82 protein-coding genes, 3 pseudogenes and 2 riboswitches are annotated in these 84,805 nt (G+C 63.5%); of the genes and pseudogenes, 53 read left to right on the forward strand and 32 right to left on the reverse strand.

The window, feature by feature from the left end; genetic code table 11:
* Positions 1–169, reverse strand: a pseudogene (locus A4C63_RS26175) (transposase); the annotation flags it as partial.
* 79 nt (positions 170–248) lie between these two features.
* Between A4C63_RS26175 and A4C63_RS24470 the strand changes: the two are divergent.
* A pseudogene (locus A4C63_RS24470) lies at positions 249–953 on the forward strand (substrate-binding domain-containing protein); the annotation flags it as partial.
* A gap of 315 nt (positions 954–1,268) precedes the next feature.
* Here A4C63_RS24470 and A4C63_RS24475 read toward each other — a convergent pair.
* Entirely contained in the window at positions 1,269–1,457 is a 189-nt protein-coding gene (locus A4C63_RS24475) for a hypothetical protein (RefSeq protein ID WP_156510924.1), read from the reverse strand.
* A gap of 537 nt (positions 1,458–1,994) precedes the next feature.
* Between A4C63_RS24475 and A4C63_RS26910 the strand changes: the two genes are divergently transcribed.
* Positions 1,995–2,969 carry a fimbrial protein gene (locus A4C63_RS26910; RefSeq protein WP_082888417.1) on the forward strand — a complete coding sequence of 325 codons (975 nt, stop codon included), beginning with the start codon at positions 1,995–1,997 and terminating at the stop codon, positions 2,967–2,969.
* Positions 2,970–3,173: 204 nt separating this feature from the next.
* On the opposite strand, the pseudogene A4C63_RS26915 reads toward A4C63_RS26910, so the two are convergent.
* Positions 3,174–3,398 (reverse strand): annotated as a pseudogene (locus A4C63_RS26915) (hypothetical protein).
* A 440-nt stretch (positions 3,399–3,838) separates the two neighbouring features.
* Here A4C63_RS26915 and pbpG point away from each other — a divergent pair.
* Positions 3,839–4,765: a D-alanyl-D-alanine endopeptidase gene (gene pbpG, locus A4C63_RS24485; protein WP_063915020.1), complete on the forward strand. Its 927-nt coding sequence runs from the start codon at positions 3,839–3,841 to the stop codon at positions 4,763–4,765.
* Positions 4,766–4,818: 53 nt separating this feature from the next.
* On the opposite strand, the gene A4C63_RS24490 is transcribed toward pbpG, so the two are convergent.
* Positions 4,819–5,265, reverse strand: coding sequence for a hypothetical protein (locus A4C63_RS24490; RefSeq protein WP_063915091.1), 447 nt, complete (start codon positions 5,263–5,265; stop codon positions 4,819–4,821).
* A gap of 175 nt (positions 5,266–5,440) precedes the next feature.
* Here A4C63_RS24490 and A4C63_RS24495 point away from each other — a divergent pair, with 175 nt between their 5' ends.
* The 9 genes from A4C63_RS24495 (at position 5,441) to A4C63_RS24535 (ending at position 13,094) form a co-directional block, all read left to right on the forward strand.
* The gene (locus A4C63_RS24495) at positions 5,441–6,775 is read left to right on the forward strand and encodes a lysine N(6)-hydroxylase/L-ornithine N(5)-oxygenase family protein (RefSeq protein WP_063915021.1); all 1,335 of its coding nucleotides are present in this window, start codon (positions 5,441–5,443) and stop codon (positions 6,773–6,775) included.
* 285 nt (positions 6,776–7,060) lie between these two features.
* Entirely contained in the window at positions 7,061–8,254 is a 1,194-nt protein-coding gene (locus A4C63_RS24500; RefSeq protein WP_063915022.1) for a PepSY domain-containing protein, read from the forward strand.
* Positions 8,251–8,790, forward strand: coding sequence for a hypothetical protein (locus A4C63_RS24505; RefSeq protein WP_063915023.1), 540 nt, complete (start codon positions 8,251–8,253; stop codon positions 8,788–8,790). The genes A4C63_RS24500 and A4C63_RS24505 overlap by 4 nt, the downstream gene beginning before the upstream one ends.
* Positions 8,787–9,107: a hypothetical protein gene (locus tag A4C63_RS24510; RefSeq protein ID WP_063915024.1), complete on the forward strand. Its 321-nt coding sequence runs from the start codon at positions 8,787–8,789 to the stop codon at positions 9,105–9,107. The genes A4C63_RS24505 and A4C63_RS24510 overlap by 4 nt, the downstream gene beginning before the upstream one ends.
* A complete protein-coding gene (locus tag A4C63_RS24515) occupies positions 9,104–9,673 on the forward strand; it encodes a DUF6162 family protein (protein WP_063915025.1) in 570 nt (189 codons plus the stop codon). The genes A4C63_RS24510 and A4C63_RS24515 overlap by 4 nt, the downstream gene beginning before the upstream one ends.
* Positions 9,674–9,689: 16 nt before the next feature.
* Positions 9,690–10,592, forward strand: coding sequence for a metal ABC transporter substrate-binding protein (locus tag A4C63_RS24520; RefSeq protein ID WP_063915026.1), 903 nt, complete (start codon positions 9,690–9,692; stop codon positions 10,590–10,592).
* Positions 10,589–11,335: a metal ABC transporter ATP-binding protein gene (locus tag A4C63_RS24525; protein ID WP_063915027.1), complete on the forward strand. Its 747-nt coding sequence runs from the start codon at positions 10,589–10,591 to the stop codon at positions 11,333–11,335. The genes A4C63_RS24520 and A4C63_RS24525 overlap by 4 nt, the downstream gene beginning before the upstream one ends.
* On the forward strand, positions 11,335–12,234 hold the full coding sequence (locus A4C63_RS24530; protein ID WP_063915028.1) for a metal ABC transporter permease: 900 nt from the start codon (positions 11,335–11,337) through the stop codon (positions 12,232–12,234). Before A4C63_RS24525 ends, A4C63_RS24530 begins: the two co-directional genes overlap by 1 nt.
* Positions 12,231–13,094: a metal ABC transporter solute-binding protein, Zn/Mn family gene (locus A4C63_RS24535; RefSeq protein ID WP_063915029.1), complete on the forward strand. Its 864-nt coding sequence runs from the start codon at positions 12,231–12,233 to the stop codon at positions 13,092–13,094. The genes A4C63_RS24530 and A4C63_RS24535 overlap by 4 nt, the downstream gene beginning before the upstream one ends.
* 63 nt (positions 13,095–13,157) lie before the next feature.
* On the opposite strand, the gene A4C63_RS24540 is transcribed toward A4C63_RS24535, so the two are convergent.
* The 5 genes from A4C63_RS24540 to A4C63_RS24560 form a co-directional block, all read right to left on the reverse strand.
* Complete coding sequence (locus tag A4C63_RS24540; protein WP_063915030.1) at positions 13,158–14,210, reverse strand: DUF1615 domain-containing protein; 1,053 nt, start codon at positions 14,208–14,210, stop codon at positions 13,158–13,160.
* Positions 14,211–14,236: 26 nt separating this feature from the next.
* Complete coding sequence (locus tag A4C63_RS24545) at positions 14,237–14,788, reverse strand: hydrolase (protein ID WP_063915031.1); 552 nt, start codon at positions 14,786–14,788, stop codon at positions 14,237–14,239.
* Between the two features lie 57 nt (positions 14,789–14,845).
* Positions 14,846–15,565: a thioesterase II family protein gene (locus tag A4C63_RS24550; protein WP_063915032.1), complete on the reverse strand. Its 720-nt coding sequence runs from the start codon at positions 15,563–15,565 to the stop codon at positions 14,846–14,848.
* Positions 15,562–15,783: an MbtH family protein gene (locus A4C63_RS24555; RefSeq protein ID WP_003256222.1), complete on the reverse strand. Its 222-nt coding sequence runs from the start codon at positions 15,781–15,783 to the stop codon at positions 15,562–15,564. The genes A4C63_RS24550 and A4C63_RS24555 overlap by 4 nt, the downstream gene beginning before the upstream one ends.
* A 119-nt stretch (positions 15,784–15,902) precedes the next feature.
* Complete coding sequence (locus A4C63_RS24560; RefSeq protein ID WP_063915033.1) at positions 15,903–16,304, reverse strand: hypothetical protein; 402 nt, start codon at positions 16,302–16,304, stop codon at positions 15,903–15,905.
* Positions 16,305–16,567: 263 nt separating this feature from the next.
* Here A4C63_RS24560 and purU point away from each other — a divergent pair, with 263 nt between their 5' ends.
* From purU to A4C63_RS24590, 6 genes are read left to right on the forward strand one after another with little or no spacing between them, the layout of a single operon-like run.
* Positions 16,568–17,434 (forward strand): formyltetrahydrofolate deformylase, encoded by an 867-nt coding sequence (gene purU / locus A4C63_RS24565; protein WP_063915034.1) that lies wholly within the window; start codon positions 16,568–16,570, stop codon positions 17,432–17,434.
* A complete protein-coding gene (gene folD, locus A4C63_RS24570) occupies positions 17,431–18,342 on the forward strand; it encodes a bifunctional methylenetetrahydrofolate dehydrogenase/methenyltetrahydrofolate cyclohydrolase FolD (protein WP_063915035.1) in 912 nt (303 codons plus the stop codon). The genes purU and folD overlap by 4 nt, the downstream gene beginning before the upstream one ends.
* Complete coding sequence (locus A4C63_RS24575) at positions 18,324–19,565, forward strand: FAD-dependent oxidoreductase (RefSeq protein ID WP_063915036.1); 1,242 nt, start codon at positions 18,324–18,326, stop codon at positions 19,563–19,565. The genes folD and A4C63_RS24575 overlap by 19 nt, the downstream gene beginning before the upstream one ends.
* Positions 19,566–19,576: 11 nt before the next feature.
* The gene (locus tag A4C63_RS24580; RefSeq protein ID WP_063915037.1) at positions 19,577–19,882 is read left to right on the forward strand and encodes a sarcosine oxidase subunit delta; all 306 of its coding nucleotides are present in this window, start codon (positions 19,577–19,579) and stop codon (positions 19,880–19,882) included.
* Positions 19,879–22,782 (forward strand): 2Fe-2S iron-sulfur cluster-binding protein, encoded by a 2,904-nt coding sequence (locus A4C63_RS24585; RefSeq protein ID WP_063915038.1) that lies wholly within the window; start codon positions 19,879–19,881, stop codon positions 22,780–22,782. Before A4C63_RS24580 ends, A4C63_RS24585 begins: the two co-directional genes overlap by 4 nt.
* Positions 22,783–22,785: 3 nt before the next feature.
* Positions 22,786–23,391, forward strand: coding sequence for a sarcosine oxidase (locus tag A4C63_RS24590; RefSeq protein WP_063915039.1), 606 nt, complete (start codon positions 22,786–22,788; stop codon positions 23,389–23,391).
* 356 nt (positions 23,392–23,747) lie between these two features.
* On the opposite strand, the gene A4C63_RS24595 is transcribed toward A4C63_RS24590, so the two are convergent.
* Positions 23,748–24,632 (reverse strand): LysR family transcriptional regulator, encoded by an 885-nt coding sequence (locus A4C63_RS24595; RefSeq protein ID WP_063915040.1) that lies wholly within the window; start codon positions 24,630–24,632, stop codon positions 23,748–23,750.
* A 146-nt stretch (positions 24,633–24,778) separates the two neighbouring features.
* Here A4C63_RS24595 and A4C63_RS24600 point away from each other — a divergent pair, with 146 nt between their 5' ends.
* Positions 24,779–25,798 (forward strand): alpha/beta hydrolase, encoded by a 1,020-nt coding sequence (locus A4C63_RS24600; protein WP_063915041.1) that lies wholly within the window; start codon positions 24,779–24,781, stop codon positions 25,796–25,798.
* Positions 25,799–25,838: 40 nt separating this feature from the next.
* Here A4C63_RS24600 and A4C63_RS24605 read toward each other — a convergent pair whose 3' ends face one another.
* From A4C63_RS24605 to A4C63_RS24615, 4 genes are all read right to left on the reverse strand, one after another.
* Complete coding sequence (locus tag A4C63_RS24605; RefSeq protein WP_256202976.1) at positions 25,839–26,231, reverse strand: hypothetical protein; 393 nt, start codon at positions 26,229–26,231, stop codon at positions 25,839–25,841.
* A gap of 73 nt (positions 26,232–26,304) precedes the next feature.
* Entirely contained in the window at positions 26,305–26,694 is a 390-nt protein-coding gene (locus A4C63_RS24610) for a hypothetical protein (RefSeq protein WP_063915042.1), read from the reverse strand.
* 281 nt (positions 26,695–26,975) lie between these two features.
* On the reverse strand, positions 26,976–27,374 hold the full coding sequence (locus tag A4C63_RS26460; protein ID WP_156510925.1) for a hypothetical protein: 399 nt from the start codon (positions 27,372–27,374) through the stop codon (positions 26,976–26,978).
* On the reverse strand, positions 27,367–28,764 hold the full coding sequence (locus A4C63_RS24615) for a PAAR domain-containing protein (protein WP_063915043.1): 1,398 nt from the start codon (positions 28,762–28,764) through the stop codon (positions 27,367–27,369). The genes A4C63_RS26460 and A4C63_RS24615 overlap by 8 nt, the downstream gene beginning before the upstream one ends.
* Positions 28,765–28,989: 225 nt before the next feature.
* Between A4C63_RS24615 and A4C63_RS24620 the strand changes: the two genes are divergently transcribed.
* Positions 28,990–29,712: a pirin family protein gene (locus tag A4C63_RS24620; RefSeq protein WP_063915044.1), complete on the forward strand. Its 723-nt coding sequence runs from the start codon at positions 28,990–28,992 to the stop codon at positions 29,710–29,712.
* A gap of 64 nt (positions 29,713–29,776) precedes the next feature.
* On the opposite strand, the gene A4C63_RS24625 is transcribed toward A4C63_RS24620, so the two are convergent.
* Positions 29,777–30,070, reverse strand: a complete 294-nt coding sequence (locus A4C63_RS24625) for a DUF1330 domain-containing protein (protein ID WP_063915045.1) — start codon at positions 30,068–30,070, stop codon at positions 29,777–29,779.
* 78 nt (positions 30,071–30,148) lie between these two features.
* Here A4C63_RS24625 and ribBA point away from each other — a divergent pair, with 78 nt between their 5' ends.
* The 7 genes from ribBA to A4C63_RS24660 all read left to right on the forward strand — a co-directional run bounded on the left by ribBA (position 30,149) and on the right by A4C63_RS24660 (position 38,448).
* Positions 30,149–31,270, forward strand: coding sequence for a bifunctional 3,4-dihydroxy-2-butanone-4-phosphate synthase/GTP cyclohydrolase II (ribBA, locus tag A4C63_RS24630; RefSeq protein ID WP_063915046.1), 1,122 nt, complete (start codon positions 30,149–30,151; stop codon positions 31,268–31,270).
* Between the two features lie 328 nt (positions 31,271–31,598).
* Positions 31,599–32,624: an ABC transporter substrate-binding protein gene (locus A4C63_RS24635; protein WP_063915047.1), complete on the forward strand. Its 1,026-nt coding sequence runs from the start codon at positions 31,599–31,601 to the stop codon at positions 32,622–32,624.
* Complete coding sequence (locus A4C63_RS24640; protein ID WP_063915048.1) at positions 32,621–33,538, forward strand: ABC transporter permease; 918 nt, start codon at positions 32,621–32,623, stop codon at positions 33,536–33,538. Before A4C63_RS24635 ends, A4C63_RS24640 begins: the two co-directional genes overlap by 4 nt.
* A gap of 6 nt (positions 33,539–33,544) precedes the next feature.
* Positions 33,545–34,354: an ABC transporter permease gene (locus A4C63_RS24645; protein ID WP_063915049.1), complete on the forward strand. Its 810-nt coding sequence runs from the start codon at positions 33,545–33,547 to the stop codon at positions 34,352–34,354.
* A gap of 19 nt (positions 34,355–34,373) precedes the next feature.
* The gene (locus A4C63_RS24650; RefSeq protein WP_063915050.1) at positions 34,374–35,522 is read left to right on the forward strand and encodes an ABC transporter ATP-binding protein; all 1,149 of its coding nucleotides are present in this window, start codon (positions 34,374–34,376) and stop codon (positions 35,520–35,522) included.
* A 157-nt stretch (positions 35,523–35,679) separates the two neighbouring features.
* Positions 35,680–36,987, forward strand: a complete 1,308-nt coding sequence (locus tag A4C63_RS24655) for a substrate-binding domain-containing protein (protein ID WP_063915051.1) — start codon at positions 35,680–35,682, stop codon at positions 36,985–36,987.
* Between the two features lie 396 nt (positions 36,988–37,383).
* Complete coding sequence (locus tag A4C63_RS24660) at positions 37,384–38,448, forward strand: TerC family protein (RefSeq protein WP_063915052.1); 1,065 nt, start codon at positions 37,384–37,386, stop codon at positions 38,446–38,448.
* Positions 38,449–38,459: 11 nt separating this feature from the next.
* Here the strand turns inward: A4C63_RS24660 and A4C63_RS26465 are convergent, their stop codons facing one another.
* The 4 genes from A4C63_RS26465 to A4C63_RS24675 all read right to left on the reverse strand — a co-directional run bounded on the left by A4C63_RS26465 (position 38,460) and on the right by A4C63_RS24675 (position 42,779).
* Complete coding sequence (locus A4C63_RS26465; RefSeq protein WP_156510926.1) at positions 38,460–38,861, reverse strand: hypothetical protein; 402 nt, start codon at positions 38,859–38,861, stop codon at positions 38,460–38,462.
* Between the two features lie 599 nt (positions 38,862–39,460).
* Entirely contained in the window at positions 39,461–39,862 is a 402-nt protein-coding gene (locus A4C63_RS24665) for a hypothetical protein (protein WP_063915053.1), read from the reverse strand.
* Entirely contained in the window at positions 39,849–41,255 is a 1,407-nt protein-coding gene (locus tag A4C63_RS24670) for a PAAR domain-containing protein (protein WP_063915054.1), read from the reverse strand. Before A4C63_RS24670 ends, A4C63_RS24665 begins: the two co-directional genes overlap by 14 nt.
* Positions 41,256–41,549: 294 nt before the next feature.
* Positions 41,550–42,779 carry an acyl-CoA dehydrogenase gene (locus A4C63_RS24675; protein ID WP_063915055.1) on the reverse strand — a complete coding sequence of 410 codons (1,230 nt, stop codon included), beginning with the start codon at positions 42,777–42,779 and terminating at the stop codon, positions 41,550–41,552.
* A 140-nt stretch (positions 42,780–42,919) separates the two neighbouring features.
* Here A4C63_RS24675 and A4C63_RS24680 point away from each other — a divergent pair, with 140 nt between their 5' ends.
* Positions 42,920–43,846 (forward strand): LysR family transcriptional regulator, encoded by a 927-nt coding sequence (locus A4C63_RS24680; protein WP_063915056.1) that lies wholly within the window; start codon positions 42,920–42,922, stop codon positions 43,844–43,846.
* A 195-nt stretch (positions 43,847–44,041) separates the two neighbouring features.
* On the forward strand, positions 44,042–45,196 hold the full coding sequence (locus A4C63_RS24685) for a cysteine desulfurase family protein (RefSeq protein ID WP_063915057.1): 1,155 nt from the start codon (positions 44,042–44,044) through the stop codon (positions 45,194–45,196).
* 7 nt (positions 45,197–45,203) lie between these two features.
* Here the strand turns inward: A4C63_RS24685 and A4C63_RS24690 are convergent, their stop codons facing one another.
* The 3 genes from A4C63_RS24690 to nfsB form a co-directional block, all read right to left on the reverse strand.
* A complete protein-coding gene (locus A4C63_RS24690) occupies positions 45,204–45,641 on the reverse strand; it encodes an RES family NAD+ phosphorylase (protein ID WP_063915058.1) in 438 nt (145 codons plus the stop codon).
* Positions 45,638–46,087 carry an antitoxin Xre/MbcA/ParS toxin-binding domain-containing protein gene (locus A4C63_RS24695; RefSeq protein WP_063915059.1) on the reverse strand — a complete coding sequence of 150 codons (450 nt, stop codon included), beginning with the start codon at positions 46,085–46,087 and terminating at the stop codon, positions 45,638–45,640. Before A4C63_RS24695 ends, A4C63_RS24690 begins: the two co-directional genes overlap by 4 nt.
* A 97-nt stretch (positions 46,088–46,184) precedes the next feature.
* Positions 46,185–46,838 (reverse strand): oxygen-insensitive NAD(P)H nitroreductase, encoded by a 654-nt coding sequence (gene nfsB / locus A4C63_RS24700; RefSeq protein ID WP_063915060.1) that lies wholly within the window; start codon positions 46,836–46,838, stop codon positions 46,185–46,187.
* A 103-nt stretch (positions 46,839–46,941) separates the two neighbouring features.
* On the opposite strand from nfsB, the gene A4C63_RS24705 reads away from it, so the two are divergent.
* A complete protein-coding gene (locus A4C63_RS24705) occupies positions 46,942–47,865 on the forward strand; it encodes a LysR family transcriptional regulator (protein WP_063915061.1) in 924 nt (307 codons plus the stop codon).
* Between the two features lie 73 nt (positions 47,866–47,938).
* On the opposite strand, the gene A4C63_RS24710 is transcribed toward A4C63_RS24705, so the two are convergent.
* A complete protein-coding gene (locus tag A4C63_RS24710) occupies positions 47,939–49,153 on the reverse strand; it encodes a sugar transporter (RefSeq protein ID WP_063915062.1) in 1,215 nt (404 codons plus the stop codon).
* A gap of 208 nt (positions 49,154–49,361) precedes the next feature.
* Here A4C63_RS24710 and A4C63_RS24715 point away from each other — a divergent pair, with 208 nt between their 5' ends.
* Positions 49,362–50,678: a hypothetical protein gene (locus tag A4C63_RS24715; RefSeq protein ID WP_063915093.1), complete on the forward strand. Its 1,317-nt coding sequence runs from the start codon at positions 49,362–49,364 to the stop codon at positions 50,676–50,678.
* A gap of 77 nt (positions 50,679–50,755) precedes the next feature.
* Here A4C63_RS24715 and calA read toward each other — a convergent pair whose 3' ends face one another.
* Positions 50,756–51,808, reverse strand: a complete 1,053-nt coding sequence (gene calA / locus A4C63_RS24720; protein ID WP_063915063.1) for a vanillin reductase — start codon at positions 51,806–51,808, stop codon at positions 50,756–50,758.
* A gap of 180 nt (positions 51,809–51,988) precedes the next feature.
* On the opposite strand from calA, the gene A4C63_RS24725 reads away from it, so the two are divergent.
* Complete coding sequence (locus A4C63_RS24725; RefSeq protein WP_063915064.1) at positions 51,989–52,894, forward strand: AraC family transcriptional regulator; 906 nt, start codon at positions 51,989–51,991, stop codon at positions 52,892–52,894.
* Between the two features lie 48 nt (positions 52,895–52,942).
* Here A4C63_RS24725 and A4C63_RS24730 read toward each other — a convergent pair whose 3' ends face one another.
* The gene (locus A4C63_RS24730; protein WP_063915065.1) at positions 52,943–53,539 is read right to left on the reverse strand and encodes a TetR/AcrR family transcriptional regulator; all 597 of its coding nucleotides are present in this window, start codon (positions 53,537–53,539) and stop codon (positions 52,943–52,945) included.
* Between the two features lie 93 nt (positions 53,540–53,632).
* Here A4C63_RS24730 and A4C63_RS24735 point away from each other — a divergent pair, with 93 nt between their 5' ends.
* Positions 53,633–54,229: an NAD(P)H-dependent oxidoreductase gene (locus A4C63_RS24735; RefSeq protein WP_063915066.1), complete on the forward strand. Its 597-nt coding sequence runs from the start codon at positions 53,633–53,635 to the stop codon at positions 54,227–54,229.
* 1 nt (position 54,230) lies between these two features.
* Here A4C63_RS24735 and thpR read toward each other — a convergent pair whose 3' ends face one another.
* A complete protein-coding gene (gene thpR / locus A4C63_RS24740; RefSeq protein WP_063915067.1) occupies positions 54,231–54,776 on the reverse strand; it encodes an RNA 2',3'-cyclic phosphodiesterase in 546 nt (181 codons plus the stop codon).
* 158 nt (positions 54,777–54,934) lie between these two features.
* Here thpR and lpxO point away from each other — a divergent pair, with 158 nt between their 5' ends.
* The 9 genes from lpxO (at position 54,935) to A4C63_RS24785 (ending at position 65,441) form a co-directional block, all read left to right on the forward strand.
* Entirely contained in the window at positions 54,935–55,834 is a 900-nt protein-coding gene (gene lpxO, locus A4C63_RS24745) for a lipid A hydroxylase LpxO (protein WP_063915068.1), read from the forward strand.
* A 119-nt stretch (positions 55,835–55,953) separates the two neighbouring features.
* The gene (locus tag A4C63_RS24750; protein WP_013973174.1) at positions 55,954–56,298 is read left to right on the forward strand and encodes a carboxymuconolactone decarboxylase family protein; all 345 of its coding nucleotides are present in this window, start codon (positions 55,954–55,956) and stop codon (positions 56,296–56,298) included.
* 78 nt (positions 56,299–56,376) lie between these two features.
* A complete protein-coding gene (locus A4C63_RS24755) occupies positions 56,377–56,946 on the forward strand; it encodes a GNAT family N-acetyltransferase (RefSeq protein ID WP_063915069.1) in 570 nt (189 codons plus the stop codon).
* 174 nt (positions 56,947–57,120) lie between these two features.
* Positions 57,121–57,329: riboswitch (cobalamin riboswitch) on the forward strand.
* 108 nt (positions 57,330–57,437) lie between these two features.
* A complete protein-coding gene (locus A4C63_RS24760; RefSeq protein ID WP_063915070.1) occupies positions 57,438–59,564 on the forward strand; it encodes a TonB-dependent siderophore receptor in 2,127 nt (708 codons plus the stop codon).
* 202 nt (positions 59,565–59,766) lie between these two features.
* Entirely contained in the window at positions 59,767–60,933 is a 1,167-nt protein-coding gene (locus A4C63_RS24765; protein ID WP_063915071.1) for a DUF1624 domain-containing protein, read from the forward strand.
* A gap of 28 nt (positions 60,934–60,961) precedes the next feature.
* Positions 60,962–61,159: riboswitch (cobalamin riboswitch) on the forward strand.
* Between the two features lie 110 nt (positions 61,160–61,269).
* Positions 61,270–62,280, forward strand: a complete 1,011-nt coding sequence (locus A4C63_RS24770) for an ABC transporter substrate-binding protein (protein WP_063915072.1) — start codon at positions 61,270–61,272, stop codon at positions 62,278–62,280.
* Complete coding sequence (locus A4C63_RS24775; protein WP_063915073.1) at positions 62,280–63,296, forward strand: iron ABC transporter permease; 1,017 nt, start codon at positions 62,280–62,282, stop codon at positions 63,294–63,296. Before A4C63_RS24770 ends, A4C63_RS24775 begins: the two co-directional genes overlap by 1 nt.
* Positions 63,293–64,081, forward strand: coding sequence for an ABC transporter ATP-binding protein (locus tag A4C63_RS24780; protein ID WP_063915074.1), 789 nt, complete (start codon positions 63,293–63,295; stop codon positions 64,079–64,081). The genes A4C63_RS24775 and A4C63_RS24780 overlap by 4 nt, the downstream gene beginning before the upstream one ends.
* Positions 64,082–64,097: 16 nt before the next feature.
* Positions 64,098–65,441: an OprD family porin gene (locus A4C63_RS24785; protein ID WP_063915075.1), complete on the forward strand. Its 1,344-nt coding sequence runs from the start codon at positions 64,098–64,100 to the stop codon at positions 65,439–65,441.
* A gap of 53 nt (positions 65,442–65,494) precedes the next feature.
* On the opposite strand, the gene A4C63_RS24790 is transcribed toward A4C63_RS24785, so the two are convergent.
* Positions 65,495–65,818: a hypothetical protein gene (locus tag A4C63_RS24790; protein ID WP_063915076.1), complete on the reverse strand. Its 324-nt coding sequence runs from the start codon at positions 65,816–65,818 to the stop codon at positions 65,495–65,497.
* 188 nt (positions 65,819–66,006) lie between these two features.
* Here A4C63_RS24790 and A4C63_RS24795 point away from each other — a divergent pair, with 188 nt between their 5' ends.
* From A4C63_RS24795 to A4C63_RS24820, 6 genes are all read left to right on the forward strand, one after another.
* Positions 66,007–66,486 carry a hypothetical protein gene (locus A4C63_RS24795; protein WP_063915077.1) on the forward strand — a complete coding sequence of 160 codons (480 nt, stop codon included), beginning with the start codon at positions 66,007–66,009 and terminating at the stop codon, positions 66,484–66,486.
* A gap of 78 nt (positions 66,487–66,564) precedes the next feature.
* Entirely contained in the window at positions 66,565–68,136 is a 1,572-nt protein-coding gene (locus A4C63_RS24800; protein ID WP_063915078.1) for a sensor domain-containing diguanylate cyclase, read from the forward strand.
* 227 nt (positions 68,137–68,363) lie between these two features.
* Entirely contained in the window at positions 68,364–69,140 is a 777-nt protein-coding gene (locus A4C63_RS24805) for a ParA family protein (protein ID WP_063915079.1), read from the forward strand.
* A gap of 84 nt (positions 69,141–69,224) precedes the next feature.
* Positions 69,225–69,635, forward strand: a complete 411-nt coding sequence (locus A4C63_RS24810) for a DUF2946 family protein (RefSeq protein WP_063915080.1) — start codon at positions 69,225–69,227, stop codon at positions 69,633–69,635.
* A gap of 70 nt (positions 69,636–69,705) precedes the next feature.
* On the forward strand, positions 69,706–71,856 hold the full coding sequence (locus A4C63_RS24815) for a TonB-dependent siderophore receptor (RefSeq protein ID WP_063915081.1): 2,151 nt from the start codon (positions 69,706–69,708) through the stop codon (positions 71,854–71,856).
* Between the two features lie 329 nt (positions 71,857–72,185).
* A complete protein-coding gene (locus tag A4C63_RS24820) occupies positions 72,186–73,523 on the forward strand; it encodes an MFS transporter (protein WP_063915082.1) in 1,338 nt (445 codons plus the stop codon).
* Positions 73,524–73,654: 131 nt separating this feature from the next.
* Here the strand turns inward: A4C63_RS24820 and A4C63_RS24825 are convergent, their stop codons facing one another.
* From A4C63_RS24825 to A4C63_RS24835, 3 genes are read right to left on the reverse strand one after another with little or no spacing between them, the layout of a single operon-like run.
* Positions 73,655–76,801, reverse strand: coding sequence for an efflux RND transporter permease subunit (locus A4C63_RS24825; RefSeq protein ID WP_063915083.1), 3,147 nt, complete (start codon positions 76,799–76,801; stop codon positions 73,655–73,657).
* A 16-nt stretch (positions 76,802–76,817) separates the two neighbouring features.
* The gene (locus tag A4C63_RS24830) at positions 76,818–78,017 is read right to left on the reverse strand and encodes an efflux RND transporter periplasmic adaptor subunit (RefSeq protein ID WP_063915084.1); all 1,200 of its coding nucleotides are present in this window, start codon (positions 78,015–78,017) and stop codon (positions 76,818–76,820) included.
* The gene (locus A4C63_RS24835; protein ID WP_063915085.1) at positions 78,010–79,263 is read right to left on the reverse strand and encodes a TolC family protein; all 1,254 of its coding nucleotides are present in this window, start codon (positions 79,261–79,263) and stop codon (positions 78,010–78,012) included. Before A4C63_RS24835 ends, A4C63_RS24830 begins: the two co-directional genes overlap by 8 nt.
* A gap of 238 nt (positions 79,264–79,501) precedes the next feature.
* Between A4C63_RS24835 and aroQ the strand changes: the two genes are divergently transcribed.
* On the forward strand, positions 79,502–79,951 hold the full coding sequence (gene aroQ, locus A4C63_RS24840; protein ID WP_063915086.1) for a type II 3-dehydroquinate dehydratase: 450 nt from the start codon (positions 79,502–79,504) through the stop codon (positions 79,949–79,951).
* The gene (locus tag A4C63_RS24845) at positions 79,948–80,796 is read left to right on the forward strand and encodes a shikimate dehydrogenase (protein WP_063915087.1); all 849 of its coding nucleotides are present in this window, start codon (positions 79,948–79,950) and stop codon (positions 80,794–80,796) included. The genes aroQ and A4C63_RS24845 overlap by 4 nt, the downstream gene beginning before the upstream one ends.
* Positions 80,797–80,915: 119 nt before the next feature.
* Here the strand turns inward: A4C63_RS24845 and A4C63_RS24850 are convergent, their stop codons facing one another.
* A complete protein-coding gene (locus tag A4C63_RS24850; RefSeq protein ID WP_256202978.1) occupies positions 80,916–81,452 on the reverse strand; it encodes a thioredoxin family protein in 537 nt (178 codons plus the stop codon).
* Positions 81,442–81,717 (reverse strand): DUF2790 domain-containing protein, encoded by a 276-nt coding sequence (locus A4C63_RS24855; RefSeq protein ID WP_063915088.1) that lies wholly within the window; start codon positions 81,715–81,717, stop codon positions 81,442–81,444. Before A4C63_RS24855 ends, A4C63_RS24850 begins: the two co-directional genes overlap by 11 nt.
* Positions 81,718–81,938: 221 nt before the next feature.
* On the opposite strand from A4C63_RS24855, the gene A4C63_RS24860 reads away from it, so the two are divergent.
* The 3 genes from A4C63_RS24860 (at position 81,939) to A4C63_RS24870 (ending at position 84,676) form a co-directional block, all read left to right on the forward strand.
* A complete protein-coding gene (locus A4C63_RS24860; RefSeq protein ID WP_003250463.1) occupies positions 81,939–82,679 on the forward strand; it encodes a response regulator in 741 nt (246 codons plus the stop codon).
* Complete coding sequence (locus A4C63_RS24865) at positions 82,676–83,962, forward strand: HAMP domain-containing sensor histidine kinase (RefSeq protein ID WP_063915089.1); 1,287 nt, start codon at positions 82,676–82,678, stop codon at positions 83,960–83,962. The genes A4C63_RS24860 and A4C63_RS24865 overlap by 4 nt, the downstream gene beginning before the upstream one ends.
* Before the next feature lie 231 nt (positions 83,963–84,193).
* On the forward strand, positions 84,194–84,676 hold the full coding sequence (locus A4C63_RS24870; protein WP_063915090.1) for a DoxX family protein: 483 nt from the start codon (positions 84,194–84,196) through the stop codon (positions 84,674–84,676).
* The last annotated feature ends 129 nt before the right edge of the window (positions 84,677–84,805 follow it).

The raw sequence follows: 84,805 nt of genomic DNA on the forward strand, positions 1-84,805 counted from the left end.
CCTTGCTCGTTGGCGTAGCACCGCCACGTTCTGACTGGAGTTGATTCACCCAGCGGCGCAGCGCCGATTCAACCAAGTCGAGCGACCGGGCGGCTTCAGTAAGGCTATAGCCCTGGTCGAGCACCAGGCCGGCTGCCTCGCGCTTGAATTCGGGGGTGAAAGTACGTCGTTAGTTCAACGGTGGGTTACCTCCGGCGATTGCCGAGGAAAAACTTAATCCGGTGTCCGGGATTAGTTGACCACTACAGACCGTTCTTAGTTCCGGCGGTATCATGGGCGCTATCCGGGAAGTGGCGCCAGCTTATGAGAAGACATACGGCGTGAAGCTGGAAGTTCTAGCCGCGCCTTCGATGGGGGAAACCCCACAGGCCGTCCCAAATAGGCTCGCCCGCGGTGAGCAGGCGGATGTAGTTCTGATGGTAGGTTCGGCGCTCGACAACCTGGTCGCTAGCGGTCTAGCCGATAAGGCCAGCCGAATTGATCTCGGAAAGTCTTTTATTGCCATGGCCGTTCGCAAAGGCGAATCGAAGCCGGACATAGGCACCATGCAGGCCTTGCGCACAGTGCTGCAAAACAGCAGCTCTGTCGCGTACTCCGACAGCGCAAGCGGCGTCTATCTTTCCAAGACCCTGTTCCCTCGCCTGCAGCTCGGTGACCAGTTCGTGGCCAAGGCTCACATGATACCTGCCGAGCCTGTCGGCGCGGTGATCGCTCGCGGCGAAGCACAGATCGGCTTCCAACAGCTCAGTGAGCTTAAGCCAGTAAAGGGGATCGACATCGTTGGTCTGATCCCGGCTGAAGCGCAGAAAATGACGATGTATTCTGGCGCTGTCGTCACCAAGAGCCAGCATCATGCCGCAGCCCAGGCGCTCCTCGACTATCTGGCATCGCCACAAGCCGACGCAGCGATCAAAGATAGTGGCTTGACGCCGCTACCTCATGCAGCAAGCTGACTGCGAGCACCGACATCGAAACTGGGACTCGGCAAAACACGAAGATCTTGCCGCAGTCTTCGCTCTGCGAGCGTCTGCAATGGGTCGAAAGCGGCCGCTCGCAGAGGCCAATCGAGCCGCCCAACAGGTGCGGCCAAGGCGTAGGTCTGCTCAATGGTTTTCAAGACCGCGTTATACACCTCCACTCCATGTTGCCTGCAAGGCAAAATCGATTCAAAAACAACGACGAAACGGCACGGCTACAGGCCGCATACTGCAAGGGTCGCCATTTCAATTTTGGAATTGATTTTCGCACTCCTCCGGCGCTCTGCCGACCTACTCCCACACCCTCCAAGATTCGGCAAGCGCCCACAACCTGGCCGTCTCGACGATCTCCAGCATGTCGACCACGTCCTCATCATCAACCTCTCGACGCCGGCGCGCAGCGTAGGCCATTTCACTGAGCACGGCCGGGCGTCCATCGGGATCCTCGCGCAGGGCAGCCTGGTCATCCAGTTCGGACACCTAGGGCTGTGGCAGTCCTGCCATCATTCCTTCCTACACCACCACGATTGCACGTACAGCACGCCGTCGATCTCTTCGATCCCGTTTATGTTGATGCCGAGCAGGGCCCCGCATGTTGGAAGGTAGGGGCAGAATCGAGGCATATACGACACGGGTAGCCAGTCAACGCCTGCAAAGCCAATTCAGCAAAACAACCGCTCCTGGTAGAGATCTTCCTATCATCTGGGCGCTATGTAGCTATCAGAATTGTCTGATTAAACCTCCAGCCATTCCGGGGGTAACTTGGTGCACTCACTTACCGGGCATGCACCATGCAAGATACAAGGCAAACTTATGACCAAGCAAGCAAGCATTATAATGGCTGGAATATAGTTATATCAAGTATATTCTTTACTATTTCTGCGTGCGCTTCATCATCTCATCACACTTCAAACAAACCATCTAGTGAGGCAGAGAGCCCCCATTTAAACGAGGTTTATCATCGCTTAACGACCGAGCACCCCGAGTTCAACTGGAAATTCGTTGAGGGGCTCAGCAATGATTAAACCTATCACATCACTGGCAGCTTGTATTTTTATCGCTGCACCTTCGTTCTCGTTTGCAGCTTGCAAGTTTTACGACGGGCATTCACAAAAACAGATAAATATAAGTATACCTTCCACGCTTTCCATCCCCAGAGACGCAGCAGTCAACACCGTGATTTACGAATCCCCGGCTATGACCTTTAATGGCGACGCATCGTACGAATGCTCGACCACATTCACGAACGGGATTAAAAACAACGCGGGTGCGGACTCAACGTCAACTTATTTCCCAATAGGTAATACGGGGCTTTCGTGGCAGTGGATTTATCAGGGCATTGAATATATCGGATTTGGCGGTGGAAAACCTCGACAACCTGGCGGATACGGATTCAATACCACTACAAACGCCCTACGCATAGTTAAAACGGGAGAAATCTCACCAGGCGCAACCATACCAGCCGGAGTCCTAGGGTATATACAAATAGAATCGGCAAGCGTACGACCTTTAGCAATGGCAACTGATAATAGCTCAGCCATTATACTTCAGTCGTGCGAAACTCCAAACATCGCCGTTGCAATGGGCGAATACAACCTAAGCATATTTTCAAAAAATGGAAATTCCACTCCACCAAAAGCGTTCAATATAAAATTAAATAACTGCCCGAGTGGAATCCAGAAAGTGAGCTATAGCTTATCTGCCACGTCAGGCTCCCCTGCGGTGAACAGTGCACTCGGCATTGTCGAATTAAACAAAAGCTCGACAGCGAAAGGTATTGCACTGCAATTACTTGACCGCAATCAGGCCCCCATACAACTCGACAAAATTTATGTCTTCAATGAATACTCCACAGGCGGAGGAAACTTCTCGATACCCTTGAACGCTAAGTATATCCGTACCTTACCGACTGGTAATAATGGCCAATATGATGAGGGGATGGGTGCTGGCTCCGCCAACAGTGAAGTGACCTTCGTTATGAATTATCTGTGACTACTGTCTGGAACGTGGCAGCTCTCCGATAGCTGTGAACGCCTGTGGACGTCGTACCCACGTTCATATTGCTGACCAGCTATCGAGGTGGGCCATACTGTCACCAGCTCCCGCTCTAGCCTCAGCCCGTGCTAGCAGCTTGAAGATGGCGACGCGTATCGCTGTTTGGTCTCAATACAGCTGTGGTTCAGCCATAAGCGCAGCCTAGTGCAGCGGAGCCAGATCCTTCCCCCGCGCCTTGGTGACAGCGCGCGACTGCCAGTCGGAGACCGCTTGGAATAGCGACTCGGCCAATAGCCGCAGGCGCTCGATTTCTTCAGGCGGCGCGCCACGGCCCTGGGCCTAGTGGTACTCCCGCATGGCGTCGACGGCCTTCTGAATCAGCGGCTCGCCTGCTTCGATCAACCCTATACAGCTGCGCTTTTCCACTTCCCTGCTCCGTGTCAGCCAGCAGGCTCGTCGCCACACATCACCGTACCCGAGACCGCCGGTAAGCACTTCAACCAGGCGGTCGAAGCGAAGGGCTTCAAGCATCGCCCCCAGTACAACTGCCGGCACACTTATGCCACGATGTGCCTCATGTCAGGGATGAACCCGGCTTTCATTGCAGGGCAGCTTGGGCACTCGGTTCAGGTGCTCCTTTCCACCTACGCGAAATGGCTGAATTCGGCTAACGACTGGGCCGAATTGGCGAAACTGGAAACGAACGTAATTGGTACAGAATTGGTACAGGATTAAATTTCGTTCACGTTGCGCCCTTTGGATATAAGGCATTCGACAGGCGTTCAGCCATACTCCAGAATGCAGCGGTTTTTAGGGGGAAAACCCTTGCACAGCCAACGACATACCAACTTTTAGTGAGCCTCAACGTGAAAACATCCCTGTCCATCCTCAGCCTGCTGCTGTTGCTCACAGGTACTGCGACCCTTCCGTCGACCGCTGCTGCACAACCCCCGGCCCAGGTTCAACGCGACCCGTCCAAGCTGCACCTTGCCTCTGGCAGCGCCCTGCTGATCGACCTGAACACTAACCAGGAGCTGTATTCGAGCCACGCCGACCGCGTGGTGCCGATTGCCTCGGTGACCAAACTGATGACGGCGATGGTAGTGCTGGATGCCAAGCAGCCCATGGATGAGATGCTCACCATGACCATTGCCAACAACCCGGAAATGAAAGGCGTGTATTCGCGTGTGCGCCTGGGCAGCCAGCTCGACCGCCGCGAAACATTGCTGATTACCCTGATGTCATCGGAAAACCGTGCGGCCAACACCTTGGCCAACCATTACCCCGGCGGCTACCCGGCGTTCATCAAGGCAATGAATGCCAAGGCCCGCAGCCTGGGCATGGCGCATACCCGCTACGTCGAGCCGACCGGCCTGTCGACGCAGAACGTATCCAGCGCCCGCGACCTGGCCAAGCTGCTGATGGCCTCGCGCAAGTACCCGATGCTGAGTGAACTGTCGACCACCCGCGAGAAGACCGTGGCCTTCCGCAAGCCCAACTACACCCTGGGCTTCCGCAACACCGATCACCTGGTGAACAAGAGCAACTGGGACATCAAGCTGACCAAGACCGGCTTCACCAATGAAGCCGGGCACTGCCTGGTGCTGCTGACCCGCATGGACAACCGCCCGGTGGCCATGGTCATTCTCGATGCCTTTGGCAAGTACACCCACTTCGCCGATGCCAGCCGCATGCGCCAGTGGCTGGAAACCGGTGCCGCCAAGCCGGCACCGGCGGTGGCCATGCAGTACAAGGCGGAGCGGCAGAACAAGGGGCGCCTGGCGGCCGAGTGAGCTGAGCCAGAAATGATAGGGCCCTGAACGGGCCCTATCGCAGCCCCAAGGTTTCAAGCCGTGGCGCTGACCATCCCGCCCGCACTGCTGCCGCCCTCTTGCTGCAACAGCTCCAGCAACTGCGCCGTGGCCGCCATGATCTGCCCGTTGATGGTGGCAATGCTCGCCTGCTTGGCCCCCACTGCAGCCGCCTTGGCAGCCTCGTCCATCTTGCTGTTCTGCAACGCAGCCAACTGCTTCTGCTCCTCGGCCAGTTGCTTCTGCAGATCCTTGATCAGTTGACGCAGCTCGGTCACCGCCTGCGAGTCGCCACTGTCCTCACTGTCGGTGGATTGCGCCTGGCTACCCGCTGAGACCTTCATGCTGTCACTGCTGATACTCAACGGGCCCAGCGCCTCACCGGCCTGTTTTGCCTGTTCGCGCTCAGTAGCTGCGTTCGCGCTCAGCGTCTGCGCTGAGACGCCATTGATCATCAGGTTGCTTGCCGTAATTCCGCTCATGTCGATTCCCTGCCAGAAAGATCGGTCCTTGCCGTAACCCCCCCTATCGGCCGCCTCACGCAGTTCTTTAGCCCGCTTAAATTCCCCCTCGTCTGGCTCGTTCCAACTCATGTACTTGCGCAGGAGCCGGAGCCCCGGCGGGCGTCCAAATTCGACCATTCAGGGAATCGCAGCCATGAGCCAGCCCTCACAGCAGGAAACCATCAAAGATCTGATCGGCGTGGGCTTCGGCCCTTCCAACCTGGCCCTGGCCATCGTCCTGGAAGAACTCGCCGAGTCCCAGGGCCATGCCCTCGACGCGCTGTTCATCGACAAACAGCAGGACTACCGCTGGCACGGCGAAACCCTGGCCACCCAGAGCGAGTTGCAGATCTCGTTCCTCAAGGACCTGGTGTCGCTGCGTAACCCCACCAGCCCCTACAGCTTCGTCAACTACCTGCACCAGAAGCAGCGCCTGGCCGACTTCATCAACCTCGGCACCTTCTACCCCTGCCGCCTCGAGTACAACGACTACCTGCGCTGGGCCGCCGAGCACTTCGCCACCCAGGCGGTATATGGCGAGGAAGTGCTGCGCATCGAGCCGGAAGTGCACGCGGGTCGGGTCGAGCACCTGCGCCTGGTCTCGCGCGATGTACAAGGCCGCGAATACAGCCGCCGCACCCGTTCGGTGGTGGTCGGCAGCGGCGGCACGCCGAAAATCCCGGAAAAGTTCGGCGCCTTCAAGGACGACCCGCGGGTATTCCATCACTCCCAGTACCTGAGCAGCCTGAACAAGCTGCCGTGCACCGCCGGCAAGCCGATGCGCATTGCCGTGATCGGTTCGGGCCAGAGTGCCGCCGAGGCGTTCATCGACCTCAATGACAGCTACCCGTCGGTCAAGGTCGACATGATTTTGCGCGGTTCGGCCCTCAAGCCTGCCGACGACAGCCCGTTCGTCAACGAGATCTTCTCGCCGGACTACACCGACCTGGTCTACAACGAACCGGCCGACCAGCGCAGCAAGCTGCTGGGCGAATACCACAACACCAACTATTCGGTGGTCGACCTCAACCTGATCGAACGCATCTACGGCATCCTCTACCGGCAGAAGGTCGCCCACCAGTACCGCCACAACGTGCTGTGCCGGCGCCAGGTCGAAGCCGTGGTGGCCACTCGCGAAGGCCTGGAACTGACCTTGCGCGACCTCGCCACCGGCCAGCAGCAAACCCACCGCTACGACGCAGTGATCCTCGCCACCGGCTACGAACGCCGCTCGCACCGTGACCTGCTGGCGCCCCTGGCCGGCTACCTGGACGATTTCAACGTCGACCGCAACTACCGCGTGCTGGCCAGCCCCGACCTGCAGGCCTCGGTGTACCTGCAGGGCTTCTGCGAAAACAGCCATGGCCTGAGCGACACCTTGCTCTCGGTGCTACCGGCACGCGCCGCGGAAATTGGCCGCGCGCTGTACCAGGACCTGGCGCAGCTGCACGGCAAGCCGCAACCGGCAGTGGCCCTGACCCGCGTCTGATCCCCCTGCTTGATTGGGCTGCCCTCAAGGCATGTAACAGGACCTGTAGGAGCAGCCTTGTGCTGCGAAGAGGCCGGTACTGACAACAGAGATGCATTGTCAGTACCGGCCTCTTCGCAGCACAAGGCTGCTCCTACAGGGTCGCGCCAGCTTTCAGGTTTCTTTGCATCCTGAAACATTTGCTTGCATTTACAACGGCAGGTTTTCGATTCTCATTCGTCTTTATCAGTACAGCCCCTCTTTGGCTGGGCACACGCTCGACTCCCCATTGCAGAAGACCGTCAGATGGCCAAATCACCGAAAAAATCCAAATCCAGGCTGTGGTTCCTGGTCCACAGCTGGCTCGCCTTGCCGATCTGGTTCTTTGTACTGATCGTCTGCTTCACCGGCATGCTCGCCGTGGTCAGCCAGGAAATCGTCTGGCTGGCCGACCCGGCCGTGCGCGCCAACAAGCCCGGCGCCGACGTCGAGCGCCTGAGCTTCCAGCAGCTACTGGAGGCCCTGCACAAGGCCGAGCCGGACATGGTGGTGGAGCGGCTCAACCAGCCCGACGGTTCGCACTTCGCGGTCAAAGCCAATGTCACCTTGCCTGACGGCACCAGCCCGACGCTGTATGTAAACCCCTACACCGGGGCCATCCAGGGCAAGACCCCGGACTTCAACTTCGAAGCCTTCACCCGCGCCCTGCACGGTTGGTGGCTGGTGCCGTTCACCAACGGCTTCAGCTGGGGCTGGTATCTGGTGTCGCTGCTCGGCCTGCCTATGCTGGCTTCGCTGGTCACCGGTCTGGTGGTGTACAAGAAGTTCTGGAAGGGCTTCTTCAAGCCGGTGCGCACCGGCCATGGTTCGCGGATTTTCTGGGGCGACCTGCACCGCCTGGCCGGGGTCTGGTCGATCTGGTTCATTGCGGTCATTTCCATCACCGGCACCTGGTTCCTGATCCAGGCGATCCTGGCCGACAACCACATCACCATTTCCAGCCGGCCCATCGTGCCGGTGATCGCCCGTGAGGACGTGCCGCAAACCCCGACTGGCAGCCCGGCACCGCGCATCGACCTGGATGAAGCGGCACGCATTGCCGGCCTGGCGATCCCGGGGCTGGAGATCAGCTTTATCTCGCTGCCGGCCACCGCCTACAGCCACGTCACCCTGGCCGGGCCGGGCTGGTACCCGCTGATGTTCCAGAGCGCTTCGGTGAACCCCTACACGCGTAATGTCGACAGCCAGTTCCTGATCAGCGACCGCTCGGCGCTGGAGTTCGTCACCGAGTCCATGCGCCCACTGCACACCGGTGATTTTGGCGGCCTGCCGATCAAGCTGGTGTGGTTCTTCTTCGGCCTGGTCCTCACCCTGATGGTGTTCAGCGGCTTGCTGATCTGGACCAAGCGCACCGCCCAGGCCACCGCCGCCGCCCTCAAGCGCAGCGAACGCACGCCGCGCATGGCGCGCAATGAAACCCCCGTGGAGATCCGCCCATGAGCCAGGCCCAAGCCGTGCCCACCAGCCCGCTGAAGCAACGATGGCTGAAGTGGCGTTTTCACCTGAACATCCTGCTGATCCTCATCCCGCTGGGCTTCATGCCCAAGTACTTCGCCGACGCCAAGCTGTTCCGCGGCGAGGCGGGGCTCGGCGCCAATGTGATCAACGACATCCAGGTCGGCCCCTATACCCTGGACCTGGCTGAAATGCGTGACGAGGCCCCCCGCGCCGACGGCCCGGCCGGCCACTTCAAGGTCTTCAATGCATCGCTGTGCAAGGCCTGCATCAACGGCGTCAAGGCGGCCTACCTGCGCATCGGCAAACCGCGCAGCCTGCGCGCCGCCGGCACCATTTTCTTCGGTGCACCGTACAACATGAGCACCTCGTTACCGATCCCGCCACGCACCAAGCCCGATGCGCAGATCTGGATCACCCTGGAAGGCTGGGACGGCAGCATGCACCAGGCGTCGGTCCCGCTGGCCAAGGCATCGCCAGCCACCGTGGCCTGGCTCGAGAAACAAGGAGGCAAGAAATGAAGCACGTGATGCGCACCCTCACCCTGCCCTTGCTGGTGCTGGCCGCTGGCCCGGCCCTGGCGCACAACCCGATGTGCGAATGCGAAGAACTGGCCAGCGGCCAGGTCAAGTGCACCGGCGGTTTCTCGGACGGCAGCGGTGCCCCCGGGGTAACCCTGGATGTGATCGGCTACGACGAACAGGTGCTGGTCGGCGGCAAGCTCGGTGATGACTCGACCCTCACCTTCAAGCGCCCGGACGGCGAATTCTACGTGCTGTTCGATGCCGGCCCCGGGCACGTGGTTGAAGTCGACTATGCCGATATCGCCCAGCCATGAACCGCGCCCAAGTGATCCGCTCGGCCGGTGCCGGGCACGAAACCCTTTACGTGCTGCTGGTCAGCCTGCTGATCGTGGTACTCGCTGCCAGCGTGGTGCTGCTGCGCGGCGAACGCGAGGACGAACAGGCCATTGCCAGCCACCAGATCGACGCCCGTCGCGACCTCACCGCCGCCGAGCAAGGCCTGTACACCGACCTGCGGGTGGCCTTCGACGAGATCCAGTTGCTGCGTGAAGAAAACGCCGCCGCGCCCAGCGTACAGGCCCTGGCCGAGGAAGGCCTGCCGCCGTTCGTGGTCGATGCCGGCAGCCAGAGCCGCGGCAGCCACCAATGGTCGTGGCTGGAACCCGGGGCATACCTGGGCCGCAGCCAGGCCCCGGAAGTGGCCGGCAGCCTGCTGCTGATCCTGCCGGCCGACAGCACCGGCCAAGCCGATGTCTGGCTGCGCCGGGACAGCGCCGCCCTGCCCCCGGACGACCTCGGCCAAGCCGCACTGATCGCCGCCGGCTGGCAGCAGGTGGTCAGCCACTACGACGCCGGGGTCACCCGCGAACACCGTCACTGAACCCAAGGACTCCCCCATGCTCCGCTCCGCCCTCGCCCTGCTCCTGGCCCTTGCCCTGCCGGCACTGGCCCTGGCCGATAACGGCAAGCCGCTGCGCATCGGCATCACCCTGCACCCCTACTACAGCTACGTGAGCAACATCGTCGGCGACAAGGCCGAAGTGGTGCCGCTGATTCCGGCAGGTTTCAACCCCCATGCCTACGAACCACGGGCCGAGGACATCAAGCGCATCGGCACGTTGGACGTGGTGGTACTCAATGGCGTCGGCCATGACGATTTCGCCGACCGCATGATCGCCGCCAGCGAAAAGCCCGGCATCAACACCATCGAGGCCAACCAGAACGTACCGTTGCTGGCTGCCACCGGCATTGCCGCCCGCGGTGCCGGCAAGGTGGTCAACCCGCACACCTTCCTGTCGATCAGCACCACCATTGCCCAGGTCAACAACATCGCCCGGGAACTGGGCAAGCTCGACCCGGACAACGCCAGGCTTTACACGCAAAACGCCCGCGCCTATGCCAAGCGCCTGCGCACACTGCGTGCCGACGCACTGGCCAAGGTCACCGAGGCCCCCAGTGCCACCTTCCGGGTCGCCACCATCCATGCTGCCTACGACTACCTGGTGCGCGACTTCGGCCTGGAGGTGACCGCGGTGGTCGAGCCAGCCCATGGCATCGAACCCAGTCCGGCCCAGCTGAAGAAGACCATCGACCAGCTCAAGGCGCTGGACGTGCGGGTGATCTTCTCGGAAATGGACTTTCCATCGGCCTATGTCGAAACCATCCAGCGTGAATCCGGCGTGCGCCTGTACCCACTGACGCACATTTCCTACGGCGAATACACCAAGGACAAGTACGAGGTGGAGATGAAGCGCAACCTCGACACCGTGGTCCGCGCCATTCAGGAGAACCGCGCATGACCGCCGCCGCCAACCTGGTGGCGGCCTGCGGGCCGCGCATCGAGTTCGCCGGCATCGACCTGACCCTGGGCCGCACCCGCATCCTCGAACAGGTCAGCTTCAACGTCGCCGCTGGCAGCGTGCATGCCATCGTCGGCCCCAACGGCGGCGGCAAGAGCTCGCTGATCAAGACCCTGCTCGGGCAAATGCCGCACCAGGGCCAGCTGACCCTGCACTGGCCCGGCGAACGCGAAGTGATCGGCTATGTGCCGCAGGCACTGGAGTTCGACCGTGGCCTGCCGATGACCGTGGACGACTTCATGGCTGCCATGTGCCAGCGCCGCCCCGCCTTCCTCGGCCTGTCGCGCCGTGTGCAGCCGGCCATCGACGCGGCCCTGGCACAGGTCGGCATGCTGGACAAGCGCAAACGGCGCATGGGCGCGCTGTCTGGCGGCGAACGCCAGCGTGTGCTGCTGGCCCAGGGCCTGATCCCCGAGCCGCAACTGCTGGTGCTGGACGAGCCGATGTCGGCCCTTGATGAAGCCGGCATCCAGGTGTTCGAGCAACTGCTGCTGGGCTGGCGCCAGGCCGGCACCACCGTGCTGTGGATCGAGCACGATCTGGAGGCCGTGCTGCGCCTGGCCGACCTGGTTACCGGCCTGAGCCGCCAGGTACTGTTCGACGCCCCACCCGCCCAGGCCCTGACCCCGGAGCGCCTGCTTGGCCTGTTCTCCGTTCACCCGCGTAGCGAGAGCCTTGCCTGATGAGTTTTGAAACCTTTCGCCAAACAGTCCAGGACTGGGCCACTGCCGGCTACCTGCCCGAGGCGCTGGCCTACGGCTTCGTGGTCAACGCTCTGCTGGCCGGCCTGATGATCGGCCCGGTGCTGGGCGGCCTGGGCACCCTGGTGGTGGTCAAGCGCTTTGCCTTCTTCTCCGAGGCAGTCGGCCATGCCGCGCTGACCGGCGTGGCCATCGGCATCCTGCTGGGCGAACCCTACACCGGCCCCTATGGCAGCCTGTTCGGCTACTGCCTGCTGTTCGGCATCTTGCTCAACTTCCTGCGCAATCGCACCGGGCTGTCGCCGGACACGCTGATCGGCGTGTTCCTGTCGGTGTCGCTGGCGCTGGGCGCCAGCCTGCTGCTGATGCTGGCGGGCAAGATCAACGTGCACATCCTCGAGAACGTGCTGTTCGGCTCGGTGCTGACCGTCAGCGGCCAGGACCTGGTGGTGCTGGGCATCGTCGCGGCGCTGGTGCTGGTGCTGGCCGTGCCGCTGTACAACCGTATCATGCTGGCCAGTTTCAACCCGCAACTGGCGGCCGTGCGCGGGGTGGCGGTGAAAACCCTGGACTACCTGTTCGTGGTGCTGGTGACCTTGGTCACGGTGGCCTCGGTGAAGGTGATCGGGGCGATCCTGGTCGGGGCGCTGCTGGTAATTCCCGCTGCCGCCGCACGCCTGGTCAGCCAGTCGCTGAAAGGCTTTTTCTTCCTGTCGGTGCTGATCGCCACGCTGAGCACGCTGCTCGGCATCCTGCTGCCGATCGTTTTCGACCTGCCGGTACCGTCCGGCGCCGCGATCATCCTGGTGGCCGGCATCTGCTTCGCTCTCGCGGCGCTGGCCCGCGCCCTCGTCCCACGCCTGCAAGGAAACCCGGCATGAACCTGAAACGCCTGACTCTGGTACTGGCCCTGGCCGGCCTGCCGTCGTTGTCTTTCGCCACGCAAGTGCTGACCACCCTGCCCGTCACCCACAGCCTGGCCAGCGCCCTGCTCGACGGCACAGCGGTGCAGCTCACACGTGCAGCGCCCGCCAACCTGCCGGCCAGCCGCCAGCCGTCTTATTTCAGCGGGCGCGGTGGTGCCGGCCTGCACAAGGCCGCGCAGCAGGCCGACGCGGTGATCGGCGTGCGCTCGATCTGGCGTGACGACCCGCTGTACCCGATGGCCCGGCGCAGCAATATCCGGATCGTCGAGATCGACGCCGCCCGGCCGTTGGATGGCGCGCTGCCGGGTATTGCGGTGAACGGTGACGAGGCCTATGGCGCCTACCCCTGGCTCAACCCAAACAACTTCGGGCGCATGGCCGATGTGGTAGCCAATGACCTGGAGCGGTTGGCGCCGGACGCCAAGGCGAAGATCCAGGGCAACCTGGCAGGGCTCAAGCGCCAGTTGCTGGAGCTGTCAGCCAGCAGCCAGACGCGATTGGCCAAAGTCGACAACCTGACGGTGGTGAGCTTGTCGGAGCGGCTGGCTTATCTGGCTAGCGGATTGAACCTCGACGTGGTCGAGCAACCGTTGCCGGCCGAGTGGGATGCGGCTGCGCTGAAGACACTGGGTGACAATCTGAAGGCTCAGGATGTGGCGCTAGTGCTGGACCACCGGCAGCCGGAGGCGGCTGTGGCCGAGGTGATCAAGGCAGCCGGGGCGAAGCTGGTGGTGGTGGAAAGTGACCCTGAGGATGCGCTTGCCGGATTGAAGGCCAGTGTGGATCAGGTGGTTGGGGCATTGGCCGAAAGCTGATAGCGCCTATGCCGGCCTCTTCGCGGGCTTGCCCGCGAAGAGGCCGCTGCAAAACGTAGACAGCTAACGCTTCATGCACCGCTGATAGCGCTCATCCACCCGCCCGGCAAACCACGCCGTGGTCAGCTTGCGGGTAATCTTCGGGCTTTTCAGCTGGATCCCCGGCAGCACCGCTCGTGGCAGCGGCTTGCCGGCCGCTGCCTCCGCCAGGGCGAACACCCCGCTGTACAGCTTGCTGTCCTCGAAGGCCAAGCTATCGCCCTCCTCCAGCTGGCTGCGAATCTGCGGGTTGCGCAACCCAAGCTTCGCCCCCAGCTTGCGCGCTGCCTGTTCGGTAGTGCCCGGCATGATCGAGCCCGGCGCTACCAGATCGCCGTCCAGCGCTAGCGTCACCCCCGTCGCCTTGCTCAGTGCTGCCTGGAATGCCGCATTGCGACTGGCGTACCAGCCCGCGTTGAAATCGGCAAAGCGATACAGTTGGCGATCATAGTTGGCCGAATAGCCTAGCAAGTGGGCGATACCGAAATACATGCCGCCGCGCCGGGTGAACACTTCCTGGCGAATGCTGCCGTCGTGGCTGTAGGGGTAATCCCGCGCATGCTTTTCGGCGAAGTCGATGCTGACCTGCATCGGCCCACCGGTATGCACCGGATTCAGCCCGCCAAGCAAGGTCTTGCCCAGCGGCACGCGAGCGATGACCTCATCGTACAGTTCGCTCAACTGCTTCTCGCTGCGCACCGCCTGCAAGCGCTGCTGGTAGCTCTTGCCGTTACCCGACGGCGTCTTCAGTGCACCGTCTACCAGCAGCTTGGGGATATGCAGGCGCGCGGCGCGGCGGTCGATTTCCTCACGGGCGATACGCCCCAGGTTGGGCACCTGCGGGTCGGCGCTGAAGGTCGACTCCTGCTCGGTCACCGCCAGCACCGCGCACAGGTTGCTCTTGCCGGGGGCAATGCGCTGGGCCTCGAACGCCACCTGAATGTCCCGGGCCCAGCCCTCCCGGTCCTTGGCCTGGGCGGGCAACAGCCGCAGCAGTTGGGCGCGGACCTTGGCCGGGTCCGCCTCGGGCGCTTCCTCACGGCGCCCGGCGCAGCCTTGCAGCAGCGCCAGGGCCATCAACCCGGCAGCCAGTAACCGGCCGTTCAGGGCTGTTCACCGACCAGATAGGTCTTGCTGATGTGGCGGAACAGCGGGTGGCCGGCACTGCCCATAAGCTCGAACAGGACCATTTCGCGGGTCACCACCTGCGCCCCCGCCGCCCGCATGCGCGCCAGGCCTGCGGCCTTGCTCGCCGGGGTACGGCTGTCACAGGCATCCTCGACCACGAACACCTGTTTGCCCAGTGCCAGCAGGCCGAGCACGGTCTGCAGCACACAGACGTGGGTTTCCATGCCGCAGACAATCACTTGCTCCCGGGCCATCAGACTTGCTGGCAGGCACTCGGCGGCCACGCAGGAAAAATGGCTTTTCTCCACCACCTCGGCGGCCGGCGCTGCGGCCAGCAGCTCGGCCAGGGTATGGCCCAGGCCCTTGGGGTACTGCTCGGAAATCACCGTCGGCAGTTCCAGCTCGGCCGTCGCCGCCAGCAACCAGCGGGCTCGCGCGCGGGTGCCTTCAGGGTCGCTCATGGCGCCGATGAGTTTTTCCTGGATGTCGACGACCAGCAGCGTGGCCTTGTAGGGATCGATCAGCATTGTCTGCCTCTTGCCTGGGAAAAGGCCTAGCCTCCCCCAGGCAAGCGGTGACGTCAATCAGGCGGACAGCCGAAGCGGTTGCAGCGACGCGGCCAGCGCAGCGAGCACCCGGTCCTCATGTTCATGGATGAAGAAGTGACCGCCGGGGAACATCTGCAGCGAGAACGCGCCGTGGGTTTCCTTGCGCCAGGCCTGCAACTGCTCGTCACTGGCCCGGTCCTGCATGCCGCCCAACACGTGCAGCGGGCACTGCAACGCCGGCCGCTGGCGGTAGGCGTAGGTACCACAGAGCAGGAAGTCGGCGCGCAGGGTGGGCAAGGTCAGGCTCATCAGCTCGGCGTTGGCCAGCACTTCCTCGGGCGTGCCCTGAAGCTCGCGCAACTCGCCGATCAACTCGGCGTCGCTCTTGGGCTCGCGCCAGTTCTTGCCGTCGTAGTCCTCACGGCGGGTCGGCGCTGCGGTGCCGCAGGCGAACAAGGCCAGTGGCGGCGGGCAGCCCAGCGCTTGCAGCTCATGGGCCAGTTCGAAGGCCAGCAATGCGCCCAGGCTATGGCCGAGCAGCGCGTAGGGAGTGCTGGCCGCCAGGCGCTGTTCGGCGGCCAGTTGCCGGGCCAGGGCCTGCATGTCGGTGTGCAGTGGCTCGGCCATGCGCGCACCACGCCCGGGTAGCTCCACCGGGCGTACCTGCAGCCACGCCGGCAGCTTGCGCCGCCAGCGGCTGTAGACCATGGCGCTGGCCCCGGAATACGGCAGGCACAGCAGGTTCAACGCAGTCACTGGGCGGCGGCTTCGGCCATTTTCTGGCGCAGGCTCAGCGGGCGCATGTCGGTCCAGACCTCGTCGATGTAGGCCAGGCAATCCTTCTTCAGGCCGCTCTTGCCTACAGCACGCCATCCGTTGGGGATGGCTTTGTAATCGGGCCAGATCGAGTATTGCTCTTCGTGGTTGACCACTACCTGGAACTGGATATCGTCGCGGTCGAAAACGGAAGTCATTGCCTGTCTCCTTGAGTGATGAATGCCGCTGCGCGCCTGGCGCAGGGGGGCTTTCAAGTAGACGTAGCGTGCGGCGGAAAAATTAGTGGGGCCTGACGCTCCTACGCCGGGATGAAAGATCAGGTATCACGCAGCAGGTCGTGGGTATCGAGCAACCGGAAGGCAACCTGCGGGTTGCGCTCCAGCCCACGACGGATTGCCGCCGGGATCGACTGCCGGGTCTTGCGACACAGCCCGGGCTGGTCGTCCAGTTCGATGACGATGCCGCGCATGGTCCGCACCTCATTGAAGCCAGGGGCGATGTGCACGCGGATGCCAAGGTTTTCGTACATCCGTTGCTGCAGGCGCTGCAGGTCTTCCAGGTCCTTGAGGTTTTCCAGGCGTTCGAGCAGGCGCTTTTCTTCCTGGCGGGTCAGCAGGAGGATGCGCTGGGCTGTCTGCGGGTGGTTGGCCAGGTGTTCGCGGCCACAGTCGCAGGCGCCAGGGGGGCAGGGTTGGCGCAGGGGGGGAGAACTGGTCATTGGGCAAGCATAGCCAGTTTTTGTGCCGCCTGTGCGGGCCCTATCGCCGGCAAGCCGGCTCCCACAGGAGCTGCGATGGCCCGAAAAAGTTTCCTGAGAGGATAAAAAATTTCACAAATCTCTAGACCGCCAACCCTGACTTCGCCTATAAATCGCCTAAAGGAAATTTATATTCCTATAAAGAAACAACCCTTCGCCTCCTCGCGAAGCTTCTTTTGCCCTTGTGCCCGATCTGCCCCACTCCATCACGAGGCCTATCCGACATGCACCCCGCTCCCGATCACTTCATCCTGCGCGTCAGCTGCCCGGCCGTGTCCGGCATCGTCGCCGCAGTGACCACCTACCTGGCCGAGCACGGTTGCTACATCAGCGAGATGGCGCAGTTCGACGACGAGGACAACGGGCGCTTCTTCATGCGCGCGGTGTTCCGCTACAACACCGGTGTCGCGGGCGACACGCCGCAGCTGGAGGCCGGCTTTGCCGATGTCGCCCAGCGTTTCGACATGCAGTGGAGCCTGCACAGCAGCGCCCGGCCAATGCGCGTGCTGCTGATGGTGAGCAAGTTCGACCACTGCCTGTCCGACCTGCTGTACCGCCATGCCAAGGGCGAACTGGACATGCAGATCACCGCCGTGGTCTCCAACCACCTGGACCTGCGCCCCATGGCCGAACGCCAGGGCATCCGTTTCGTCTACCTGCCGGTCAGCAAGGACACCAAGGCCGAACAGGAAGCCGCGCTGCTGCGCATCGTCGAGGACACCGGCACCGAACTGGTGGTGCTGGCGCGCTACATGCAGATCCTCTCCGACGACCTGTGCCGCCAGCTGTCGGGCCGGGCGATCAACATCCACCATTCGTTCCTGCCCGGTTTCAAGGGCGCCAAGCCATATCACCAGGCTTACCAGCGCGGGGTGAAGCTGATCGGCGCCACTGCCCACTACGTTACCAGCGACCTGGACGAAGGCCCGATCATCGAGCAGGAAGTACAACGCGTGGACCATGCCTACGCACCGGACGACCTGGTGGCCATCGGCCGTGACACCGAGACCATCGCCTTGTCCCGCGCCGTGAAGTACCACCTGGAGCACCGGGTGTTCCTGAACCACGACCGCACGGTGATCTTCAAATGAGCACCATTCCCAGTGTCAAGCTGATCGACGGCAAGGCCACCGCGACGCGGGTGCTGGCCGAGGTGCGTGAGCAGGTTCGGGAACTGCGCCAGGGCGGCGTGCAACCGGGCCTGGCCGTGGTGCTGGCAGGCACCGATGCCGCCAGCCAGGTGTATGTGCGCAACAAGGTGCTGCGTGCTGAAGAGGTAGGCATCCGCTCGCTGGAGCATCGCCTGCCCGCCGACACCAGTCAGGCCCAGCTGCTGGCGCTGATCGAGCGCCTGAACCGCGACCCCGAGGTCAACGGCATCCTGGTGCAACTGCCGTTGCCGGCCCATATCGACGAACACCGCATTCTCCAGGCGATCAGCCCACTGAAGGATGTGGACGGCTTCCACAGCGAGAACGTCGGCGGCCTGGCCCAGGGCCGCGATGTGCTCACCCCGTGTACGCCCAGCGGCTGCATGCGCCTGCTGCGCGATGCCTGTGGCGAGCTGCGCGGCAAGCATGCGGTAGTGGTCGGCCGCTCGAACATCGTTGGCAAGCCCATGGCCGCCCTGCTACTGCAGGCGGACTGCACGGTGACCGTGGTGCACTCGCGCAGCCGCGACCTGCCGGCGTTGTGTCGCCAGGCCGACATCCTGGTGGCCGCAGTGGGCAAGCCGAGGCTGATCGGTGCCGACTGGCTCAAGCCCGGCGCGGTGGTGATCGATGTCGGTATCAACCGCATCGATGAAGGCGGCCACAGCCGCCTGGTCGGCGATGTCGACTTCGCCGCTGCGTTGCCCCGGGTGGCGGGTATCACTCCGGTGCCCGGCGGCGTCGGCCCGATGACCATCGCCTACCTGATGAAAAACACCCTGCTCGCCCTCGACCTGCAGCAACAGGCCGCCCACCAGGAGCGCACCGCATGCCTTTCGCCCTGCTGAAATACGGCCTGAGCGCCGACTACCCGGTGGAGGTCGACCTGCCGCCACCGTGCGAACTCAAGCCACGCTATGACGTGGTGATCATCGGCGGCGGTGGCCACGGCCTGGCAATCGCCTACTACCTGGCCAAATACCACGGTGTCACCAATGTCGCCGTGCTGGAAAAGGCCTATCTGGGCGGCGGCAACACTGCGCGCAACACAGCGGTGATCCGCTCCAACTATCTCACCAGCGAAGGTGTGCGCTTCTACGCAGAATCGGTGCGCATGTTCCAGAACCTGTCGAACGAGTTCGACTTCAACATCATGTACTCCGAGCGCGGCCAGCTCACCCTGGCGCACACCGACGCCACCGTGCGTGCCTTCCGCCAGCGTGCCGAAGTCAACAAGCACTTCGGTGGCCGTACCGAAATGATCGACCGCCAGCAGATCCGCGAACTGGTTCCCAGCCTGAACCTGGATCCCGGCCACCTACCGGTGCTGGCCGGCCTGTGGCATATCGACGGCGCCACCGCACGCCACGACGCGGTGGCCTGGGGCTACGCCAAGCAGGCAGCCAAGCGCGGCGTGGAAATCCACCAGCTGACCGAAGTGCAGGACCTGCTGATTCGCAATGGCCGCATCGAGGCGGTGAAGACCAATCGCGGCACCGTGCAGTGTGGCTGCGTGGTGCAGGCGGTGGCCGGGGCCAGCTCGCTGCTGATGGCCAAGGCCGGCATCCGCGCGCCGATCCACACCTACCCGCTACAGGCCATGGTCACCCAGCCGTTCAAGCCATTCCTCGATCCGCTGGTCAGCTCGTCGGCGCTGCACTGCTACGTGCAGCAGACCAGCCGTGGCGAGATCGTTTTTGGTGGAGGCTCCGACCCTTACCCGCTGTACAACACCCGCTCCACCCTCGACCTCAAGGAAAGCCTGCTGGCCCACGCCATCGAGATGTTCCCGTTCATGGCCAACGCCAAGCTGATGCGCCAGTGGGCCGGGATGACCGACATGACCCCGGACTACAGCCCGATCATGGGCCTGTCGCCGGTGCACAACTATTACCTGGACGCCGGCTGGGGCACCTGGGGTTTCAAGGCCACGCCGATCTGCGGCAAGACCATGGCCGAGCTGGTCGCCAGCGGCGGCAAGGTACCGGAGCTGATCGCCCCCTTCGCCCTGGAGCGCTTCAGCCGCTTCCAGCAAGTCAACGAAATGGGCGCCACTGCGGCCAGCCATTAGGAGCGACGACGATGAAGATCCTGACCTGCCCTTTGAACGGCCCGCGCAATATCAGCGAGTTCACCTACGGCGGCGAGTTCAAGCACATGCCCGACCCGGCCACCTGCAGTGACGCCGAATGGGCCGACTATGTGTTCAACAGCGACAACCTGGCCGGGGTGGTGATCGAGTGGTGGCTGCACAACGCCTCCAGCTACTGGTTCCTGGCCGAACGCCACACGGTAAGCGACCAGGTGCTGCGCACCTTCGACCCGAAAGAACTGTTCGACCGCCGCGTCGACTTCGCCCCCGCCGCCACCCCGGAGATTGCCGGATGAACAGCCACACTCGCCTCCCCGCGCCCATGGGCCTGCTGATCGACCGCGAGCGGCCCCTGCGCTTCCAGTTCGACGGCCAGGCCTGCCAGGGCTTTGCCGGTGACAGCATCGCCAGTGCCCTGCTCGGCAGCGGCCGCTGGCTGCTGTCGCGCTCGTTCAAGTATCACCGCCCGCGCGGCCCGCTGAGCATGGCCGGGCAGGACGCCAACACCCTGGTGCAACTGCCGGACGAGCCCAACGTGCTGGCCGACCTGGAAGCCGTTCGCGACGGCCTGGTGGTCGAAGGGCAGAACTTCAACGGCAGCCTGGAGCACGACCGCGACGCGTACCTGGGCAAGTTCTCGCGCTTCATGCCGGTGGGCTTCTATTACCGTTCCTTCTACAAGCCCAAGGGCATGTGGAAGGTGTGGGAGCCGCTGATCCGCAAGAAGGCCGGCCTGGGCGTGCTCGACCTCGGCTTCAAACCGCAGTATCACGACAAGGCCTATCTGTTCGTTGACCTGGCGGTAATCGGCGCCGGCCCGGCGGGCCTGCGTGCGGCACTGGACGCGGCCAATGCCGGGGCCAAGGTGTTGCTGATCGAGCAACAGCCGGTGCTTGGTGGCTCGCTCACCTACGCCCGCTTCGACATCGCCGGCACCCGCGCCGCCAGCCTGCGCCAGGAACTGCTGGCTGCCGTCGAGGGCCACCCGAACATCCAGGTGCTGCTGGAAGCCACCTGCAATGGCTGGTTCACCGACAACTACCTGCCGGTGATCCAGCACAAACGCCTGTACAAGGTGCGCGCCAGCCGCTGCCTGGTGGCGGCCGGCTCGTTCGACCAGCCGGTGGTGTTCCGCAACAACGACCTGCCGGGGGTCATGCTGACCAGCGCCGCGCAGCGGCTGATGAAGCTGTACGCGGTAAAGCCTGGCCAGCGCGCGGTAATCCTCACCGGCCACGATGACGGTTACCTCGCCGCCCTCGACCTGCAGGAGCAAGGCGTGGCCGTGGCCGCGGTGGTCGACATGCGCGCCGCGCCAGCCGATGCCGCACTGGCCGCCGAACTGAAGCGCCGCGATATACCCGTGCACCTGGGCAGCACCGTGTACGAGGCCCTGCACGAAGCGGGCATGCGCCACGTGAGTGGCGTGGACATTCGCCCGATCACCGGCCAGGGCAAGGTCGGCCCGCATGGACTGCGCCTGGCCTGCGACCTGCTGTGCATGTCGGCAGGCTACATGCCGGTTTACCAGTTGCTGTGCCAGGCCGGTGGCAAGCTGGCTTACGACGTCAACCGCGACGAGTTCGCCATCAGCAACCTGCCGGCCGGGCTGGATATCGCCGGCTCGGTGAACGGCTGTCACGCACTGGGCAATGTACTGGCCGACGCCACTCGTGGGGCTGCCGAAGCGCTGGCAGCGCTGGGCCTGGAATCGCCGACGCAGCCAGTGTTCAGCGCCGAAGCCAAGGTCAACTTCCCCTGGCCGATCTTCCCCCACCCCAAAGGCAAGGATTTCGTCGACTTCGACGAAGACCTGCAAGTGCGCGACATCATCAACGCCACCCGCAGCGGCTACCGCGACGTGCAGTTGGTCAAGCGTTTCTCCACGGTCGGCATGGGCCCCTCCCAGGGCCGCCATTCGGCGCTGCCGACCGCCCGCCTGGTGGCCCACGCCACCGGGCGCAGCATCAGCGAGACCGGGGTGACCACCGCTCGTCCACCGTTCCAGGCAGAAAAACTGGCCCATGTCGCTGGCCGCGCCTTCGACCCGTACCGGCAAACGCCGATGCACCGCCGCCACCTGGAAGCCGGGGCGAAGATGATGCCCGCCGGCATCTGGCAGCGCCCGGCCTATTATGGCAAGCCCGAGGAACGCGAACGCTGCATGCAGGAGGAAGCCCGCCACGTGCGCGAGAAGGTCGGCCTGATCGACGTTTCCACCCTCGGCGGCCTGGACGTGCGCGGCCCCGACGCCGCCGAACTGCTTGAGCGCCTGTACACCTTCGGCTTCGCCAAGCTGGCCATCGGCCGCACCCGCTACGCGCTGATGACCAACGAGCACGGCGTGGTGATCGACGATGGCGTGTGCGCTCGGCTGGCCGAGCAGCACTTCTACGTCACCGCCACCACCAGCGGCGTCGACCGCATCTACCAGCAGATGCTTAAGTGGAACGCGCAGTGGCGCCTGGACGTGGACATCACCAACGTCACCGCCGCCCTGGCCGCGGTCAACCTGGCCGGGCCGCTGTCACGCCAGGTGCTGGCCAAGCTGTGTGACGAGGTGGACCTGTCGGCCGAGGCCTTCCCTTACCTCGGCGTACGCCAGGGCAAGGTGGCTGGCATTGCCGCGCGCATCCTGCGGGTCGGCTTTGTTGGTGAACTGGGCTACGAAGTGCACGTGCCGGCGCGGCACGCCGAGCACCTGTGGGACGCCTTGATGCAAGCCGGCGCGGGGTTGGGCATTCGCCCGTTCGGTGTCGAGACCCAGCGCCTGCTGCGCCTGGAAAAGGGCCATGTGATCATCAGCCAGGACACCGACGGCATGACCCACCCGGCGGAGATCGACATGCAGTGGGCCATCGGCCGAAAGAAGCCATTCTTCGTCGGCAAGCGCTCGATCGAGATCCTCGAAGCGCAGCCGCTCAAGCGCAAACTGGTCGGCTTCACCCTGCCCAAGGGCAGCCCGCAACCGCTGGAGGGGCATCTGGTGCTGGACGGGCCGGACATCAGCGGCAACGTCACATCCTGCGAATACTCGCAAACCCTGGGGCAGATCATCGGCCTGGCTTACGCCGGCGCCCATCAGGCTACGCCTGGCATGCATATCCCGATCCGCGTGGAGGGTGGCGTGATGGTCAATGCCAAGGTGGTGCCCCTGCCGTTCCACGATCCCGACAACCTCCGCCAGGAGCTCTGAGCCATGACCAGTTTGCAAGCCGAAGCTATTGTTTTACGCAACCCGCGGGCCGAGCTGGTGCACACCTGCGCGTTGACTGACCTGACCGATCTGGCACGGGTCGGGTTTCGTGGGGGCGACAGTGCCGCTTATCTGCAGGCGCGTGGCTACCACTTGCCGTCGCTGCCCAACCAGGCCGTGCGCCAGCAAGACGGTGGCTGGGTAGCGCGCTTGTCGCAGACCGAGTACCTGCTGCTGGGCAGCCTGGCCGACGACGGTGCACGGGTGGCTGCCGAAGAGGCCGGGTGGGTGCAGGAAGCCCAGCGCAACTACCTGCTACCGCGCCAGGACAGCCATGCCTGGTTGCAGCTGTCGGGGCTGTACTGCAGCGCGGTGATGGCCAAGTTGTGCGGGGTGGACTTGCGTGCCCAGGCGTTTCCCGTTGGCGCGGTAGCGCAGACCTCGGCGGCGCGGATCAACGTGATCGTGCTGAATGTGGGGAGTGATGAGAGGCCAGCATTGCAGTTGCTGTTTGATCGGGCTTCGCTGGCGTATTTCCGTGAAGCGGTGCTGGATGCCATGGACGAGTTCGAGGGTGGTTGGGTCGGGGTGGAGGAGTTGATGCAATAACCTGTACCGGCCTCTTCGCGGGTAAACCCGCTCCCACAGGGTCATCACAAGGCTTGGGTGCTGTGGCATACCTGTGGGAGCGGGCATGCCCGCGAAGAAGCCAACGCGGTGGCTGGCACCGGCTGCGCCGGTGTTCGCGGGCACGCCCGCTCCCACAGGCTCATCACAAGGTTTGGGGGCTGTGGAGTACCTGTGGGAGCGGGTTCACCCGCGAAGAAGTCAACGCGGTGGCTGGCACCGGCTGCGCCGGTGTTCGCGGGCATGCCCGCTGCCACAGGGTCATCACAAGGCTTGGGGGCTGTGGAGTACCTGTGGGAGCGGGTTCACCCGCGAAGAAGCCCACACGGTACTGAAGGTCAGAGCTGCACCAACCGCTCACGCAGGAAGTTCACAAACCCCTGCACCGGCCGCGCCACCTGCCGGTGCTGCGGGTACACCGCCGACAGCTGCAGCGCCGGCGGTCGCCACTCATCCAGCACCGTCACCAGCCGCCCATCTGCCAGTGCCTGGCCCACGATGAAGGTTGGCAGATAAGTCACCCCCATCCCGGCAATCGCCGCATCCCTTAGCAGCTCGCCATTGTTCGCCCGCATGCGCCCGGTCACCTGGATCGCCTGGGCCTTGCCGCCATGCCTGAACTGCCACTGCACCTGCCGCGAATGCCCATAGGGCAGGCAGTCATGCCCGGCCAGCTGGTCCGGCCTGGCCGGCACGCCCCGCGCTTCCAGGTACACCGGGCTCGCACAATACACCCGCTCGACACTGGCAATACGCCGCGCAATCAGGCTGGAGTCCTCCAGCGCACCAATCCGTAGCGCCAGGTCATAGCCCTCGCCGATCAGGTCCACGGCGCGGTCGCTCAAATCCACTTCCACATCCACCTGCGGGTGCAACTGCAGAAACTCGGTCAGCAGGCAGCCCAGGTGCGCCATGGCGAACGACAGCGGCACGCTCAGGCGCAAGGTGCCGCGCAAGGCCTGAGCCTGGCCGCTGATGTCGTGCTCCACCTGTTGCACTTCGCCGAGCAGGCGCAGCGCCGACTGGTAGTAGTGCTGACCCAGCGGCGTGGCGTCCAGGCGCCGGGTGGAGCGATTGAGCAGGCGCACGCCCAGGCGCTCCTCAAGCTGCATCAGGCGCCGGCTGACCGATTGCTTGGACATGCCCAGGCGGTCGGCAGCGGCGGTGAAACTGCCGGCCTCCATCACCTGGGCAAAGATGCGCATGTCTTCGTAGGGATTCATTGTCTCGCTCATAGTGACAGTCAAACGCTTTATAGCGGCTTTTTCCCATCGATGCATCTCCCTAATCTACGCACAAGTCGCAGCGATGGCCCTGAAGGCCAGGCAAGACGCCCACTACCAACACTTGCACAGAAAAGGATTCGCTCATGAACATTGTCCACAAAACCCTCACCGCCTCCCTGCTGGCCCTGTCCGTTTCCAGCGCCTTCGCCGCTGGCAGCCCGGGTGTCGAACAGCACACCCAGGCCTTCCTCGAAGCCCTGGAGCAAGGCGGCGGCAAGCCGCTGGAACAGCTCAGCCCGAAAGACGCCCGCGCCGTGCTGACCGGCGCCCAGGCTTCGGTCAAGGTTGACCTCTCTGGTATCGAAGTGAAGGAACGCACCATCCAGGCCAACGGCGAGTCGATCAAGCTGCAAGTGGTACGCCCGGCCAATGTGAAGGGTGACCTGCCGGTGTTCATGTTCTTCCACGGTGGCGGCTGGGTACTCGGCGACTTCCCGACCCACCAGCGGCTGATCCGCGATCTGGTGGTTGGCTCTGGTGCGGTGGCGGTCTATGTGGACTACACCCCGTCGCCGGAAGCGCATTACCCGACGGCAATCAACCAGGCCTACGCCGCCACCCAATGGGTGGCCGAGCATGGCAAGGAAATCGGCGTGGACGGCAAGCGCCTGGCTGTGGCCGGCAACAGCGTCGGCGGCAACATGGCGGCAGTAGTTGCCTTGAAGGCCAAAGAGGCCGGCACCCCGGCCCTGCGCTTCCAGCTGCTGCTGTGGCCGGTGACCGATGCCAGCTTCGAGACCGCGTCGTACAAGCAGTTTGCCGAGGGACACTTCCTCACCACCGGCATGATGAAATGGTTCTGGGACAACTACACCACCGATGCCAAGGCACGGGAACAGATTTACGCCTCGCCGCTGCGCGCCAGCAGCGAACAGCTCAAGGGCCTGCCGCCAGCACTGGTGCAGACGGCCGAGTTCGACGTGCTGCGCGATGAAGGTGAAGCGTATGCCCGCAAGTTGAATGCGGCAGGTGTGACGGTGACCTCGGTGCGCTACAACGGGATGATTCATGACTATGGGTTGTTGAACCCGTTGAGCCTGGTGCCGGCGGTGAAGGCGGCGATGAGGCAGGCCGGCACCGAACTTAAAGTACATCTGCAGTGAGTCGATGAGCAGAGGACCCGCCCAGGCGGGTCTTTTGCTTCTATTGCGGAAATGGCCCGCAGGCTTCAATGAATCTGCCATCGGTGCGGCTATCTATGGCACCGTCCGCCCCGATGTAGATATCGATCCTGGGCCACTTGGGTTTGGCCCGAATACAGTGCCACTTTCCACGGTTGTTCCAATCGAGTTGCATGAAAAATTGGTCGTTCGGGAAAATATGCCCGCCGCCGCCTGTGGTTTCGCCCGGGTAGATTTCACCTTTTGATATGTCGTGCTGGACATTCAAGATGTAGCCGAGACGCCCCTGCCCCTTGTCAGAAAAATGAAAACTCACGCGCGGTGTGGCAACATACCAAAAGACGATTGGGCTGAGCATAATCGCGACCACCCAGCGCCAGAAATGCCGTTTCGGTTTATTTGCAGACGTGATCACGTATGCTATCTCCCGGTTTGAACGTGGTATCCGTGAAGACAAAGCCCGCGTGAGCGGGCTTTGTCTTCTGGCCTTACAACTTAAAGAAGTTCATTACAACTGCTGCCAATACAAGTCCAGAGACCATTAAAACCATCGCTAGCTTCATACGCCGCTTCAGATATCGTGGAAACTGCCTGTAGTCATCAGGGTGCAATGTGCCACGGCGGATGAAGAGCCGAGGTAGCATTAATGGGGTCGTCATACCTGCGATAACCAAGAATCGAGACTTAAGACCAAATTCACCCGAAAATCTTTGTTCCTCATTCAGAGCGCTACTGCGGCTGAATGAATCGCACATGACCTGGTAGTGACGGGATATTGCGATATGACCATCAATCGCCAGCCCACTAAGCGCTGCCGCCGCTGGTATCAACAATACAACCAGGCGGATGCCCACATGCCAATCGCTGAGGTCAAGCATAGATAGCCTCATAAATACTTTCCCCCATGAACTCTCCAAGCGCCTCAGAACTTTTTGCGTCCCTAAAGCACCTGCACCCACAACGACAACTCCACAAGCGGTCTTACCCCACAGGCCGAACTTACATACGGCGGAGATTGCCCATTTACCCCAGCGCCCCCTGCAAGCTCACCTGTAAAGCTACCGGTCTCTGTGAATCGGGTTTTCTTGGATTCCTCGCTCTCACCTGCGCGGCGAGCTTCACGAACCTTCAAATAAGAGACAGGCGGGTCTCTTTATGGCTATTGTTTGCCGAGCTCAATGATGGTCCAGCCTGCAATTGCCCATGTGCATGCAACAGCATTACACCAAAAGGAGATTTGCAAGCGACGCTTGAGATGAATAGGACAGTTCCGACAGTCTTCAGCATTCAACAGCCCTCTACGAACAACCAGCGCAGGAAAAACTGCTCCCAGCATAACGCCTGAAACAATCATTGCCCTCGTTCGGGTCGATATCGTGGTCCAATATTTCAGATCTTCTTTCAGGCCCGGGCTGTTTTGAAACACCGAGCAAAGCTCCTCAAAGCGCCTCCCTATCGTTAAACGGTAGTGAATTCCCAGCCCGACAGCCCCGATGACAAAGGGTGCCAATAGAAATGCAAGCCGCAAGTTTATAGGCCACGCTGTGAACTCAGTCATAGAGTTTCTCGAACAGTAACTCACCGGTTGTCTCTCCTAGACGTTCGCCCATTTTGCTCAAAGCAAATGAAGCACTGCCAACCAACAAAACTCCGCAAGCCACTTTGCCGTAGATGCCAAATGCACAAACCAATTGGGATGCATCAGCCGCCAGTTTTGCGCCTGCCATTCCCCCGGCTAACCCACCCGAGAAGCTCCCGGTCTCTGTGAATCGGATTTTCTTGCATTCTTCGGTCTCACCTGCGCGGCAAGCTTCATGAACCTTCAGATAAGAGGAGCCACCGCCAAGCCCGATCCCGATCCAGCCGCCATACTTGAGATACTGTGAGGTTTTCGCCACTTCATCCAGATGTGTTGCATACCCGGGTATCTGCCCCGGCACACCTGCCTTCTTCCAATGATGCACCACGCTTTTCGTGGAGATACCGAGGTCCCGGCGCAAGGTGTCATAACTTCCCAGATTTAATGCCTTGTTCAAAAAGCCAACCCGCAGTTGCGCCCCGAGTTGCTGATAGAGTTCCCTACGCGCAGCAAAGAAACTCGGACTGTTCAGATGGCCATGCACCGTGAACTCTCGTTGATGCAGAGCCTCGATCCCTTTCAACGTATCCTTGACCTGCCCCAGCCCTCGCTCGAGCATATCCTTACCCACGCCCATCGACTGGCTCGCCCCATTGAGCACTCCAGCAATCTCACCGATGTGTTCCATCATGAAGTTGGCTTCTTCATGGGAGAGAATCGATAGCGACTCCCGCGCCCTCTCTGCCACCATGATCAGCTGGTTCTCCTCAAAGCTGCAGGCATAGCCACTACTCGGGCTGCCGAGAACAAAAATCTCGCCCGCCTTGAACCCTTCGGCAAAGGTCGGATTCAGGCGTTGCAGCAGCGAGACAGGCAGCAGGCTATTTGTTGCGCCCAGGCTTTGCAGCACCTGCTCGAAAGACATGCTGCGCTGCACGATATGGAAACCCGGCTCCAATATCGCCGTTGAGTCGCGTTCAAAAGCGCTGAAAGCCTGGGCTGGGGTCTGCTCCGGTGAGGAAGGCGAACTCCGGGTGGTAGGCGACGATGGCGCTGTCTGAGTTGCACGGCCACCCGCAGAGTGAACCGCAGACCTTGCAATGACCCGGTTATTGCCCTCTGGACAGCCACACTTGACCAGCGCCCCGTCTACCACAGCTGGTTTTCCTTCGATGTTGAAGAAAGGCAACCCTTCAACGATTACACCGGGCTTCTTGCATTCCGGGCACTCTGTCGTGGTGTCCCCCAGGCGCAGAGCACGCTGGTTGTTCCCCCGATAGTTGGTACTGCTGGCTATGCAGACCGCCCCGGTGGTGGTGAGGTCTCCATCGAGTGCCTGTCCTTTGCCATGTATCGAAATGCGTGTCATGAGCAACTCCCTGTATGGAAATCCCGACGCTATCACCGGCAGAACGGACAGAGACCGAACGGCGGAAAATTCAGAATTGCCCTACAAAAACCTGAACCAACTGTCACCCATAACAAGACAGTAATTCAATTCAGCCGCTATTTTTTAAATATTAAGGTGACAGTAAAGTTATCTCCATCGACAGCACGGCAGCCCTCCCGGCCCCGGCACTCAAGGAGAATCACCATGCTCACCGTACGCAACGCCCAAGACCGCGGCCTGGCCTTCCATGGTTGGCTGAAGTCCTTCCACACCTTCTCCTTCGGCCATTACCGCAACCCGGACGAACAAGGTTTCTCCGACCTGCTGGTGATCAACGACGACCGCGTCATCCCCGGCAAGGGCTTTGGCGAACACCCGCACCGAGACATGGAGATTTTCTCCTACGTGCTGGAAGGCGCGCTGGAGCACAAGGACACGCTGGGCACCGGCTCGGTTATCCGCCCGGGCGATGTGCAACTGATGAGCGCTGGCCATGGCGTGGCCCACAGCGAGTTCAACCACAGCCAGGTGCAACCGGTGCACTTCCTGCAGATCTGGATCGTGCCGAACGTGCAAGGGGCAACACCGCGATACCAGCAACAGCATTTCAGTGCTGATGAAAAGCGCGGCAAGCTGCGCCTGATCATCTCGCCGGATGGCACTGAGGGTTCACTGCAGGTGCGGCAGAATGCGCGGGTGTATGCCGGTCTGTTCGACGGTGACGAACGCGCCACGCTGACCTTGCCGGAAAACCGCCATGCCTATGTGCATGTGGCCCGGGGCAGTGTCGAGCTCAATGGGCAGCTGCTCAATGAAGGGGATGGCGTTCGGGTAAGGCAGGAACAGCTGCTGGAGCTGGGCAATGGGGTGGATGCCGAAGTGCTGGTGTTCGACCTGCGACCGCATGAACTACCTGGCATGCCTTGAGTTTCTGCTTTGACAGTAATGGCCCTATCGCCGGCAAGCCAGCGATAGGGCCAGCAGCCATCACTCAGGGCTCGAACCCTTCAACGATGATCACCTCAGCCTTCGCCACCCCCTGACGATGGCGGCATGCCTGCTGGTACAGCTCGGACCGGTAACACGCCACCGCCTGCTCGTAAGATTCGAACTCGATCACCACGCTACGCTGAGGGGTAGGCCGCCCTTCCATCGCCTCGCTACGCCCGCCACGGGCCAGGAAGCGGCCGCCGAATGCCTTGAAGGCAGCCGGGGCGCGCTGGGTGTACTGCTGGTATTGCTCGGGGTCGGTCACGTCCACATGGGCGATCCAATAGGCCTTCATGCGCTGCTCTCCTGTTACGGCGATATTTGTGTATGATGGTATACCATAATAATCACCCCACCACAGTGAGCGTGCAACATGGCTTTCAACACCATCGAAGAACTTCTCGAGGACTACCGGCAAGGCAAGATGGTCCTGCTGGTGGATGACGAGGACCGGGAAAACGAAGGCGACCTGCTGATCGCCGCCGAGCGTTGCGACGCCCAGGCTATCAACTTCATGGCCCGTGAAGCGCGCGGGCTGATCTGCCTGACCCTGACCGACGAACACTGCCAACGCCTGGGCCTGGAGCAGATGGTGCCAGCCAACGGCAGCGTGTTCAGCACTGCCTTCACCGTGTCGATCGAGGCGGCCACGGGCGTTACCACGGGTATTTCCGCCGCCGACCGTGCGCGCACCGTGGCGGCAGCCATGGCCCCCAACGCCCGCCCCGAAGACCTGGTGCAACCCGGCCACATCTTCCCCCTGCGCGCCCGCGAAGGCGGTGTGCAGACCCGTGCCGGCCACACCGAAGCCGGCTGCGACCTGGCGCGCCTGGCGGGCTTCACCCCGGCCTCGGTGATCGTCGAAGTGCTCAACGACGACGGTACCATGGCCCGCCGCCCGGACCTGGAAGTGTTCGCTGCCCGGCATGGCATCAAGATCGGCACCATCGCTGACCTCATCCACTACCGCCTGAGCACCGAGCAGACCATCAAGCGCATCGGCGAACGCGAACTGCCGACCGTGCATGGCACCTTCCGCCTGGTCACCTACGAAGACCGCATCGAAGGTGGCGTGCACATGGCCATGGTCATGGGCGATATCCGCCGCCAGCAGCCGACCCTGGTACGGGTGCACGTGATCGACCCACTGCGTGATCTGGTCGGTGCCGAATACGCCGGGCCGGCCAACTGGACGCTATGGGCGGCGCTGCAGAAGGTGGCCGAGGAAGGCGCTGGCGTGGTGGTGATCCTCGCCAACCATGAGTCCTCGCAGGCACTGCTGGAGCGCGTGCCGCAGCTGACCCAGCCGGTGCGGCCTTACCAGCGTGGGCAATCGAAAGTGTATTCGGAGGTGGGCACCGGGGCGCAGATTCTGCAGGACCTGGGCGTGGGCAAGCTGCGCCATCTGGGCCCACCGCTGAAATATGCGGGGCTGGCCGGGTATGAGCTGGAGGTGGTGCAGAGCATACCGTTCGAACCAGACATGGTCGGCTAAAGCACATAAGCAACTGACCTGGCAGGGCTCTGTGGGAGCGGGTTCACCCGCGAATACGATGGTGAAGCCACCAACGCATTCGCGGGTGAACCCGCTCCCACAGGGTCCGCGCTGTTTCTGAAAGGACGGAGTGATGGCCGGTCGCCTCATACCTCTTGCCAAAAGTTTGGAATACCATAATATGATATCCCGTAGACCTTAAATCTGCAGGCCGGCACCTACAATCACAAACGGCCACAAGACACTTTGTTTTAGCTGCTCCCCGAACACTGTTGGCGGGCGCACCATAAGCCCCGCCTCGAATAACAAAAGCAACGAGGGCGTAACCATGCTGTTGAGCAAACGTGTAACCGCAGTGCTGTCCGCCAGCCTGCTGACCCTGGCATGTCAGGCCGCCCAGGCCGCCGACAGCCTGAACTTCGTCAGCTGGGGCGGTACAACCCAGGACGCCCAGAAAGAAGCGTGGGCCGCACCCTTCACCAAAGCCACCGACATCAAAGTCGTCCAGGACGGCCCCACCGACTACGGCAAGCTCAAGGCCATGGTCGAGAGCGGCAACGTGCAGTGGGACGTGGTCGACGTCGAAGCCGACTTCGCCCTGCGTGCCGCCAGCGAAGGCCTGCTCGAACCCCTCGATTTCAACCAGATCAAGCGCGACAAGATCGACCCACGCTTCGTCTCCGACCATGGCGTCGGCTCGTTCTTCTTCTCCTTCGTGCTCGGCTACAACGAAGGCAAGCTCGGTGCCAACAAACCGGTGGACTGGACCGCACTGTTCGATACCAAGGCCTACCCCGGCAAGCGTGCCCTGTACAAATGGCCCAGCCCTGGCGTACTGGAGCTGGCCCTGCTGGCCGACGGCGTAGCTCCCGACAAGCTGTACCCGCTGGACCTGGACCGCGCCTTCAAGAAGCTCGACACCATCAAGAAAGACATTGTCTGGTGGGGCGGTGGCGCCCAGTCGCAGCAACTGCTGGCCTCCGGTGAAGCCTCGCTCGGCCAGTTCTGGAACGGCCGCGTCTATGCCTTGCAGCAGGACGGTGCACCGGTGGGCGTGAGCTGGAAGCAGAACCTGGTAATGGCCGATTTCCTGGTCATCCCCAAAGGCGCCAAGAACAAGGACGCCGCCATGAAGTTCCTGGCCAACGCCAGCAGCGCCGAAGGCCAGGCCGAATTCGCCAACAAGACCGCCTACGCGCCGGTGAACGTCGACAGCGTGGCCAAGCTCGACAAAGACCTCGCACAGAATCTGCCGACCGCCTACGCCCAGGACCAGGTCACCCTCGACTTCGCCTACTGGGCCAAGAACGGCCAGGCCATTGCAGCCCGCTGGAATGAGTGGTTGGTCAAATGAAAGTCGCCATCAACGCCCTGCATAACGCGCAAGGTGCCCCCACGGGCACCGGCGCCCCGGGAACGGCCCCCCGCCGCGTCAGCCTGAGCCAGCGCTGGAAAGGCAGCCGCAACCTGCTGCCGGCCCTGCTGTTCCTTGGCCTGTTCTTCTTCGCCCCGCTGGCCGGCCTGTTGCTGCGCGGGGTGCTGGAGCCAACGCCGGGCCTGGGCAACTACGAGCAGCTGTTCGCCAACTCGGCTTATGCGCGGGTACTGTTCAACACCTTCTCGGTGGCCGGCGTGGTCACCCTGATCAGCGTGCTGCTGGGCTTCCCTCTGGCCTGGGCAATAACCCTGGTGCCCAAGGGCTGGGGCCGCTGGCTGTTGAACATCGTGCTGCTGTCGATGTGGACCAGCCTGCTGGCGCGCACCTACTCGTGGCTGGTGCTGCTACAGAGCTCGGGGGTGATCAACAAGGCGTTGATGGCCATGGGTATCATCGATGCTCCGCTGGAAATGGTGCACAACCTGACCGGCGTGGTGATCGGCATGAGCTACATCATGATCCCGTTCATCGTGCTGCCGCTGCAGGCGACCATGCATGCCATCGACCCGATGGTGCTGCAGGCCGGCTCTATCTGCGGCGCCAGCCCGTGGACCAATTTCTGCAAGGTGTTCCTGCCGCTGTGCCGCTCGGGGCTGTTCTCCGGGGCGCTGATGGTGTTCGTGATGTCGCTCGGTTACTACGTCACCCCGGCCCTGCTGGGCGGTGCGCAAAACATGATGCTGCCCGAATTCATCATCCAGCAGGTGCAGTCGTTCCTCAACTGGGGCCTGGCCAGCGCCGCCGCCGCACTGCTGGTGGTGATCACCCTGGTGCTTTTCTACCTGTACCTGAAGCTGCAGCCGGAATCCCCGGTTGGCAACGCGAGGTAAACCACCATGCTCCTGTCTCCCAATGCCATGGGCCGCCCGCTGCGTACAGGCCTGTACCTGACCACCGGGGTCATCGCGGCCTTCCTGCTGCTGCCAGTGGTGTTCATCGTGTTGCTGTCGTTCGGCTCATCGCAGTGGCTGGTGTTCCCGCCACCGGGCTGGACCTTCAAGTGGTACGGCCAGTTCTTCTCCAACCCGGAGTGGATGGACGCCGCGCTGGCCAGCCTGAAGGTGGCCGTGCTGACCACCATCGCCGCCGTGCTGCTCGGCCTGCCCAGCGCATTCGCCCTGGTGCGTGGCCGCTTCCCCGGCCGCGAGCTGCTGTACGGGCTGTTCACCATGCCGATGATCGTGCCGCTGGTGATCATTGCCGTGGCGGTGTACGCGCTGTTCCTCAAGCTTGGCTACACCGGCACGCTGTTCGCCTTCGTGGTCAGCCACGTGATCGTCGCCCTGCCCTTCACCATCATCTCGATCATCAACTCGCTGAAGCTGTTCGACCAGTCGATCGAGGATGCCGCGGTGATCTGTGGCGCCTCGCGCCTGCAGGCGATCTTCAAGGTGACCTTCCCGGCGATTCGCCCGGGGATGATCGCCGGCGGCCTGTTCGCCTTTCTGGTGTCGTGGGATGAAGTGGTGCTGAGCGTGATGATGGCCAGCCCCGACCTGCAGACCCTGCCGGTGAAGATGTGGACCACCCTGCGCCAGGACCTCAGCCCGGTCATCGCCGTGGCCTCGACCTTGCTGATCGGCCTGTCGCTGCTTGTCATGTTCATTGCCGCCGCCTTGCGCCGGCGCACCGAAGCCAACGCCTGAGCGCGCGGAGAAAACAACAATGAGTGCAGTGATCAAAGACAACGCGCACGGCAAGACCCTGGTCAGCCTGCGCGGCCTCAACAAGCACTACGGCGACTTCACCGCCGTGGACAACCTCGACCTGGAAATCCAGGACGGCGAGTTCCTGACCTTTCTCGGCTCCAGCGGCTCGGGCAAGTCCACCACCCTGTCGATGCTGGCCGGCTTCGAAACGCCGAGCAGCGGCGAGATCCTGGTCGATGGCCAGTCGCTGGTCAACGTGCCACCGCACAAGCGCGACATCGGCATGGTGTTCCAGCGCTATTCGCTGTTCCCGCACCTGAACGTGCGCGACAACATCGGCTTCCCGCTGGCCATCCGCAAGCTCGGCGCCAGCGAAACCAGCAAGCGCGTCGATGCCATGCTCAAGCTGGTGCAGCTGGAGAAGTTCGCCCACCGCAAGCCGTCGCAGATGTCCGGTGGCCAGCAGCAGCGTGTGGCGATTGCCCGGGCGCTGGTGTACGAGCCGCGCATCCTGCTGATGGACGAGCCGCTCGGCGCGCTGGACAAGAAGCTGCGCGAAGACCTGCAGGACGAACTGCGCCAGTTGCACCGGCGCCTGGGCATCACCATCGTCTACGTCACCCACGACCAGGAAGAAGCCATGCGCCTGTCCCAGCGCATCGCCATCTTCAGCCACGGCAGGATCGTCGGCCTAGGCACCGGTTACGACCTGTATCAGAACCCGCCAAATGCCTTCGTCGCCTCGTTCCTGGGTAACTCCAACTTCCTGCGGATCAAGGCCAGCAGCAATGGCGCGGGCAGCTTCGAGGGCCAGCCGGTGGCCATCCGCCTGACCCCGGGGCTGGCCGCCTCGCAGGATGCCCTGATCATGGTGCGCCCGGAAAAGGCCCTGGCCCTGACCGCCGAACAGGCCACGCGCGAGCCACTCCCGGCGGGCTGGAACGAGGTCAGCGCCAAGGTTGGCGAAGTATTGTTCCTGGGCGAGAGCCAGACCTGCCATGTGGTGACCGCGGGCGGCACCGAGCTGACGGTGAAGGCGCTGTCGGCCGCGGGCATGCCGATGCAGCCGGGGGATACCGTGAAGGTGCGCTGGGCGGTGGCGGATGCGTGCATTTATACCGAGTGGGCAGAGAGTGACCTGAGCAAGTCCGCCGGGGCGCATTAACATCTTGAGTGCTGCAACGCCTGGTAGATCAAGCGCCGCGCGGGCGGCGCTCGGTCTACCAGGTGCCGCACAACTCAAGATGTGAACAACACCGTCACATTATCATCACGCCACTGTCGTAATCTGCCGGCCAACCCTATGCCATAGGCCTCCCGGCATGCCACGCCTGCTTGTCTTGCTGCTCACCCTGCTACCGCTGGCGACCCTGGCCGAGCCCGCGCCCCTGCGCGTGCAAGGCTCCAACACCATTGGCGCGGCCTTGCTGCCGGCGCTGGTGCAAGGGCAGTTGCGCGCACAGCAAGCTACTGCCATCGAACAACACCCGGGCGAGTTGGCCAACGAGACCGTTATCACCGCACGTGACGCGCACGGCCAGCCTTTGCGCATCGATATCGCCGCCCACGGTTCCAGCACCGGCTTCTTCGCCCTGGGCCATGGCGACGCCGACCTGGCCGCCGCCTCGCGGCCGATCAACGACAGCGAAGCACGCCAACTGCAGGCTTTGGGCGACCTGCGCGCCGCTGCCGCCGAACAAGTCATCGGCCTGGATGGCGTTGCAGTCATCGTTCACCCTGACAACCCGTTGCCGCAGCTCACTACCCGGCAACTGGCGCAGGTTTTCTCGGGGCAGATCCAGCGCTGGGAGCAACTGGGCGTCAGTGGCGGGGCCATCCACCTGTACGCCCGTGACGACCGCTCCGGTACCTTTGAGACCTTCAAGGCACTGGTGCTGGAACCCCAGCACGGCGAGCTTTCACCCAAGGCCCAACGCTTCGAGTCCAGCGACGAGCTGGCCGCGCGAGTGAGCACCGACCGCCAGGCCATCGGCTTCAGCAGCCTGGCAGCAATACACGGGGCCAAGGTGCTGGCGGTGGCCGAGGGCGACGCACCTGCCATGTTGCCGGAGCGCGCGCTTGTAGCCAGCGAAGACTACCCATTGTCACGGCGCTTGTACTTCTATTTGCCGGCCAACCCCAAGCCCCAGGCCAGGGCCCTGGCTGACTTTGCCCAGAGCCCGGCCGGCCAGGCGATCGTCGCCCGGCAGGGCTTCGTTTCGCAGCAGATCAAGGCCCAACCTGTAGCGCCCCTGGCCGACATGCCGCCGCGCTATCGCACCCTGGCCCAGCAGGCGCAGCGGCTGAGCGTCAACTTCCGCTTCCAGGAAGGCAGCGCCAGCCTCGACAACAAGGCCCTGCGTGATGTACAGCGGGTGGCCGAGTACCTGCGCAACGCTGGCAAGCTGCAGCGTAAAGCGGTGCTGGTGGGCTTTGGCGACCCCAAGGAGACACCCGGTCGCGCCGCCCTGCTCTCCCGCCTGCGGGCCCAGGCCGTGCGCCGTGAGCTGGCGCGCGATGGCGTGGAGGTGCTTGAAGTGACGGGTATGGGGGATGAACTGCCGGTGGCAGGAAACGAGCTGGAGCAAGGGCGACTGCGTAATCGTCGGGTGGAAGTGTGGGTGTATTGATCTGAAAGCAGCGCACATCCCTGTAGGTGATTACCCAGCCCTTTGGGCTGCGCTGTCGCTTGGAGAGCTGAATTCGCAAGCGGTCCGCGTACCCTATGGGAGCGGCTTTAGCCGCGAAGAATCCAACGCGGTGCATGGCACCGGCTGCGCCGGTGTTCGCGGCTAAAGCCGCTCCCACAGGGTCCTGCTAATTCAATGACTTATGTGCTGCTCCTACAGGGTGCGTGCGTACACTGTGTGCCTTGCCTGGCAAAGAAATGTAACAGCTCCCCATTCGGCATCACCGGCAAACGGGTCTAGGCTCAAGCCCATGTGATACCGGGCCCCTCTGACGGCTGCCAGGCCGCCATGTCGGATCACTGTTGCCATGCAACGTCGACATTCAAGGAGGGGCTCATGACAGCTCTACAGGTATTCCTCACCACCCCGTTCCTCGGTACCAGCACCTGGTTGTGGCTGGTGTTCATGGCCATCGTCATCGGTTTGCTGGTACTCGACCTGGGTGTGCTGCACCGCCACGACCGGGAAATCGAAATGCGTGAAAGCCTGCTGCTGTATTCGGGCTATTTCAGCGTCGGCGTGCTGTTCGGCGCCGGGGTCTGGTACCAGCTGGGTGCGCAGTCGGCGCTGGAGTTCTACACCGGGTTCCTGGTCGAGCAGTCGCTGTCGATGGACAACGTGTTCGTCATGGCGATGATCTTTGGCTACTTCGCCATCCCCCGCCGCTACCAGCACCGCGTGCTGTTCTGGGGCATCCTCGGGGTGGTGTTCCTGCGGGCGATCATGATCGGCGTGGGCGCGGCGCTGGTGCAGAACTTCGCCTGGGTGCTGTATATCTTCGGTGCCTTCCTGCTGTTTACCGGGGTGAAGATGGCGCTGTCGAAAGAAGACAGCCGTCCCGACCTGGCCAACAACCCGATCCTGAAGTTCGTGCGCCGGCACATGCGGGTCACCGAGCAGATCCACGGCTCGCACTTCTTCGTGCACCAGACCCCGCCCGGGGAGCACAAGGCAGTGCGCTATGCCACCCCGCTGTTCATGGCACTGGTACTGATCGAACTGGCCGACCTGGTGTTCGCCGTCGACAGCGTGCCGGCAATCTTCGCCATCACCCAGGACCCGTTCATTGTCTACACCTCGAACATCTTCGCTATCCTCGGCTTGCGCTCGCTGTATTTTGCGCTGGCGGCGTTGATGCACCGGTTTGTGTACCTCAAGTACGCGTTGGCGCTGGTGTTGATCTTCATTGGCTGCAAAATCTTCTATCACGGCATGGTGGGTAAGGTGCCGGCGTTGCTGTCGTTGGGGGTGACGTTCGGGTTGTTGCTGGGTGGGGTGGTGGTTTCGTTGCTCAAGACGCGGGGGGATAAACCGGAAAGCAAGGAGGCTCAATCCAGACATCCTTCAAATGCCAATAGTACAGCCAGCCAGAAAGAGGAAGACCCGCAGATGCGGGTCTGACACCCCAAGCTTTAATGTTTAACCATCGCATAAGCAATGGCTAGCCACGCTGAACCAATTATTACCAGCCAGCTCGAAAAAACCAGCTTGCGCTTTAACTTCAACGGAAAAGCTTTTAATTCATCAGCGTCCACAACGCCTATTCTTGAATGAAATAGAGGAAAATTCAGTAAACCGCAGACAACACAGACAACCATCCATCGTGCACGGTAAGTAGTGGTTCCCGCAAAACGCTTCATCTTTTCCAGGTAGGCATTGCTTCGTATGGAGCTATTGACAAGCTCAAACTCACGAGACCAAGCGACATAACCGCTAACTGCCAAACCACCAACACTCAAGGCAAATGGCATAACCAGAAAAAGTAACTGAATCCTCAGCGGCCAGCTGTTTACATCAATCAGCGATGGACTCATAGATCTTTTCTCCCAACATCTCTCCCACATCCCCGCCTGCCAAGCCTCCGGCCAGAGAGCCGGCTCCAATGAGAGCGATACCACACACTGGAGCCCCTACACCTGCAGTTCCAATAGCGAAAACAGCACAGACAGAAGGAACTGCCAAGCTTGCGATGAAGCCTCCTGCTGTTCCACCAACAACACCTCCACTGAAATTTCCAACTTCTTTCAGACGCACGGCCTTGCAAGCCTCGGTCTCCCGTGCTCGACAAACCTCCTCCACTTTCAAGCAAGACGAAGTCCCACCCAACCCAATTGCAGAAAACCCACCGTGTCTAACTTTATCCATCCGATTACAACTAATCCCCCATGACAAAGCCGAAAGCAGATCAGCAGGAACGACCTCGTATCGCGACAGGACTTCGTAGCAGACCTAGGATTTCAGCTTCGCAGCATAAATTTCCGGGTTGCTGCGAAGCCCTGTCGCAACACAAAACCTCTCCTACAAGGACCAGTACAAGCTGTGAAAGGTAGCTCTCCATATGACTGATAGTCGACTCGCTCAACATAGACACGAATTAGGCGAGGCGTCGTACCATATAGGAGACAGCCCGTGATCACTGAGCTTTGGAGAGTTCGATTATTGCAACCGTAACCGCAATACCACTAAACCCAATGATTGACAACCATACTGAAATCACAAGCTTTCGCCTGAGTTTCGCCGGAAATGCTTTCAACTCCTCAATATCCAGCTTGTCGTAGCGCAACGCCAGCCATGGAAATGTAACAAGACCGCCAATATTGCAGACCAGCATCCATCGCCACTTCAGGCTTGATGTTCCCCAGACCACCTTCACCCGCTCTATATATGGATTGCTAGTAATTGCCGAGCAGGCAACGTGAAAGTCACGTGTCAGGGTGATGTAAAGACTAATTGATGCGCCTAGCAAGGAAATGAAAAAAGGGATAGCTATAAATATCAGCTTCATAGTGACGGGCCAGCTTTCAAAACTCATCATTTGAGGCCTCATATATGAACTCCCCCATAAACTCGCCAGCCATTTCACCTAACTTTCCTCCTGCTAGCCCACCCGCTCCCGCGACTAAAATCCCACACAATGGAGCCGCCAGACCCGCAGTACCTACGCTAAAAGCGGCACATAACGTGCCGGCTGCAGCGCCAGCCACTATTGCTCCCGCAGTCGCTCCTCCTACCCCAATGCCGAACGATCCAGTTTCAACATATCGGATCCTTGCACAAGCTTCTTCGTTTCCGGCCCGACAGACCTCCTGCACTTTCAGATAAGACGAAGTCCCACCCAATCCAATTGCAGCATACCCGCCATATTCAAGGTACTTGCTGAGCCGCGCCACCTTGTCCAGGTGCGTCGCATACCCCGGAATCTGCCCCGGCCCGCCCGCCTTCGACCAATGGTGCACAAGTCTTTTGGTCGAAATGTTCAAGCTCTTCTTCAGCCGCTCATAGCTGCCCAGGTTCAGCTGTTTGTTGAGGTACGCCGCTTTCAACTGTCCATCCAGTTGCTGCAGCAGCTGTCGCCGTTCAGCAAAGAAGCCCGGGCTGTTCAAGTGGCCATGGCGCATGAACTCGCGCTGATGCAGTTGCTCGATACTGGTCAGCGTATTACTGACCTGCTTCAAACCTTGTTCCAGCATGTCCTTGCCCACGCCCATGGACTGGCTGGCATTGCTGAGCAAGCCGGCGATTTCGGCCTGGTGCTCCATCATGAAGTCCGCTTCGGCGAAATCGAGCACCGCCAACGCGCGGCGTGCGTGCTGCGCCGCCGCCATCAACTGCCCCTCCTCGCGGGTGCAGGCATCACCATTGTCAGGGTCACCGATAACGAAGATTTCCCCTGCCTTGAAGCCTTGCTCGAACGTCGGGTTAAGCCGTTGCAGCCGGGAGATTGGCAACGTGGCATCGTGCTCGGCCAATTGCAGCAGCACCTGTGCAAATGACATGCGCCGAGGCACTACATAGAACCCGGGCTCCAGGGTTCCGGGCAACGCACTTACTATGGGTTGGGAGAAACGCCCGGGGTAGATCGCAGCTGATGGCGCGGCAGAGTGGCTATTCGCGCGCCCTCCAAGGGAACGCAGGGGTGGAAATGCTTCACCCAACGGTGCGACCACCCGATTGCTGCCCGGTGGACAGCCACAGACTACCAGCGCACCGTCCATGGCCACCCGGCGGCCATCGGAAATGAAGTGGTCCACCCCTTCAGCGACCATCCCCTCCTGCCCGCAGAGAGGGCATGGCGTGGTGCGATCACCTTCGCGCAGCACCATTCGGCCCTCGTCAAGATAGCTGGCGTCCGTCGCAATGCAGACAGCCCCCGTAGTGGTGACATCGCTATCTACTGCCTGACCTTTTCCCTCCAGACTGACACGCATATACAAACTCCCTGTGCATGGTTGAGGTTGAAAACCTAACATCAGCAAGGGAGGCTCAAGTGGCTTGGGTCGAAATTCAGAAGTTTCTTACAAAGTTTGAGATGAGCAAGCCCATGAGTCTGCTGGCGACGAAGGCGGCCAAGGATCGGGGGGTGGACCTGAAGACACAGTGAACCGTCAAGGGCCCCCTTCGCGGGCTTGCCCGCCCCCACAGGTACTGCGCGCAGCTCGGAGGCGGCACGGTACCTGTGGGAGCGGGCAGGCCCGCGAAGAGGCCGGAACAGGCCGGCAAAATCACCGCCCGCTACGCAACATCTCCGCCGGCACGTACTTGCCGATCTCATACTTGCCAATTGCTGCCCGGTGCACTTCATCCGGCCCGTCGGCCAGGCGCAGGGTGCGCTGCATGGCATACATGTAGGCCAGCGGGAAGTCGCCACTCACCCCTGCCCCGCCATGAATCTGGATCGCCCGGTCGATCACCTTCAGTGCCACGTTCGGTGCCACGACCTTGATCTGCGCGATCTCGCTGCGGGCCACCTTGTTGCCGACCGTGTCCATCATGTAGGCCGCCTTCAGTGTCAGCAGCCGGGCCATGTCGATCTCCATGCGCGAGTCGGCGATCTTGTCGACGTTGCCGCCCAGGCGCGCCAATGGCCGGCCGAAAGCCGTACGCTCCACCGAGCGCTTGCACATCAGTTCCAGCGCCCGCTCGGCCATGCCGATCGAACGCATGCAGTGGTGGATACGCCCCGGCCCCAGGCGCCCCTGGGCAATCTCGAAGCCACGGCCCTCACCCAGGATCACGTTCTCATACGGCACCCGCACGTTCTCGAAAAGCACCTCGGCGTGGCCATGGGGGGCATCGTCATAGCCGAACACCGGCAGCGGGCGGACGATCTTCACCCCGGGCGTATCGGTGGGCACCAGCACCATCGAGTGCTGCTGGTGGCGCGGCCCTTCAGGGTCGGACAGGCCCATGAAGATCATCACCTTGCAGCGTGGGTCGCAAGCGCCGGAAGTCCACCACTTGCGCCCGTTGATTACCCATTGGTCACCATCACGCACCGCGGTGGCAGCCATGTTGGTGGCATCCGAGGAGGCCACGTCCGGTTCGGTCATGGCGAACGCCGAGCGGATCTCGCCACGCAGCAGCGGCTCCAGCCACTGGCGCTTCTGCGCCTCGCTGCCATAGCGCACCAGCACTTCCATGTTGCCGGTGTCCGGCGCCGAGCAATTGAACGGCTCCGGGCCGAGCAACGAGCGGCCCATGATTTCCGCCAGCGGGGCATATTCCAGGTTGCTCAGGCCGGCGCCGTATTCAGATTCGGGCAGGAACAGGTTCCACAACCCTTCGGCGCGGGCCTTGGCCTTGAGCTCCTCCATGATCGCGGTGGGCTGCCAGCGGTCGCCCTCGGCGACCTGGCGCTCGAACACCGCCTCGGCGGGGTAGACATAGGCGTCCATGAACGCGCTGACGCGCTCGCGCAGTGCCTGGACCTTGGGCGAATAGGCGAAATCCATCGGGGCTACCTTCACGGTTCGGAGTACATGGGCCAGAGCCTAGAGCAGCATGGGCCCATCCACCTAGTCTATTTTCCACGTGTATAAACATTCATAACCGATATATGATCGCCCCATAATTCCAACAAAGAGCGGCGCCCATGAACCTCAGCAAGGTCGACCTCAACCTGTTCATCGTGTTCGATGCGATCTACACCGAAGCCAACCTGACCCGCGCCGGGCAGATCGTCGGCATCACCCAGCCGGCAGTGTCCAACGCCCTGTCGCGGCTGCGTGAAACCTTCAACGACCCGCTGTTCGTGCGCACTGCGCAAGGCATGGTGCCCACGCCCATGGCGCAGAACATCATCGGCCCGGTGCGCAATGCCCTGGCGCTGCTGCGCACGTCAGTGCAGGAAAGCCGCATCTTCAACCCGCAACAGGCCAACAAGACCTTCCGCATCAGCATGACCGACCTGACCGAAGCGGTGATCCTGCCGCCTCTGTTCCAGCGCTTGCGCCGCCTGGCGCCGGCGGTGCTGATCGAGAGCTTCCTGTGCAAGCGCCGCGAGACCACCAAGGAACTCGCCGCCGGCCGCCTGGACTTCGCCATCGACGCACCGTTGAACACCGACCCGCAGGTACGCCACGTCAAACTGATGCAAGACCGCTATGTCTGCGCCCTGCGCCAGGGCCACCCACTGGCAGACCGCAAGCTGACGCTGGACAACTACCTGGGCATGACCCACATCCATATCTCCAGCCGCCGCAATGGCCTGGGCTACGTCGACCTGGCCCTGGGCAAGATGGGCGTGCAACGCAAGGTTGCCTTGCGCTCGCAGCATTACCTGATGGCCTCGCAGGTGTTGCAGCAGACCGACATGGCGATGACCGTCCCCGAGCGCTTTGCCCGCCGCCATCAGTTGCGCTACCAAGCACTGCCGGTGGAGGTACCAGCGCTGGAAACGCACCTGTACTGGCATGAAAGCACCGATCAGGACCCGGCCAACCGCTGGATGCGCGAGCAGATCACCGAGTTGTGCGAACGCGTGGTGGCCGAGGAAGAGAAGGCTGTGGAGTCGGCCTGAAGAAGGCTACCGAGGGGCCTTTGGTGAGCCCCTCCCGGCCAAGAGAAAAATATTCTATGTATCACTTATTAGAGAGAAATTTTTTTCAAAAATCTTGAGAACAGAGTCGCTGGAAGCGAAAAATGTCTCTCCAGCAGTGGGTACGCTTGCTTCAACGATCGCCGATTTCACGGCAACAGACACGGACCCGCCCCAATGCCTAGCGCCCCGCTCTACTTCGATTACGCCGCCACCACTCCGGTCGACGACCGGGTCATCGAAACCATGCTCGCCTGCCTTGGCAGCCAGGCCAACTTCGGCAACCCGGCGTCCAGTGGCCATGCCTTCGGCCAGGCTGCCCGCCGCGCCGTGGAGCAAGCCCGCCAGCAAGTGGCCGAACGGGTCGGCGCACAGGCCGATGCACTGGTCTGGACCTCGGGTGCAACCGAGTCCAATAACCTGGCGCTCAAGGGCATTGCCCAAGGCCTCGGCCAGCCCGGGCACCTGATCACCAGCCAGCTGGAACACAAGGCCGTGCTCGACACCGTGGCCGAACTGGAGCGCCAGGGCTGGGCCATTACCCGCCTGACACCGGATGCCGCCGGCCTGATTCAGCCCGCAGCGGTGCAGGCAGCGTTACGCACCGACACCCGCCTGGTGTCGCTGATGGCGGTCAACAATGAACTGGGTACGATCACCGACTTTGCCGCAATTGGCGAACAGGTGCGTGCCCACGGTGCCCTGCTGCACGTGGATGCGGCGCAGGCGGTGGGCAAACTGGCCATCGACCTGAGCGTAATGGCCGTGGACCTGATGTCGTTCTCGGCGCACAAGGTGTATGGCCCCAAGGGCATCGGTGCACTCTACGTCGGGCCGCGCGCCCGTACGCTGATGCGCGCGCAGATGCACGGTGGCGGCCATGAGCAGGGCCTGCGTTCCGGCACCCTGGCGACCCACCAGATTGCCGGCATGGGCAGCGCCTTTGCCTTGGCCGGCCAGCCCGGCGACAGCGAACACCTGCGCCTCGAGCAACTGGCCAAGCGCCTGCGCGAAGGCCTGCTGGCCCTGCCCGGCGTCACCCTCAACAGCTGCGCCAACCAGCGCATTCCCCACACGCTGAACCTGTGTATCGACAACAAGGGCTTCAACAGTGCGGCGCTGGCCAGCGAGCTGGCGTTGTCGACTACCTCGGCCTGCAACTCGGCGAGCAATGCAGCCTCGCATGTGCTGCTGGCGTTGGGGCTGGATGAGCGCCAGGCACGCAACAGCGTGCGCCTGAGCATCGGGCGGTTCAGCAACGAGGCTGAAGTGGACAAGGCGCTAGAAGTGTTTGGCCGGGTGCTGACAGCGGCATCAGCAGCGCTTTGGTGAAGCTGCCCTAGAAAAGCCGGCTGTCCGGAGTGAAGTCCTCGACCTCGAGCCTGGCGCTGTTTGCCTGTGGATGGCGCGGGTTGAACAGGTAATTGGTGGTGCTGGGCATGATCGCGCTCGGCACCGGCAACAGCAATGCCGAACACTCATCCAGAAAGCGGTTGCCCAGGCCCCGGGTCAGTTCGGTCTGGCTCGACCAGCCAGGCTGCAATACGGGCAACTGCGCTTGCGAAACGGTATCGGGCAATTCGATGCGAAGCAGCCTCATGGTGGAGGGGAAATCCTCAGGGTCGATCTCCAGATGCACCAGCACCTCGAGCATCGCCCCGGCCGGACTGGTGGCGGCATACACCACTGGCCGGCCCGCCTGGTGCCAGCGGCCGCTGATACGCAAGCCGCCCGTTCCGCTCAAATCTGCATAGGCGCTGATACGCCACAGAATCACAGGCCAAAGCCCTCGGCGATCTGCAGCAACATCTCTTCGACCTGAGTGGTGCCTTGCTGGGTGGTGAGCATCTGCATGGGGGTCAGCCCCGAGAAGCGCTCCTTGGGCTTGGACAGCCAGCGCTTGGCCTTGCCCGCTTCGCCGAACACGGCTTCGGCCATGGCGGTGATATGGGCCGAGCGGAACAGCCGGTCGCTTTCTTCCACGGTCAGTGGCTGGTCGCGTTCGATGCGGGATTTCAGGGTGCGCAGGGGAATGATCTGGTCACGCTCCACGGGGGTGAACACACCGAGTTCGGTCAGTTTCACCAGCCAGGTGGCGGCAAAGCCATGGGTGATGCGGGTGTGGATTTCGAAATCACTGGCGAGTTCGGGGATTTCCAGCAGTGCATGCAGGCGCGCCCGGTACTCGTGGTAACCGTTGTCGCGAAGCACTTCGGCAAGCATGGCGCTCTCCCTTCCGGCGTTTACCGAGAAGTATGCGGCATATGCCGGATTTTGCAAGCCGACCGGGAAGACGGGGCCGCAGAGCGGCCCCCCAATCTCACAGGAAGGTGAACACCTGCGAAGCCGGCAACCGCGACTTGTTCAGCCCGGCATTGAAGTCCGTCTCGCTGCGATAGCCCAGGCTGAGAACCACCACGCTGGTGAAGCCACGTTCGCGCAGGCCCAGTTCGGCATCGAGAATCTTGCTGTCGAAGCCCTCGATCGGCGTGGCATCCAGCCCATGTGCAGCAGCCCCCAGCAAGGCAGTACCCAACGCCAGGTAGGTCTGCTTTTCCATCCAGTGCTGCACGTCTTTCTGGTCAAAGCGGTGCAGGTCGACGTAGTGCCGGCGGCTCTGGTTCTGCGCGGCACGCGCCTGCTCATCACGGAAGCGGCCATCGGCAGCTTCCTGGTCGAGCACGGCATTCAGGTGCGCTTCGCTCATCTCGGTACGGGTGCAGAACACGATCACATGCGAGGCATCGAGGATCTTCGGCGAATTGTAGGCATAGCGCTCTGCGGTGCTCTTGGCCAGGCGGGCCTTGCCTTCGGCACTGTCGGCAACGATGAAATGCCACGGCTGCGAGTTGACCGAGGACGGACTGTGGCGCAGTTGCTCGAGCAGGGCATCGACAGTGGCCTGGGGAATACGGCGCGAGGCGTCGTAGGCTTTGGTGGTGTAGCGGCGCTTGGCCAGCGAGACGGTATCCATGCAAAACTCCGGGAATGAACGGGGGATTTGCCGGGCATCTTATCTTTCCTGCAGAAAAGAAAAACCGGCACAATGCAGCAACACTTTCATCCCTGGAGTGAAAATGCTGCGCATCGCCGACCTCGAACTGTTCGTCCGCAGCAGCGTGCTGGGCAGCTTTACCGCCGCCGCCCACGAGGCACAGCTGCTGCCGGGCCAGGTGGCCGCCGCGATCAAGCGCCTGGAGCGCGAACTCGACGTGCGCCTGTTCGCCCGCACCACCCGCAGCCTGCGCCTGACCGCTGAAGGCGAGTTGTACCTGCCGACCGCCCTGAATGTGCTGGAGAGCCTGCGCCAGGGCCGTGAGGACCTGCATGGCAACCCCAACTCCCTGCGCGGCACCCTGCAAGTGTCGGCACCGTCCGACCTGGGCCGCAACATGCTGCTGCCCTGGCTGAGTGCCTTCCGCCGCGAACACCCGGCCCTGCACCTGCGTTTCTTCCTGTCCGACCAGATCGCCGACCTCAACCGCGACCCGGTGGACGTGGCGATCCGCTATGGCCTCAACCAGGACGCCAACTACATTGCCCTGCCGCTGGCCGACTGGAACCGCCGGGTGCTGGTCGCCGCGCCCGACTACCTGGCCCGCCACGGCCACCCGCTCACGCCCGACGCCCTACAGCAGCACGCATGCCTGCTGTACATGCAGCACAACCGGGTCTATGACAAATGGCGGGTGGGCAACCGTACCGTGCAGGTGCGCGGGCCGCTGGTCAGCGACGATGCCGATGTGATCCGCCGCCTGGCCTTGCAGGGTGAAGGTATCGTCTACAAGTCGTGGCTGGACGTAAGCGCCAACATCGTGGCCGGCGAACTGGAAATCGTCCTGCCCGAATACCTCGGTGAACCCGTCCCGGTCACCCTGGTGTGCCCGCACCGCAAGCAACTCACGCCCGCGGTGGCGCAACTGCACCTGTGGCTGCGCGAACGCTTCGAGGCACTGCGCAACCGGGCGCTGACCAATGGCTGCACAATCGTCCCAGACTGAACGGCGGGCAGGGGCTGCAGTACTGGTTTGAGTCTTCTATCGCCAGTACCGGCCTCTTCGCGGGCACGGTCACTCAGGAATGGCCAGGCACCCCGCCCAGTGCTTCGCGGAATCGCCGGGTGCTGGCAACGGCCAGCAGCAACCCGACCACCGCCACGCTACCGCCCACCAGGCCGATATCCGCCACGTCCAGCTGGCTGCTGACGATACTGCCCAGCAACGCGCCGCCGCCGATACCGATGTTGTAGATACCCGAGAACAGCGCCATGGCCACATCGGTGGCATCGGATGCCAGTTTCAGGGTCTTGGACTGCAAGGACAGGCTGAAACTGAGGATCGCCACCCCCCAGAACATGCTCAACGCGGCGAACACATGGAAGTTGCCCGACAGCGGCAACAGCAGCAACAGGCATGCCGCCAGCAGGCCGATCGAACCCACCAGGAAGCCATGTGGAAAGCGGTCGCTGTAACGGCTGAACAGCAACGAGCCGAACACCCCGGCACCGCCGAACAGCAGCAGCAACAGCGTGGTGCGCTCACCGCCGATCTGCGCCACGTGCAGGGCGAACGGCTCGATGTAGCTGTAGGCGGTGAACTGTGCGGTAATCACCAGCGTTACCAGCACATAGGTGATCACCAGCGCCGGGCGCTTGAACAGGACCGGCAGGCTGCGCAGCGAGCCCGAGTTCTGGCTGGGCAGCAGCGGCAGCGACTTCATCAGGCACAGCATGGTCGCCAGCGCCACCCCGGCAATGCTCAGGAAGGTGATGCGCCAGCCCAGCGCTTCGCCCACCACACGGCCCAACGGGATGCCCAGGACCATGGCCAGGGTGGTGCCGGTGGCCAGCAGGCCCAGCGCCTTGGCCTGCTGGCCGGGCGGTGCCACGCGCACCGCCAGGGAGGCAGTGATGGCCCAGAACACCGCATGTGCCAGGGCAATGCCGATGCGGCTGACCAGCAACATGGCAAAGCTCTGTGACAACCACGACAGCAAGTGGCTGACGATGAACACCAGGAACACGAACAGCAACAGGCGCCGCCGCTCGATGTTGCGGGTCAGCAGCATCATCGGTAGCGAGGCCAGCGCCACCACCCAGGCATAGATGGTCAGCATCAGGCCGACCTGGGCGGTGCTCATGTCGAAGCTGCGGCCAATGTCGCTGAGCAGCGCCACCGGGACGAACTCGGTAGTGTTGAAGATAAAGGCCGCCAGGGCCAGGGCAATGACGCTCAGCCAGCTGCCGCTACCCGCCGTGGGTGGCATGTTGGTAGGTGTGGGTCCGTTCATGGGGTGGAAACCGGTTCTCCGCAGACAAGGCAACAGGACGCACGACAGCCACCCGCTTGCCGGGGTGTCGACGCACGCTTTGTTATTGGAAGGAATGCCGGCATGGTACGCGTCACGCCGGGGCCTCACAACCGCGAGGCGGGTAGAAGGAGTACCATGCGCGCTTTGTATGAAACGCGTATGCAGCAACAAGGAGCCCGATCCGCTCATGGACCAGCAGCCCCCACAGCAGCAGTGGCAGCAGGCGGTCACCGCCTACGCCCAGGCTGTCAACGACTATGTCGCGCAGGGCCGCGCGCAAGGCTGGGATGACCTCGAAGAACCCCTGCCGCAAGCCACCGAACACTTGCTCGATGCCTGGCTTGAAGCCCTGCAAGCCGCCAACCGGCCTGGTGTCGAAGCCTTCGAGCAGCAAGCCTTCCGCGAAGCCTGGCCGCCCGCCCATCACCCATTGCTGGCGCTGATCAAGGAGAACGGACAAGGCATCTGCAACGTCCTGCTGCTGGACGACGGCAGCCTGCTGGCACGTATCGGCATGCCGCATGACAAAGGCCAGGTGGTGCGCATCGACCGTCACGGGGTGACCCCGGTGATCGGCGTCGATCATTTCGGCCGCTGCCCGGCCCGCCGCTACTTCGCCCTGGCCAATGCCGAGGGCGTGCGCGTGACCGATGGCTGGGGCGGCCCGCAAGTGCTGCGCCTGGCCTGGCCCACGGGGCTGGAGGGGTTGCCGCCGGGTTACCCGTTCGAGCCGTTCGACCTGCCGCCCACGCCGACCGCGCTGATCCCCTTCCCGGATGGCCAGCGGGTGCTGCTGGTGAGTGCCGAGGGTATCTTCCTGCTGACCCGTCACGGCGCGACCCGCCTGCTGCCACACCAGGCGCGGGTGCTCGACGAGCTGGACGAGGGCACCGACCCGGACGACATCTACCTGGGGCTGAGCATGGAGCATGGTGCGGTGTCGGCAGATGGCCGGTTGATCGTGGTCGGCGAGCAAGGCAGCCGTCACCTGGTGCTGGACGAGCAGCTCAGGCCCGTGGCAGCAATCGGCCCGGCCAGCGAGTATCCGCACTTTGCGCTGTTCAACCGCGCGGGTGACCAGTTGATACTCAATGCCTGCCATTTCTACAGTGGCGCCACGCAGGCAGTGAGGGTGGCCGACTTGCCGGGGCTGGATACCGATTACTACAGCCAGGACCCGCGCACCCCACTGGTGCAGGATGGCGCGCGGGTGTATGCCGGTGTGGCACGCGACGGCGAATATATCGTGGGGGATGCCTATGGTTACCTGCGGGCGTTTGGCGAAGATGGCGTGGAGCATTGGCAGCATTACCTGGGGTCGACCATCAGTGCGCTGGATATCAGTGCCGACGGGCGTACGCTGGTGGCGGCGAGCCATGCCGGGTTTGTTTCGGTGATTGCCCTGGACAGCGGGCGGCCGGCCTGGCAGATCGGTACCGGGGCACATGGCGAGGTACGGCGGTGGTTGTTCTGGAAAGGCTGGGACAGGGCATTGGCCTGGTAACAGATCCAGTATTCATTACCTGTCTCGGCCTCTTCGCGGGCTCGCCCGCGAAGAGGCCAGCACAGGCAACCCATCAGTCAGCCCTGCAAAGTGGCCATATCGATCACGAACCGGTACTTCACATCCCCGGCAATCATCCGCTCATACGCCTGGTTGATGTTGCGAATATCCAGCAGCTCGATATCACAACGAATGGCGTGCTCGGCACAGAAGTCCAGTACTTCCTGTGTCTGGGCAATACCACCGATCAACGACCCCGCCAGCACCCGACGCTTCATCACCAGATTGGCCGCATGCACCGCCGGGTCGATCGGCTCGATCAGGCCGACCAGGATGTGCACACCATCAAACTTGAGGGTTTCCAGGTACGGGTTGAGGTCGTGTTGCACCGGGATGGTGTCGAGAAGGAAGTCGAAGCGACCCGCCGCAGCGCGCATCTGCTCGGCATCGGTAGACACGATTACATGGTCGGCACCCTGGCGGCGGGCTTCCTCGGCCTTGGCCTGGGAACGGGTGAACAGGGTCACTTCGGCGCCCAGGGCCTTGGCCAGCTTGATACCCATGTGGCCCAGGCCGCCCATGCCAAGGATGCCGATCTTGTGACCGGGGCCGACACCGTGGTGCTTGAGCGGCGAGTAGGTGGTGATGCCGGCGCAGAGGATCGGCGCGGCGCTAGGCAGGTCCATGCCGGCCGGAATGCGCACCACAAAGTGCTCGCTGACCACGATGCTGCTGGAGTAACCGCCCATGGTGTTGCTGCCGTCGACCCGGTCCGGGGTGGCATAGGTCATGGTCGGCCCTTCCAGGCAGTATTGCTCCAGGTCCTTGGCACAGGCTTCGCAGTGGCGGCACGAATCGACCATGCAGCCAACGCCGACCAGGTCGCCGACTTTGTGCACGGTCACTTTGTCGCCCACTGCGGTGACCCGGCCGATGATCTCGTGGCCAGGCATCAGGGGGTACACGGCAATGCCCCATTCGTTGCGCGCCTGGTGGATGTCGGAGTGGCACACACCGCAGTACAGGATCTCGATGGCGACGTCGTCCGGGCGCGGGCTGCGGCGCTCGAAGGTCATGGGGGTCAAGGGGCTGGTAGGGGTCTGAGCGGCGTAACCGATGGCGGTGTACATGCAGGGCCTCGCTAAGAAGTGAAACGATTCAGGAGGCGCATTCTGCGCGCCATGCGCCGCCTCGCCCACAGCTGATTCTCCGGCATCCATGCCTGATTCTCCGAAGATGCCATGCAGTGCCTGGCGCCGGGCCGTCATTCTGCGATGATTAGACTGTCCGATTCTCTGCCCAGGTCCATCATGCAACTGACCCGCCATGTCGACGCCAATGCGCCGCTTTGCGCACTGATCCGCAGCCTCGCCACGCGCCCGGGCTTCGTGCCCACGCACCTGCCCCAGGTGCAGGTGCTGAGCTGGGAGCACTATGTGGCCAGCAGCCCGCAGATCTACGAACCCAGCCTGATGATCCTGGCCCAGGGCAGCAAGCTGGCGCGCCTGGGGCCGCGTACCCTGGAGTACGGCGCCGGGCATTACCTGGTGCAGGCATTGTCGGTGCCGTTCATGTGCGAAACCTTCGCCACCCCCGAAGCGCCGTTGCTGGGCGTGGCGGTGGACATCGACCGCGGCGTGCTGGGTGAACTGGTGCAAAGCATGGCCTTGGCGCCGGATGCCGCGGTGCAGGCGCAAACCCCGCAGTCGATGACCTCGGCGGCACTCGATGCTCCGATGCGCGAATGCGTGGAACGGCTGCTGCGCTGCCTGCAGGACCCAATGGACGCCAAGGTGCTGGGCCCGGCGCGGGTACGCGAGGTGCTGTACACCGCCCTGCGCGGCCCACAGGCCGGCGTGTTGCGGGCATTGGTGGAGCAACAGGGGCACTTCGCCCGCATCGGCGCCGCCCTTGCCCACCTGCGCGAGCACTACACCGAGCCGCTGAGCGTGGAAGCGCTGGCCGCGCGCGCCAACATGAGCGTTTCGACCTTCCACGAGCACTTCAAGCGCTGCACCGACATGGCACCGATGCAGTACCTCAAGCGCCTGCGGCTGCTGAAAGCCCAGCAAATGCTGATCGGCGAAGGCCTGGGGGTGGCGCAGGTCGCGCACCGGGTGGGGTACCAGAGCACCTCGCAGTTCAGCCGCGAATACAAGCGTCAGTTCGCCCGCAGCCCGGGGGATGAGTTGCCGCATCAGAGCCTGCCGGTGTGATCGCCTGCCGGCGATGGGCTGCAGAGCAGCCCGGGCACTCTCAAGGCTTCATTGCCGCTCGACCATCGCCACTATTGCTGCCTGCAATTCGGCCTTGGCCTGCCCGGCGTCCAGCTCCCCCGCCGCAGCTGCCTGCGACAAGGCATCCGCCGCCCCCACCATCAGGCGCATGCCCGCCAGCCCAATGTTGCCACTGGGCGAAAACCCGACCAACGCCTCGCGGCACTTGTCCAGAAACGGCTGCTCATACGCCCGCTTGAGCGCTTCCATTTCCGGCGAGCCGGCCAATGCCGCCGACACTCCCGGTATCTCACGCCCCTGGCTCATCACACAGTCCACGTAGGCCTCGGCAATTACCCCGGCGCGGCTGGCCAGGCTGGCATCACAGCGCACCAGCGCCTGCTCCAGCATTCGCGTCTGGCGTGCGTCGTATTGCTGATACAGCGCCACCAGCAGTCCGGTGCGGGTCTCGAAGTGGTCGTACACCACCGGCTTCGTCACCCCCGCCTGCTCGGCCAAACGGCCGAGGCTCAGGGCATCGGTGCCCTCCTCCCGCACCAACTGCCAGGCCACATCGAGCAACTGCCGACGGCGCTCGTCGCGGCTCAGGCGCTTGCGCGAGCGGGATTGATCATCGCTTGACATCTATAACCTACCAAAAGTAACTTACCAAACGTAACTTACCTTGAGTATATAGCGCTCCGGGTAAACCTGCATCCCAGTCTTGGAGAGACCACCATGCACGCCCTGATCGTCGTCGGCCATCACGACCCGCAATCCCTTACCCATGCCCTGGCCCGGCAGATCGCCAACGGCCTGGCCAACACCGGCCACAGCAGCGAAATCGCCGACCTGGCCAGTGAAGGTTTCGACCCGCGCTTCGGCCTGGCCGACCATGCGGTGCACCGCCGGCTCGCAGCCCCGCCGGCGGATGTACTCAAGGAGCAGGCGCGCATCGAGCGCGCCGATGCGCTGGTGCTGGTCTACCCCATCTATTGGTGGTCGCTGCCGGCCTTGCTCAAAGGCTGGGTCGAGCGGGTGTTCAGCAACGGCTGGGCGTTCGACTATGAAGGAGGCGTCACCGTCAAGAAGCTGCGCGGCATGAAGGTGCACCTGGTCGGTGTCGCCGGTGCCGATAGCGGCACCTTCGAACGGCATGGCTATGGCGAGGCGATGCGCGTGCAGATCGAGCACGGCATTTTCGACTACTGCGGCGCCGAGGTACTCAGTTCCACCCTGCTTGACGAAAGCGAAGACGCGGACCCGGCACCGCACCTGCACACGGCACGCAGGCTGGGTGAGCGGATGTTCGCAGACTGCGAGGCCACGGCCTGAATCAGCTCGACAGCGGCCACTGCGCCAATGGCCAGTAAGCGCCCTTGCGCGACTCGTACAGTGTGAAATGGCGGGCGGCGAGGTAGAAATCCGGCGCGCTGCTGGCCTCTGGCGGCTGGCCGCGGTAATCCCTGGCCAGCGTCAGGTGCGGGCGATACTCACGGTCGGCCGCTTCCACCCCCAACGGCAGCAGTGCCTGCTGCAAGCTGTACACCAGTTGCAACAGGGCCGCTGGCGTCTGCTGCGCCTCCAGCACCAGGGCGCTGGCCCGCTGCCATACCTGCAAGCGGTCCAGTAACAGCCGTGGTGCCGTGGCCGGGAGCGCCAGCTGGTCGACTGCCGCACAAATTGCAGGCACCTGGGCGGTATCCACATCGCCGAGGAACAGCAGTGTTACATGGAAGTTGGCGGCCGGCACCGGCTTGCCGCTGCGCAGGTTCAAGCCACGTCGCCACTGGGCCAGGGCACGGCGCTGGGCATCGCTGACCGGCAAGGCGAAGAACAGCCGCTTGAAGGGGGTACCGCTGGGGCGTACGTCCTGAATCATACGAACTCCTGAACATGAAACGTTTGCGCAAGGCTGCAGGGCATTAAACCTAAGTCGCCCCATCATTGCGTAACAATAAGTACAAACTACCCCCATGATTGTTTATGCTGGCGGGCTCATGCCATGGCGCATGGCCATTTTTCGACAAGTAAACGTCCATGAAAATTGCACTCGTACTCATCTTCGTCCTCTCGATCGCCTATGTTCACCTGCGCGGTCGGGTTCGCCACAAGCTGACCCGTCAACTGGGCGACCACTCCAGCTTCCTGGCACCGGTCAACAGCTTCCTGTACCTGTTTTCCAGGCATCCGGCCAAGCCTTACCTGCCGGTAGAGGCCTTCCCCGAGCTGCAGACGCTGCAGGACCACTGGCAGGAAATCCGCGAAGAGGCCCGCCAGCTGCTGCATGTGGGCGAAATCAAGAAGTCCGACAATTACGATGATGTCGGTTTCAACTCATTCTTCAAGACCGGCTGGAAGCGCTTCTACCTGAAGTGGTACGGCGAAAGCCACCCGTCGGCGATGACCCTGTGCCCACGCACCACCGAGTTGCTCAAAGGCATCGGCACGGTCAAGGCCGCCATGTTCGCCACCCTTCCGCCGGGCGCCAAGCTGGTGCGCCACCGTGACCCGTATGCCGGCTCCTACCGCTACCACCTGGGCCTGGACACGCCGAACGACGACGGTTGCTACATCGACGTGGACGGTGAGAAGTACTCCTGGCGCGATGGCGAGGGCGTGGTCTTCGACGAGACCTACATCCACTACGCGGCCAACACCACCGAGCACAACCGCATCATCCTGTTCTGCGACGTGGAACGCCCGCTCAAGTACCGCTGGGCAACCGCGTTCAACCGCTGGTTCAGCCGCAACGTCATGGCCGCCGCCGCGGCACCCAACGATGCCGGCGACAAGACCGGTGGCATCAACCGGCTGTTCACCCGCATCTACAAGATCCGCGAACGTGGCAAGGCGCTGAAGAAGCGCAACCGCACGCGCTACTACCTGGAGAAGTGGGCATTCGTTGCGGCGTTGGTGTTGGTGTTCATCTACATCTGACCGGTGCGGTAGCGCGCAGCCCAAAGGCCTGCGCGCAACCAACCAAAGTACGAGTCTCACACATCCCACTCTTCGACTAGCCTGAAAGCTCCACTCGCAACCTCCCCAAGGTGAAGACGATGAGCATGATGGACTGGGACGCCTACCGTAAGCAGTTGATGGCCGGCATCGGCGATCTCAAGCAGCTTTCCCCTGATACCGTTGCCGGCTACATGACCGCCAGCGGCGCAGGGGCCAAGACCAACCACCTGGACGCCAAGACTCGCGAGCTGATCTCCCTCGCCGTGGCCGTCACCACCCGCTGCGACGGCTGCATCGCCGTGCACTCGCAGCAAGCCGTCAAGCACGGCGCCAGCCGTGAGGAAATCGCCGAAGCGCTTGGCGTTGCCGTGGCGATGAACGCCGGAGCCGCGCTGGTCTACTCGGCACGGGCCATGGATGCGGTGGGCAAGGCCAACGGCTGAGTGCAATTGGCGTCGCCGCCCTTGCGCGACGGCGCCGCGCCACCCAGACTGGGCGGCCCAGCCCTTGCAGGAACCCGCATGATCCACATCCGCCCCATGACACCGGAAGACTTCGAACGCTTCTGGCCCACCTTCCAGGCCGTTGTCCAGGCCCGTGAAACCTACGCATTCGACCCGGCCTTGAGCTTCGACCAGGCCCGCCAGCTGTGGCTGGAGCTGCCCATGCGCACGCTGGTGGCCGAAGAAGACGGCGAGCTGCTGGGTTCGTATTACCTCAAGGCCAATGCCGCTGGGCCTGGCGGACACGTGGGCAATTGCGGCTACATGGTCTGTGAGTCGGCACGCGGCCGGGGCGTGGCGCGGTTGATGTGCGAGCACTCACAGAAACAGGCGCGCCAGGAGGGCTTTCTGGCCCTGCAGTTCAACTCGGTGGTGGCCACCAATGAGGTGGCTGTGGCGCTGTGGCACAAGCTGGGCTTCGAAACCGTTGGCCGCTTGCCCAAGGCCTATCGCCACGCCCGCCTGGGGCTGGTGGACTGCCTGGTTATGTACAAGTGGCTGGCGGATGAGCCAGTGGTGGAGAAGCCACCGCTGCTGATCGGGCGCAAGAATATCGAGGCGCGGGTATCGCGGCGGCGCGGGCGTTGATCTTCTCTCGCAGGCCTGGCCTCTTCGCGGGTAAACCCGCTCCCACAAGTAAAACACCGGCCCAGAAGCCCGTGATATCCCTGTGGGAGCGGGTTTACCCGCGAAGAGGCCAGACCTGCCTACAACTCCTCCCAATGATCACACCAGATTTGACGCCCCCACGTTTCAATGGTCAGATGCCCGCCAGTTTCAGGTGCCCTGCGCCGCCGCGCGCAGGGTGAAACGGGAAGCCGGTGCGTCGTGTTGCCCACGACAAGTCCGGCGCTGCCCCCGCAACGGTAAGCGAGCGAACCCTTCGAGATACCACTGTGCACCTGCATGGGAAGGTGAAGGATTCATGCCCCTCGCAAGCCCGGAGACCGGCCTGGAGCTTCACTTGGCAACCCGCGGTGGGCGGGCGCAGGCCGGTATCCGTGCGCGCACCTGTGGGCACGGTGCGCCTTTGCGTGTTTTCCACCGGGATCCATTCATTCCTGCAGTAGTGGAACGACATGTCCCGTATGTTAAAGCTTCACCCCCTGGCGGCCTGCCTGGCCGTTTCCCTGCCGGCCCTGGCCGATGAGCTTGACCGACAGCCCCTGGCCCTGCCTTCCACGGCCATCACCGACACCCAGGCCAGCCACGCCATCGACCTGGCCACCCCGACCCAGGCTGGCTCGCGCCTGGGCCTCAGCGCCCTGGAAACACCGGCCAGCACCAGCAGCATCAGCGCCGAGCAGATCCAGCAGCGCAACAACCTCACCGTGCAGGACGCAGTGACCCGCTCGCCGGGTATCAGCTACATCGGCTCCCCGGGCGACGGCGGCACGGGCCTTTCCGCACGCGGCTTTGCCGGCCACAGCTCGGTGATGACCCTGTTCGACGGCGCACGCCTGTACACCGGTGCCGGTACCCAGACGTTCCCGGTCGACCCGTGGATGGTCGAGCGCATCGATGTGATTCGCGGCCCGGCCTCGGTGCTGTATGGCGAAGGCGCCACCGGTGCGGTGGTCAACGTGATCCCGAAAAAGCCGTTTGCCGGCGAGGTACGCAACCACCTGCGCCTGGGCTACGGTTCGTGGGACCGCCAGCAGCTTGGCCTGGACAGCGGCGGCAGCCTCGGCGAGCGCCTGAGCTACCGCCTGGTCCTGAACCAGCAAGCCGGTAACGGTTGGGTCGACCGCACCCCTTCACGTAGCCTGGCGCTGAGCGCCGCGCTGCGCTTCGATGCCAGCGACGACCTCAGCTTCACCCTCGCCCACGACCGCGGCGATGCGGAGCCTGCCAACTACTACGGCACCCCGCTGATCGACGGCCACTACCGCAGCAGCCTGCGCAACAAGAACTACAACGTGCAGAACGACGTGCAGCATTACGTCGATGAATGGACGCGCCTGAACACCGACTGGACATTGAACGACCACCTCAGCGCCAGCAACCAGTTGTACTACATCAAAAGCCGCCGGCACTGGCGCAACGCCGAGGACTACAGCTGGGACGCCGAGCGCCAGCAGTTGCTGCGCGGCAGCTACCTGGAAATCAAGCACAACCAGGAACAGTTCGGCGACCGCCAGACCTTCACCCTCGACCATACGCTGTTCGGCCTGGCCAGCAAGACCATGGTCGGTGCCGAGTACAACAAGGTCCGTTTCAACGTCGACAGCAACGCGCCCTACAACGATGTGGGCGGCGACTACGTCGACCCGTGGCAGCCGCAACCAGGTTGGTTCCACAGCGCCTCGCCGTTGCGCCCGCAAACCTTGTCCACCACCCACACCTTTGCCCTGTTCGCCGAAAACCGCCTGCAGCTGAGCGATCGCCTGTCGCTGGTTACCGGCGTGCGCCGCGACCAGAACCACATCGTTCAGGAAAAACTGACCGTCGACAGCCGCAGCGACCGCAGCCTGCAAGGTGGCAACTGGCGTGCCGGGCTGGTGTTTGCGGTCAGCGACGACCTGTCGCTGTATGGCCAGTACTCCACCAGCGAGGACGGGGTCGACAACCTCATCAGCCTCAGCGCCAACCAGATGCACTACGACCTGACCGAAGCCAGGCAGACCGAGGTGGGCCTCAAGCAGCGCTTCTGGGAAGGGCGTGGCGAATGGACGTTGGCGGCCTACCACATCGTCAAGAAGAAGCTGCTGGTGGATGACCCGGTCACTCACGAGAAGCAACAGGCTGGTCAGCAGACATCCGACGGCCTGGAGGCGACCCTGGAACTGGCGCTGGCGCACCAGTGGCAGGTGTCGGCCAACGCGTCGGTGGTGCGCGCCAGGTACGACGATTTCGACGAAGTGGTCGGCGGCGTGGCGCAGGACCGTGCGGGCAATCGCCCGGCCAATATCCCGCGGCGTACCGCCAACCTGTGGCTGAGCAAAGCCTTCGGCCAGCGGGTGGAGGCCGGCATTGGCGCGCGCTATGTGGATGAGCGCTATGCCAACACCGCCAACACCCGGAGTGCCCCCGGCTACACCGTGGTCGATGCCAACATCGGCTGGCAGGTGTTGCCGGATGTGCGGCTGGGGTTGCAGCTGAACAACCTGTTCGACCGTGAATATGTGCAGTCGGCGTTCAGTGGCCAGCAGTGGCTGTTGGGGATGCCACGGTCGTACTTTGCGACGGTGGATTACAGCTTCTGATCCTATCTGCCTGCACCGGCCTCTTCGCGGGTAAACCCGCTCCCACGGGGACATCACAGACCTTGAAACCTGTAACGTACCTGTGGGAGCGGGTTTACCCGCGAAGAGGCCGGTGCAGGCAGCACAAAAAATCTACCAATCCATGATTATTTAGTTATAAGATAACATTTCATTTGACATCCATTCCTACCAGCGAACTTTCATGACAAGCGCCAGTGCCACCCCCACCCTGCTCACCCAGCGCCTGCAGAGCATCGATGCCCTGCGCGGTCTGGTGATCCTGTTCATGCTCCTGGACCACGTCCGCGAAACCTTCTTCCTGCACCGCCAGGTCAGCGACCCGATGGCCATCGATACCACCGAGCCCTCGCTGTTCCTCAGCCGCACCTTGGCCCACCTGTGCGCGCCGGTGTTCGTCATGCTGACCGGCCTGTCAGCCTGGCTGTACGGCGAGAAACACCAGGGCCGCGGCGATGTCTCGGCGTTCCTGTTCAAGCGCGGGCTGTTCCTGGTGGTGCTGGAATTCACCCTGGTCAACTTCGCCTGGACCTTCCAGCTGCCGCCCAGCGTCATCTACCTGCAGGTAATCTGGGCCATCGGCGTCAGCATGATCGCCCTGTCGCTGCTGGTCTGGTTGCCACGTGCCGCCCTGATCGCCTTGGGCGCAATCATCATCGCCGGCCACAACCTGCTCGATGGCCTGCACTTTGGCGCCGAATCCGCCCTGCACGTGCCATGGGCAATCCTGCATGACCGGGGCTGGCTTGAGTTCTCCGAAAGCCTGCGCCTGCGCACCTCCTACCCGGTGCTGCCGTGGATCGGTGTCATCGCCCTGGGCTACGGCCTGGGCCCGTGGTTCGCCCGTGGCAGCGAGGCCGGCCAGCGCCAGCATCGCCTGCTGCTGGCCGGGTTGATCGCGCTGCCGGGCTTTGTCGTGCTGCGCCTGCTCAACGGCTACGGCGAGGCGCCGTGGAGCGCTTACCCAACCCTCATGCAAACCCTGATGAGCTTCTTCAACATCACCAAGTACCCACCGTCGCTGCTGTTCCTGGCCCTGACCCTGGGCTGTGGGCTGCTGTTGCTGCGCGCCTTCGAACGCGCCGGCCAGGCCCGCTGGATCAGCGCCCTGGCGGTGTTCGGTGCAGCCCCCATGTTCTTCTACCTGCTGCACCTGTATGTGCTGAAGCTGCTGTACCTGGCCAGCGTGGCACTGTTCGGCCGCAACCATGGCGACTACTTCGGCTTCGACGGCATCGCCGCGGTGTGGCTGGGGTCGGTGCTGCTGGCGGTTTCGCTGTACCTGCCGGTACGCTGGTTCGCCCGCCTGAAGGCGCGGCGGCGCGACATCACCTGGCTGAAGTACTTCTGAAAAGCGTTTTCACCCGGCGGCGCGATGGTCTACCATGCCGGCCGCCGGTTTCCACCACGGAATCAATAGGGAATCCCAGGCCCGCCAATTCGGGCCAAACGGAACTGCCCCCGCAACTGTAGGTGCCGAGCCTGCTCCATCGATGCCACTGGGCCACCAACCCGGGAAGGCGGAGCCAGGCCATGACGCACCAGTCAGGAGACCTGCCGGCCTACATTCACCAACCGGCGGGGTGTCCGGGATTGGCTATCAGTGTTGCCCCTGCCGCCAGCGGGGGCTCGGCGATGCCTGTCCGTGCGTTCCTCACCCGAACTGTCCGATAGGAGATCGCCCAGCATGCTGCCCCGTTTTGCCACCCTGCTCGCCGGCCTCGGCCTCACCGGCCTGGCCCAGGCTGCTGCCACCCACTACCCGCTGACGGTCGACAACTGCGGCAAACCGCAAACCTTCGCCCAGGCGCCAGAACGCACGGTCACCATTGGCCAGGCCGGTACCGAGATGCTCTACGCGCTGGGGCTGGGTGACAAACTGGCGGCCACCTCGCTGTGGTTCAACAACGTGCTGCCCGAGTACCAGGTGCAAAACGACAAGGTGCCGCGCCTGGCCGACAACGAGCCCAGCTTCGAGGCAGTAGTGGGCAAGCGCCCGCAACTGGTGACGGTGCAGTTCGAATGGATGGTCGGTGCCCAGGGGGCGGTCGGCACCCGCGAGCAGTTCGATGAACTGAGCATCCCCACCTACCTGCTGCCGTCGGACTGCGAAGGCAAGGACAACCTGGTGGGCGCCGACGGCACCCGCCTGCAGGCGTTCCAGGTCGAAAGCATCTACAAGAGCGTCAGCCAGCTGGCGGAAATCTTCGACGTGCAGGACCGTGGCACAGCCCTGAATGCCGAGCTCAGAAGCCGCCTGGACAGTGCCAAGGCGCAACTGGCCGGCAAGGATCTGTCCACCACCTCGGCATTGTTCTGGTTCTCCAGCGCCGACCTGCACATCGACCCCTACGTAGCGGGCCGCCAAGGGGTCGCCGATTTCATGCTGCGCACCCTCGGCGTGCGCAACGTGGTCGAGTCCAGCGAAGAGTGGCCGACCGTTGGCTGGGAAACCCTGGCCAAGGCCAACCCCACCTGGCTGATCATCGCCCGCATGGACCGCCGCCGCTACCCCGCCGACGACTACCAGAAGAAGCTGACATTCCTGCGCAGCGACCCGGTAACGCGCAACATGGACGCGGTGAAACACGACCGCATCATCATCCTCGACGCCGACGCCATGCAGGCCGGCATTCGCTTGTTCAGCGGCCTGCAGACACTGTCCGCCGCCTTCGCCAGCGGCAAAGCAGCCCAGTGATGATGCGCCTGTTACCCTGCATCGCCGTTGCCCTGGCCGCCCTGTTGGCGGCCTTGCTGGCCGGCACCGCCATCGGCGAAACCAACCTGTCGCCCGGCGTGGTCGGCCAGGTGCTGGCCAACCACCTGTGGCAGGCCGGCTACCCGGTCGACCCGATCGACGCCGGCATCATCTGGAACTACCGCCTGACCCGCACCCTGGTCGCTGCGGCCTGCGGCGCCGGCCTGGCCACCTGCGGCGTGATCCTCCAGGCACTGTTGCGCAACCCGTTGGCAGAGCCTTACCTGCTGGGGTTGTCTGCCGGCGCCTCGACCGGTGCGGTACTGGTCGGCCTGCTTGGCCTGGGCAGCCTGGCGCTGAGCATGTCCGGCGGCGCCTTCCTCGGCGCCCTGGCAGCGTTCGCCCTGGTGCTGGTGCTGGCCCGCGCAGCCGGCCCGGGCAGCAACAACGCCCAGGTGATCCTCGCCGGGATCGCCGGCTCGCAACTGTTCAACGCCCTCACCGCCTTCCTCATCACCAAGTCGGCCACCGCCGAGCAGGCGCGCGGCATCCTGTTCTGGCTGCTGGGCAACCTCAGTGGCGTGCGTTGGCCTTCGGTGTGGCTGGCCGTGCCAGTGGCGCTGTTCGGGCTGGTGGTGTGCCTGTGGTACCGCCGTGCGCTGGATGCCTTCACCTTCGGTGCCGACTCGGCGGCGTCGCTGGGTATCCCGGTGCGGCGCACCCAGTTGCTGCTGATCAGCTGCGCGGCGCTGGTAACCGCCGTGATGGTGTCCATCGTCGGTGCCATCGGTTTTGTCGGGCTGGTAATCCCCCATGCCCTGCGCCTGCTGATCGGCCCGGGGCACAGCCGCCTGCTGCCCGCCAGCGCCCTGGGCGGGGCACTGTTCCTGATTGCCGCCGACATCCTGTCGCGCACCTTGATCCCCGGGCAGGTGATCCCCGTTGGCGTGGTCACCGCGCTGCTCGGCGCACCGGTCTTCGCGCTGATCCTGGTCAGCCGCCGGGGGCGCCCATGACGGTCATGACGGCTGTACCGATGGCACCCTTGAGTTGCCAGAGCCTGGGGCTGCAACTGGCCGGCAATACCGTGCTCAGCGATATCGAACTAAGCGTTGTAGCCGGTGAAACCCTGGGCATCGTCGGCCCCAACGGCTCCGGCAAATCCTCGCTGCTGAAGGTGCTGGCAGGGTTGCGCAAGCCAGGCAGCGGCAGCGTGCAGCTGCTGGGCGAGCCGCTGGCACAGTTGCCCCGGCGCCGTGTCGCCCAGGCCCTGGCGCTGGTCGAACAGCAGGCTGACACCCTCGATGCGATCAGCGTGTTCGACGCCGTTGCCTTGGGCCGCACCCCCTGGCTGTCGGCGCTGGCGCCGTTCTCCCGGGAAGACCGCGCGATCGTCGAACAGGCCCTGGCCGACCTCGACGCCCTGCACCTGCGCACACGCCTGTGGGGCTCGCTGTCCGGTGGCGAGCGCCAACGCGTGCACATCGCCCGTGCCCTGGCGCAACGGCCGCAGGTGCTACTGCTGGACGAGCCGACCAACCACCTCGATATCCAGCACCAGCTGGGCCTGCTGCAACAGGTGCAAGCCCTGCCGGTGACCACCCTGGTGGCCTTGCACGACCTCAACCAGGCGCTTACCTGCGACCGCGTCGCGGTGCTCGACAAGGGCCGCCTGGTCGCCCTCGGCAAACCGCTCGAAGTGCTCAACCCCGAACGCCTGCTAAGCACTTTCGGCGTGCACGCCCACTACCTCACCGACCCCTTCGACGGCGCACGCATCTTGCGTTTTCGCGCCTCCTGAACAGGAAGCTTTGCCCATGCCGCGCCCTGTCGCCCTGCTGCTCACCGGCACCCTGCTAGCGCCGGCTGCTGCGCTGGCCGAATCCGCCCAGTCGCAAAGCAACGGCTTTGTCGAGGATGGCCGCTGGAGCCTGCTCAACCGCAGCGTATTCGACCAGCGCGACTACAAGCATGGCGGGCGCAACAGTGCCGCGCGCAACGCCTACAAGCCGCGCAGTGAACGTAACGGCAAGGCCGAGGAATGGGCCTATGGGCTGATGGGCACCTTTCAGTCCGGCTTCACCCGGGGGCTGATCGGTGTCGGGGTTGATGCCCACGCCTACCTGGGCGTGCAACTCGACAGCGGCGGCGGGCGTGCAGGCAAGGCGCGCTTGCTCGGGGTGGATAACGAGGGGCACCCGAAAAACGAATACAGCCGTGCCGGCGCGGCACTGAAACTGCGCATGTCCAATACCGTGCTGTCTTACGGTGAGCAACGCGTCAAGACCCCGGTGTTCAGCTCTTCGGACAGCCGCCTGCTACCCGAGACAGCCACCGGTTTCTTCCTTGCCAGCAACGAATTCGACACCCTCAAGCTGGTAGCCGGGCACTTCAACGAGAGTACCGACCGTAATGCTTCCAGCCACGACCAGGGCTTCGTGGTGAACTACTCCAACGGCCGCCAGGGCAACAGCTTCGACCTGGCTGGCGTGGTGTGGAACCCCGGCGCCGCCTTCAGCGGCAGCCTGTACACCTCCCGCTACCAGGACAGCTGGAACCAGCACTACCTGGGCAGCACCCTCAGCCATGCCCTGGATGAGCACCGCAGCCTCAGCCTCGACCTCAACCTGTACCGCACCACCGACACCGGCAAGGCGCTGTCCGGGCGCATCGACAACACCACCTGGAGCCTGGTCTCACGCTACAACCACGGGCCGCACGGCTTCAGCCTGGGCTGGCAGCAGGTGGACGGCAACACGCCATTCGATTACGTGACACGGGGGGCGATCTTCATTGCCAACGCGGTGCAGATGTCGGACTTCAACGCACCGAACGAGAAGTCGTGGCAGGCGCGCTATGACCTGAACATGGGCGCCTACGGCCTGCCAGGGTTGACCCTGACGGCGTTATACGTGCGTGGGTTCGATATCGACGGCACCCATGTCGACCCTGCGGGTGGGTATGCGTACCTGGGGTATGGCAAGGGGGGCAAACATTGGGAGCGTGACCTCGAGGCACGGTATGTGGTGCAGGGTGGCAAGGCCAAGGGCACCGTGTTTTCGCTGCGCCATGACGTGCATCGGGGCAATACGGCGCAGGCGGAGCTGGATGGGGACCAGATACGGTTGGCGGTGGAGTGGCCGTTGGGGGGTGGGTTCTGATGTATCGCGTGGTCTGAAAGATCCTGGGGCCGCATGGCGGCCCCAAAAATCGATCAGGCGACCGAACTACCAACAGGCTGCAACCCCCACTCCGCCCGTTCCTGCGCACTCAGCGCCGCCACCACCTCGGCAAAGGTCCGCTCCAGCTCCGAGCTGACATTGCCAAACACCCGGTAATTGGTCAGCAGGTAGCGCTTCACGGTCCTGGGCCAACGCCTTTCCTTGTGCGCCGCATGGATGATGCCTTTGGCGTCATGCCGCGTCGCCCCACGCCACAAGTCCATCAACCTGTTCTCGAAATCACCGAAGGTCCACAGGTCTCTGCGGTCTTCGAACTCGTCCAGCAGTTTGAGTTTGTACAGGGCCATGTGCGTCATCGTGAATCTCCCTTGGGTACATTGAAAAATCCGTGCACCTCGGAAGGTAAGCAACCCGGGCAGGTTTTGAAATGAACACGTCGATTACCTGCGCGGCACCTTTGTAGGCACTTTCTGATCTGTCAGCGCAGCCACAACGACCGACATCGGTATAATCGGTAGCATTCACTGCCCAACCAGGCCACGCCATGCCTCGCTTCCAGATGTTGCTGTTGCCCCTGCTGCTGACTGCCGCCCTCACCGCCTGCGACCAGCAACCCTCCCGTGAAGAACAGATCCTGGCCCAGCTGCCGCTGCAGGATGCCTACACGCACAACATCGAGCGCATGGCAGCGCTGCTCGGCCGCACGCACCCGCAGCTGTCGCAGGCGACTATCCAGGGCGTGCTGCGCAAGCACCTGACCGTCGAGGACCAGCGCCAGGACCTGTTCCGGCTGTACAGCGAAAAGAACTTCAGCGATGCCGAGTTCGCCACCATCGTCGAGGCCACCCAGGACCCGGCCAAGGCCCGTGCCCTGGAAGACACCGAGGCCGGCAAGCGCCTGAGCGAGAAGCTGACCGCCCTGATGCGCGAGACCGCCCGCGACGCGAAGGTGCAGGCCTTGGCCGAGCAGCGCATGCAACAGGTCGAAGACGAACTGGACGCGCTGGAAAAGGCAGGCTCCTGAGCGTGGTTCCCCGCTGCGGCCATAACGCGTAAGGTTATTCCCATTTCATAGCTGTTTTTCGATCACCCGAGGTCAGGATTGCCACACACCAAGCACGGATTGCGCCTGGATTTACGCACACTCATTCTGGTGCTCTGCGCCCTTACCGCCGTGGTCATGCTGTGCGCCAGCTATTTCGCCAGCTACCGGGTGCAGCGCCAGCTGCTCATCGACCACGCCCTGGAAGCCAACCGGGTGTACGCGATGAAACTGGCCACCATCACCGAGACCTTTATCGGCAACGCTTTACAGCAACTGTCGTTCAGCGCTGGCGTGCAAGGCCGGCAGTTCGGTGACGCCGTTGCCCTGCAGGCAGAGACCGAGCGTGTCCTGAGCCAGAGCCTGGCCTTCAACTCCACGTTCGTGATCGATGCCAACGGGGTGCTGCTGGCGATTTCCCCCGCCCCGTTGCGGCACCTGGTCGGCAGGCACATGCAGTCGCCCGGCGTTCAAGAGGCGCTGCACGCGCGACGAGCACTGGTGTCGACGCCTTACGTGACGGCGGCCAATAACCTGGTGGTGGCGCTGTCGCAACCCATTTTCGACAGCAATGGCCGCTACCTGGGATATGTCAGCGGCAGCCTGTACCTGCGTGAACACAACATCCTCAACAGCCTGCTGGGCGAGCACTTCTACAAGGACGGCTCCTATCTGTACGTGGTCGACCGCAACCGCCGTCTGCTGTACCACCCCGACAGCCAGCGCGTGGGCACGGTGGTTGAAGGTAACGCATTGATCGACCAGCTGACGACCCTGGGCAGCGGTACCCGGCAACTGACCAACAGCCTTGGCGTGGAAATGCTCGCCGGGTTCGCCACCGTACCCAGCACCGGTTGGGGCGTGGTGGCGCAGCAGCCGCTGACTCAGACGTTGGCGCCACTGAGCAACCTGATCCTCAACGTGGTCGGCACCTCCGCACCGTTGGCGCTGGTGGGTAGCTTGCTGCTGTGGTGGCTGGCCATGACCATCGCCCGGCCGCTGTGGCAGCTTGCCGCCGGCGCCCGCTCGATGGACCGTGCCGGCACTGCCGAGCGCCTGCATCGGGTACCGGCCTGGTACTTCGAGGCGGCCGAGCTCAAGCGCGCACTGCTGTTCGGGCTCAACCTGCTGCAGGAACGTATCGGCCGGCTCAACCACGACGCCCAGACCGACCCGCTGACCGGCCTGGGCAACCGTCGCAGCCTGGAGTTCAGCCTGTCGTTGCTGGAAGCCGAGGGTCGGGCATTTGCGGCCATCGTGCTGGATATCGACCATTTCAAGCGGGTAAATGACTGCCACGGGCATGAAATGGGTGACCAGGTGCTGCGCCGGCTCGCAGAGCTGATGCGCCGCTGCTGCCGCGAGGGCGACTTGCTGTGCCGCACCGGCGGCGAAGAGTTCCTGATGCTGCTGCCGGGGGCCAGCCTGGACGTTGCAGCAGTGGTGGCCGAGCGGCTGCGGGTGACGGTGCAGGATACACCGCTGGAGCCAGTGGGGGCGGTAACAGTGTCGCTAGGTGTGGCGCGTTGGGATGGCGAGGCCGATAGCGAACCGGGGGATGCGTTGAGCGAGGCTGACCAGGCGCTTTACCGGGCCAAGCAGGAGGGGCGTAATCGAGTAGTCGTTGCCTGAGCGCCATGTTTTCCTGTGCCGGCCCTTTCGCGGGCACGCCCGCTCCCACAGGCAATGCGCCACCCTCAAGGGCAGCAGAGTTCCTGTGGGAGCGGGCATGCCCGCGAAAGGGCCAGTACAAACAATTATGAATGGGCAGGTTGTAACAATCCTTGTCATAAAACTGTCGTGTTTCAGTCATAGGATTGACCCCAACCTGACATTTTCACTTCATGGATGAGCGTCTCATGCGTCGTGTGGTTTTCAATCAAAAGGGTGGCGTCGGTAAGTCCAGCATCGCCTGCAACCTTGCCGCCGCCAGTGCCGCCGAAGGCTACCGGACCCTGCTGGTCGATCTCGACCCGCAGGCCAATGCCACCTACTACCTGACCGGCCTGGTCAATGATGCCATTCCTTCCGGCATCGCCGACTTCTTCCGCCAGACCTTGTCGCCCGTCACCGCTGCCGGCAAGAAGCACCGGGTGGCGATCACCGAAACCCACTACAGCAACCTGCATCTGATCACTGCCAGCCCCGACCTCAGCGACCTGCAAGGCAAGCTGGAGAGCAAATTCAAGATCAACAAGCTGCGCAAGCTACTGGTGGAGTTGGGCGAGGACTACGAGCGGATCTACATCGACACCCCACCGGCACTCAACTTCTATACCTTCAGCGCGCTGGTGGCGGCCGAGCGGTGGTTGATCCCGTTCGACTGCGACAGTTTCTCGCGCCAGGCCCTGCACAGCGTAATGGCCGAAGTCGAAGAACTGCGCCAGGACCATAACCCGGCGTTGCAAGTGGAAGGTGTGGTGGTCAACCAGTTCGCCGGGCGCACCGCGCTGCACCAGACCCTGGTCGAGCAATTGTGCAGCGAAGGCATGCCGGTGCTGCCGGTGTACCTGAGCAGCTCGATCAAGATGCGTGAATCGCACCAGGCCTCGGTGCCGCTGGTGCACCTGGCGCCGCGGCACAAATTGGCGCTGGAGTTTGTCGATTTGCTGGATGTACTGGAGCGTGCGGCCTGACAGAACCCTGGGGGCGCGTTGCGCCCCAAAATCTTGAGCCCGAAGCACTACCCGAGCGTTCATCCGGATGATAGATTCGCCGCCATGAAAACCACCCGGCACACCCGCACGCTGACCGCCTGGACGCTCTACGCCAGCGTCCTGTTCAGCCTGGTGCTGTGCGGCCTGCACCATGGCCAGATGGGTGGCCTGCGCCTGGCCGGCCTGGAAGGCGGTTTCTGCTCGGTCAACAGCGAGCACGGCGTAGCCATCGACCTGGATGGCGCCGGCGGCGACCAGCACATGGCCCAGCTCGACTGCCCGGTGTGTTCCTCGTTCAGCCTGGCCGTACCGCTCAGCAGCGGCGGCTGGTCGTTCACCCCGGCGCAAGCCGTGGCCACCACGCCCATCGTGGTGCGCAGCTGGGCGCAACCGCCGCCACGCTATCAACGCCCCGCCCTCAACCCCCGCGCCTCCCCCGCCTCTTTCCCCGCAGCCGTCCTTCATTTCGCCTGACCTCAGCCGGGCGCGCCTGACTGCGCGCGCTCGTGGTCAGCCATGACCTTTGCGTGGAAGACACACCAACATGCTTCGCAATACCTCCCTGGTGCTCCTCATGGGCACCTGCAGCCTTGCCTGGGCGGACGCTGCCCCGGTTGAACTGAGCGCCACCACCATCGACGGTGAACGCAACGCCGCCAGCGGCGTGCAACTGGACGAGCCGATCCGCACCGGCTCGCGCCTGGGCCTCACCGCGCGAGAAACGCCTGCCTCGGTCAGTGTCTCGGACCGCCGCCTGATCGAAGAGCGCGACGCCAAGGACAGCCAGGACGTGATCAACGCCATGACCGGCGTCAACGCTTCGGCCAACCCCGGCTTTGGCGGCTTCGTCGCCTACCGCGGCTTCACCCAGAACCAGGTTACCCAGTTATACAACGGCATCAACCTGGGCTACAGCAGCGCCACCCGGCCAGTGGATGCCTGGGTGCTCGACCGCGTCGAGCTGATCGGCGGGCCGTCGTCGTTCCTACATGGTGCGGGCGCAGTAGGTGGCTCGATCAACTACATCACCAAGTTGGCCAGCCGCGATCAACAGACCATCGACGGCCGTATCCGCCATGGCAGCTTCGACGACAGCGAAGTGGCGTTCGGCATCAACCAGGCACTGGCCAGCAACCCCGCCGATGCCCGCCACTTCATGCGCCTGGACTTCAGCCGTGGGCATGGCAACGGCTACATCGACCGCAACGAACGGCACACCGACAGCCTGGCCTTCTCGCTGCTCAGCGACCTCGCCCCCAACCTCACCCATACCCTGGCCGTGGAGTACCAGGAAGATCGCGAAGACAGCCCGTATTGGGGCTCACCGATCCTGCCCGGGCGCAGCACGATGAAAATCGACAACAGCCGCCGCTTCGAAAACTACAACGTCGGCGACGGGCGCTATGAGCAGCGGGTACGCTGGCTGCGCTCGATCCTCGACTACCAGCTCAGCGACAGCACCAGCGTGCAGAACACGCTGTACCACTACAACGCCCAGCGCGACTACCGCAACCTCGAACGCTACAGCTACACCGACGATGGCAAGGTACGCCGTAGCAGCCCTTACCTGCAGCGCCATGACCAGAATCTGCTGGGCGACCGCATCGAGCTGCGCCATGACAACCTGCTGTTCGGCCTGGCCAGCCAGTGGTCACTGGGGCTGGAGTACTCGCGCATGCGCCAGACCCTCTACCCCACCTCGAGCAGCTGGAGCGACGTGGTCGATGCCGAGCACTTCGCCCCCGGCAGCTTCAACGACATCCCCGGGGTGAATGCCGGCCTGACCAAGCAACGCCGTCACGAGGTGACCAACCGCGCAGTGTTTGCCGAAAACCGCCTGCAACTCACCGAACGCCTGGCCCTGCTGACCGCCCTGCGCTACGACTACCTGGACATGCAAGTGACCAACTACGGCGCGGTGACGCCAACCTCGCCGGCGTTCTTCGAGCGGCGCTGGGAGCCGCTTTCCGGGCGTATCGGCCTGACCTATGCGCTGACGCCCTCGGCCAGCCTCTATGCGCAGTACAGTACCTCCGCCGACTTGCCGGCCGGCTCGCTGGCGGCAGCGACCTACTCCAACGTCGGGCTGTTCGACCTGTCCAAGGGCGAGCAGTGGGAGGTGGGCAGCAAGTTCGACTTTCTCGACGGGCGCGGTGCGGCCACGCTGGCGCTGTACCAGATCGTGCGCAAGGACTTCGCCGTGCGCGACGCCAACGACGCCAACCTCACGGTCCAGGCCGGGCAGCAGACCTCGCGCGGTGTCGAGCTGTCCGGGCGGCTGCAGGTGACACCAAAACTGCTGGCCGAGGCCAACTATGCCTACGTCGATGCGCAGTACGACGAGTTCAACGAGGCGGTCAATGGCGTGTCGGTGTCGCGCAAGGGCAACGTTCCGGTGAACGTACCGGCCAACATCGCCAACCTGTGGCTGACCTACAGCCTGACCCCGGCGTGGTCGGTTGGGGCAGACGGGCGCTACGTGGGCTCGGTGTATGCCGACAATGCCAACAGCCTCAAGGCCCCGGCCTACACACTGTTCGGCGCGTTCGCCCGCTACCGGCTGGATGAGCACACCTCACTCACCGGGCGGGTACGCAACCTGACCGACGAGGTGTATGCCAAGCAGGCCTACAACAGCCAGTACTACATGGGGCCGCCGCGCACCTTCGAACTGGCGCTGGACATGCGTTTCTGAGCGCATGGCTTGTCTTGCATGAACATCCCGGCCTGCGTTGGCTCCTGTGGGAGCGGCCTTGCGTCGCGAAAGGGCCGCAACGCGGCCCCAGGATTGATGCGCAATAGTTGAAATTGCTGGGGCTGCTGCGCAGCCCTTTCGCGACACAAGGCCGCTCCCACAGCGGACCGCGCAAAGCGAACAACTCGCGGTTGATTCAGGTATCCCGAGGTCGCCCTCGACAAAGCGTCCTCCAGCGCCCGGTTATCTACTGGCAAGCACAACAATGATGGCGCGGCCCGACCGCGCCACTTTCATCATGCCTGCCAATGGAACCGGAGAGCACTCGCATGCCCACACCTCACGAGGTATCCCCCGCCACACTGCGCCGGGTGATCGCCGCCTCGGCCATCGGCAACTTCGTCGAATGGTTCGACTTCGCCGTCTACGGCTTTCTCGCTACCCTGATCGCCAGCCAGTTCTTCACCGGCGAAGACGCCAGCGTGGCCTTGCTCAAGACCTTTGCGGTGTTTGCCGTAGCCTTCGCCCTGCGCCCGCTGGGCGGCATCGTGTTCGGCGCGCTGGGTGACCGCCTGGGGCGCAAGCGCATCCTGTCGCTGACCATCCTGCTGATGGCCGGCTCCACGACCCTGATCGGCCTGCTGCCGACCTACGCCAGCATCGGCCTGGCAGCCCCCGCACTGCTGACCCTGGCGCGCTGCCTGCAGGGCTTTTCTGCCGGTGGCGAATATGCCGGGGCCTGCGCCTACCTGATGGAGCACGCACCCAACGGCAAGCGCGCCTTCTATGGCAGCTTCGTGCCGGTCTCGACCTTTTCCGCGTTTGCCTGTGCGGCGGTGATCGCCTATGGCCTGGAAGCCAGCCTGTCGGCCGAAGCGATGAATGCCTGGGGCTGGCGCATCCCGTTCCTGATCGCGGCACCGCTGGGGCTGGTCGGCCTGTACCTGCGCTGGCGCATGGAAGAAACCCCGGCGTTCCGCGAAGCCATCGCCCAAGGCAAGGAGCATGAACATTCGCCACTCAAGGAAACCCTGCGCAACCATGGCCGGGCGATGCGCAACCTGGGGGCCTTCATCTCGCTGACCGCGCTGTCGTTCTACATGTTCACCACCTACTTCGCCACCTACTTGCAACTGGTCGGCAACCTGACCCGCGCGCAATCGCTGCTGGTGACCACCGTGGCCCTGTTGTTCGCCGCCGTCGGCTGCCCGCTGGCCGGCGCGTTCTCGGACCGCGTAGGGCGGCGCAAGACCATCGGCTTTACCTGCCTGTGGGTGATGCTGTGCGTGTTCCCGGCGTACTGGCTGGCCAGCTCCGGCTCGATGTCCGGCGCGCTGCTGGGGGTGATCCTGCTGGCAGTGGGGGCATTGTGTAGTGGTGTGGTCACGGCGGCATTGCTGTCGGAAAGCTTCCCTACCCGCACCCGCTATACCGCTTCGGCGATTACCTACAACGTGGCCTATACCCTGTTTGGCGGCACCGCGCCATTGGTGGCGACCTGGCTGATCGGGCAAACCGGCAGCAGCCTGGCACCGGCGTTCTACCTGGTGGTGATTGCGCTGGTGGCCTTGGTGGGTGGGTTGGCGTTGCCGGAGACTTCGCGGATTTCGTTGCATGATGAGGCGGGAACGGAGAGCGCGCGGCCCGGAGCCCGTAGTACCGTTTGATATTTTGGGGGCTGCTTTGCAGCCCTTCGCGGGCTTGCCCGCTCCCACAGGGATCGCGCAAACCATGGGTTCAGCGACACACCTGTGGGAGCGGGCAAGCCCGCGAAGGGCCGCAACGCGGCCCCGGGGGCTCAACCCTCCTGCACCTCTTCGCGCCGATACGCCCACTGATACAACGCCGGCAACACCAGCAAGGTCAGTGCGGTGGAGGACAGAATCCCGCCAATCACCACGGTCGCCAGCGGCCTCTGTACCTCGGCCCCGGTCCCGGTAGCCAAGGCCATAGGAATGAACCCCAGCGACGCCACCAGTGCCGTCATCAGCACCGGTCGCAAGCGCGTCAGCGCGCCCTCCTCGACCGCCGCCCGCAGCGTGCGCCCTTCCTCCCGCAGGCCACGGATAAAGGCGATCATCACCAGCCCGTTGAGCACCGCCACCCCCGACAAGGCAATGAACCCCACGCCAGCGGATATGGACAACGGGATGTCCCGCAACCACAGCGCCAGCACCCCGCCAGTGAGGGCGAACGGAATGCCGGTGAACACCAGCAGGCCATCCCTGAGGTTGTTGAACATCATCAGCAACAGTGCCATGACCAGCAGCAAGGCCACCGGTACCACCACCTGCAGACGCTCGGCCGCCGACTGCAGCTGCTCGAACTGGCCACCCCAGCGTGTCCAGTAACCCGGTGGTATCTGCACCTGCTCGATCAACGTCTGTTCGGCCTCCTCGACGAACGAGCCCAGGTCACGCCCGCGCACGTTGGCACTGACCACCACCACTCGCTTGCCATCCTCGCGGCTGACCTGGTTCGGCCCCAGCTGCAGGTTCAACGTGGCCACCTGCGACAGCGGGATGAAGCCGATCTGCCCGGCACCCGCTGTAGCGCTGGCCGGCACCGGAATCAGCAAGCTGGCCAGCCCGTCGACATCGGTACGCAGGGTTTCCGACAGGCGCACCACCATGTCGAAACGGCGGTCACCTTCGTACAGCGTGCCGGCCGTGCGCCCCCCCACGGCAATGGCAATGGCGTCCTGCACGTCGCCCACGTTCAGGCCATGGCGTGCCGCCTTGTCGCGGTCGATATCGATGGTCAGCACCGGCAGGCCAGTGGTCTGCTCGACCTTTACCTCGGACGCGCCCGGCACGCCTTGCAGGCTGCTGGCGATCTGCGCGGCGGTGCGGTTGAGCACGTCCATGTCGTCACCGAACAGCTTCACCGCCACATCGCTGCGCACCCCCGATATCAGCTCGTTGAAGCGCAACTGAATCGGCTGCGACAGCTCGTAGTTGCTGCCTGGCACGCTGGCGGCGGCACGTTGTACCTCGGCGATCAGCTCATCACGCGGCTTGCCCGGCTCGCCCCATTGTTCACGCGGGCGCAGCATCACATAGGCATCGGAAATGTTCGGCGGCATCGGGTCGGAGGCGATCTCGGCGGTGCCGGTGCGGGCGAACACTCGCTCCACTTCCGGCACCTGGGCAATGATCGCCTGTTCCAGACGCTGCTGCATGTCGACCGATTGCGACAGGCTGGTGCCCGGCACGCGCAGGGCCTGCAGGGCGAAGTCGCCTTCGCTGAGGCTGGGGATGAACTCGCTGCCCATGCGGCTGGCCATTACCCCGGACAACAACACCAGGGTGGCGGCGGCGGCGAACGCCAGCTTGCGCCGGCCCAGCACCCAGGCCAGCACCGGGGCATAGCGCTGACGCGCCGTGCGCATTACCAGGCCTTCCTCTTCCTTGACCTTGCCGGTGACGAACAGGGCAATGGCCGCCGGCACGAAGGTAACCGAGAGGATCATGGCACCGAGCAGGGCGATGACCACGGTAAAGGCCATTGGGTGGAACATCTTGCCTTCCACCCCGGTCAGGGCAAAGATCGGCAGGTACACAACCATGATGATCAGTTGGCCGTAGATCAGCGGCCGGCGCGCCTCACGGGCAGCCGCGAACACTTCATGGAAGCGCTCGGCGCGGGTCAGCATGCGGCCATGGCGTTGCTGGGCATGGGCCAGGCGCCGGATGGCGTTCTCCACGATCACCACCGCGCCGTCGACGATGATGCCGAAGTCCAATGCGCCCAGGCTCATCAGGTTGGCGCTGACCTTGTTGCTGAACATGCCGGTGAAGGTGAACAGCATCGACAACGGAATGACCATGGCGGTGATCAGCGCAGCGCGGATGTTGCCCAGAAACAGGAACAACACGGCGATGACCAGGATGGCGCCCTCGACCAGGTTCTTCTTCACCGTGGCGATGGCCTTTTCCACCAGGTTGGTGCGGTCGTACACCGTCACCGCGACCACGCCCTTGGGCAGATTGCGGTTGATCTCCACCAGCTTGGCGGCTACCGCCTGGGACACCGTGCGGCTGTTCTCGCCAATCAGCATGAATACCGTGCCCAGCACCACTTCCCGGCCGTTTTCGGTAGCCGCGCCCGAGCGCAGCTCTTCGCCCAGGCCAACCTGGGCAACATGGCTGACGCGGATTGGCGTGCCGTCGACACTGGAGATGACAATGTTGGCGATGTCCTCGGCCGATGCCACCTGGCCGGGCGCGCGGATCAGCAACTGCTCGCCATTGCGCTCGATGTAGCCGGCGCCGACGTTGGCGTTGTTGCGTTCCAGCGCCGCGATCAGGTCGTTGAGGGTGAGCTTGTAGGCTGCCAGGCGCTTGGGCTCCGGCGCAATCAGGTACTGCTTGGCATGGCCGCCGATGCTGTTGACCTCGGCCACTCCGGGCACATTGCGCAGCTGCGGTTTGATGATCCAGTCCTGGATCACCCGCAAGTCAGTCGGGGTGTAGGGCGTGCCGTCCTCCTTCAGCGCACCCTGCTCGGCCTCCACCGTCCACAGGAAGATTTCACCCAACCCGGTGGAAATCGGCCCCATGCCCGCTTCGATGCCGTCGGGCAACTGCTCGCGCGCCACTTGCAGGCGCTCGTTGACCAGTTGACGGGCGAAGAACAGGTCGGTGCCGTCGTCGAAAATGACCGTGACCTGCGACAGGCCCGAGCGCGACAGCGAGCGGGTCTGCTTGAGCCCAGGCAGGCCGGCCATGGCGGTCTCGATGGCGAAGGTGATGCGCTGCTCGGTCTCCAGCGGCGAATAGCCGGGCGCGGCGGTATTGATCTGCACCTGGACGTTGGTAATGTCCGGTACAGCGTCGATCGGCAGTTTCTGGTAGCTGTGGATACCCACCGCAGCCATCAGGACCACGGCCAGCATCACCACCAGGCGCTGCTCGATGGCAAATTGGATCAGGCGTTCGAACATGCAGGCGTCCCCGTGATCAATGGCTGTGCTCGGCCGAGCCCTTGCCCAGCTCGGACTTGAGGACAAAGCTGCCGGCGGCGGCCACCTGGGTTCCGGCGGCAAGGCCGGTGGTGATTTCCACCTGGCCGGCGTCGCGGCGACCGGTCTTCACCGGGCGGGCCTCGAAGCCTTCCTCGGTGCGGGCAAACACCACGGTCTGCTCCTCCCAGGTTTGCAGGGCGCTTTCCGGCACCACCACGGCGGCTTTGAAGCGCTCGACGCTGACCGCAACATTGACGAACAGCCCGGGGCGCCAGGCGCCATTGGGGTTGGCCAGGGTGGCGCGGACAGTGGCAGCGCGGTTCTGCTCGCCGAGCAGGCTGCCAACGTAGTTGACCTTGCCCTCGACCTGGGCACCCAGGTCCGGCGCGCTGACCGTGACATTGCGGCCGGTGACCACCTTGTCCAGGTCGCGCGGGGCGACGGCGAAGGTGGCCCAGACCCGGTTCAGGTCAGACAGGGTGAAGGCGTTGCTGGTCTCATCGACCACCTCGCCCACGGTCAGGTGCTTTTCCACCACCACTGCATCGAACGGCGCGCGCAGTTCATAGCGGTTGCCGGTGCCGGCCGGCCCCACGGCGGCTACCTTCTGCCGGGCGTTGGCCAGGGCAATCTCGGCTTCCTGCAAGGCCTGGCGGGCCTGCTGGTAATCCTGCTCGGCGCTGATGCGTTCCTGCCACAGCTGCTGTTCGCGCTGGAAGGTCAGGCGCGCCAGTTCCAGGCGGCGCTGGGCAGCTTGCTGCTCGCTGCGCAGGTCGGAAATCTGCTGGCTGGCGATCACCGCCAGCACCTGGCCGCGCCTGACCGCCTGGCCCAGCTCGGCTTGCACCGCCTCGACCACGCCGGGCACGCGTGGCACCACATGGGCGGTACGGTCTTCGTCAAAGCGGATTTCACCCGGGAAGCTGATGGCGGTACCCAACTCACGAGGGCCGGCGTTGGCCAGTTGCACACCGGCAGCTTCGATCTGGGCGATGGACAGGTGCAGCTTGCCCTCTTCTTCTTCATGGCCTTCGCCGGCCTGCTCCGCGCCGTGGCCGTGGCTGTCTTCGCCGTGGTCGTCGTGCCGGGCTTGCGTGCTCGACGCCTTGCCAAGGTTGTCGGTCCAGGCCAGGCCACCCAGGCCAAACGCGGCAATGGCGGCAGCCAGAAGGGCTATCTTGCGTGGTTTAGTCATTGTTGCTCCTGCTGTTCAATTTGTTGCTCAGGCCATCGAGGTCGCCATAGATCCGCTCGACCTGCGCCCGCGCGTCGGTCGCCGAGGCCAGTGCCTCGAGGTACAGCCCGCGTGCCTCGATCAGCGTGCGCTGGGCGTCGAGTACATCGAGAAAGGCGAACTTGCCCATTTCGAAACCGCGGGTGGCGGTGTCCACGGCCTGCTGCGCAGAAGGCAGGATGGTGCGGTCATAGGCCTGCACTTCCTGCATGGCCGTGGCCCACTGGCTGACGGCGCTGCGGGTTTCACTGCGCAAGCGCAGCTCCACGGCGTTACGCAGGTCACGCGCCTGGTCGGCACGGCGGGCCGCGGCCAGCACGTTGCCCTGGTTGCGGTCGAACAACGGCAAGGGCATCGACAGGCCCACCACATTGACCCGCTCGCGGTCTTCGCGGCTGTACTGGCTACCCAGGCTGACGGTGAGGTTGGGAATGCGCAGGGCCTTTTCCGACCCGAGGGACGCGTCGCCGCGCTCGACCTGGGCAGCGGCCAGGCGCCATTCGGCCGTCTGCTCGACCTGGCTGAGCAGGGCGTCGGCGCTGGGCGCGTCACCGGGGGACAGGTCGGCGGCCTGCAACTGGTCGAAGCTTGCCAACGGGCTGCCGGTCAACCGTGCCAGGGTTTGGTAGGCCACGCTGCGCTGGGTTTGTGCGCGGCGCACTTCGGCCTGGGCCTGGGCCAGTTGCACCTGGGCCCGGGTAGCCTCCACGGGCGATGACTGGCCGGCGGTCACCCGCCCCTGCACTACCCGCAGCCCACGCTCGGTCAACGCCTGCGATTGCTGCGCCAGCTCAAGCGCAGTCTGCGCGCGCAAGGCCGCATGGAAGGCCTGCACCACATCGGCGCGCAGGCCGTTGCGCTGGCGCTCCAGGTCCAGCTGGGCAATGGCCTGGCCGGCACCGGCCACAGCGATGCGTGCGCCGCGCTTGCCGCCCAGCTCCAACGGTTGGCTGAGGGTGACAGTGGTAGTGCTGGTGTCACGCCGGGTGTCCTCGACCTCCCAGGACAGTTCCGGGTTGGGGATTAGCCCGGCCTGGCGCCGCTCGCCTTCGGCAATGCCGATTTCCCGGCCAGCCGCGGCCAGTTCAGGGTTCTGGGCAAAGGCGGCGTCAAGCGCCAGGGGCAGGCTCAGGCTCTGGCTGGCCTGGGCGCTGGCGGCGCCGGCCAGCAACAGGCAGAGCAAGGCGGTCTTGCGGGGGATGGGCACGAAACAGGTCCTCGTCGGCGAGCTTTGGCGAGGGACTGTAGAAAGCCGTGCTTATCGGGGTGGTGGCGGGAAAATTACAATTTTGTAATCCAGCCTGCGTTTCTTTCCTCCAGGGGATTCGTACATGCAGGGTTCGATAATCGCCCACTTTCCGGGTACAGCGGTTTAGTCCAATTGACTAAACTAACCAGGCGGTACAAAACTAGGTGCATCCAACAACAACAAAGCGATGCCCGTAATGAAGCCCATTATTCTCGTGCTCAACGGCCCCAACCTGAACATGCTGGGCACCCGCGAGCCTGCCCAGTACGGCTACGAAACCCTCGCCGACCTGGCCCGGGGTTGCGCCGATACTGCCCATGCCCATGACCTGGAAATCGAATTCCGCCAAACCAACCACGAAGGCGAACTGATCGACTGGATCCATGCCGCCCGTGGTCGCTGCGCCGGCATCGTGATCAACCCCGGTGCCTGGACACATACCTCAGTAGCCATCCGCGATGCATTGGTGGCCAGCGAAGTGCCGGTTATCGAAGTACACCTGTCCAACGTGCACAAGCGCGAACCGTTCCGTCACCTGTCGTTCATATCGTCCATCGCCGTCGGGGTCATCTGCGGTCTGGGCAGCCATGGCTACCGCATGGCCATCAGCCACTTCGCCGAAAGGCTGCAGGAGCACAGCGCATGAGCCAGCAAGCCATCCTCGCCGGCCTGATCGGCCGCGGCATCCAGCTGTCGCGCACCCCAGCCCTGCACGAACACGAAGGTGACGCCCAGGCGCTGCGCTACCTGTACCGGCTGATCGATGCCGACCAGTTGCAACTGGACGACAGCGCCCTGCCCGGCTTGCTCGACGCCGCCCAACACACCGGTTTTACCGGGCTCAACATCACCTACCCGTTCAAGCAAACGATCCTGCCGTTGCTCGACGAACTGTCGGACGAAGCCCGCGGCATCGGCGCGGTGAACACCGTGGTGCTGAAGGACGGCAAGCGGGTCGGCCACAACACCGACTGCCTGGGCTTTGCCGAAGGTTTGCGCCGTGGCCTGCCCGACGTGGCACGGCGCCAGGTGGTGCAGATGGGTGCCGGTGGCGCAGGTTCAGCCGTAGCCCATGCCCTGCTGGGTGAAGGGGTCGAGCGACTGGTGCTGTTCGAAGTGGATGCGGCCCGTGCGCAAGCCCTGGTAGACAACCTGAATGCCCATTTCGGTGCCGGGCGCGCCGTGGTTGGCACTGACCTGGCCACGGCCCTGGCCGAGGCGGACGGGCTGGTCAACACCACGCCGGTGGGCATGGCCAAGCTGCCGGGCACGCCGCTGCCGGTGGAACTGCTGCATGCGCGCCTGTGGGTGGCGGAGATCATCTACTTCCCGCTGGAGACCGAACTGCTGCGCGCCGCCCGGGCACTGGGCTGCCGCACCCTGGATGGCAGCAATATGGCCGTGTTCCAGGCGGTTAAGGCGTTCGAGCTGTTCAGCGGACGCCAGGCGGATGCGGCGCGGATGCAGGCGCATTTCGCCAGTTTCACCTGACAGATCGTTGTTGGCTTCTTCGCGGGCTTGCCCGCTCCCACAGGTACTGCGCAAATTTCACTGATTACGCAAATCCCTGTGGGAGCGGGCACGCCCGCGAAGAGGCCGGCACAGACCACTCACTCTTTCTCATCCAGCAACGCCTGTATAACCTGCTCCTGCCCCCCATAATCCCCCTCACCAAAGTGCACATGGCGCACCTGCCCCTTGCGGTCGACAAAGTAGTGTGCCGGCCAGAACTGGTTGCCCCAGGCATTCCACACCTTGTAGTCGTTGTCCACCGCCACCGGATAACCGATCCCCAGCCCGGCCACCTTGTCACGCAAGGTGCCCACATCGTGCTCGTAGTCGTACTCCGGGGTGTGCACGCCGACCACCACCAGGCCCTGGTCGGCATAGCGCCGCGCCCATTCGTTCACATGCGGCAGGCTGCGCCGGCAGTTGATGCAGTCCCAGGTCCAGAAGTCCACCAGCACCACCTTGCCCTTGAGCCCGGGGCCATCCAGCGGCGCCGAATTGAGCCACTGGCTGGCTCCCGACAGCGACGGCATGGCACCGTAGCTGTCGCGGGCCATCAGGTGCCCAGCCAGGCCCAGGCCGGCCAGCGCCAGGGCAATGCCGCCAACCTTCAACAACAAGCGGCGATCAATTCTCATGGCAACCGCCGGTGGCATAGGTACGGTACTGCACGCTCTGCTGCTGGCCCTTGGAGTCGAGGTAGTCCATGCGGGTGTTCACCAGGCCGCAGGCGTCACTCTGGTCATCCTGTATCGACAGCACTTTCTTCACATCCAGATGGTCACCATAGCGGTACTGCATGACCCCGGCATCGCTCATCGGCATCGTGGAGGCCTGGGCGGCAATGGCGCCGAAGCTGAGCACGGCGAACAGGCTGGCACTGACGAAGGTATTGAGTTTCATGGCATCTCTCCTGTGTAACGCTTTGGGGGTGGGGAGGTGTGCTCCCCGGTCGAGAGCCATTTCACGCCGGCCAGGTATCCCATATGTGTCGCCCGAAGCTGTGATGTGCTTCCTCCTGTGTCTGTACGCGGGCCAGATACACTGCAATACAAAACCCCGCAGGCAAGGGCGAACACGCTCGGTACACTGCGCCCATCCCCTCTTGCACAGGAACGCAGCGCATGGAACACGTCGATCACATCCTGATCGTCGACGACGACCGCGAAATCCGCGAACTGGTCGGCAATTACCTGAAAAAGAACGGCCTGCGCACCAGCATCGTCGCCGACGGCCGGCAGATGCGCGCCTTTCTCGAAGCCAACAGCGTCGACCTGATCGTCCTCGACATCATGATGCCCGGCGACGACGGCCTGTTGCTGTGCCGCGAGCTGCGCGCCGGCAAGCACCGCAACACCCCGGTGCTGATGCTGACCGCCCGCAACGACGAAACCGACCGCATCATCGGCCTGGAAATGGGCGCCGACGACTACCTGACCAAGCCGTTCTCGGCCCGCGAACTGCTGGCGCGTATCAACGCCGTGCTGCGTCGCACACGCATGCTGCCGCCTAACCTGACCATCAGCGAAAGCAGCCGCCTGCTCGGTTTCGGCCAGTGGCGGCTGGACACCACCGCGCGCCACCTGCTCGACAGCGAAGGCACCTTGGTGGCCCTGAGCGGCGCCGAGTACCGCCTGCTGCGGGTGTTCCTCGACCACCCGCAGCGGGTGCTCAGCCGCGAGCAGTTGCTCAACCTGACCCAGGGCCGCGAAGCCGACATCTTCGACCGCTCCATCGACCTGCTGGTCAGCCGCCTGCGCCAGCGCCTGGGTGACGACGCCCGCGAACCCAGCTGCATCAAGACCGTGCGCAGCGAGGGCTACGTGTTCTCGCTGCCGGTGCAACTGCTCGAGTCGCCATCATGAAGTGGCCACGCACCCTGGCCTCGCGCCTGGCACTGATCTTCTTCACCGGCCTGGTGCTGGCCTACGGCCTGTCGTTCGGCCTGCAGGCTTACGAGCGCTACATCAGCAGCCGCTCGATGATGCTCAGCACCCTGGAGCAGGACGTGGCTACCTCGGTGGCCATTCTCGACCGCCTGCCCGCGGCCGAACGCGGCGCCTGGTTGCCGCGCCTGGAACGGCGTACCTACCGCTACCGTCTGGACCAGGGCCTGGCGGGTGAAGCAATGCCCAGCAGCGACCCGCCCATGGCCGCCGATTCGATCGTCAAGGCCATTGGCGCCGACTATCGCCTGACCTTCCAGGAAATCCCCGGCCCGAATGCGCACTTCCAGGCACACCTGAGCCTGGCCGATGGCGCACCGCTGACCATTGATGTAACCCCAGCGCCGGTCCCGGTAGCCCGCTGGCTGCCCGTGGTGTTGCTGATCCAGTTGGCCGTGCTGTTGCTGTGCACCTGGCTGGCGGTACGCCTGGCGATCGGCCCGCTCACCCGTCTGGCCCGGGCAGTGGACAACCTGGACCCGGACAAACCAGGCGTGCAGCTGGATGAAAGCGGCCCGCGCGAAGTCCGCTACGCCGCCGTGGCCTTCAACGCCCTGCAGGCGCGCATCGCTGCCTACCTCAAGGAGCGCATGCAGTTGCTGGCGGCCATTTCCCACGACCTGCAAACGCCGATCACGCGCATGAAGCTGCGTGTCGAAGTGATGGACGACGGGGTGGAGAAGGACAAGCTGTGGAGCGACCTGGGCGAGATGGAACACCTGGTACGCGAAGGCGTGGCCTATGCCCGCAGCATGGACACCAGCACCGAAACACCGTGTCGGGTCAACCTCGATGCCTTCCTCGACAGCCTGGTGTTCGACTATCAGGACAGTGGCGCCCGGGTCGAGCGCCATGGCAGCAGCGGCAGCCTGCTGGAAACCCGCCCGCATGCCTTGCGCCGGGTGCTGGTGAACCTGGTGGACAATGCCCTCAAGTTTGCCGGTGCTGCCGAGCTGGAGGTATGCCGCGAGGGTGGCATGACCGTGATCCGCGTGCTCGACAACGGGCCCGGAATACCCGGTGATGAACTGGATGAAGTGCTCAAACCGTTCTATCGCGTGGAAGGCTCACGCAACCGCAGCACCGGCGGCACCGGGTTGGGCCTGGCGATTGCCCACCAGCTGATCCAGGCCATGGGCGGCCGACTGACCCTGAGCAACCGCGCAAGCGGTGGGCTGTGCGCGCAGATCGAACTCAAATGACGGTTTGTGGGAGCGGCCTTGCGTCGCGATTGGGCTGCGCAGCAGCCCCAGGTTTTCAGCTTCGCCGCATAAATTGCCGGGGCCGCTTTGCGGCCCTTTCGCGACGCAAGGCCGCTCCCACAAAAAGCAGTCAGTACAATCCGATACACAACCCCACTACCGCCGACACACTGCAGATACCCCACCCCGACACACTCCCGGTCACACCACCACACCCTGGGAGCCCTGCTGATGAAACCCCATACCCTGACTACCTTCGACCGTTTCGGTACCTGGAGCGCCGACCTGCCGTTACGGCTGTTCCTGGCCTGGGAGTTTTTCGAATCCGGCTGGGAGAAATTCAATGGCAGCAACTGGTTCGCCGACCTGCAATCGAACTTCCCGTTCCCCTTCAACCTGCTGCCTGCAGAGTTGAACTGGCAACTGTCGATGTGGGCGGAGCTGACCCTGCCATTACTGCTGTTGCTGGGGCTGGGTACCCGGCTGGCCTCGTTGGGGCTGATGGTGGTGACCGTAGTGGCGATCGCCGCGGTGCATTGGCCGGCGCACTGGTCGAGCCTGGCCGAGCTGGCCCAAGGTTACGCCATTACCGACCAGGGCTTTGGCAACTACAAGCTGCCACTGATCTACCTGGTGGCGTTGCTGCCACTGCTGCTGAAAGGGGCTGGGCGGTTGAGCCTGGACAATTGGCTCAGAGGGCGGTTCTGCAGGTAATCTCGCCGGGGCTGCTTTGCAGCCCATCGCCCGGTTCGTCGCCACGACAAGCCAGCTTGTGTCTTGAGAGGGGATTAGAATCTGGAGTGAGAGCGGTGAATGGCAAGCTGAATGCCAGAGGTGCCTTGA

It is taken from the genome of Pseudomonas sp. p21 (genome assembly GCF_001642705.1).
In the GTDB taxonomy this organism is placed as follows: Bacteria; Pseudomonadota; Gammaproteobacteria; order Pseudomonadales; family Pseudomonadaceae; genus Aquipseudomonas.

Excerpts from the sequence above, each read along its gene's own strand:
- A4C63_RS24805 (WP_063915079.1), top strand. The coding sequence starts at position 68,364 with ATGCGTCGTGTGGTTTTCAATCAAAAGGGTGGCGTCGGTAAGTCCAGC.
- A4C63_RS24845 (WP_063915087.1), top strand. The coding sequence starts at position 79,948 with ATGAGCCAGCAAGCCATCCTCGCCGGCCTGATCGGCCGCGGCATCCAG.
- A4C63_RS24650 (WP_063915050.1), top strand. The coding sequence starts at position 34,374 with ATGAGTGCAGTGATCAAAGACAACGCGCACGGCAAGACCCTGGTCAGC.
- calA (WP_063915063.1), bottom strand. The coding sequence starts at position 51,808 with ATGTACACCGCCATCGGTTACGCCGCTCAGACCCCTACCAGCCCCTTG.
- lpxO (WP_063915068.1), top strand. The coding sequence starts at position 54,935 with ATGAAAATTGCACTCGTACTCATCTTCGTCCTCTCGATCGCCTATGTT.
- A4C63_RS24810 (WP_063915080.1), top strand. The coding sequence starts at position 69,225 with ATGAAAACCACCCGGCACACCCGCACGCTGACCGCCTGGACGCTCTAC.
- A4C63_RS24760 (WP_063915070.1), top strand. The coding sequence starts at position 57,438 with ATGTCCCGTATGTTAAAGCTTCACCCCCTGGCGGCCTGCCTGGCCGTT.
- A4C63_RS24615 (WP_063915043.1), bottom strand. The coding sequence starts at position 28,764 with ATGACACGCATTTCGATACATGGCAAAGGACAGGCACTCGATGGAGAC.
- A4C63_RS24490 (WP_063915091.1), bottom strand. The coding sequence starts at position 5,265 with ATGAGCGGAATTACGGCAAGCAACCTGATGATCAATGGCGTCTCAGCG.
- A4C63_RS24655 (WP_063915051.1), top strand. The coding sequence starts at position 35,680 with ATGCCACGCCTGCTTGTCTTGCTGCTCACCCTGCTACCGCTGGCGACC.
- A4C63_RS24640 (WP_063915048.1), top strand. The coding sequence starts at position 32,621 with ATGAAAGTCGCCATCAACGCCCTGCATAACGCGCAAGGTGCCCCCACG.
- A4C63_RS24755 (WP_063915069.1), top strand. The coding sequence starts at position 56,377 with ATGATCCACATCCGCCCCATGACACCGGAAGACTTCGAACGCTTCTGG.
- A4C63_RS24865 (WP_063915089.1), top strand. The coding sequence starts at position 82,676 with ATGAAGTGGCCACGCACCCTGGCCTCGCGCCTGGCACTGATCTTCTTC.
- A4C63_RS24575 (WP_063915036.1), top strand. The coding sequence starts at position 18,324 with ATGCCTTTCGCCCTGCTGAAATACGGCCTGAGCGCCGACTACCCGGTG.
- A4C63_RS24765 (WP_063915071.1), top strand. The coding sequence starts at position 59,767 with ATGACAAGCGCCAGTGCCACCCCCACCCTGCTCACCCAGCGCCTGCAG.
- A4C63_RS24795 (WP_063915077.1), top strand. The coding sequence starts at position 66,007 with ATGCCTCGCTTCCAGATGTTGCTGTTGCCCCTGCTGCTGACTGCCGCC.
- A4C63_RS24715 (WP_063915093.1), top strand. The coding sequence starts at position 49,362 with ATGGACCAGCAGCCCCCACAGCAGCAGTGGCAGCAGGCGGTCACCGCC.
- A4C63_RS24680 (WP_063915056.1), top strand. The coding sequence starts at position 42,920 with ATGAACCTCAGCAAGGTCGACCTCAACCTGTTCATCGTGTTCGATGCG.
- A4C63_RS24520 (WP_063915026.1), top strand. The coding sequence starts at position 9,690 with ATGCTCCGCTCCGCCCTCGCCCTGCTCCTGGCCCTTGCCCTGCCGGCA.
- A4C63_RS24780 (WP_063915074.1), top strand. The coding sequence starts at position 63,293 with ATGACGGTCATGACGGCTGTACCGATGGCACCCTTGAGTTGCCAGAGC.
- A4C63_RS24590 (WP_063915039.1), top strand. The coding sequence starts at position 22,786 with ATGACCAGTTTGCAAGCCGAAGCTATTGTTTTACGCAACCCGCGGGCC.
- A4C63_RS24555 (WP_003256222.1), bottom strand. The coding sequence starts at position 15,783 with ATGACTTCCGTTTTCGACCGCGACGATATCCAGTTCCAGGTAGTGGTC.
- A4C63_RS24635 (WP_063915047.1), top strand. The coding sequence starts at position 31,599 with ATGCTGTTGAGCAAACGTGTAACCGCAGTGCTGTCCGCCAGCCTGCTG.
- A4C63_RS24735 (WP_063915066.1), top strand. The coding sequence starts at position 53,633 with ATGCACGCCCTGATCGTCGTCGGCCATCACGACCCGCAATCCCTTACC.
- A4C63_RS24510 (WP_063915024.1), top strand. The coding sequence starts at position 8,787 with ATGAAGCACGTGATGCGCACCCTCACCCTGCCCTTGCTGGTGCTGGCC.
- A4C63_RS24850 (WP_256202978.1), bottom strand. The coding sequence starts at position 81,452 with ATGAGAATTGATCGCCGCTTGTTGTTGAAGGTTGGCGGCATTGCCCTG.
- A4C63_RS24860 (WP_003250463.1), top strand. The coding sequence starts at position 81,939 with ATGGAACACGTCGATCACATCCTGATCGTCGACGACGACCGCGAAATC.
- A4C63_RS24530 (WP_063915028.1), top strand. The coding sequence starts at position 11,335 with ATGAGTTTTGAAACCTTTCGCCAAACAGTCCAGGACTGGGCCACTGCC.
- A4C63_RS24670 (WP_063915054.1), bottom strand. The coding sequence starts at position 41,255 with ATGCGTGTCAGTCTGGAGGGAAAAGGTCAGGCAGTAGATAGCGATGTC.
- A4C63_RS24645 (WP_063915049.1), top strand. The coding sequence starts at position 33,545 with ATGCTCCTGTCTCCCAATGCCATGGGCCGCCCGCTGCGTACAGGCCTG.
- A4C63_RS24775 (WP_063915073.1), top strand. The coding sequence starts at position 62,280 with ATGATGCGCCTGTTACCCTGCATCGCCGTTGCCCTGGCCGCCCTGTTG.
- A4C63_RS24620 (WP_063915044.1), top strand. The coding sequence starts at position 28,990 with ATGCTCACCGTACGCAACGCCCAAGACCGCGGCCTGGCCTTCCATGGT.
- A4C63_RS24600 (WP_063915041.1), top strand. The coding sequence starts at position 24,779 with ATGAACATTGTCCACAAAACCCTCACCGCCTCCCTGCTGGCCCTGTCC.
- A4C63_RS24855 (WP_063915088.1), bottom strand. The coding sequence starts at position 81,717 with ATGAAACTCAATACCTTCGTCAGTGCCAGCCTGTTCGCCGTGCTCAGC.
- A4C63_RS26910 (WP_082888417.1), top strand. The coding sequence starts at position 1,995 with ATGATTAAACCTATCACATCACTGGCAGCTTGTATTTTTATCGCTGCA.
- thpR (WP_063915067.1), bottom strand. The coding sequence starts at position 54,776 with ATGATTCAGGACGTACGCCCCAGCGGTACCCCCTTCAAGCGGCTGTTC.
- A4C63_RS26460 (WP_156510925.1), bottom strand. The coding sequence starts at position 27,374 with ATGACTGAGTTCACAGCGTGGCCTATAAACTTGCGGCTTGCATTTCTA.
- A4C63_RS24610 (WP_063915042.1), bottom strand. The coding sequence starts at position 26,694 with ATGCTTGACCTCAGCGATTGGCATGTGGGCATCCGCCTGGTTGTATTG.
- A4C63_RS24750 (WP_013973174.1), top strand. The coding sequence starts at position 55,954 with ATGAGCATGATGGACTGGGACGCCTACCGTAAGCAGTTGATGGCCGGC.
- A4C63_RS24790 (WP_063915076.1), bottom strand. The coding sequence starts at position 65,818 with ATGACGCACATGGCCCTGTACAAACTCAAACTGCTGGACGAGTTCGAA.
- A4C63_RS24675 (WP_063915055.1), bottom strand. The coding sequence starts at position 42,779 with ATGGATTTCGCCTATTCGCCCAAGGTCCAGGCACTGCGCGAGCGCGTC.
- A4C63_RS24525 (WP_063915027.1), top strand. The coding sequence starts at position 10,589 with ATGACCGCCGCCGCCAACCTGGTGGCGGCCTGCGGGCCGCGCATCGAG.
- A4C63_RS24695 (WP_063915059.1), bottom strand. The coding sequence starts at position 46,087 with ATGCTTGCCGAAGTGCTTCGCGACAACGGTTACCACGAGTACCGGGCG.
- nfsB (WP_063915060.1), bottom strand. The coding sequence starts at position 46,838 with ATGGATACCGTCTCGCTGGCCAAGCGCCGCTACACCACCAAAGCCTAC.
- ribBA (WP_063915046.1), top strand. The coding sequence starts at position 30,149 with ATGGCTTTCAACACCATCGAAGAACTTCTCGAGGACTACCGGCAAGGC.
- A4C63_RS24660 (WP_063915052.1), top strand. The coding sequence starts at position 37,384 with ATGACAGCTCTACAGGTATTCCTCACCACCCCGTTCCTCGGTACCAGC.
- A4C63_RS24665 (WP_063915053.1), bottom strand. The coding sequence starts at position 39,862 with ATGATGAGTTTTGAAAGCTGGCCCGTCACTATGAAGCTGATATTTATA.
- A4C63_RS24820 (WP_063915082.1), top strand. The coding sequence starts at position 72,186 with ATGCCCACACCTCACGAGGTATCCCCCGCCACACTGCGCCGGGTGATC.
- purU (WP_063915034.1), top strand. The coding sequence starts at position 16,568 with ATGCACCCCGCTCCCGATCACTTCATCCTGCGCGTCAGCTGCCCGGCC.
- A4C63_RS24500 (WP_063915022.1), top strand. The coding sequence starts at position 7,061 with ATGGCCAAATCACCGAAAAAATCCAAATCCAGGCTGTGGTTCCTGGTC.
- A4C63_RS24685 (WP_063915057.1), top strand. The coding sequence starts at position 44,042 with ATGCCTAGCGCCCCGCTCTACTTCGATTACGCCGCCACCACTCCGGTC.
- A4C63_RS24815 (WP_063915081.1), top strand. The coding sequence starts at position 69,706 with ATGCTTCGCAATACCTCCCTGGTGCTCCTCATGGGCACCTGCAGCCTT.
- A4C63_RS24625 (WP_063915045.1), bottom strand. The coding sequence starts at position 30,070 with ATGAAGGCCTATTGGATCGCCCATGTGGACGTGACCGACCCCGAGCAA.
- A4C63_RS24770 (WP_063915072.1), top strand. The coding sequence starts at position 61,270 with ATGCTGCCCCGTTTTGCCACCCTGCTCGCCGGCCTCGGCCTCACCGGC.
- A4C63_RS26465 (WP_156510926.1), bottom strand. The coding sequence starts at position 38,861 with ATGAGTCCATCGCTGATTGATGTAAACAGCTGGCCGCTGAGGATTCAG.
- A4C63_RS24545 (WP_063915031.1), bottom strand. The coding sequence starts at position 14,788 with ATGCTGATCGATCCCTACAAGGCCACGCTGCTGGTCGTCGACATCCAG.
- A4C63_RS24515 (WP_063915025.1), top strand. The coding sequence starts at position 9,104 with ATGAACCGCGCCCAAGTGATCCGCTCGGCCGGTGCCGGGCACGAAACC.
- A4C63_RS24495 (WP_063915021.1), top strand. The coding sequence starts at position 5,441 with ATGAGCCAGCCCTCACAGCAGGAAACCATCAAAGATCTGATCGGCGTG.
- A4C63_RS24595 (WP_063915040.1), bottom strand. The coding sequence starts at position 24,632 with ATGAATCCCTACGAAGACATGCGCATCTTTGCCCAGGTGATGGAGGCC.
- A4C63_RS24725 (WP_063915064.1), top strand. The coding sequence starts at position 51,989 with ATGCAACTGACCCGCCATGTCGACGCCAATGCGCCGCTTTGCGCACTG.
- A4C63_RS24560 (WP_063915033.1), bottom strand. The coding sequence starts at position 16,304 with ATGACCAGTTCTCCCCCCCTGCGCCAACCCTGCCCCCCTGGCGCCTGC.
- A4C63_RS24830 (WP_063915084.1), bottom strand. The coding sequence starts at position 78,017 with ATGACTAAACCACGCAAGATAGCCCTTCTGGCTGCCGCCATTGCCGCG.
- A4C63_RS24540 (WP_063915030.1), bottom strand. The coding sequence starts at position 14,210 with ATGGCCCTGGCGCTGCTGCAAGGCTGCGCCGGGCGCCGTGAGGAAGCG.
- A4C63_RS24710 (WP_063915062.1), bottom strand. The coding sequence starts at position 49,153 with ATGAACGGACCCACACCTACCAACATGCCACCCACGGCGGGTAGCGGC.
- A4C63_RS24825 (WP_063915083.1), bottom strand. The coding sequence starts at position 76,801 with ATGTTCGAACGCCTGATCCAATTTGCCATCGAGCAGCGCCTGGTGGTG.
- A4C63_RS24870 (WP_063915090.1), top strand. The coding sequence starts at position 84,194 with ATGAAACCCCATACCCTGACTACCTTCGACCGTTTCGGTACCTGGAGC.
- aroQ (WP_063915086.1), top strand. The coding sequence starts at position 79,502 with ATGAAGCCCATTATTCTCGTGCTCAACGGCCCCAACCTGAACATGCTG.
- A4C63_RS24505 (WP_063915023.1), top strand. The coding sequence starts at position 8,251 with ATGAGCCAGGCCCAAGCCGTGCCCACCAGCCCGCTGAAGCAACGATGG.
- A4C63_RS24785 (WP_063915075.1), top strand. The coding sequence starts at position 64,098 with ATGCCGCGCCCTGTCGCCCTGCTGCTCACCGGCACCCTGCTAGCGCCG.
- folD (WP_063915035.1), top strand. The coding sequence starts at position 17,431 with ATGAGCACCATTCCCAGTGTCAAGCTGATCGACGGCAAGGCCACCGCG.
- A4C63_RS24730 (WP_063915065.1), bottom strand. The coding sequence starts at position 53,539 with ATGTCAAGCGATGATCAATCCCGCTCGCGCAAGCGCCTGAGCCGCGAC.
- A4C63_RS24580 (WP_063915037.1), top strand. The coding sequence starts at position 19,577 with ATGAAGATCCTGACCTGCCCTTTGAACGGCCCGCGCAATATCAGCGAG.
- A4C63_RS24705 (WP_063915061.1), top strand. The coding sequence starts at position 46,942 with ATGCTGCGCATCGCCGACCTCGAACTGTTCGTCCGCAGCAGCGTGCTG.
- A4C63_RS24535 (WP_063915029.1), top strand. The coding sequence starts at position 12,231 with ATGAACCTGAAACGCCTGACTCTGGTACTGGCCCTGGCCGGCCTGCCG.
- A4C63_RS24585 (WP_063915038.1), top strand. The coding sequence starts at position 19,879 with ATGAACAGCCACACTCGCCTCCCCGCGCCCATGGGCCTGCTGATCGAC.